Source organism: Streptomyces sp. NPDC059454, from assembly GCF_042749965.1.
In the GTDB taxonomy this organism is placed as follows: Bacteria; Actinomycetota; Actinomycetes; order Streptomycetales; family Streptomycetaceae; genus Streptomyces.
Genome location: NZ_JBHYVC010000008.1, coordinates 1 through 110,097 on the forward strand (window position 1 = coordinate 1; position 110,097 = coordinate 110,097).

Below are 110,097 nucleotides of genomic sequence, written 5' to 3' on the forward strand. Positions count from 1 at the left end.
TCCAAGCCTTCGACATCACCTTCGACGGCCGGCTCACCGCCGGACGCCGCTGAAGAAATCCGACCGAGTTCCACCGTTTGCTATACAGACCCGGCAGCGATGTCACCGTGGGTTCACATCCCACCGCCTCCGGGCTGAGAGCAGTGAGAACGGCCCCTGACCCGGATGTTCGGTCAGGGGTCCTTCTCGAGTTCGACCACCGTGACTGCCCGGTGTTGCCCCTGGCTCCCCGCTTGATCGGGCACGACTGGGGCACAGGCGACAGATCCGGCTTGGTGCCGATGAGAACGGCGCACATGAGTACCTGTACTCATGTGCAGTGCCCGCTGCAACATCAAGCTGATCGCATGCACTTAGTGAAGCGTCACCTGCAGACGGGACGGCAGTGGGCATGAGGCGGGCGAATGAGCCGTCAACCGGCCGGCAGATCGGGGTCGGCGTGGTGCTGCTCGTCATCGACTTCATGCTCATCGCTTGGTCGGTGTACGGCGTGGGGATGGCGGGATGGGCCGACAGCTACGAAAGCGACGGCGTCGCACCGTCGAATGCGTCGCGGGCGGCGGCGCAGGCGTTGTGGCTTCTTGGGGGCGGCGCAGTACTGACAGGCGGTGGCCTCCTCGTCCTGGGATGGCGCATCCCTGGCATCGTGCAGTCGGTCGTCCTCGGAGGCGGGGCGGTGCTGGTCTCCTCACTGGCTGCCGGTTGATAGCGCCCGCCTGCCGACCCGGTAATTCCCACCACTCACCCCAGCCACCCTTGGCGAGTCTGCGGTAACAGATGAGGGTGCAGGCGAGGGTGACCGCCCGCGTTGATGTCAGAAGCGGATGCCGAAGGCTCCGGACCGTGATCGGTCCGGAGCCTTTGCGCTGGTGCCCCCGGCAGGATTCGAACCTGCGACACCCGCTTGAGGAGTTCGATCCGAGCGCGGTCCGACTGCTGTCGCCAACTGGCGCGACGGCCAGCGGGAGTCGCCGGTGTGTCCCCGTCCGGCGTCGTTGATGTCAGCTGCCTTCTCATCCGTAGCTCCAGCCGGATCGATCAGCGAAGGCCATACCCGGCCGCTACGGCCGAAGGTTTGTCGGCGCAAGCCTTCGGCCATCATGTGTCACCTGGTAGCACCGGGTGCTACGTTGGTCGGTATGAGCGTTCAGCCCGAAATTACCCAACGGGATCTGCGCAGCCGGTCCCGAGAGATCATGGATGCCGTACAGGGCGGCCAGTCGTTCACCGTCACCCGCGACGGACATCCGATCGGCCAGCTCGTCCCGCTGCGTCGACGCCGTCGGTTCGTCTCCCGCCAGGAGTTCGCCGCGATGTCCAGGACCGCCCCCGGCATCGACCTTGACAGGTTCCGCGCCGATCAGGACGCCACGGCCGACACCTACCCGGACGATCCCTATGACCGCTGACCGCTCGACGCGTCAGCAGGGCCTCCTCGACACCAACATCATGATTCTGCGCCGCTGGGTGGCCCCCGAGGAGCTACCGGACGAAATGGCGATCACCGCCATCACCCTGGCCGAGTTGTCCGCCGGTCCGCACGAGGTCCGTCGCAACGACGAACAGAGCAGTTACGACGAACACGCCGAACGTGCCCGCAGGCTCGACGTCCTGCAACGCGCCGAGAACGAGTTCGACCCCATCCCCTTCGATGCCGAAGCGGCCCGCATCTACGGCCGTATCTGTGCCGCAGTGATCAGCGTCGGCCGCAAGCCACGCCGCCGGGTGGCCGACCTGATGATCGCTGCCATCGCCGTGGCTGAGGACCTTCCCCTCTTCACCACCAACCCCGACGACTTCAAAGGGCTGGACGACCTCCTCACTGTCGTGCCGGTCACCCGCCCGAGGGTGCCCCACGAAGGCTGATACCAGGACGCCGGGTCGGTGGGACCGCGACGGACTTCGTAGTGCGAACATGGCATGGACGCGATCACGCGGAAGGGCCCGCCCGGGAGGAAACCCCTCCCGGGCCGGCCCTTCTCGCTGTTCCCCGGCAGGATTCGAACCTGCGGCACCCGCTTGAGAGTTCGATCGGCGGGGCGTCGCCGCAGGCCCTGGTGAAGGGTGCGGTGACACGGCGGACCACTGGGGGCCGTGGTGGTGCGCTGTCGTTGATGTCGGGTGTGGATGTCGGACGGACCGGGGCGCGACGCTCACCGCGCGGTAGTCGTATCCATCCTGCTTGAAGTCGGGGGCTTCCCGTATGAGATCGACCTGTTGCCCGGGCGACAGGGTGCGGAAGCCGGTCGTCTGGATGTCGGAGTAGTGGGCGAAGCAGCCACCGGGGGTCTCGGGGGAGTCGAGCACGCCCCGCCCTTCCTCGTCGCTCCACTCGCGGACGGTCGCAGTCACCATGAGTGGGACCCTGCGGGACCCATCTGTGACGACGGACCATCGATGCTTGCCGACACTTAAGGAAAACCTTAAAGTCGGTGCTGGTGTCGGAGGGAGTCGTCTTGAGCTGGGCGATCAAGGTCACCGATGAGTACGCGGAGTGGTTCAGGCTTCTGATCAAGGAAGATCTGAGTTCGGCCTCCCAGGTTGCGCAGGCTGTGGCCGCCCTGCGCGAGGCGGGGCCGACCTTGGGACGTCCTCTTGTGGACCGGCTGAAGGGATCGGAACTGCATCATCTGAAAGAGCTGAGGCCGGGATCGGGCGGGCGCTCCGAAATCCGGATCATCTTCGCCTTTGATCCGACTCGCTCGGCCCTGCTGCTCCTGGGCGGTGACAAGGCCGGAAACTGGGATCGCTGGTACCGCGACAGCATTCCGCTGGCCGAGCAGCTCTACCACGATTACGTCGGCGACGAGGACTGAGGGAGTAGCCATGTCCAAGAAGGCTGCGCAGGACTGGGAAGTCCTGGAGCAGGAGCTGTACGCGGCCGGTGCGGAGCCCGCCGAGGTGGAGGCAGGGTCTCGCCGGCTTCTCGCCGAGGCACGTGGCCACCAGCTCGCCGAGGCACGCAAGCAGTCAGGGTTGGCCCAGCGGGATGTGGCGACACGGATGGGAGTCAGCGTCGCCCGGATCTCCCAGATCGAACACGGCGAGGGCGCCACCCTGGATGTCATCGCCCGCTACGTGGAGGCGCTCGGCGGGAGGCTGGATCTGGTCGCGGACTTCGGCGACCACACCCTACGCATGCCGGCCAGTGGCAACCAGGGCAGTGCGGCGGCGTAGTCGTTTTCGGGTGGTGGCTCTGGTGAGACCGTGAGCACCCAGAGTGCAGGAAGGTCAGGCTTTCCCCTGGCCACCCCCGCTCCGACCCGTACCGGACTGGGTGAGGGGCCCGGCGCCTGGACACGACGAAGGGCCGACCCGGGAGGAAACCCCTCCTGAGTCGGCCCTGTGTCCTGTGCCCCCGGCAGGATTCGAACCTGCGACACCCGCTTGAGGAGTTTTCTCCGAACGGGCCCGCGACCTGCGGAAAAGCTCGCTTCAGGTCGCCTGGCCTGGGAAAACACTCCTCCGTGGTTCTCGTGTGTTCACGAGGTTTCTTGGCCTCATGTGTGCTGGATCCGTTCCGGCTGGGGCCGGTCGACAGAGGGCGGTTTCGGAGACGCCGGTGCGCGTGGCACCAGGAGTAGCGTGGCAGGTGCGAGGCGGTCCCGTTGTCGCACCTGCCCTACAGACGGGTGGTCCTCATGACCAGCTCGGATACACCTCCTGTTCCCCGGTGTCTGCCCAGCGGTGTCCACGAGGCCGTGCGGCCGGGTTGTGCGCTTCTCCGGCTGGAGACGACCGCATCACGTGAAGGTGTCCTCGATGGCGCGTGGTGGCCGCGCTCGCGTGACATGGGCGCCGAGCTGCCCGCGCTGCTGAGTGCCCTCATCGCCCACCTCGGCCCCGTGACCCGCGTGGGGCTGGACACCGCAGCTTGGGAAGGTCTCCCGACGCGCATCCTCGTGGACGACCGCGTGGTGCACATCGATTCCTTCCCGGTCGGTGACGACACGGTCCTGATCACCCGGGGTGACCGGGACATCTTCTCGTTCCTGGTGGTCCCGCCGGACGCGGCACCGGACGCCGCCCGCACCGCGATGACCCAGGCGGTCCGGGCGGACAACATCAGCCAGGCGGAACAGATCCTCATCGACACCGGGAGCGGGCGCGGTTCGTCGGACTGACGGGTCACCGCCGGGCTCGACGGCGCAACGGTGTCGGACGGCGGGGCGAGGTCAGCCGCGCCACTGCAGCCGTCGTGCTCTTCTCGGTGCTCCGCGCGGACCGGGGCGTGTCGACGGTGACCACATCACGGCCTCCGACGGCTCCGGCAGGTCTCTCAGATGGGGACACGTGCGTGCCGGAGCGGTGCTCCGGCACGGTGGAGACTGGCGAGGGCCAACCGGTAGGAGGCGATCAACCCGGTTTCCACGTAGTCCACACCCAGTTCCTGGCAGTGGCGCCGCACGATGGTCCGGGCCCTGCGCAGGTTGGGGCTGGGCATGCTGGGGAACAGGTGGTGCTCGATCTGGTGGTTCAGCCCGCCCAGTGCGATGTCGGTGAGCCTGCCGCCGCGCACGTTGCGTGAGGTGAGCACCTGGCGACGGAGGAAGTCCGGGCGGTCCTCGCCTGTCAGGATCGGCATGCCCTTGTGGTTGGGCGCGAAGAGGGAGCCCAGGTAGACGCCGAACAGGCACTGGTGGACGGCGAGGAAGGCGATCGCCATGCCGGGCGGCAGCAGCCACAGCAGCACGGTCAGGTAGAGCACGAAGTGCGTGAACAGCAGGACGCCGTCGAGCGTGCGGTGCTTGAGCGAACGATTGGCCAGTGCCTTCACGCTCGACACGTGCAGGTTGAAGCCCTCCAGGGTGAGGAGCGGGAAGAACAGGAACGCCTGCCAGCGGCCGATCAGGCGGGGGAGCCCCTTGGCGGCCCGCGCCTGGTCCTGGGACCAGACCAGCAGGTCGGGGTCGAGGTCGGGGTCGAGTTCCTCGTGGTTGGGGTTGGCGTGGTGGCGGGTGTGCTTGTCCTGCCACCAGCCGTAGCCCATCCCGATACCGGCACCGGCGATCCGTCCGGACACCTCGCTGGCCCGGCGTCGGCGGAACACCTGGCGGTGCGCCGCGTCATGGGCGAGCAGGGCGACCTGGCCGAACACGACGCCGAGGAAGGCGGCGACCGCCAGAGTCCACCAACTGTCGCCGATGAGCGCGACGGCGGCCCACCCACTGACGTAGAGCCCGGCCACCACCGTGGTCCGCAGCGCGTAGTAGCCGGGACGGCGCTCCAGCAGCCCGGCGGCGGCGATCTTTCTCGACAGGCGGGCGAAGTCACTTCCGGACGTCTCCGAGGGCGGGGGGCGGACCGTGGTGTCACTGCTCATGATGGTGAAACTCTCTCCGAAGAAGGCCGGTTGGCTCGGCGCCGCCGCGGGAGCCGCTGGGAGCGGGCCGCAGGCAGGGCCTTTCGTCCTCCGTGGTTGCGGACACATCACGCGGCCACGGAGCTGGGAGGCGTCTGCTTCGTCCGTCAGCGGCTGCTGCGCAGGCCCTCTGTTTCTCGCGGGTACCCTGCCGCGGGTGTCTCACACCGTGTCGGACGGGGCCTTCGGAGCGGTCCGCGTGCATGTCGGCGGAACCGACTCCGGCCGGTGAGGCGGATCCGCTGATGGCTGATGAGTGCCCGACGCCTGGCCGGTCAAGCCGCGGTCTCGGTGATGAGGACGGCAACGGTGACCGGGCCCGGGGCGTCGGTGGCCGCCGCGTCGGCCACGGCGGCCCGGACGGCGCGCGCGACTTCCAGGGGATGGTGTCCGAGGGCGACCGCGAGGTGGACCTCGACACGCCGGCCGGGTGGGTCGGCATGGTCCTCCATCTTGACCGGGCGGCTCCCCAGCCCCAGCACGGTGGTGAGGCCGGCGACGCCCGGAACACCCGTTGCGACGTCCGCCAGATCCCCGACGGGCCCTCGCGGGGAGCCCGCTCCGGTCACGGGGAGCGAGCTCCGTGCGGCTGCGGTCGTTGCTGCGGCTGTGCTGTGCGGCGTGAGCGTCATGGATCTCGCAGCGGTCCGCGCCTTCGTATCTGTCCGCGGGACCTCGTGGAGATCCGTGACGCGCAGGTCGGCTGCCACGGTGGCCAGGCCGAGCCGGCGAGCGGCCGCGTCCAGCAGTCTGCTCCTCAACTGGTCGGCGGTTTCGGGCAGTGGCTCCCCGAGTGACGCCGAAAAGGCGGCTTCGATCCTGAGCGGGCCCGGCGGCATCGCGCCGGCCGGCGGACGGACGGCCGGCTCGGACACGGTTTCGAGCGGCGCCGGCCCGATGCGCAGAGACTCCAGCCGCACCCCGGGGATCTCGTTCGCGGCCCGCCCGAGGGCCTGGACGGCCGCTTGCTCGGTGATCCATGTCCCGTCGGCGGGCCCGCCCAGCGGGAGCAGCCGCCCCTGGCCGAACCGGTGCCGTACCGCCTGCGTCCCTGCTTCGGTCTTCACCGGCCTCTCACCCTCTTCCGGGCGACTTGTCCGACCCTCGCGCCTCGCAGTGTTCACATCCGACAATGTTCCCTAAAGCGAATATAATAGTAGAAATGAGGTTCAGGTGGCCCTCTGAGGGAGGAATATCCCGATGACCGAGATCACCGGCGCAAGGCGCAGTGACGCTCCCGCTTCTCGTGGCCGGACGACGGTCGCCGATGTGGTGGTGGAGAAGATCGCCGGAATGGCGGCACGGGACGTGCCCGGCGTCCATGCCCTGGGCGGCGGTTTCGCCCGCTCGATGGGGACCATGCGGGAGCGGATGCCCGGCGCCGGCAGCGGCAAGTCCGTCACACGCGGGGTCAGCGTCGAGGTCGGAGAGCTGCAGGCGGCCATCGACCTGGAGATCGTCGTCGACTACGGCGTCTCGATCACGGACGTGGCCGGTGAGGTGAGGGAGAGCGTGATCTCCGCGGTGGAGCGGATGGCGGATCGCGAAGTCGTCGAAGTCAACATCACGGTCAGCGATGTGAAGCTCCCCGACGAGGAGGACGAAGGAGAAGAGCGGCAGCGGATCCAGTAACCGGGGCGCAGCAGCCCGCGTGAGCGAAGGAGCGTGTGATGAGCAGAGCCGTGGTGGGCCTGATGGCCGGGATGGCGCTGGGTTTCGCCGCGTATTTCGGTGACTTCTGGGCGTTCCTGCTGGTTCTCGGGCTGGGCGCCGTCGGTCTCGTGGTCGGGCGGTTCATGGAAGGCGATCTCGAACCGGGCGACTTCGTCCGCCGCCGGGACCGGCAGGAGCGGATCCGCGATGACCGGCGACGGGTTCGGGGAGACTGGCGGCAGTGACCGGTGAAGCCGATCGGCGTCCGGGCACTGCCGGCGGGGAGCGCGGAGCGATCGCCGTCGCCGACCGGGTCGTCGCGAAGATCGCTTCCCACGTGGCGCGCGAGGCGCTGAGCCGGTTCCCCGAGTCGGTCGGCCACGTACCACCGGGCCGCCGGACGCCCCACGTGACTACGTCTGTGCGGCGGGCATCGGAGCGGCAGACCGCAGGACGGGACGACGAGTCCGCCACTGGACGGCAGGCGGCGGTCGGCGAGGCACGGCTGCGCATCACCGTCGAGCTCGGCTATCCGTCCGACATCGGGGCACAGTGCGCCGCCGTGCGCAGGGAGGTCACCGAACGGCTCAGGGCATGGTCCGGTATGGACGTGTCACATCTCGTGGTGTCGGTCGGGCGACTGCACTCGGCGCATACGCGGCATGCGGGCGAGGAGAGGGTGAGATGAGCGCGAACACCCGTCGGCGGCCGGCCGGTGACAGCGACCTTTCCCCCGGACTCGGAAAGGCGGACCCGCCCGCGGACGGCAGCCGGGGCAAGGACTCGACGACAGCCGACTCGACACGGGCGGTCGAGGCATCGGACCGGCGGGTGCGCCGTTTCCGGTCGACGCGGCGGGTTCCCGCGGTCTTGGTGGCCCTGTTGACCGCCGCGGTCACCGGACTGCTCCTGTACGACGTGGTCTCTGCCCGGGCGGGCCGGCCCGCGATGCGCTGGCGGCGGCGGCTCGCCGAGGAACTGGCCACCCGACCACTGGACGACGTCTGGATGATCGTCGGGGCCGCGGTCGCGATGGCCCTCGGCCTGTGGCTTTTCCTGCTGGCGGTGACGCCGGGACTGCGCAGGCTGCTGCCCATGCGGCAGCCCGTCGGCATCCCCGGGAAAAGGGAGATGCGCGCCGGGCTCGACCGCCGCGCGGCCGGCCTGGTTCTGCGTGACCGGGCCGTGCGGGTGCCCGGTGTCCAGTCGGCACAGGTCTCCGTCGGCCGCCGGAAGGTCAAGGCCCGGGCGCGCGCTCATTTCCGCGATCTCGAGGAGGTCCGCGCGGACCTGGACGCCACGCTGGGCGAAGCCGTGACGTTCCTGGGTCTCGCCCGGCAGCCCACGCTGACCGTGCGCGTCCGGCGCCCGAAGAAGGGCTGAGGTGATCCCCGATGCTCAGGACGGTGAACCGGGTGCTGCTGGGGCTTCTCGGTCTCGGACTGTTCGCCCTGGGCGGCGGTGTGCTGCTGGGCGGGCTGGACCTGCCGCGCCGCTGGGACTTCGGCATGCCGGGCTGGTGGCCCTTCCGCGGGCCCGACGACGTGGTGCTGGGCACCGAGGGACGCACCCGGTGGCGGGAGGAAGGCTGGTGGTGGCCGAGCGTCATCGCGGCGCTCGCCGTGCTGCTGGTCCTGCTGTTGTGGTGGCTCCTCGCCCAGCGCAGGCACCGCCTGGGCGGCGTCCTCGTCGGAAGCGGGGACGGCGCGGCGGCCCGGCTCGACGGCCGTGCACTGGAGGACGTGATCGAGGCAGAGGCGCGGGACCTGGACGGGGTCGCACGGGCTCATGTACGACTGACGGGCCGAAGCACCGCTCCGGCCGCGCGCGTACGGCTGGTGCTGGAGCCGCACGCCGATCCGGCGCGGACGCTGGGGCGACTGAGCCGGGAAACACTCGCGCACGCGCGGGACTCGGCCGGCCTGGACAGCCTCCCCTCGAAGGTCCGACTCAAAGAAGTCCGCCACCACGCACGACGCGCCGACTGATCCCCGGGGCCGGACTCCCGACGGGGGACCCGGTCAGCCCCTCCGAGGGAGAGGGAGACCTGGCCCGCAGCGCAGGTCTTCACGACTGCCCCGGAGCCATCCACGCCGCGGTTTCCCTCAAGGGAGGCATCCCGCCATGGTCCTCTTCCTGACCCTGCTCGTCGCCGGAATTGCTCTGATCGCCATCGGGGCGGGCGTCGACGGCATGCTCTATCTGTCCTCCGCCGGTGTACTGCTCCTCATCGCCGATCTGCTCTACCTGGCGGCCCGCTCCGTGTGGTGATCTCCTCGGCGCCCGGCCCGCTGAGGCCGCGCTCCTCCCGGCCTCGTCGCACGGAGCAGACGGTCGGAGCCCGTGTCCATGAGCAGTCGCTCGGTCTGCGGGGAGGGGTGGTGCAGCCGCAGGGACGCGTGGGTCTCGGCGGCGTGCCGTGACACGTCGAGGAAGACGCGCAGGCCGCTGCTGTCACAGCGGTCGACGGTGGTCAGATCGACGTCGATGAGGGTGATGCCGTCCCGCAGGCACCGCTCCAGAACGGCGCGCACCTGGGGCGCGGTGGCGGGATCGATCACGCCGGCCAGGGTGACCAGCGCCCGCCTGTCCCGGTCGTGCCGGTAGATGTTCAGCTGTGGAGGAGTCATGACGCCTCGGTTCGGATGCTCAGATGCCTCGGTCCGCGGGTCCCGGCCGCTCCCCGCCCGGTCCGGGGCCCGGGTGTACGCCCCGGGCACGCGTCGCCGCGGACCGAGCCGACGGTTCCGAGGCGCGGCCGGGCGACCGGATGATCACCCATGGTGCGTGGTACGGCTGCGGCACGCGGCGGCCGCGGCGGCCGGGTCGGGGTGCGCTGTACCGGTACGCGGCGATCCTGTCGGCGTGCTGGAGGTTGAGCCGGTGGATCACGTACGCCGCCACTGCGACGAGGACCAGGAAGGCGGCGGCTGTCAGGAAGACGTTCATGGCGGCCACCTCACATACCGATGATCAGTCGGCCGGCCCGGCCGGGCAGGCCGGTCTGTCGGGGAACGGCTACGGACACCGCGGAGGCGCCGCCCTCGTACTCCCATGCCTCGTCCGGGCCCAGTGACCGGCCGGCCGCCAAGACGCCGTGCCGGGCCTCGTCCGCGGCGATGAGCGCGCTCGCGGTCAGGGGCGGGCCGTCGTACTCGGACGCGGCAGCCATCAGCCGGGCCGCCGACTCCGCCCCGGTCTCGGGCGGAACGATGAGGAGATCCCAGCGGCCGGTGCCGTAGGAGAGCAGCAGCAGCTTGTGCGGGTCGATCTCCGGGGTGAACCAGCCGACCTTGACGATGTGCCCGTCCACGGGAATTCTGCGGGGGATGACCGGCCAGTGCTCCGGGTTGACGGCGATGCGGGTGATGCGGCCCCACAGGGGATCCAACACGTCCGTGAGCGCCGGCAGTTCGCTCAGCAGATCCCAGGACCGGGGCCACCAGGCTCCGTCCAGGAGTCCCCGGGAGGTGCCGTCGGTCCTCAGTGCGAGACGCGCGGCCGGGACTGCTACGGGCTCGGCGTGCGGCAGAGTCGGAAGCAAGGTCGCCGACATGATGCGGACCCGTCTCCGGGCCGCATCTGCGGCGGCCCGGGTTTCATCTTTCGCCAGGGACGACCCGGCGTGGAAGCCGGTGTGCGAGATGCCCTCGGTACTGTCCACACTACTCCGCGTTTCGTTGCGGCGCGGAGCAGCGGCCACACGGAGTGGAGTACTGGCCGGATGATCTCCCGGCAGTGCCTCAGCACGTGCCGGGAGTTCCCGTTTTTCGGGCTGAAGGGCCGTCGCCGCCGGGCGCGGCCGGCACAACGGTGTCGGACGGCGGGGGCGAGAGGTCAGCCGCGCCACTCCACCATGAGCAGGGTCGCGTCATCGCTGGTCCGCCCGCCCCTCGCCTGCTTGAGCGCGTGGGACAGGGATCGCGTCACCGCCCGGATGCCGCGCCCGGTCCTCTCCAGTCGGTTCACGCAGTCGATCAGCTGGTCCTCCCCGAACTCCTCCCTGCCGCTCTTGTGCTCCTCGACCACTCCGTCGGTGAAACAGAGGATGCGGTCCCCGCGCACCAGCCCCAGCTCGCCGATCCGGGGCACCGAACCACCCAGGCCGACGGGAAGGGTCGTCGGGGCGACCAGACGCTGTGCGACGCGGTGGTCGCGGACGAGGATCGGCGGCGGGTGCCCTGCGTTGATCCACCGCACCCGTCCCGTCGTCGTGTCCAGCTGCATCATCTGCGCGGTGACGAAGTGCTCGGGACCGAACTGCTCTGCCACGGCGCGGTCCATGAAGTCGTAGATCTCCGGCAGTCCGATGCCGGCGCGGCGGGCGTGGCGGTAGGAGCCGATGGCCACGGTGGCCATCGTGGCCGCGTCCAGTCCGTGGCCCATCGCGTCGATCATGGTCACGTGGAGGACGTCGCCGTTGAGCGCGTAGTCGAAGCTGTCGCCGCCCACGTCGTAGGCGGGTTCCAGGATCCCGGCCACGGCGACCCGAGGCATGATCATCGCCAGCGGTGGCAGCAGGGACCACTGGATCTCCGCGGCGACGCTCATCGCCTCGCCGCGTCGGACACCGAAGAACAGGTCGGAGTAGCCGTGCTTGGTCACCAGCAGGTCGGCCACCAGGCCGGAGATTCTGAGCAGCAGGCGGCGGTCGTGGTCGTCGACGCCGTCCAGCGTCACCGCCATGACCCCCACCTGGTCACCGCCGTCCAGCAGGGGCAGGTGGACCCGGACGCCGTCCTCCTGGCGCACCTCCACGGGGACCGCGTCGAGGAAGCAGCGGCCCGCCTCGGAGTCGTCGATCACCTGAGGTTCCCCGCCCGTGAGGCCCTCACCGGGCAGCGGTACGAGCAGCAGCTGGCCGTAGTCCTGCAACAGCACCTGCGGTCGGCGGCCACCGAGCCGCTCCACCACGTCGGCGACCAGGGGCCCGATGAGATGGGGCGGCAATTCGTGCGCGCTGTCGAGGATCTCTCCGAGGAGAGCTTCCCCGAAGCTCTCGGAGCGGTCCGCGCGCCGTCCTGCCGTCATCCCCTCACCCGCCATGGTCAGGGCGGGCCGGTATGACAAAGGATCTGTCGGTGCCATGGCTCCATCAAGGGGTCGTGGACGCCCGGGGGCCCGCCGGGCACGCGTGGCAGGCCGGGTCGGACCGCTTACCTGAGTCCGGCTCCTCCTTCCGACTCCCATGTGTCCTGTCCGTCGAGGCCGCTCTCGGCGAGTGCCAGCAGGCGCGGGGCCGACAAGGGGTTCTCGGGGTCGGAGGCGGCGGTCAGCAGCAGGGCTGCCGTTCCGGCCGGTTCGTCCGGTGGGACCACGAGCAGTTCCCAGCGCCCCACGGTGCCGCAGTCCACGGTGATGGCATGCGTCTCAGCGGCCCCGTCGCTCAGGGCCACCTCGATCACATGCCCCGGTGCCATCAGCTCCTGCGGGGCATCGGGCCAGGCGGCGGTCCCCACGGTCACGCGCGTGACGGTGCCGATGCTCGGATCCAAGGAGCCGACCAGCGCGGGCAGCTCCAGTTCCAGTGCGTCGCAGCGCGGCCACCATGCGCCGTCCAGCGGACCATGGCTGACATCCGGCGTGAGGCGCAGCCGGGGCAAGGGCATCCGGTAGGAGTGTCCGTCACCCGGGGCCGTACCTTCGGCGGGCTTGGTGATGGCGTTCATCGTGCGATCCCGATCCGGGCGGTTTCCGGCTGCCCGTGTCTGTTACTCGCCGGGAACGGCGCCGCCGTGGTCGTGCGCCCGACAGTTCTCGGTACCTGTCAGGCTACTCCCGGCCGTGGCGGGCGGCGTGGCGCGCAGCCATCGCGTGGGGAGGCAGACAGCCATCGCGTCGGGACACGTCCGTACGGCGGACGGCGGGCGGGTGACGGCCCTGGCCGGGTACGACCGCCGGCTCATCGCTCCTCTGCCACATCATCGGCGTGCCGAAGGCTGCCCTTCGGAAGACAGGGTCAACACACAGGGGGCGACGGAGCCGGGCAGCCCGACCACCTCACCCAGGTTCTGCCAGCCCCAGGACGAGAAGGCGGCTTGTCCTGCCTGGTCGGCAGGATGCAGCAGGGTGACCCCGAGGGAGGAGTGCAGGTCTGTGAGCAGACGCTGTTGCAGGCGGCGGGCGATATCGCGGTGCTGAGCGTGCGGATGGGCCACGACCTGGGTGAGGACGACGAACCGTGCGCGGGAGGTGAGCCGCTGGATGATCTCCTGGAGCGTTCCGTCGAACCACCAGCGGTCGGAGCCGTCAGGGTCCACCGGACAACCGAAGGCGCAACCGGTCAGCACCGTCGTCTCTGCGGCCAGCAGGGTGAAGCCAGGGCGCCGATCGCCGCACCAGCGTGGTCGGCGGCGCCCTGCGCCTCGCCTTCGGTTCAGGTCAGCCGTGGTCGGCGAGCTTCGTCCCGGGCCCGGTCGATGGCGTCGGCGGCCGAATGGCCGGCCAACCGCTCGATCTCCTCGGGAACCTCCCATTGGTCCAGCACGAAGAGCCTGCCGTCGACGAGCTGGGTGGTCGCCTTCCAGCCGAGACGTCCTCCGGCCTCCCGAGCAGCTCGCCGGACATCCTTGACTTCGCCCATCTCCGTGAGATCGTCGCGGCCCAGGATCAGCTGACCGTAGTAGCCCTCGTACCGCGGCTTCAGGCCGGCCCGCATCAGCGACTCAAGCCGCTCCACCAGCTTCTCGTACCGCCGCCGGGCCGGCTCGTCCTTCGTGGGCATGTCGCACAGCTCCCCACCGCTGCCCGCAGCGGCGTGTGTGCCGTATGTGTGCTGCGAGGACGAAGGCCCTCCCGTCCGTCGGACGGAAGAGCCTCTGACCAGGTATTTCTCTGTGCCCCCGGCAGGATTCGAACCTGCGACACCCGCTTTAGGAGAGCGGTGCTCTATCCCCTGAGCTACGAAGGCGGGGCCTGATCGTGAGACGGTCCTGGCCGGGTGTCTCCGTCAAGCCCTGAGCGTCCTGGGTCGGCGGTCGCGGTGGGTGCCGCGGTGCTGCCAGGGCGCTCGATCCACAGGGTACCGGATCGGTGCCGCGGCGGGCGCTGGTGTGGGCGGGTTGTGTGGGCGCTGCTGGGGGGGCGTAGGCGGAGCACCGGCCGACCGGCGTCGCCGTCCGGTCGCCGAGCACGCCATCGCCACCGTCCGCCGCATCGACGAGATCCTGCTGCCGCCCGGCGTCACCGCGGACGGTCGGCTGCGCTCCACTCGTCTGTCATGGAGGCGCCCTTTACATCGACTGCCGCAGTTTCGCGTTCATCCTCCGCGGTCTGCGGGGTCGCGTGCGGTGGCGCGGAGATCCTGTCAGGACTCGCCGAACAGTATCCAGAGTGCCATCAGGGCCAGGAATCCGGTCACTGCCAATGCCGGGACCCCGAGGATCGCGGCGACCATCCCCCATCGGGTCCGTCCCCGGGGTGTCTCCGCCGCCTCGGGCTTCGGGATCGCCTGCTGTGTCTCCGTCGTGAAGTTCTCCTGTCGATTCTTAATTGCCGTACAGAACAGAGCATTTCAGTTGACATCGGTCCGAAGGGCTCGATGCGGCGATTGTCATCGGTCGTGCCGCGTCGCACCATCTCTGTCGCTGTGGCCCCCGGACAAGGCGCGACCGCGCCGGCCGGTGGCGCCGACGTCGAGGAGTTCGGCTTCCTCCGCGCCGAGGGATCAGCCCTGTGGCGTACGGGTCACCCGTACCCGGTACTCCTCCGCCTCCGCCGCCGTCACCGTCACCCGGATGCCCGCCCGGCGGTCCACGAAGCTCTCGCCGGGGGTGAACGGCGCGTCCGAGAGTTCCGCGTGGACGTTGGGGGAGCGGGTGCAGCCGCCGCTGTCGCGGCGGGAGTCGTGGACGGTGATCGGGCCCATGCCGGTGTCCACGTTCGCGTCGACGCGGTAGACGAGGACGCCGGGGCGGCACACCGCCTCGTCGTTGCCGGCGCGGGTGCGTAGTTCGACGGCGTAGCCGGCGTGGTCGTTCAGGGGGACGAAGACGAGCTTCGGGCCGCCCGCCCGTGCCAGGGGGGTGAGGACGTACTCCCGTGTGCCCGGGCTCGCCGCGCAGCCGACCTGGGACGCGTCCAGCCAGCCCAGCTTCCACTTGTGCCAGGCGAGGAAGTCGTTGTTGACGCCCCAGTCCTCGCTCATGATGTCCCAGTGGCCGACCGCGCCGCCGCCCTCGGCGGTGTACAGGTCGGGCAGGCCGAAGACGTGGCCGTTCTCGTGCGGCAGGACGCGGTAGCCGGTGCGGTCGTAGGAGCCGGAGCCGTCGTCCTGGCGGGAGTAGACGAAGGACGCGTTGGAGACGGGGACGCCGTCCGCGCTCGGGGCCTCCTTGTTGCCGGCGAAGGTCACGGACAGGACCGTGTCGAGGGCTGCGGGGCCCGCGTTGGGGGTCACCAGCACGTTCAGCAGGTCGTACGACTGGAAGTCCACCTCGGGATCGGCCTCGGCCACGATGTCGCGGACCAGTTCGCGGTAGCCGGGGTCGAAGGGGGCGCCGCGCTCTATGCCGTACGCGCGGAACGACCTGGGCATCCGGAGCCAGTCGGGGACGGGGAGTTCGGGGCGGTAGTCGAGACGGCCGTAGGAGCTGGTGGCGAACCACTCGCGGGTCTGGGGGAAGAACTCCCGGTAGCGGTCGAGGGCGTCGCCCTCACCGGGCGCGTCGGAGAAGTCGATCATCAGGGTGAGAGCGCGGACCGTGCCGGTGGAGCGGGTGTAGCCGGGAGACGTGGGGATGCCCTCGGACATCTGGACCCCGCCTTCCCCGGTGATCATGCAGGGGCCGTGCGCGGAGGTGCGGGACAGGGCGCTGGGGCCGGCGCCGGCGGGGGAGGTGGCGGGGGCGAGCCGGCCGTTGCCGGCCGAGGTGCTGACCGCGAGGGTCAGGGCGGTCACCGATGCCAGGGCGGCCAGCCGGCGCGGGGATATCCGGCGTCGGCTCGGCTGCGGCTGCATGCGGGGACCTCCGCTCCACACGGCAGCCGCCGGTCTCCGACTGCACCCTCCCGATCACCCTGCGTCGCCGGGTGTGGGGGCGCCCGCTGGGAGGTCCGATCGTGGGGGCGCGCGGCCCGGATGGTGTGGTGCAGGTCACAGGGAAAGGGTTCGGGAGTGGGAAATAACCGGGGATCGTTTCCCCGTTTGAACCTGTGTCCGTGCGAAACGGGGATTCACTCCCCGGATTGCCGGGAGATGACGACAAGGCAAAGCCGCGACGACCTAGGAGTGCACCGTGCAGACCGCCACCCCCGTACCGCGCAAGGCGCCCCGGCCCCGCGCCGACGCCCTGCGCAACCGGGAGCGGATCGTCACCGCCGCCCGGGAGATGTTCGTCGAGTTCGGCCCCGAGGTGCCGCTCGACGACGTCGCCCGCCGGGCCGGCGTCGGCAATGCCACGGTGTACCGCAACTTCCCCGACCGCGACGCGCTGGTGCGCGAGGTCGTCTGCTCCGTGATGGACCGTACGGTGCGGGCGGCCGAGCAGGCGCTCAGCGAGAGCGGGGACGCCTTCGAGGCACTGGAGCACTTCGCGCACACGGCCGCCGACGAGCGGATCAGCGCGCTGTGCCCGATGGTCTCCAGCACCTTCGACCAGCACCACCCCGACCTGGAGGACGCACGCCGGCGCGCCGAGAGCCTCGTCGCGCAGTTGATGGACCGCGCCAAGGCGGCCGGTCAGCTCCGCGCCGACGTGGAGTACGGCGATCTGATGGTGGGCGTCGCCCAGCTGAGCCGGCCCCCGGCCGGTACCGGCTGCGTCAGCGCCGACCGTTTCGTCCACCGCCACCTGCAGCTGTTCCTGGACGGGATGCGGGCCCCGGCCCCGACCGTTCTGCCGGGTACGGCAGTGACCGTGGAGGATCTGCGCTGCTGAGCGATCTCTGACGCGAGCAGGATTCCCGTGCAGCGGCCGTCCCCGGGGCGAGTCGTTCCCTGACGACACCGATTTTTCGTTACATCTTTTTAAATTTCCGTCACACACTTCCGAAGTGGGTACCCCCATGTCTCAGACAGTCTCAGCGGCCGGAAAGGCCCTGAGCGTCCCCGACGCCAACCGTTGGAAAGCGCTCGTCTTCATCGCGCTCGCCCAGCTGATGGTGGTCCTCGACGCCACCATCGTGAACATCGCCCTGCCCTCCGCCCAGCAGGACCTGGGCATCTCGGACGGCAACCGCCAGTGGGTGGTCACCGCCTACGCCCTCGCCTTCGGCGGACTGCTGCTGTTCGGCGGCCGGATAGCCGACCTGTGGGGGCGCAAGCGGGCCTTCGTGCTCGGTCTGGGCGGGTTCGCCGTGGCCTCCGCGCTCGGCGGCGCGGCCACCAACGAGGCCATGATGTTCGGCGCCCGTGCCCTCCAGGGTGTCTTCGGCGCGCTGCTCGCGCCCGCCGCGCTGTCCCTGCTCGCGGTGATGTTCACCGACGGCAAGGAGCGCGCCAAGGCGTTCGGCATCTACGGCGCGATCGCCGGTGGCGGTGGCGCCGTCGGTCTGATCCTCGGCGGTTTCCTCACCGAGTACCTGGACTGGCGCTGGACGTTCTTCGTGAACATCCCGTTCGCCGTCGTCGCCGCGGCCGGCGCGTACTTCGTCATCCGTGAGCCCGAGGGCAGCCGCAACCGATCGCCGCTGGACATCCCCGGCGTGGTGCTGTCGACCGTGGGTCTGGTCGCGCTGGTCTACGGCTTCACCCGCGCGGAGTCCGAGGGCTGGAGCGACTCGCTGACGATCGGCATGTTCGTCGCCTCCGCCGTGCTGCTCGCCGCCTTCGTGGCCGTCGAGGCCAAGGTCAAGGCGCCGCTGCTGCCGCTGCGCGTCGTCACCGAGCGCAACCGCGGCGGTGTCTACCTCTCGCTGGGCCTGGCGATCATCGCGATGTTCGGCCTGTTCCTCTTCCTGACCTACTACCTGCAGGTCGTGCAGGGCTACTCGCCGGTCAAGACCGGCTTCGCCTTCCTGCCGATGATCGCGGGCATGATCACGGGCTCCACCCAGATCGGCACCCGGCTGATGACCCGGGTCGCGCCCCGGCTGCTGATGGGCCCCGGCTTCCTGGTCGCCGCGCTCGGCATGCTCTTCCTGACCCAGCTGGAGATCGACACCTCGTACGCGGGCGTCCTGCTGCCCGGCATGCTGCTGCTCGGTCTCGGCATGGGTACGGCGTTCATGCCGGCCATGTCCCTGTCCACCATGGGCGTCGAGCCGCGTGACTCCGGTGTCGCCTCCGCGATGGTCAACACCTCGCAGCAGGTGGGCGGCGCCATCGGCACGGCCCTGCTGAACACGATCGCGGCCTCGGCCACCACGTCCTACGTCGCCGACCGCATCGGCGGCGCCACCAGCCCGTCCCAGCAGCAGCTGGTCCAGCTCCAGGGACAGGTGCAGGGCTACACCAGCGCGATCTGGTTCGCCGTCGGAATCCTGGTGGCGGCCGCGGCCATCGCCATGGTCCTGATCAACGCCGGCAAGCCGGGCGGCACCGCGGTCGCCGGGTCCGCCGACGAGGCCGTCGGGGACGAGATGCCGGTGCCGGTGGCCATGCACTGACGGTTCGCCGCTCCCTCACCACCCGTACGGAGGAGGAGGGGACGCCTCCTCCGTACGGCTCCCCGGACCTGCCCCGGCTCCCGCCTCGTCAGCGGAGCCAGGGCAGGTCCGCGCCCGCTTCGCTCGGCTGAAGTCCCTCGGCGACGATCCGCATGATCTCGCCGAGGGACTTCTGCTGTTCCGGGGTGAGCCGGTCGAACACCGCCTGGCGTACGGCGTTCACGTGGCCGGGCGCGTGCCGGCGCAGCACCTCCAGGCCCTCGTCCGTCAGCACGGCGAACTGGCCCCGCTTGTCGGAGGGGCAGTCCTCACGGCGTACCCAGCCGCTCTTCTCCAGGCGGGCGACGGCGTGCGAGAGGCGGGAGCGGGTGATCTTCGCGGACATCGCCAGCTCCGTCATCCGCAGTCGGCGGTGCGGGGCCTCGGCGAGTTTGACCAGCAGGCCGTAGTAGACGTGCGGCATTCCCGCGTCACGCTGGAGCTGACGGTCGAGGTGGTCTTCCAGGAGGGTGGCGGCCTCGATGTACGAGCGCCAGACGCGCTGTTCCTCGTCGGTGAGCCAGCGGGGTTCGTCGGCGGACGCCGATGGTGCTGCGGGTGCCGTGTTCATGTACTCCACTGTACGGCCGCTCTTCTTGAATGTTAAACAAAATCGGCGTAGCATCGATGATGCAAGTTGAGAGTTCAAGTAAGTCTCGAGTCGACGCCCCGCCGTCGAAGGGAGCCGCTGTCATGACCGCCGCCACTCAGGAGCGCATGCCCGCGCTCTACCTCAGCCACGGCGCCCCGCCCCTGGCCGACGACCCCGTCTGGCCCGGCGAACTGGCCGCCTGGTCGGCCGGACTGCCCCGCCCGAAGGCGATCCTGGTCGTCTCCGCCCACTGGGAGGAGGCCCCGCTCGCCCTCGGCGCCACCGAGGCCGTCCCCCTGGTCTACGACTTCTGGGGCTTCCCCGAGCACTACTACCAGGTCACCTACGGTGCCTCCGGAGCCCCCGCGCTCGCCGACTCCGTGCGCAAGCTGCTGCGCGCCCCCGGCACACCCGTCCAGGACGTCCCCGACCGGGGCCTGGACCACGGCGCCTACGTCCCGCTGGTCGAGATGTACCCCGAGGCCGACATCCCGGTGCTCCAGGTCTCCATGCCGACGCTGGACCCGGTGCGGCTCATGGAGATCGGGCGCAGGCTCGCGCCGCTGCGCGACGAGGGCGTACTGATCATCGGCTCCGGGTTCTTCACCCACAACCTCGCCGCACTGCGGCAGGGCGGCATCCCCGCCTGGTCGGCGGAGTTCGACGCCTGGGGCCGGGAAGCCCTGGCGGCGGGTGACGTGGACGCGCTGCTCGACTTCACCCGCAAGTCCCCGGCCGGGCTGCTCGCCCACCCGCGCACCGAGCACTTCGCCCCGCTCTTCGTGACCATGGGCGCGGCGGACGCCGCCGGGGAACTCGGGGAACAGAAGTCCGTGATCGACGGGTTCTGGCTGGGGCTGGCCAAGCGGTCGGTGCAGTTCGGCTGACCCCCGGGGGCTACAGGCGTTTCTCGTACCAGGCCACGTCCCACCAGCGGCCGAACTTGCGGCCCACCTCCCGGTACGTGCCGACGTGCCGGAAGCCGAAGCGCTCGTGCAGCCGCGTCGAGGCGTCGTTCGGCTGGGCGACGCCGGCGTAGGCGCGGTGGACGTCCTCGCCCGCCAGGGCCTCGAAGAGGGCCTTGTAGAGGAGCGTGCCGATGCCGCGCCGACCGGAGTCCGGTGCGACGTAGACCGTCGTCTCCACCGAGGTCGCGTAGGCGGGCTTGGGGCGGAAGGGGCCGGAGGTGGCGTACCCCAGGATCCGCCGCGAGCCGGCGTCCGTGGCAACCATCAGGCGGTACGGGCCGTCTACAGGGTGGGAGAGCAGCCAGGGGCGGCGTTCCTCCGGAGTGAAGGGCGCCGTGTCGAATGTGATCGCCGTCTCACGTACATAGTGGTTGTACAGGTCGGTGAGGGCCGCCAGATCACCCTCGGTGCCCGGTCTGACCTGGACCTCTTCGTGCTCCGACGGCATCGTGCCTCCTCGCGTGGCCGGACAGGGTACTGCATGATCAGAAAAATCGGGGGGCGGGTTGGGAATTCTGTCCGGATTCCAGTCGTTGTTTCCATCGGATGCAGGGCACTCGACCGGAGTCCGGAGGGACCTGGGAGGCGTGTCGAGCGTCCACAGGACCACCCGCTGACCTCATCATCGCAAGGGAGCACGCATGGCAACCCGCGCCGTCGCCCGTCGTCAGTCCGCCACCGGCGAGACGGCCGACTCGGCACGCAGTGTCCGCGCCCATGGCGGCGAGATCACCGACCGCGACCTGGTCGGCATGTACTTGGACGAGATAGCGCGCACGCCGCTGCTCGACGCCGCCAAGGAGGTCGAGCTGTCCCAGATCATCGAAGCGGGTGTGTTCGCGCAGCAGATCCTCGACGGCCTCGAGGAGAACAAGGCCGGGGCCACCCCCGAGGAGCTCCAGGCCCTGGTCGACGCGAGCGAGCGGGCGAAGGACGTCTTCATCCGTTCCAACCTCCGCCTGGTCGTCGCCGTGGCCCGCCGTTACCCCCGTAGCGGTCTGCCGCTGCTCGACCTGATCCAGGAGGGCAACGCCGGCCTGGTCCGCGCGGTCGAGAAGTTCGACTACCGCAAGGGCTTCAAGTTCTCGACGTACGCGACCTGGTGGATCCGTCAGGCCATCACCCGGTCGATAGCCGACCAGTCGCGCACCATCCGCCTGCCCGTCCACCTGGTGGAGGAGCTGGGCCGGATACGGCGCGTGCAGCGCGAGTTCAACCGCGAGCACGGCCGTGAACCGGAGCCCGCGGAGATCGCCGCCGAGCTCGGTTCCACGCCGGAGCGCGTCGTCGACGTGCTCGACTGGGCCCGTGACCCGGTCTCGCTGAACATGTCGGTGGACGACGAGGGCGAGACCCAGTTCGGCGACCTCCTGGAGGACACCTCGGCGGTGTCGCCGGAGCAGTCGGTGCTGACGCTGCTGCGCAGCGAGGAGCTGGACGACCTGATCGGCCGCCTCGACCAGCGCACGGCCTCCATCATCAAGATGCGGTACGGCATCGAGGACGGCCGCGAGCGCACGCTGACCGAGGTCGGCAAGGAGCACGGCCTGACCCGCGAGCGCATCCGCCAGATCGAGAAGCACGCACTGCTGGAGCTGAAGAAGCTGGCCCGCGACACCGGCTTCGACGCGGCGGCGTGACACCCGGCCGGAGCGCGGCAGCGCGGCAGCCGCAGCGGCGGCGCGGCAGCCGGCCCGGTCCCGGTGCGGCGGCATGACGGCCGGACCGGACGCCGGTGACGTGAGGATCCGGGCGGCGCGGTAGCGTGACGGCCGGGCCGGCGGAGGGGAATGCGGCGGTGTGACCGCCGGGTTCGGCGCGGCGGTGCGGACATGGCTGTGCGGAGTCCGGGGGGAGCGACGGGTCCGTGCGGGCCCCGGCCGCGTACGCCGGGTGGCGAAAGACCGCGCAAAACATGGCCGTTCCCCGCCGCTTCAACCCACTGGACCCAGGGAACAAGAATTTCAGGCCAGGAGTTCGAACTTCGGGCCCCTGAGATCCTGGACCCACCGAGCCACGTCCCGACGCACAACCCCCCCGGCGCCGGGACTTCCCCGAGCCGGGTTCGGCGCCCTCCCCCCGGGCGCCGAACCCGGCTTCCTCGTACGGGAGACCGACGGGGCGGGTCACCCCGGACCTGAACCCCGGGGTGGCCCGCCAGATGGCAGATTGTGCCACATGGGCATAGCCTGCCGGGCGTGAGCAGCACCACCCCGACGTCACCCCCTCCGCCTCCCGCGGTCTCGCTGACCGAACGGCGCAAGGCCGAGACCCGTATGGAGATCGCCCGCGCGGCGGCCGGTCTCTTCGTCCGGCAGGGCCTGCGGGCCACCCGTGCCGAGGACATCGCCCGGGCGGCCGGCATCGCCCCGCGCACCTTCTACCGGTACTTCGCCGGCAAGGAAGAGGCCATCGGCCCGCTCTACGCGGCCGGTGCCCAGCGCTGGGTGGCGGCGGTGCGCGCCGCCCCCGCCGAGGCGCCCCTGCCGCGGGTCCTGGAGGACGCCGTGCGCCGTACGCTGGCGCCGGGCCTCGAGGTGTCGGTGGCTTCCTGGAACTGGGTGCGCACCCTGATCCGGCTGGCGCAGGCGGACCCGGCCCTGCGCCGGGTGTGGGCGGAGGCGTGCCAGGCGTCGGAGCGGAACCTGGCGGAGGTGCTGGCGGAGCGGCTGACGGCCGGTCGGCTCCGGTACGACGCCGACAACGTTGCCGACCGCAGCCGGCTGGCCTTCGCCGCGGCCGTCGCGAGTGCGGCCGTCCGCACGGCCATGGAGAGCTGGGCGGCGGGCGACGGCCCCGCGGAGGGGCCCCAGGGGCCGGCCGAACTGGCGGTGGCCAACCTGGCGGCCCTACGGGACTTCCCGTGGGGAGACCTGACGTCCCCCGGGGCACCTTGACGTCGCGTCACGACTCACCGCCGCCTGTCGCCGCCCGGCTCATCCGCGCACCCAACTTCCTTACTGTCTCCACGAGTTCCGCCGGTTCCTGCACGGTGAAGTCATGCCCCAGCATCGCCAGGCGTACCGCCAGCCAGTCCTTGGCGCCGCTCACCGTCGCCCGCAGCCGGCAGGTTCCCCCGTCCAGCGGTTCGGGCGTGCCCAGCCAGCCCGGGAGGCGGGCGGCGACCGTCTCGGCCGGTGCGGCGAAGGTGACGACCAGCTCGTAGGACTCCTGCGTCCGGTACATCGACCGGCGCAGGAACTCCGCCGCGCTCCCGGTGGGCAGCTCGCGCGGGGTGAACCGCGCCCCGGTCGCGAACGGCTCGCTCACCCGGTCGACGCGGAACGTCCGCCAGTCCGCGCGGTCGAGGTCGTACGCCACGAGGTACCAGCGCCGCCCGGTGGACACCAGCCGGTACGGCTCGGTCACGCGCCGGGACCCGGTGCCGTCGGCCGCCCGGTAGGCGAACCGCAGCCGCTCGTGCCCGGCCACCGTGGAGGCCATGACGGTGAGCGTCTCCGGCGCGATCGTCGCTCCGTCGCCGCTGGTCAGCGGGGTGGTCGCGGCCTGGAGCGTGCTGACGCGGTGACGCAGCCTGCCGGGCAGCACCTGCTCCAGTTTGGCCAGCGCCCGCACGGACGCCTCGTCCACGCCCTCCAGCGCGTGCCCGGCACCGGCCCGCAGCCCGACCGCGATGGCCACGGCCTCCTCGTCGTCGAGCACCAGCGGCGGCATCGCCTTTCCGGCGACGAGCCGGTAGCCGCCGTCCGCGCCGAGGGTGGCCCGCACGGGATAACCGAGTTCGCGCAGCCGGTCGATGTCCCGCCGGACCGTGCGCCGGGAGACCCCGAGCCGGTCGGCCAGCTCGCCGCCGGGCCATTCTCGGGGCGTCTGGAGGAGGGAGAGGAGGGTCAGGAGCCGGGCCGGGGTGTCCGTCGTCATGAAATCGAGGATGCCTTAGAACTAGGACCTGATCCGACCTACTTGGGTCATAGCTTCCGGGACATGAACTCCACCGACACCCCGCACGCAGCCCGGCCCGCCGCGGGCGACCAGGGCGACCGCCGCCGCTGGTTCGCGCTGGCGATCGTGATGACCGCGGCCTTCATGGACCTCGTCGACGTCACGATCGTCAACATCGCGATCCCGTCGATCCAGCGTGACGAGGGCGCCACCTTCAGCCAGATCCAGTGGATCACCGCCGGCTACGCGCTGGCCTTCGCCGCCGGGCTCGTCACCGGCGGCCGGCTCGGCGACATCCACGGCCGCAAGCGGGTCTTCCTCCTCGGCATCGGCGGCTTCACCGTCGCCTCCGCGCTGTGCGGGTTCGCCGTGAACCCCGAGATGCTGGTCGCCTCCCGGATCCTGCAGGGCGCCATGGCGGCGCTGATGGTGCCGCAGGTGCTGTCGATCGTGCACGCGACCTTCCCGCCGCACGAGCGCGGCAAGGTGTTCGGCCTGTTCGGCGCGATCGTCGGCCTGGGCGCGGTGTCCGGACCGCTGCTCGGCGCGCTGCTGACCGAGTGGAACCTGTTCGGCCTGGAATGGCGGCCGATCTTCCTGATCAACCTCCCGGTCGGCATCGCGGGTCTGGTCCTCGGCAGCCGCTTCATCACCGAGTCGAAGGCGCCGCGCGCCCTGAAGCTGGACCTGGTGGGCGTCACGCTGGTCACGCTGGGGCTGCTGATGCTGCTCTACCCGCTGACCCGCGGCCGTGAGCTGGGCTGGCCGCTGTGGGGGTACGTGTCGATGGCCGGCGCGCTGGTGGTCTTCGGGGCGCTGGTGGCGTACGAGCGGGTCAAGGGCGCACGGGACGGCTCCCCGCTGATCGAACTGTCGCTGTTCCGGGTGAAGAGCTTCGCGGCGGGCATCGCGGTGCAGACGGTGTTCGGGGTCGGCCTCGGCATCTTCTTCCTGGTCTGGACGCTGTACATGCAGGTGGGCCTGGGCTGGAGCGCGCTGCGGGCCGGGCTGACCGGGGTGCCGTTCTCGATCGCGGTCTCCGCGGCGGCCGGGATGTCGGTGCAGCTGCTGGTGCCGCGCTACGGGCGCAAGGTGCTCCAGGCGGGCGCGCTGGTGATGGCGGCCGGAGTACTGGTCTACATCTGGGAGGCGGAGCGGTACGGCCAGTCCATCGCCTCCTGGCAGATGGCGCTCCCGCTGGTGGTCATGGGCGTCGGCATGGGTCTGATCGTGGCCCCGCTGACGGACGCGGTGCTGTCCGAGGTGCCGCGCGAGCACGCCGGGTCGGCGTCGGGGCTGATCAACACGGTGCAGCAGATGGGGAACGCGCTGGGGCTCGGCCTGGTGTCGGTGGTGTTCTTCGGGGTGATCGACGAGCGGCTCGCCCCGGCCGAGGTGGGCCCGGCCTTCGCGGACGGCTTCCGGCACGCGCTGGGCTGGGTGGCCGCGGTGATGGGCGTGATCTTCCTGCTGATGTTCGCCCTGCCCAAGCGCCCCGCCCAGCATGTGGAGGGAGCGGGGGAGGCGCCCGCGGCAGTGGAGAAGGAACGGGAGCTCGTGGCCTGAGCGGGGCCAGGGAAGGGCCCGGCACCTCATGGGATGCCGTTGGCGAATCCGTCCCTGTTCGGTGATTGGAGCGTTTCTCCCAACGTGACGCCGCCTACACGGTGTTTCGCTGGAGAAACGCTCCAATCATGTTGCCGGTACAGGTGTCCGGCGGCCGTCCGACGGATTCGCCAACAACATCCTCATGGGTGCCGGGCCCTTGGCATGTGTACGGATGGGCGCGAACGGAAGCCCGTTCGTGCCCGTGTGTGCCCGTCTCTGTTTACTTCCCGGACATCCGGACGTACTCTGCGATCGAAACCACACGTTCGGGCACGACCGGACTCGGAGGCAGGCCAGCATGTACGCACCGGAACGCCAGCGGGAGATCCTGCGGCTCGCCCGCGACGGCGGCCGGGTGGACGTGGTCTCGCTGGCCGAGGAGTTCCAGGTGACCGCCGAGACCATCCGCCGGGACCTCAAGGCCCTCGACCGCGCCGGCCTGGTCCGCAGGGTGCACGGCGGGGCCATCCCGGCCGGACGCCTCGACTTCGAGCCGGACCTCGCCGAGCGGGAGACGACCGCGGCCGACGAGAAGGACCGCATCGCCCGGGCCGCCCTCGCGGAACTCCCGGCCGACGGCGCCGTGATCGTCGACGCCGGCTCGACGGCCGCGCTGCTCGCCGGCCTCCTGCCGGTGGAGCTCTCCCTCACCGTCGTCACCCACAGCCTGCCCATCGCGGCCCGCCTCGCCGACCACCCCGGCATCCAGCTCCATCTCGTCGGAGGGCGCGTACGGCACCGTACGCGTGCCGCCGTGGACGCCTGGGCGCTGCGCGCGTACGCCGAGATCCGCGCGGACGTCCTGTTCGTGGCCGCCAACGGGTTCTCCGCCGAACACGGGCTGACCACGCCCGACCTCGCCGAGGCCGCCGTGAAGCGCGCGGCCATGGCCGCCGCCCGCCGCGTGGTGCTGCTCGCCGACTCCTCCAAGCACGGACAGGAGCACTTCGCCCGCTTCGGCGACCTGAGCGACGTGGACCTGCTGATCACCGACAGCGGGCTCGGCCCGGACGACGCCGCCGCGATCGAGCGCGGCGGCACGGAAGTGGTACGCGCATGATCCTCACCGTCACCCCCAACCCGTCCCTGGACCGCACCTACGAGGTCCCCTCGCTGGACCGCGGCGAGGTCGTCCGGGCCACCGGCGAACGCGTCGACCCCGGCGGCAAGGGCGTCAACGTCTCCCGCGCCGTCGCCGCGGCCGGCCGGCGGACGGTCGCCGTGCTGCCCCTGGGCGGCGCACCGGGCGCCCTGGTCGCCGACCTGCTCGACGCGCAGGGCATCGAGGTCGCCGCGGTCCCGGTCGCGGGCGCCACCCGCTCCAACATCGCGCTCGCCGAGGCGGACGGTGTCCTCACGAAGATCAACGCACCGGGCCCGGAACTGACGCCGGCCGAACGGGAACTGCTCCTCGACACCGTGCGCCGGCAGGCTCCGGGCGCCGACTGGATCGCCTGCTGCGGCAGCCTGCCGCGCGGACTCGCCCCCTCCTGGTACGCCGAACTGGTCGCCCGGGTGCACGCCGCCGGGGTACGCATCGCGCTGGACACCTCAGGACCCGCGCTGCTCGCGGCCCTGCGCGAGCGGCCCGACGTGGTGAAGCCGAACGCGGGGGAGCTGGCCGAGGCCGTGGGGCGGCCCCTGGCCACCGTGGGCGACGCGCTGAAGGCGGCGGAGGAACTGCGGGGGATGGGCGCCCGGGCCGTCCTCGCGAGCCTCGGCGCCGACGGGCAGCTGCTCGTGGACGACGACGGCGCCTGGTTCGGCACCGCCGCGGTGGACGCCGTCCGCAGCAACGTGGGCGCCGGCGACTCCTCGCTGGCCGGGTTCCTCGTCGCCGGCGGGCGCGGCCCCGAGGCGCTCGCCTCCGCCGTCGCCCACGGCGCGGCAGCCGTCCGGCTCCCCGGCAGCGTGATGCCGACCCCGGCCGACCTGGACCCGGCCGCGGTGACCGTCACGGCCGAGGTACCCGCCGACCGCGCACTGCGGGAGCCGGTGTCATGAACCGTCCCCTCCGCTTCCTCACCCCCGTCCCCCCTTCCGCCCACCCCGCTGCACGGGCGATACGCGTGCGAAGGAGCCCGCGATGAGTGACATGATCACTGCGGAACTGGTCGATCTCGACCTGTCCGCCGACACCAAGGAGGCGGCGGCGCGCGCCCTCGCCGAGCGCATGGCGGCCCTGGGCCGGGTGACCGACCTGGACGGCTTCCTCGCCGACGTCGCCGCCCGCGAGGCGCAGATGCCGACCGGCCTCGACGGCGGCATCGGCATCCCGCACTGCCGCAGTGAGCACGTCACCGAGCCCACGCTCGCCTTCGGGCGCAGCGCCGCCGGGATCGACTTCGGCGCGGCGGACGGGCCCGCCGACCTGATCTTCCTGATCGCCGCCCCGGCCGGCGCCGACGACGCCCATCTGACGATCCTGTCGTCGCTGGCCCGGCAGCTGATGAACACCGAGTTCACCGGTGCGCTCCGGTCGGTGGGTGACGCGGGGACGGCGGCGGCGCTCATCCGCGGTGACGAACCGCCGACGGCCGCCGTCCGCGGCGCCGAGAGCGGCGTCGAGAGCGGCGTCGAGAGCGGCTCCGCGGACTTCGAGGACTCCGTGGCGGCGCCGGCGGCGGCCTCCGCCGGCGCCGCCACGGGCACCACCGCTCCCGAGGGGGACCGCCCGTTCCGGGTCGTCGCCGTCACCTCCTGCCCCACCGGCATCGCCCACACCTACATGGCTGCCGAATCGCTGGAGAACGCCGGCCGGGACGCCGGGGTCGAGATCGTCGTCGAGACCCAGGGCTCGGCCGGCTTCACCCGGCTCGACCCGGCCGTGATAGCGGCGGCGGACGGCGTGATCTTCGCCCACGACGTGCCCGTACGGGAGAAGGACCGCTTCGCGGGCAAGCCGACCGTCGACACCGGCGTCAAGGCGGCCATCAACCGTCCCGCCGACCTGATCACCGAGGTGAGAGACAAGGCCGAGCGTGGCGAGGTCACCGCGGCGGCCGCCGCGTCCGGCGGTACGCCCGTCGAGCGCGCCGGCGACGGCGGCGAGGGCTACGGCACCAAGCTGCGCACATGGCTGATGTCCGGCGTCAGCTACATGGTGCCGTTCGTCGCCGCGGGCGGTCTGCTCATCGCCCTCGGCTTCGCGATCGGCGGCTACGAGATCAACGAGGCGCCGTCGGTGATGGACCACTTCGTGTGGACCCAGGCCGACAGCTGGGGCGCGCTGCTCTTCCAGATCGGCGGCGTCGCCTTCGGCTTCCTCGTCCCCGTGCTGGCCGGCTACATCGCCTACGGCATGGCCGACCGGCCCGGCCTGGTGCCCGGCTTCGTCGGCGGCGCGATCTCGCTCACCGTCAACGCCGGATTCCTCGGCGGTCTCGCGGCCGGTCTGATCGCCGGTGGCGTGGTGATCGCGATCCAGAAGGTGCGCATCCCGGCGGCCCTGCGCGGCATCATGCCGGTGGTGGTGATCCCGCTGATCTCCACGGCGGTCGTCGGCTTCCTGATGTTCGTCGTCATCGGCAAGCCCATCGCCGAGGCCCAGAAGGGCATGACCGACTGGCTGAACGGTCTCACCGGCACCAACGCCGTCCTGCTCGGCGCCCTCCTCGGCCTGATGATGTGCTTCGACCTCGGCGGACCCGTCAACAAGGTGGCCTACACCTTCGCCACCGCCGGGATCGCCGTCGCGAGCCCCAGTGACTCCGCGATGAAGATCATGGCCGCGGTGATGGCCGCCGGCATGGTGCCGCCGCTGGCGATGGCCCTGGCCACCACGGTCCGCGGCAAGCTCTTCAACCGCACCGAACGCGAGAACGGCAAGGCCGCCTGGGTCCTGGGCGCCTCCTTCATCTCCGAGGGCGCGATCCCGTTCGCCGCCGCCGACCCGCTGCGGGTGATCCCCGCCTCGATGGCGGGCGGCGCGGTCACCGGCGCCCTGTCGATGACCTTCGGCGCCACCCTGCGCGCCCCGCACGGCGGCATCTTCGTCGTCCCGCTGATCGGCAACCCGTTCCTCTACCTGGTCGCCATCGCCGCGGGCGTCTGCGTCACGGCGGCCCTGGTGATCGTCCTCAAGGGCCTGCGCAAGCCGGCCCCGGTCACCTCTGACGCGGGCGGGGGCGGGGGCACATCGGTGCCACCGGCCGAGACCAAGCAGCCGGTGGCCGCGTAGAGTTACGACGATGCGTCCGTTTGGGTAGGTGTGGGCGGTTCATGCCTAGTGCGATATAGATCACGATCATCACGATCCGGGGTCAAGGCCCCGGATCGTGGTGTGTACTGGGCCGCATGCCTGAGCACACGACACTCTCGCGGACGACGGGCGCCACCGTCCTCACCCTGGTGGCCGTGGCCTGCGCGGCGGGTCTGGCCGACTCCCTGCGGCGTCGCCGCGGGCGGATGCGCGAGCGCACCCGGGAGAACCCGGAGGTCACCCCGCGGCATACGCCCCACGGCACCCCGGTGATCCCGCGCCAGCAGCGGACCGGCCCTCCCGGGGAGGCCGTACGGCTCACGCCGGCGGAGCGCGACGCGTTCGTCGTGCTGGTACGGCGCTTCAGCGAGGGGGACTGAGCCGCGGCCCCGGCCACCGCGTCAGGAGACCTGCGCCGCCCGGCGCTCCATGGCGTCCCGCGCCGCGTCCTCGCTGACGTACACCTCGCACATGTGCCGCCCGTCGGGCGTGACCGTGTGCTCGACCTCCCACACGGACATCTCCGTGCCGTCACCCAGCAGGAACGCGTGCTCGTAGAGCGCGAAGGACAGCCCCGGACGCCCCGCGCGGGACGGGCGGCCGAAGGCCTGCGTGATCCGGTGCGCGCACGCCGTGGCCAGGAGTGCGGCCGTCTCCGCGCCCGGCCGGTCCGTGTTCTCCGCCCGGCGCAGTAAACGCCGCGCGTGATCCGCGGAATCGTCCGGAAGGTACGCGTTCCGCGGCGCGGGAGGAGGCAACAGTTCGACCGTCACCGGCAGTTCGAAGTCCGGCGCGTCCGGCGGCAACGACAGCCGGGCCGTGGCCGTCCGCAGCTCCTCCTCGTCCACATACACCTCGTGCTGCGGCTCGGCTCCCGGAGTCGTGTTGTGCACGAGCTCCCAGAGCGTCAGCGCCGAACCGTCGGCGAGCAGCCAGGTGTGCCGGTACGTCTCCCGGTGCAGACCCGCGCTGTGGTGCGCGGAGTGCAGCGAACCGTCGTGCGCCAGCGCGCAGTCCAGCCGCTGGATCGCCTCGTCCGGCAGCTCGAAGGAGTTCAGGGCACGGCCGAGGAGACGCGCGAGGTGCTCCTCCGGAGACTCGGGCGAGTCGGGTGGTTCGTACGCTGCCGTCTCGTACGGAACGCTCAAGGCTTCTCCCGGCATTGCTGCATGTCACCTGGTGGGTGCATACCGTAGCCCCTCGGACGGACATCGTGTCCGGTAACCGAGAAAACATATGGCGAAAAACGAGCGGAGCGCGCGAGGAGTTCCCGGCACCGCCCGGACATACGCCAGTCGTTCCTGATCAGCCGGTACTTCGGCGGCCAATGGCCGGCCCCTCCTTTCAACGCCCGCCGTACAACTCCCCGTACGACGGCCACGAACCGCCCGGACCGTCCACCGGAGTGGCGGCACGCACCGCCCGTACGATCGCGCGGGTCACCAGGTCCGCGCCCGCCGCGAGGACCTCGTTCAGGGCCAGGGGGTCCGCCGCGTCCAGCGGGCGGGTGCCCGTGGCCAGGGTGAAGACGGTGTCGCCGTCGCTGAGCAGATGCACCGGCCGTACGGCCCGCGCGATGCCGTCGTGCGCGGTGCCGGCCAGTTTCTGCGCCTGCGCCTTGGACAGGCCGGCGTCGGTGGCCACCACCGCGAGCGTGGTGTTCAGCGGCGGAGCCGCGTTCCGCCCGGCCACCTCCGCGAGCCGCCGCAGCGCGGCCCCGTGCACCTCCGGCTCCGGGTAACGCACCCGGCCCTGGAACAACTCCCCGTACAGCACCCCCGTCTCCGGATCCACCGCCGACCCCGCCGCGTTGGCCACCACCAGCGCGGCCACCGTGATGCCCGACTCCAGCACCGCGCTCGCGGTGCCGATGCCGCCCTTCACCTGCCCGACCACCGCACCCGTACCGGCGCCCACGCACCCCTGCGGCACCGGCGCGCCCCGCTCGCCCACCGCCGCCGCCTCGACCGCGGCACGACCGGTGGCCGCGTCCGGCCGGGCCCGGAAGTCGCCGCCCCGGCCCAGGTCGAAGACGCAGGCGGCCGGCACCACCGGCACCACATGAGCGGGATCCGGCCCGACGCGCACCCCGCGCCCCCGCTCCTCCAGCCAGGCCATCACCCCGGTCGCCGCGTCGAGCCCGTACGCGCTGCCCCCGGTCAGCACGACCGCCTCGACCTTCCGCACCAGGTTGCGCGGATCGAGCGCGTCGGTCTCCTTCGTGCCGGGTCCGCCGCCGCGCACGTCCACCGCGGCCACGGCCCCGCCCTCGGGCGCGAGCACGACCGTGGTGCCGGTGAGCCATCCGCCGCCGGTACGCGTCGCGTGTCCCACGCGCACGCCGGCCACATCCGTCAGAGCGTCAGCTGTCATGGGGCCAGTACTGCCCGGTCAGGGGCGGCCGTACCCTGGACGTATGAGCATCGCCCCCGATCCCCGCCCGAGTGGGCCCAAGCCGGCGCTGGTCTTCGACGACCCGCTGGACCAGCAGTCCTCGGACGACACGGACCGCGGCTGGGGCGAGCGCCCGTCCGGCGACAGTGCGGCCGATCTCAAGCGCTTCCTCGACGAGAAGCCGCCCCACCACCTCTGACCCGCCCGCGGACGGGCCGCCTCTACCGCCCGCCGTGCCCCGTGCCGCGCTGCGCGACGAGGGTGTCGCGGATTTCCTTGAGCACCTCCAGCTCGGTGATCTCGATGACCTCGTGCGTGCCCTCCTTCGCCTTCCGTCGGGCCTCCACCCGGGCCAGGTACTTCGCCATGGGCAGCACCATCAGGAAGTAGACGACCGCCGCGGTGATCACGAACTGCAGTGTCGCCCCGAGGACCGAGCCCCACAGGATCCGCACGCCGGTCGCCGCGTCGCCGGTGCCCTCGCAGGGGCCCTTCAGGCACGAGCTGTAGCTGTCCAGGTTCTTGGTGCCGAAGGCGCCCACCAGCGGATTGACGATGCCCTTCACGACCGCGTTGACGATGTTCGTGAAGGCGGCGCCGATGACCACCGCCACGGCCAGATCGACGACGTTGCCCCGCATCAGGAAGGCCTTGAAGCCCTGCAGGACGCTCGTCTTCTCCCGGTCGCTCACTTCGAGGCCTCATTTCTCGTGCGTACGGTGCGGAGGAAAGCGCTCCGCAACCTACGTCACACCGGTGTCGGCCTGTCCAATCGGGCCGCCCGGCGCAAGGGCCCCACACGCGGACGAGGACCGGAGAAGCACCGGTCAGCACATCGTCACCGCCAGCCGTGCCGTGGCGCTCGCGCCGGCCAGGCCGGCCGCGGTGGAACGCGTTACCGACAGCACCACCAGCGCCCCGCCGTCGCCCGCACCGTCCGCCGGTTCCGGCACCTCGGTCACCCGTGCCCCGCGCGCGACCACGCGGGCCTCGCCCCCGGACACCGTCTCCTCGGCGGCGATCACGTCCACCCGGTCGCCCGGCCGCAGCAGCCGTACCGTGGCCGCGTCGGCGATCCGCACCGCCGCCATGACCGTCGTACCCGCGTGCCGCTCCCGCGCGGGACGGTCCCCGGGAGAGACCGAGGCGGCCCCGGCGGCCGGGGACCCGCCGGGGTGCCCGCGGGACCGGTCCGCGTCCCGCGGGCCCGCCGCCACCAGCGCCGCCGCAGTGACCGCGAGGCCGAGCGCCATGGCCCGCCTCCGGTGCCGTACGAGCCTGCCCGGGAGCGGCAGGGCACCGCGCACCCGCACCGGGGCGAAGTGCGGCACCTCGCACGGGGGAGGGACCTCAGGGCCGGGTGGGTGGGAGGAGGCGGTGCCGCTCCCGCGCGGGACAGCGGGGGAGAGGGAGGGGGAGGGGAACGAGGAGGGAAGACGGGACACGGATACCACCACCTGCGACGAGGGACCGGCTTGCGACTCCCACGATGAGGCCTCGCGCCGTGCCCCGCCGGGCCCTGTGGACGTACCACGACCCTGTGGAGAACTTCCCCACCCGAACGGGACGTTCCACCCCGCGAGCGGTCACGGCAGCTCGAACCCCGGGTTCATCCCGCCCAGCGCCGACGTGCACAGACAGTCCCGCTCCTCCGTCGCCGGCAGCGCGGCCACCGCGTCGAAGAGCACGCCCCGCAGGCGGTCCACGTTGGCGGCGAACACCCGCAGCACCTCGTCGTGGGAGACGCCCTCACCGGTCTCGGCGCCGGCGTCCAGGTCGGTGACCAGGGTCAGGGAGGTGTAGCAGAGCTCCATCTCACGGGCGAGCGCCGCCTCGGGGTGGCCGGTCATGCCCACCACCGACCAGCCCTGCGCCCGGTGCCACAGCGATTCGGCGCGGGTGGAGAAGCGCGGTCCCTCCACCACGACCAGCGTGCCGCCGTCCACCGGCTCCCAGTCCCGGCCCCGGGCGGCCTTCAGCGCGGCGGCCCGCCCGGTGGGGCAGTAGGGGTCGGCCAGCGACACATGGACCACGTTCGGCACCGTGCCGTCGGGCAGCGGCAGTCCGTCGAAGTAGGTGCCCGCCCGGGACTTCGTCCGGTCCACGAGCTGGTCCGGCACCAGCAGCGTGCCCGGCCCGTACTCGGGCCGCAGGCCGCCGACCGCGCACGGTCCGAGGACCTGGCGCACGCCGACCGACCTCAGCGCCCACAGGTTGGCCCGGTAGTTGATGCGGTGCGGCGGCAGATGGTGGCCGCGTCCGTGCCGGGGGAGGAAGGCGACCCGCCGGCCGGCCACCTCGCCGAGGAAGAGGGAGTCGCTGGGCGCCCCGTACGGGGTGTCCACCTGGACCTCGGTCACGTCGTCGAGGAAGGAGTAGAAACCGGAGCCGCCGATCACGCCGATCCCGGCCTTCGCCATGTTCGCCATGCCCCGCACCCTAACCGCACCCACAAACGCCGAAGACCCCGTCGTCGGCGGACGACGGGATCCCGTGAGGAGGCGGCCCTACGCGGCGGTGGTGCTGGCGGAGCTGCCCGAACCGGACGAGCCGGCGGAACCGGACGACGAGCTCGAACCCGAGTCCGAGGAGGAGGACGTCGACGACGAGGTACTCGACGACTTCGACGACGCCGGCGAGCTGCTCGACGAGGAGCCGCGGCTGTCGTTGCGGTAGAAGCCGGAGCCCTTGAAGACGATGCCCACCGCCGAGAACACCTTCTTCAGGCGGCCCTGGCAGTCGGGGCACTCGGTCAGCGCGTCGTCGGTGAACTTCTGCACCGCCTCGAGGCCTTCGCCGCACTCGGTGCACTGGTACTGGTAGGTCGGCACTGTCTTCCTCCTGGCACTCTCACTCGATGAGTGCTAACGACGGTCCATAGTGACGCATTCCCGCGGTTCAGTCCACTGCGACGGGACCGCGGTGACCGACGCCACGTGCGACGGTGCGCCCGCGCGGGGCCGCGGCCAGCCGTGACCGCAGCGCCAGCAGCGTCGCGAGGGCCAGTACCGTACCGGCCATCGGCACCAGGAAGCCGGCGCCGCCCCACAGGCGGTCCTCCAGCTGTCCCGCGACCGTGACGGCCGCCGCCTGGCCGAGCGCGACGGCGCCGGTCAGCCAGGTGAAGGCCTCGGTGCGGGCGCCCGCCGGGACCAGGTTCTCCACCAGCGTGTAGCCGGTGATCAGGGCCGGCGCGATGCACATGCCGACCAGGAGACCGAGGCCGGCCAGCAGCAGTGCCGAGTGGGCGGTCCACAGGGCGGACGCGGCCAGCGCGAGCGCCGTGTAGCCGATCACCAGGCGCCGCTGCGGGGCGGTCTTCCAGGCGATCGCGCCGCAGGCGATGCCGGAGAGCATGTTGCCCGCGGCGAAGACGCCGTAGAGGACGCCGTTCAGTCCGGGCTCGCCGATCGACTCGGTGAACGCGGCCAGCGAGACCTGCATGCCGCCGAAGACGGAACCGATGCCCAGGAAGGTCACGATCAGCACGCGCACACCGGGGACGCGCAGCGCGGAAACGTGCTCCACGCGCGCGTGCCCGTCACGGCCCGTCCTGGGCTGCGTGCCCTTCTGCGCGGCGAACAGCAGACCGCCGACCAGTGTCAGCGCGGCCTCGGTGAGCAGGCCCGCGGCCGGGTCGACGGTCGTGCACAGGGCCGTGGCCAGCAGCGGTCCGACGACGAAGGTGAACTCGTCGGTGACGGACTCGAAGGCCGCCGCGGTGGTCAGCAGCGGGGAGCCCTTGAGCCGCACACCCCAGCGGGCCCGCACCATGGGCCCGACCTGGGGCACCGAGGCACCCGTGGGCACGGCGGCGGCGAACAGCGCCCACAGGGGCGCGTCGGCCAGCGCCAGCGCGGTGAGGGCCAGTCCGGCCGCCGTGTGGACGAGGACGCCGGGCACGAGGACGGCGCGCTGACCGTGGCGGTCGGCGAGACGGCCGCTGTAGGGGGCGAACAGCGCCATGGAGACGCCGGTGGCGGCCGCGACGGCGCCGGCCGCGCCGTACGAGCCGGTGGTGTGCTGCACCAGCAGCACGATGGAGAGGGTGAGCATCGCGAACGGCTGGCGGGCCGCGAAGCCGGGGAGCAGGAACGTCCACGCGCCGCGCGTGCGCAGCAGTCGGCCGTATCCCGGTCGGGAGGTGGCCGTCGAGTCCTTCGACGTGGTGACCGTGGATGCCACGGCCCGTGCCTTTCTGCCACCTGGTAGCGGCCCGCACGGGTCGTGCGGAGGCGCCGAGAGCTGTCCTCTTGCGCTGACTGCGGTAGATACCGGTGCCACAGCTCAGGGCGTTCCGGCCGCCATACGGTCGCGCCAGCTCTGCGTCAGGCAGAGTTGGTTCGATCTGGGGGTCGCTTGCATCGTACAGGGATCACCTGCCGTCCGCTGTGAAGCCGGGCACGCCGCCGGCGTCCCGCCCGTGGTCCGTCAGTGCCCCGCCCGTGGTCCGTCAGTGCCCTGTCTGCGATTCGTCGGTGCCCAGCCAGCCGGCCAGCTTGCCGCCCCGGCCGACCGCGCGCAGGCGTCGTTCGGCGGCGTCCCGTACCGGGTCCGTGGCGACGACGAGCAGCTCGTCCCCGAGGCGCAGCACCGTCGACGGCAGCGGCACGAACGACGTGCCGTCGCGCACGACGAGGGTGACGGCGGCCCCGGCCGGCAGCCGCAGCTCGGCGACCTCCACGCCGTGCATCCTCGACCCGGCCGGGATGGCGACCGACAGCAGGTGGCCGCGCAGCCGCTCCAGGGGTGCCGACTCGATGCCGAGGTCGGCGGCGGAGTCTCCGCCCAGGTGCAGCTTGCGGGCCAGCCAGGGCAGCGTCGGACCCTGGATGAGGGTGTAGACGACGACCAGGACGAAGACGATGTTGAAGATCCGCTCGCTCCCGGCGACGCCCTGCACCATCGGGATCGTCGCCAGGATGATGGGCACGGCGCCGCGCAGTCCCGCCCATGACATCAGCGTCTGCTCCTGCCAGGGCACCCGGAACGGCAGCAGGCAGACGACGACGCTCAGCGGGCGGGCCACCATGGTGAGCGCCAGTCCGATGACCAGCGCGGGCACGATGTCGTCGCCCAGTTCGTGCGGGGTGACGAGCAGGCCGAGCAGGACGAACATGCCGATCTGGGCGATCCAGCCGAGCCCTTCGGCGAAGCCGCGCGTGGCGGGCCAGTGCGGCAGTTTGGCGTTGCCCAGCACCATCGAGGCGAGGTAGACGGCGAGGAAGCCGCTGCCGTGGGCGATCGCGCCGAAGGCGTAGGCGGCGACCGCGATGGCCATGACGGCGATCGGGTAGAGGCCGGAGGCGGGCAGCGCCACGTGCCGCAGTCCCCAGGCGCCCAGCCAGCCCACCGCGAGTCCGATGGCGGCGCCGATGGCCAGCTCCAGCACTATCTCGCCGACCAGGACGTACCAGTGCTCGACCGGTCCGGCCGAGGAGAAGGCGACGACCAGGATGACGACGGGCGCGTCGTTGAAGCCGGACTCCGCCTCCAGCGCGCCCGTCACCCGCGCGGGGAGCGGTATTTTCCGCAGCACCGAGAAGACGGCCGCCGCGTCGGTCGACGACACCACCGCGCCGATGATCAGTGCCTGCCGCCACTCAAGACCGACCAGGAAGTGCGCGGCCGACGCCGTGACGCCGACGCTCACCGCGACGCCGGCCAGCGCGAGCGCGGAGGCGGCGGGCAGGACGGGTTTCACCTCCGCCCACTTCGTGCCCAGACCGCCCTCGGCCAGGATCACGACCAGGGCCGCGTATCCGATGACCTGGGTCAGCTCGGCGTTGTCGAAGTGGATGTCGCCGACGCCGTCCTGGCCCATGGCGATGCCGATGCCCAGGTAGACGAGCAGGCTGGGGAGCCCGCTGCGCGAGGAGATCCGGACCGCTGCGACGGCGACGAGCAGGACGATCGAGCAGACGAGCAGGAGCTGGTTGAGGTGGTGGACAGTCAGCGGCCGTTCCCTTCCCTGACTCAGGCGCGCTCGCGCGTGAGCTCACGTACATCGCATGCGATCCACCGCTTTCGCGGCAAACTACTTCGTTACCTTACCTAACTCTTGACGCGTTCTTGACGCTCGGGACGGCAAGATCGAACGTCCGTCCGGGCTGGTTCCCCACTCCGCGTCAAGTGCCGCGGGGCCCTGCGCCTATCGTTGCTCCAGCGCTCAGTTAAAAGCACAGCCCGACCTGCCGCTCGCGTTAGGACAGCAAGGACAGCGATGCCCACCGACACCACCGCCTCCACGGGTCAGCAACCCGGCAAGTCCGGCAGGAAGAAAGGGCGCAGAGCCCGACTGATCGTGCTCGTCCTGGTGCTGGCCCTGATCGGCGGTGTCGCCTACGGGGGGTACTGGTCGGTCAGCACCGTGCGCGCCTCCTTCCCGCAGACCAAGGGCTCGATCACCCTCCAGGGTCTGACGGACACCGTCGACGTCAAACGGGACGGCTACGGCATCCCGCAGATCTACGCCTCCTCCGACGAGGACCTGTTCATGGCGCAGGGCTACGTCCAGGCGCAGGACCGGTTCTACGAGATGGACGTGCGCCGGCACATGACCTCCGGGCGCCTGTCGGAGATGTTCGGCGAGAGCCAGGTCGACAACGACGAGTTCCTGCGCACCCTGGGCTGGGACAGGATCGCCGAGGAGGAGTACGAGAAGAAGCTCTCCCCCGCCACGAAGAAGTACCTCCAGGCGTACGCCAAGGGGGTCAACGCCTATCTGGCGGGCAAGAAGGGCGAGGAGATCTCCCTGGAGTACGCGGCCCTCGGCTTCGAGAACGACTACAGGCCCGGGAAGTGGACCCCGGTCGACTCCGTGGCCTGGCTGAAGGCGATGGCCTGGGACCTGCGCGGCAACATGCAGGACGAGATCGACCGCGCGCTGATGACCAGCCGCCTCGGTCCGAAGCAGATCGCCGACCTGTACCCGGCGTACCCGTACAGCCGGAACATGCCGGTGGTCCAGGAGGGCCAGTACGACCAGCTCACCGGGGCGTACGAGCAGGACGGGAACACGGACGGCACGGGTACGGGGATCGGTACAGGTACCGGCACGGGCACGGGAACCGGCACAGGGACCGGCACAGGGACCGGCACCGGCACGGAGACCGGCACCGGCACGGAGACCGGCACCGGCACCGCCGGTTCCTCCCTGGAGAGTCAGCTCACCGGTCTCCAGGAGGTCCTGCAGGACCTCCCCACCGCCGTCGGCGTCAACGGTGACGGCATCGGTTCCAACTCCTGGGTGGTCGCGGGTGAACACACCATCACCGGCAAGCCGCTGCTCGCCAACGACCCGCACCTGTCGGCCTCGCTGCCGTCCGTCTGGTACCAGATGGGCCTGCACTGCCGCAGCGTCTCCGCCACGTGCCGGTACGACGTCACCGGCTACACCTTCGCGGGCATGCCGGGCGTGATAATCGGCCACAACCAGGACATCGCCTGGGGCCTGACCAACTCCGGCGTCGACGTCACCGACCTCTACCTGGAGAAGATCACCGGCGACGGCTACCAGTACGACGGCAAGGTGGTGCCGTTCAAGACCCGCGAGGAGACCATCAAGGTCGCCGGCGGCAAGGCGCAGAAGATCGTCGTACGGGAGACCGGCAACGGTCCCCTGCTCTCCGACCGTTCCGACGACCTGGTGAGGACCGGCAAGAAGGCCACCGTCGACAGCGCCGCCCCCGACCGGGGCGACGGCTACGGCGTCGCGCTGCGCTGGACCGCCCTGGACGCCGGCCGCACCATGGACTCGATCTTCGCGATGAACCGCGCGAAGGACTGGGACGACTTCCGTGAGGCGGCCACCCTGTTCGAGGTGCCCTCGCAGAACCTGATCTACGCGGACACCGAGGGCAGCATCGGCTACACCCTCCCCGGGAAGATCCCCACCCGCGCGGAGAACCACGACGGCTCCATCCCCGCCCCCGGCTGGGACTCCGACTACGAGTGGGCCGGCTGGATCGAGCAGGACGCGCTGCCCTACGAGTACAACCCGAAGCGCGGCTACATCGTCACCGCCAACCAGGCCGTCGTCGGCGAGGACTACCCGTACACGCTGACCACCGACTGGGGTTACGGCGCCCGCAGCCAGCGGATCACCGAACTGATCAAGTCGAAGATCAAGGACGACGGCAAGATCTCCACCGACGACATGCGGCAGATGCAGCTCGACAACTCCAGCACCATCGCCAAGCTGCTGGTGCCGCACCTGCTCAGGATCGACACCGAGGACGAGGACGTCCGCGAGGCGCAGAAGCTGCTGGAGGGCTGGGACTACACCCAGGACGCCGACTCGGCCGCCGCCGCGTACTTCAACTCCGTGTGGCGCAACATCCTCAAGCTCGCCTTCGGCCACAAGCTGCCCAAGGAGCTGCGGGTCAAGGGCCAGTGCCTGTGGGTCGACCCGGTCAACACCACCGGGCCCGCCGACGAGGCGGACAAGGTCCGCGAGTGCGGTCAGCGGGACGCCGACCAGGCGCAGCCCGACGGTGGCGACCGCTGGTTCGAGGTGGTCCGCAAGCTGATGGACAAGGAGGACAGCGACTGGTGGAAGACCCCCAAGTCGGGCACCCGCCCCGCCGCGGACGACCGTGACGAGCTGTTCAAGCGCGCCCTGATCGACGCCCGCTGGGAGCTGACCGCCAAGCTCGGCAAGGACATCGACACCTGGAGCTGGGGCCGGCTGCACCGCCTGTTCCTGAACAACCAGACCCTCGGCACCGAGGGCCCGGACTTCCTGCAGTACATGCTCAACCGCGGCCCGTGGAAGCTCGGCGGCGGCGAGGCCACCGTCAACGCGACCGGCTGGAACGCCGCCGGCGGCTACGGCGTCGTATGGGTGCCGTCCATGCGGATGGTGGTCAACCTCGGCGACCTCGACAAGTCCCGCTGGATCAACCTCACCGGCGCCTCCGGGCACGCCTACAACTCCCACTACGTCGACCAGACGGACAAGTGGGCCGAGGGCGAGCTGCTGGAGTGGCCTTACTCGGAGAAGGCGGTGCAGGACAGCACCGGTGACACCCTGCTGCTGAAGCCCTGACCCCGGTCCCCGCCGTCGGAAGCGGCCTTCGCGTGCGCGCGAAGGCCGCTTCCGCGTGTGCGGGGGCTCAGCCGAACCGACGTACCCCGGACGGTGTCACCACCGCGTGCACCGGCCGGTCGTGCGGCTCGACGGGGACGCGGCCGGCGACCTCCGTGTCGTACAGCAGCACCACCAGCGCAGGACGCGCGCCCGCGCGGTCCAGCCGGGAGAGGACCCGGTCGTAGGAGCCGCCGCCGCGTCCCAGGCGCATCCCGCGTGTGTCGACGGCCAGACCCGGCAGCAGGACGACGTCCGCCTCCGTGACGGCGTCCGGCCCGAGACGCGGCCCCGCGGGTTCGAAGAGCGCCATCTTCGCGCCGTGTTGCACGCGGGCGAGTGAGCCCTCACCCTCGTACGTCCCCCAGTCCAGATCGTTGTCGGGCAGCAGTGCGGGCAGGAGTACGCGTGCGCCCCGCGTGCGCAGCGCGTCGAGCAGCGCGAGTGTGCCGGGTTCGCTCCCCACGGAGACGTACGCCGCCACCGTGCGCGCGTGCGCCAGTTCGGGCAGTCCGAGTGCCTGCCGGGCCAGCGCGACCGCGGATTCCCGCACGTCATCTGCCGTCAACCCGTTTCTCACCGCGAGGATCTCCCGACGCCATACCCGCTTGTCAGGCTCGTTCGCGCCCTCTTTGTGTCTCAAGTCTGTTCCCGTGCCGTTCCAATATGCTCATATGAGTGGTAATTGATCGGAGCCTCAGATTCCCTGCAAAGGGGCCCGATATGGTGGCGGACATGTCTCAGTCACACCCTCGGATCAGCAAGGCTGTCATCCCCGCAGCCGGCCTCGGTACCCGGTTCCTGCCGGCCACCAAGGCCACTCCCAAGGAGATGCTGCCGGTCGTCGACAAGCCGGCGATCCAGTACGTGGTCGAAGAGGCCGTCTCCGCCGGTCTCGACGACGTCCTCATGGTGACGGGCCGCAACAAACGCCCGCTGGAGGACCACTTCGACCGCAATTACGAACTCGAGTCGGCGCTCCAGAAGAAGGGCGACGCCGGCCGCCTCGCCAAGGTCCAGGAGTCCAGCGACCTCGCCACCATGCACTACGTCCGCCAGGGCGACCCCAAGGGCCTCGGTCACGCCGTGCTGTGCGCCGCCCCGCACGTCGGCGACGAGCCCTTCGCCGTCCTCCTCGGCGACGACCTGATCGACCCGCGCGACCCCCTGCTCCAGCGCATGATCGAGGTCCAGCAGCAGCACGGCGGCAGCGTCGTCGCCCTCATGGAGGTGGCCCCCGAGCAGATCCACCTCTACGGCTCCGCCGCCGTCGAGACCACCACGGACGCCGACGTCGTCAAGGTCACCGGCCTGGTCGAGAAGCCCGCCGCCGAGGACGCGCCCTCGAACTACGCCGTCATCGGCCGCTATGTCCTCGACCCGGCCGTCTTCGGCATACTGCGCAAGACCGAGCCCGGCCGCGGCGGTGAGATCCAGCTCACCGACGCCCTCCAGCAGCTCGCGTCGGACGAGAAGGCCGGCGGCCCGGTGCACGGCGTCGTCTTCGAGGGCCGCCGCTATGACACCGGCGACCGCGGCGACTACCTGCGTGCCATTGTCCGACTCGCGTGCGAACGTGAGGACCTGGGCCCGGACTTCCGGACCTGGCTCCAGCGATACGTCACCGAGGAGATGCAGCAACGTTGAGCACCACCGCGCCCCGCACCGCAGGACCGGACCACCTCTGGTCGGTGGACGAGCACCTGGACGACATCCTCGCGACCGTCCGGCCCCTCGAACCCATCGAGTTGCAGCTCCTCGACGCGCAGGGCTGCGTCCTGGTCGAGGACGTCACGGTGCCGGTCTCCCTGCCCCCGTTCGACAACAGTTCCATGGACGGGTACGCGGTGCGGGTCGCGGACGTCGCGGGCGCCAGTGAGCAGTACCCGGCGGCCCTCGAGGTCGTCGGGGACGTCGCCGCCGGCGCGGCCGGCCTCCTCCACGTCGGCCCCGGCCAGGCCGCCCGCATCATGACCGGCGCCCCGCTCCCGCCCGGAGCCGAGACCGTCGTCCCCGTCGAGTGGACCGACGGCGGGCTCGGCGAGGGCCCGGCCACCGGGATGCGCGCCCGCAGCCTCGCCCCCGAGGGCGCCACCGGGCAGGTGAACGTGTACCGCCCGGCCGAGGCACGCGCGCACGTGCGCGCCGAGGGCAGCGACGTCAAGGCCGGTGACCGCGCCCTGGCGGCCGGCACCGTCCTCGGCCCGCCGCAGATCTCCCTGCTGGCCGCCATCGGCCGCGGCACGGTCCGGGTGCGCCCGCGCCCGCGCGTGGTGGTGCTCTCCACCGGCAGCGAACTCGTCCAGCCCGACGGGGAACTGCGCCCGGGGCAGATCTACGACTCCAACAGCTTCGCCCTCACCGCCGCCGCGCGGGACGCCGGCGCGATCGCCTACCGCGTGGGCGCCGTCGCCGACGACGCCACGACCCTGCGGGACACCATCGAGGACCAGCTGGTGCGCGCCGACCTGGTGGTCACCACCGGCGGCGTGAGCGTCGGGGCGTACGACGTCGTCAAGGAGGCGCTGTCGTACGCGGCGGACGAGGACGAGCCAGGCAGCGGCGTCGAGTTCCGCAGGCTCGCCATGCAGCCGGGCAAGCCCCAGGGCTTCGGCTCCATCGGCCCCGACCACACCCCGCTGCTGGCCCTGCCCGGCAACCCGGTCTCCAGTTACGTCTCCTTCGAGCTGTTCGTCCGCCCCGCCATCCGCACCCTGATGGGCCTGACGGACGTCCACCGGCCGAGGGTGCGCGCGAAGCTCACCGCGGACCGGGCGCTGACCTCGCCGGGGGGCCGCCGCCAGTTCCTGCGCGGCCGGTACGCCGACGGCACGGTGACGCCCGTCGGCGGCGCCGGATCCCACCTCGTGGCGGCCCTCGCGCGGGCCGACGCGCTGATCGTCGTCCCCGAGGACGCCGAGTCCGTCGCGCCCGGCACCGAGGTCGAGGTGGTCCTGCTCGGCTGAGCGCGACCGGTTGGCGGTACCGTGTCGCGCACAGCAGGCCCGTGCGCCGCACCGCCACGGGCCAGGACCGGGAGCGCCACACGATCATGACCGTGCCTTCCCGGGGGGAGACCCCCGGACCCTCCGAACCCTCCGGACCCGCCGAGCGGTCCCGTCTGACCCACGTCGACGAGGCGGGCGCCGCCCGCATGGTCGACGTGTCCGGCAAGGACGTCACCGCGCGCACCGCGCGGGCCACCGGCCGCGTTCTCGTCTCGCCGCGCGTGATCGAGCTGCTGCGCGGCGAGGGCGTCCCCAAGGGCGACGCGCTGGCCACCGCGCGGATCGCGGGCATCATGGGCGCCAAACGCACCCCCGATCTGATCCCGCTGTGCCACCCGTTGTCGGTGTCCGGTGTGAAACTGGACCTGTCGGTCGCGGACGACGCCGTGGAGATCGCGGCGACCGTGAAGACGACGGACCGCACGGGCGTCGAGATGGAGGCGCTCACCGCGGTCTCCGTCGCCGCGCTCACCGTGATCGACATGGTCAAGGCGGTCGACAAGGAGGCGGTCATCACGGACGTACGGGTCGAGGAGAAGACGGGCGGCAAGTCGGGCGACTGGAGCCGGGCATGACCCCCGACGCGCCGGCCGGCGGTGCGCCGCTCGCGCCGTACCGCGCGCTCGTCGTCACCGCGTCCAACCGGGCCGCCGCCGGCGTCTACGAGGACAAGGGCGGCCCGCTGGTCACGGAGGGCCTGAAGCGCTTCGGCTTCGCCGTCGACGGCCCCCGGGTGGTCCCCGACGGCGACCCCGTGGAGGCCGCCCTGCGCGCGGGCGCCGACGCCGGGTACGACGTCATCGTGACCACCGGCGGCACCGGCATCTCACCCACCGACCGCACCCCCGAGGCGACCCGCCGGGTCGTCGACCACGAGGTCCCCGGCATCGCGGAGGCCATCCGGGCGTACGGCCGGGACAAGGTGCCCACGGCCGCCCTCTCCCGGGGCCTCGCGGGAGTCGTGGGCCGGACCCTGATCGTCAACCTGCCGGGGTCCGGCGGCGGGGTGAAGGACGGCCTGGCCGTCCTGGAGCCGTTGCTCAGGCACGCCGTGGACCAGCTGCGCGGCGGGGACCACCCGAGACCGGACGCCATCGGCGGGGGTGCGAGCTGAACAGCCCCTACTGGCCGGTCGAGCTGGTGGACGGCGACGTCGTCCTCCGGCCGATAAAGCTGCGCGACCAGAAGGCCTGGCGCGAGGTCAACCGGCGCAACCGCGACTGGCTGCGGCCCTGGGAGGCGACGATCCCGCCGCCCACGCCCAGCGGCCCGATCACCCATCGGCCGACCTACCGTCAGATGGTGCGCCATCTGCGCGCCGAGGCGAACGCGGGTCGGATGCTGCCGTTCGTCATCGAGTACCAGGGCCGTCTCGTCGGCCAGTTGACGGTCGCGGGGATCACCTGGGGCTCGATGTGCTCGGGTCACGTCGGCTACTGGGTGGACGAGGCGGTGGCCGGCCGCGGAGTGGTGCCGACGGCCGTGGCGATGGTCGTGGACCACTGTTTCCGTACCGTCGGACTGCACCGCATCGAGGTCTGCATTCGCCCCGAGAACGGGCCGAGCCGCAGGGTCGTGGAGAAACTCGGATTCCGCGGGGAGGGCCTGCGCCCGCGATATCTGCACATCGACGGGGCCTGGCGCGACCATCTCGTCTTCGCGCTCACGGCGGAAGAGGTCCCCGACGGTTTGCTCGCCCGGTGGCGCCGGGCACGCTCCGATGGGCGGTCCGGCCACGAGCGGCGTAATCCGGGAATCCCGCACGGCCCTGGAAATTGAATGCATGTTCGAATTTGGGCGAGAGGTGACCGCCTTCCGGCGCGGAATTCCCGGTTCGGGTCGTCCCTCGATCGCATCGGTCACAAGAAAAGTTCGAAATATCAGCCAGATCGTGCGACACACCGGCTCAATTGGCGGATGGCCCCGTGCAAACCCCTCTACCGTGTGAGATGTGAGCAGCAGCGGCCTCATCTATGCAGTCATCGTCGGGGCCTGGGCCGCCTACTTGGTGCCGATGTGGCTCCGTAGGCAGGACGAGCTGAACGAGGCCCGTCCGACCGAACGCTTCAGTACCGCCATCCGATTGCTGTCCGGACGGGCGGGCATGGAGCGCCGGTACGTCAAGGACCTGCGGGCGCGCTCCTCCGAGGAGGGGGAGCAGGGCGTCCACGACCCGGATGCGATCACCGACTCGGTGGACGTCCGGGCCTTCGCCGTGTCCCAGACCCGTCCGCAGACCCGGGCACCCGTACCGTCGCTCCCCGCGGAGCGGCCGGAACAGGCACCTGCCCGGCCTGCGCGCGAGCGCGCGGACCGGCGGACGCCCGAACCGGCCGCCACGCGGGGACGCGTCCCGGCCGCCCGCCGCGGACCGGACGCCCAGCGGCTCCGGGCGGCGCAGGCCGCCGCCGCGCGCGCCCAGCGCTTGAAGGCACTCGCCCGCCGTCGGCGCACCACCACGATGCTCTTCGCCGCCTTCACGCTCGGCACGATCGTCGCGGCGGTCGGCGGGCTCACGCTCCTGTGGGCACCCGGTGTGCCGGCCGTGCTGCTGAGCGCGTACATCGCGTATCTGCGCTCCCAGGAGCGCCGCCGCTTCGCCTACCAGATGGACCGCCGCCAGGCCGAGGCCGCGGCGCAGCGGCTGCGCGAGCGGGAGCGCCAGCCGCGCCGCCGTCCGTCCGCCGAGGACACCGACCCCGACGAACCGGAGGGACCGGAAGCGGGAGTCGACGTCGACCCGGGGCTGACCGCGCTCGCCGCGGACCGGCGTGCGCTCGTCGAGCAGACCGACCACGCCGAGTGGGTCGACCAGCAGCGCGAGCGACAGCGGCGGCCCGGTCAGGGCGGCGACAGCTGGGACCCGGTCCCGGTACCGCTCCCGACGTACGTGACCGCCCCGGTCGCCCCCCGCGCCACGGGCGACGTGGACCTCGGCGCCCCGGACACCTGGAGCTCGGCCCGCTCGTCCGCCGTGCCGGCGGACGAGGCACAGGAGCCGGCCGAGGAAGCGGACCCGGACCCCGACGACGACCGCAGTGACGCCCGCCGGGCGGCCTCGGCCCGCCGCTCCCGCGAACGCGGCCGCACTCCCCTCTTCGACCAGTACGAGGACGGGGCGCGTCCGAAGGCCGCCAACGAGTAGCGCAGGGCCAATGGATTTCCGAGCACCCCGATCGGGATGCTAAAGTTTCACTCGTTGCAAGGGCCTGTGGCGCAGTCCGGTAGCGCACCTCGTTCGCATCGAGGGGGCCAGGGGTTCAAATCCCCTCAGGTCCACTGCACAGTTGGAAGCCCCCGCCGAGAAATCGGCGGGGGCTTCTTCGTGTTGGCGTGGGGGCATCACTCGTTGTCGGCCGGCTCGGCGGAAGGCGTGTCAGGGCGTACGAAGGTTCCCTTGATCGGGACGGTGATGACCAGCCCTTGATCGCGTAGGTCGCGGACGGCTCGGCGGACGGTGTTGACGGCCACACCGTACTGCTCTGCGAGGTCACGCTCGGCAGGAAGGCGTGCGCCCGCCCGCAATCGCCCAGCCCGGATCTGCTCGGCGATGTGATGGACGACCTGCAGATATACGTAGACGTGACTCGTCGGGTCGGGTCTCCACTCACGCTCATCAGCCATGCCTGCACGCTAAAGCGAGGAAAAGCACCCCACCACATACGGGTGCAACCGTATGCTTCCTATTGCTACCTAACGCACCCTGATGCAAAGGTGTTGAAGTGAACCCCGGCGGCCTGGCAGGGCCCCGGGGCACGGTCAACGCTGAAGTGGAGCGTCAACATGTACGACCTTATCCGCCGTATCGTCCGGTGGACGGGCCTTCTCCTCGGTCCTGGGACCGGAACCCACCGTGCGGGCGAGGCCCGCCCCGCCCACGTCGCCGTCCGCCCCGCCGACTCCGCCCGTCTCCCCCTTCACCGCTCCCCGTACTGCCGGCACCTTCCGGTCGACGGAGCCGAGTCCAGGCTCGTTCGCCCGGACCTCGACCTCGATCAGTACGTCGTCGGCGCGGGGAAGGCGGCCGCGTGATGGACTCGTACCCCTCGCTCCGGCTGCTGCCCTGGTCGTCGCCGGACGGAAAGCCCTGCTTCCTCGCCAACGGCAGCGGGGACGGATACGTCTCGCGACTGGCCGACGAGATGGAGGCCCGGCAACTCGCCGACGGCCTGGACGTGCTGGGACGGGCCCGACTGGTGCTGGAGGACCCGATGTCCCCGTACGCCGAGCTGCGGTACGCCGGTATCCGCCTCACCGAGTGCCTCGCCGACGCCCTGCGCGTCGCGGAGTCCCGCGGCCGACGTCTGCCCTCGGCGGACGACAACACCGAGCCCTGTGGTTCGGCGGACGGTGGCGGAACCGGTGACCGCACCCCGGGAGTGCCCGTATGAACCCACGCGCCGCATACCGGGCCCGGCCCCAGCGCCCCGGCGTCGAACAGCTCATCCAGGTCATCGAGGCGAGCCCTCGTCGTAGGAACGGTGCGCCGGAGGAGCACGAAGGAGTACCCCTGGCCATGACCGCACACGCTGTAGAGCCCACGCCGACCGTTCCGCCCATGCCCGAGCGGAATCCGAAGGCGCTGCGGGCCTCCATCGCCCGGCACGCCCCCAGCTCCTGCCCGACAGGGCCGCACGTCCCGCACTTCGACAACCACAGGGGCTGGCTGATCTACGCCTTCATTCCGCGTACCGAGGATCCGCAGATCATCGTGGAAGAGATCCTCTGGCAATGATCTGCTGAAACCGCCCAGGTCCCCGCACACCGCTCCGCCGGGCCGGAAGGCCGGAAGAGTTGCGTGCGGGGCGCGGGGGACCGCTGGGCCGCCGGACGGAGCCCGCCGGGAACGGCCGGGAATGAGCCGGGCCGTGGGGTCAGGCGACCGTCCACTTCTGGTTGGCGGCGCCGGTGCACGTCCGGATCTGCAGGGGCGTGCCGTCGGCGGAGGAGCCGCCCTTGGCGTCCAGGCACTTGTCCGCGCCGATGTTGGTCAGGTCGCGGGCGGAGGTGTGGGTCCACTGCTGGGCCTTGGTGCCGTTGCAGGTGTAGAGCTGCACGGGCGTCCCGTCCGCGGTGGAGCCGCCGCGTACGTCGAGGCACTTGCCGAGGGCGCGTACGGTGCCGTCGCCGCCCAGGGTCCACTTCTGCGCGTCGACGCCGGTGCAGTCGTGCAGCTGGATCGGGGTCCCGTCCGCGGTCGAGGCGCCGGCGACGTCGACGCACATGTCGCCGATGCCCTTGACGGCGCCGGTCCGGGTGGTGTCGCCGTCCCCGGAGGAGCCGCCGGAGGCGGAGACGCGTACGTAGTCGATGGTCATCGTCTGCGGGAAGGCGGTGGCGGCGTTCGGGCTGCCGGGCCAGTCGCCGCCGACGGCGAGGTTGAGGATGAGGAAGAACGGATGGTCGTAGACCCACTTCCTGCCGCCCAGGTCGGCCGGGGTGCGGGTCTGGTAGGTCTGCCCGTCGACGGACCAGGTGATCTTCTCGGGGCTCCAGTCGACGGCGAAGACGTGGAAGCCGTCGGCGAAGGACGCGCCGCCCGGGAGCGTGTACGCGGCGCCGATGCCGCCACCACCGGAGTAGCCGGGGCCGTGGACGGTGCCGTGGACGACGCCGGGTTCGTAACCGACGTTCTCCATGATGTCGATCTCGCCGCTGTTCGGCCATCCGGCTGTGCCCAGGTCGTCGCCGAGCATCCAGAACGCGGGCCACATGCCCTGGCCGCGGGGCACCTTGACGCGCGCCTCGAAGCGGCCGTAGGCCTGGGTGAAGGTCTTGGCGGTGTTGAGGCGGGCGGAGGTGTACTGGCAGGAGCCGTACCAGCACTGGAGTCCGGTGTCGGTGTTCTTGCGGGCGGTGATGACGAGGTTGCCGTCGCCGTCGAGGGCGGCGTTGTCCCTGCTGTCGCGGTAGTACTGCAGCTCGTGGTTTCCGTTGCCGCTGCCACCGGTCTCCATCGTCCACTTGCCGGGGTCGGGGGCGCTGCCGGCCGGGCCGTTGAATTCGTCGGACCAGGTCAGCGCGGTGGTGGCGGCGTCGGCCCGGTCGGCGGACGGTCCTGTGGTGAGGAAGGTGAAGGCGGCGACGACCGCGGTGGAGACCAGCAGGACGAGCCCGCCGAGCGACCACCGGCGTGCGCGGTGAGCGGCCATGGATGAACACACCTTGTCTGTGGGGAAGTTGCGTGGGGAGAGGGTGGGGGTGGGTCGTGGGGAGCCCCGATGCTACGGACGGCTGACAGCGCAACCAACTGCCCGGTTTGCGTTCCAACGGGCTCTGACCTGCCGCTTTTTGACGTCCTAAAGCCTGTGGCTGATCGCTTAATGAGTGTTTAAGGACGGCTTAAGCGGGTGGAGGGGAAACGGGTCGACGGTGACCCGAGTCGGCAGGCCTTCCGCGCGATCCGTGGAGTGGGACGATCCCGTCCGAGGAGTGTGCTCATGACTTCCCGAGCTGTCGTCGTGGGTGCGGTGCGCCGAAGGAGCATGCAGGAGTGCACCCGGTCATGACCACCCACGCGGCGGAACCCGTGTCGGCCGTCCCGCCCGTGCCCGAGGCGAACCCGAAGGCGCCGCGGGCTGCCCTCGCTCGGCACGCTCCCCGGCTTCTTCCGGACCTCGACGAGCACGGGAGGTGGGCCGTCGGGCCCGGTCGGTGACCGACGAGCTGTGGCCCGGGACGAGCGGTCGGCGTTTTACCGTCGGCTGGGCGTGAGCACGCTACGGAGCCGGAGGAGTGGAAACGGGCGTGGCCGCCGACCGGGATCTCACAGCGGACGTTCGGGTCCGGAACGGGCGCCTCGTGCGGTCGGGGGCCGATTGTGCCAGTGGCCGGCGGCGACGCGAAGGGCTTGGCCGCACAAGGGATGACCGCTTCGAAGGAAGCTTGAACATATTCACCGATGAGCACGGGTGTCCTGTCTCAACGAAGTTGGTCGTCCACCCCTGCGCTGACCTGCGTGGGCTGGATTGGGTGAGACGCGGAAACCTGGTTCGTTGAGACAAATCTAGGCCCGCTAACGCAGATGCGTGTTCCGATGCTGGTCGCCAGCCTGCTCCAAGGCGGCCTCGTAGGCGTGCAGGGCGGTGATGACTGTGCCGCGTTCCGCGGGGTCGAGACCCCGCATGACGCGTTCCCAGGCAGAGGCGCTGCCAGAAAGCCATTCGCCGATCGGTGCGGCGTAGGCGGGGGCGATGGCGATGATGCGGCGGCGGCGGTCGGCGGGATCGGCAGTGCGTTGCAGGACGCCCGGCCGCGACAGCTCGCTGACCATGAGGCTGACGGTCGTTGGGGCCACCTCCAGCCGAGTGGCCAACTCGTTGACGCTGGTGGGGCCGTCGTACTCCAGGTGGGCCAGCAGCGCGAGGTGTCGCGGTGCCAGGTCCAGGCCCTGGAGAGCCGGAGGTATGGGCAGACGCTTGGCGCGGCCCACGAGCCGTGGCATGAGCAACAACAGGGTGCGGACGGCCTCATTGACGGCTGGACCGTCCGATTCCGTGGACATCAGTGACCTCTTCCAGATATCTTTAAAAGTAAAGGCTTTGGATTCAAAGGGAACGAGGTCCACTATGCCGCATCTGACCGTCCACCTTCCAGAGAACAGGCTGACCGGGAACGAACCCATGCTCGTCGCCGCACTGACCGACGCTGTTGCCGACGTCTACGGCGAATGGGCCCGCGACCTCGTAAGCATCCGCCTGGTCGGAGTCCCCGCAGGCCGTTTCGCGCAGGGCGGCAAGGCCGTGGACACAAACGCCTCGGTGATCATGGGCGTCCGCGCCGGCCTCTTCGACCGCCCCGATGCCGCCCAGACGACCACACGCCTCGGCGCCGTGCTCACCGACGCGATCACGCGCGTCGTCGGTGATGACCTCCGCGCCGGCACCATGGTCGAACTCGTCGCGTCACCCCCAGAACGTACCTTCGTCGGAGGCACCCTCACCGTGTGACCTTTCATTTGGGCCACCTCACGAGCCGGCTGGGCTCAGGATCAGCAGCGGTAGTTGAGGTGGAACGGACTCCACCTTGTCTCCGCGTTGGCTTCATCAGGCTGTGCCCAGGCCGGTCGCACCTCCACCCGGCCTGGGCACAGCCAGGCGTGTCACCTCGAATGCTCCAGCGTCTTTCGGCTCGATCCGCTCGTCCACACGGACATCGACGGCCACGACGAGGTCATCCGCGAGGCGGACGAAGTAGTCCGGGAGGGTAGTCAGGGAGGAACGACGCTCCCGCTCGCCGTCATGCCGGTGCAACTGGTCAGCCATCCAACCCCCGGCGCGCACGACCGCGCGGCTAGGTTCGCTGAGACAGAAGCTCGAGCGACTTGGTTCGTTGAGAAAACGACTCGAGTGAGTGAGACGGGGCAACGGGGCAAGAGGTACATGCTCCATGGAAAGTGGGAGCACTTCGGCCTCCGGTGTGCGCATGCCGCTCATGTGAGTGCGTGAGTTACGTTCACCTGCCGGATGCTCACGTTTCCAGCAGGGCTGGTGTCATGAGCCCCCGGAAGATCGTGTCCCACCGGGTGGCGCAGCCGGTCACGTACGACGCACGGTTCGCCGGAACATGCCGAGCAAGGACGCCTGCACCGTGAGGCGGGACACGACCTCGCCGCGTCGTCCGGCGCCCGGTCCGGGACGATCGGGCAACGGAGCTCGCTTCGTCCCGTACCCGGGTGGCCGTCGGCACCACCGGAGCGATCGATGAGTACGCGCGCTCACGATCGGGCGGAGGGCCGGTTTCCACCGTGGCCGGCATGGATACGCATTCGGTCCCCGCGAGTCCCCGGCCGTGAAGGAATCGGGGTGCCTCATCGGCTGCGTGATCGCGCTGTTCCTCTTTCTCGTCCTGCTCGCCCGGGGTCCCTCGGCGTGGACGAGACGCGCGGCGTCCCGGTCCACGTCGAACCGAGCGGACGGAGGGCTCCGGTCACCGTGGAGGTCGGCCGGCCCTACGGCACGTCTCGTGACACGGCTTACTTCCCGCTCGGCCTGGACCGAGCGAGCCGGCCGCTACAGCGTTCTCGCGTAGCAGCGGCTCTCCTCGTGGAAGCGGTAGTAGCCGAACTTCTCGCAGGGCTCGTAGCCGCTGGAGGTGTACAGGGCGATGGCCTCCGGCTGCTTCGTGCCGGTCTCCAGGACCATGCGGACGCGGCCGGCCGCGCGGGCGTCCTCCTCCAGGGCGGCCAGGACGCGGCGGGCCAGGCCCCGGCCGCGCATCTGCTCGCTCACGTACATGCGCTTCAGCTCGGCGTCGCCGTCCCGGTTGCCCTCGCCGTTGGCGTCCTGGGCGCGCCAGCCGCCGGAGGCCACGGGGACGCCGGACTCGTCGTACGCGATCAGGTAGATGCCGTTCGGAGGCCTGAAGTCCGCCGGGTCCATGGGGGTGGCGTCGCCGCCGTCACCGTAGCGGACGTGGTACTCGGCCTGGACTTCGGCGTCCAGCTTCACGGCGTCGGGGTGGTCGTAGGGGACCGGGCGGATTTCCATGCCGAATACCGTAAAACACGCCCGGACCTGGAGTGCCGTATCGTGCCCTGATGCTCACTGTGACCTCCGTCAACGTCAATGGACTGCGGGCCGCCGCCAAGAAGGGCTTCGTGGAGTGGCTGGCCGGGACCTCCGCCGATGTGCTGTGCCTGCAGGAGGTGCGGGCGGAGGCGAAGCAGCTGCCGGAGCAGGTGCGGGAGCCCGAGGGATGGCACGTCGTGCACGCTCCCGCCGCCGCCAAGGGGCGTGCGGGGGTTTCGCTGTACACCCGGCGTGAGCCGGACCGGGTCCAGGTGGGGTTCGGGTCGGACGAGTTCGACGACAGCGGGCGGTACGTGGAAGTCGATCTGCCCGGGGTGACCGTCGCCTCGCTGTATCTGCCGTCCGGGGAGGTCGGGACCGAGCGGCAGGACGAGAAGGTCCGGTTCATGGACCAGTTCCTGGTCTACCTCAGGGCCCTGCGCGAGCGGGCCGCCGCCGACGGGCGGGAGGTCGTGGTCTGCGGGGACTGGAACATCGCCCATGAGAAGGCCGACCTCAAGAACTGGCGCGGGAACACCAGGAGTTCCGGGTTCCTGCCGGAGGAGCGGGAGTGGCTGTCCCAGGTGCTCGATCCGGACGACGGCGGGTACGTCGACGTCGTGCGGGCCCTGCATCCGGACGTGGACGGGCCGTACTCCTGGTGGTCCTACCGGGGGCGGGCTTTCGACAACGACACCGGATGGCGGATCGACCTCGCCGTGGCGACCCCGGGGCTCGCGGGACGGGCGGTCGAGGCCCGTGTCGAGCGCGCCGCCACGCACGCCGAGCGGTGGTCGGACCACGCTCCGGTGACGGTGGTCTTCGACCACTAGCGACGGTCAGTCCCGCTTGCGCAGCCGCCGGTCCAGGGCCAGGGACAGTTCCGCCTCCACCACGCTGCGGGCCAGCGGGCGCAGGCGGTGGAGGGACTCCTGCGGGGCGTGGCGGAGGATCAGGCCGGCGAAGAGGTCGGCCAGCGCGTCGGCGTGGGTGCGGACCTCGGCGCCGGTGCGGAGCACCTCCCCGAGCGGGATGCCCTCGCGGACCAGGGCCGACGACACGTCCAGCAGGCGCCGGCTGATGTGGACGATCTCCTCGCCGTCGACGCCGAGGTAACCCAGGTCCAGTGCGGCGGCCAGGTTCTCCGGGGTGACCTCCCCGGAGAAGTGGTCGGCGAGTTCCTCGGGGGTGAGGCGGACCGGGGTCTCCTCGGTGGGGGTGTCCATGCCGAGGAGGTCGCCGACGTCGCGGCCGTGGTCGAAGGCCTCGGCGAGTTCCGCTATGCCGTTCAGGGTGTGACCGCGTTCCAGGAGCGCCGTGATCGTGCGCAGGCGGGACAGATGCTGGTCGTCGTACCAGGCGATGCGGCCCTCACGGCGCGGTGGCGGGATCAGCTTGCGCTCGCGGTAGAAGCGCAGCGTGCGCACCGTGATGCCGGCCAGCCGGGCCAGCTCGTCCATGCGGTACTCGCGCCGCTCACCGAGTCGTTCGCTGTCTTCTGCCACGCCTGAAGCCTAGGACGTACCGACGGTAACTTTCCTCGCGTGACCCCTACCCATCAGTACGGAGCCTGCTCTACCCTCCCCATTGCGCCAGTGTTCACTGGCGGAGTTCTGAGCGATGCGTGGAGGCTTCGGGATGGCCGAGCACGAACACGGACATGTACGAGTGGCGGTGGTCGGGTCCGGATTCGGCGGACTCGGGGCCGCCGTACGGCTGCGGCGCGAGGGGATCACCGACTTCGTCGTCCTGGAACGGGCGAGCAGTGTCGGCGGCACCTGGCGCGACAACAGCTATCCCGGGTGCGCGTGCGACGTGCCGTCGCACCTGTACTCGTTCTCCTTCGCGCCCAATCCCGACTGGCCCCGCTCCTTCTCCGGGCAGCGGCACATCCGCGCTTACCTGGAGCACGTCACCGACGTCTTCGGGCTGCGGCCCCACATCCGCTTCGACTCGGAGGTGAAGCGGATGGTCTGGGACGGCGAGCGGATGCGGTGGGAGATCGAGACGAGCAGCGGGAATCTCAGCGCGGACGTCGTCGTCTCCGCCACCGGGCCGCTGTCCGAGCCCAAGCTCCCCGACGTCCCCGGGCTCGACACCTTCCCCGGAAAGGTGTTCCACTCCGCCCAGTGGGACCACGACTACGACCTGCGCGGCAAGCGGGTCGCCATGGTCGGCACCGGGGCGTCCGCGATCCAGATCGTGCCCTCCATCCAGCCGCTCGTGTCGCGGCTGACGCTGTTCCAGCGCACCCCCGCCTGGGTCCTGCCCCGCGTCGACCGGGCCATCAGCGGTGCCGAGCGCGCCCTGCACCGGGCGCTGCCCGTCACCACCAAGCTGCGCCGCGGACTGCTCTGGGGCATCAGGGAGTTGCAGGTCCAGGCGTTCACCAAACATCCCGGCGAGCTCGGCTTCGTCGAGCAGCTGGCCAAGCGCAACATGGGCCGCGCGATCAAGGACCCGGCCCTGCGTGCCAGGCTCACCCCCGACTACCGCATCGGCTGCAAGCGGATCCTGCTGTCGAGCACGTACTATCCGGCGCTCGCGCAGCCCAATGTCGATGTCGTCGCGAGCGGGCTGAGCGAGGTGCGCGGATCGACCGTCGTCGGGGCCGACGGGAGCGAGGCCGAGGTCGACGCGATCGTCTTCGGCACCGGGTTCCACGTCACCGACATGCCGATCGCCGAGCGGGTCGTCGGCGCGGAGGGGAAGACCCTCGCCGAGAGCTGGGCGGGCGGGATGCAGGCGCTGCGCGGCGCCGCCGCCGCCGGGTTCCCCAACTGGATGACGGTCATCGGGCCCAACACCGGCCTCGGGAACTCCTCCATGATCCTCATGATCGAGTCCCAGCTGAACTACCTGGCCGACTACATGCGCCAGCTCGACGTCCTGGGAGGCCGGGTCGCCCTCGACGCCCGCCCCGGCGCCGTGCGCGCCTGGAACCACCGGGTGCAGGAGCGGATGAGGCGCACGGTGTGGAACACCGGCGGCTGCACCAGCTGGTACCTCGACGAGAGCGGGCGCAACACCACCATCTGGCCCGGTACGACGAGTGAGTTCCGGCGGGAGACCCGGCGGGTCGACCTCGCCGAGTACGCCGTTCTGCGGACGCGCCCCAGCCACCCGGTCACCCAGGAGAACTCCGAGGTGACCGCGTGAGCCGCCTCGCCCACGTCACCTCCGGGCCGTACGCCCCGCCCGCCGCCGCCCGTGAGCTGACCGCCCGTTCCGCCGACGGCGCCCGGCTACACGTCGAGGTGCACGGCCCCGAGCAGGCGCCCGCGGTCGTCCTCGCCCACGGCTGGACCTGCTCGACCGCCTTCTGGGCGGCGCAGATCCGCGAACTGGCCGCCGACCACCGGGTCATCGCCTACGACCAGCGCGGCCACGGACGCACCCCCGCGAGCCCGGCGTGCAGCACCGACGCGCTCGCCGACGACCTCGAGGCCGTTCTCACCGCCACCCTCGCGCCGGGGGAACAGGCCGTGGTCGCCGGGCACTCCATGGGCGGGATGACGGTGATGGCCGCCGCCGGCCGGCCCGCGTTCCGTGCGCACGTGGCCGCCGTCCTGCTGTGCAGCACGGGCAGTTCGCGGCTGGTCGCCGAGTCGACGGTGCTGCCGCTGCGGCCGGGACGGGTGCGGGCCCGGCTGACCGGGCGCATCCTCGGCTCCCGGGCCCCGCTCGGACCGGTCACACCGCTCGCCCGCCGGATCCTCAAGTACGCGACGATGGGCCCCGCTTCCGCCCCGGACATGGTCGAGGCGTGCGCCCGCATCGTGCACGCCTGCCCCCGCGCGGTGCGCCACGCCTGGTCGCGGGTGCTCGACGGGCTCGACCTCGACCACGGACTCGACCGGTTGCGCGTACCGGTCGAGATCGTGGCCGGCGGCGCGGACCGGCTCACCCCGGCCGTGCACGCCCGGTCGCTCGCCGCCGCGCTGCCCCACTGCCTCGGCGTCACCGAACTGCCGGGGATCGGCCACATGACACCGGTCGAGGCACCCGATCTGGTCACCGGGAAGATCCGGGCCCTGGCCGCCGCCCACATACCCGCCGTACCCGCCGTCGAGGAGAGCGCATGAGCAGGGGCAGTCTCGAAGGAAAGGTCGCCGTCGTCACCGGAGCGGCGCGCGGCGTCGGGGAGCTGCTGGCGCGCAAACTCTCCGCGCGCGGGGTGAGGGTGGCGCTGGTCGGGCTGGAGCCGGACGCGCTGAAGGACGTCTCCGCGCGGCTGCACAGTGACAGCGGCCACTGGTACGCGGACGTCACCGACCACGAGGCGATGGCCCGGGTCGCCGGGGAGGTCCGGGAGCGGTTCGGCCGGGTCGACATCGTGGTCGCCAACGCCGGTGTGGCGACGGGCGGTCCGTTCACCGAATCCGATCCGGAGTCCTGGCGGCGGGTGATCGAGGTGAACCTGATCGGATCGGCGGTCACCGCGCGGGCGTTCCTGCCGCTGCTCGCCGAGAGCCGCGGCTATCTGCTCCAGATCGCCTCCCTCGCCGCGATCACCCCGGCGCCGATGATGACGGCGTACTGCGCCTCCAAGTCCGGTGTGGAGGCGTACGCGCACGCGTTGCGGGCCGAAGTCGGGTACCGGGGCGTGAAGGTGGGCGTCGGGTACCTGTCGTGGACCGACACCGACATGGTGCGCGGGGCCGACCAGGACGACGTGATGCGGGAGTTGCGGCAGCGGCTGCCGTGGCCGTCCAACAAGACCTATCCGCTGGGCCCGGCCGTGGACCGGCTGGTGGCCGGCATCGAGCGGCGGGCGAGCCACGTGTACGGGCAGTGGTGGCTGCGCGGGATGCAGGGCGTGCGCGGTTACCTGCCCGCGGTCATCGGGACCGTGGGACAGCGGGAGATGCGGCGGTTCGGCGACCGGCTCGCGGGCGTCCGCCCGGGGTTGGTCGGGGCGGGCGGCAACGCCGATGAGCAGCACCGGAACACGGTCCGTGACTGATCGACATGCGTGGGGTGACGGGCCGTGTGAATCTGGTCGGGCAAGTTCCCCCCACCCCACAACGGGAGTGAACCCACATGGGTATGAAGGACCAGTTCCAGGAGAAGTCCGAGCAGTTCCAGCAGCAGGCCAAGCAGCGTGCCCAGCAGGGCAAGGAGCAGCTGCAGAACCGCGGCCGCCGTCGGGACGAGGACATGGACGAGCAGCGGCGTCAGCGGGAGTCCGAGGAGCGCATCGACCAGGACTACGACGCCTGACGTCGAGTGCCGAGGACGTCCGAGGACCGCTGAAGACGTCTGAACGCGTCATGCGCTGAAGCGGAAGGGGTGCCCCATGGCGAAGGGGCGCCCCTTCTCACGTCCGGGGCGGCAGCTTCGGCCGGGAGCGGTCGGGCACGTCGCGGTAGGTCGGAGGCGTCGCCGGAGGGCTGGTCTCCAGCAGGTCGAGGGCGAGCCGCACCGCGTCGTCGAGCACCGCGTAGCGGCCCTCGGCCCAGTCCAGCGGGGTGCGCAGCGCCTCCAGGTCGGGGGTGACGCCCTCGTTCTCCACGGACCAGCCGTACGCGTCGAACCAGGCCGCGTTCATCGGCACCGTGATCACCGTGCCGTCGCCGAGCCGGTGCCGGCCGGTCATGCCGACCACCCCGCCCCAGGTGCGCTGGCCCACCACCGGGCCCAGCCGGAGCAGTTTGAACGCGGCGGTGATCATGTCGCCGTCGGAGCTGGTCGCCTCGTCCGCGAGGGCGACGACCGGTCCGCGCGGGGCGTTGGAGGCGTACGAGACGGGCTGGGCGTCGCGGGTGAGGTCCCAGCCGATGATGGTGCGGGTCAGTTTCTCGACGACGAGTTCGCTGATGTGGCCGCCGGCGTTGCCGCGCACGTCCACGATCAGCGCGGGGCGGGACATCTCCATGCGCACGTCGCGGTTGAACTGGGCCCAGCCGGAGCCGCCCATGTCGGGGATGTGCAGGTAGCCGCACCGGCCGTCGCTCAACTCGCGCACCACCGCGCGGCGTTTGGCGACCCAGTCCTGGTAGCGCAGCGGGGTCTCGTCGACGAGCGGGACGACGGCGACCCGGCGGGGCGGGCCGGCGCCCTCCGCCGGGACGAACGTCAGCTCCACCGTCGTACCGCCCGCGCCCGCGAGCAGCGGGTAGGGGCCGGCGACCGGGTCCACCGGGCGGCCGTCGACGTGGGTGAGGACCGCGCCCTCGCGGACGCCGGTGCCGGCCAGCGGGGAACGGGCGCGGGAGTCGGAGGAGTCGCCGGGCAGGATCCGCCTGACCGTCCAGCCGGCGTCGCGGGGAACGAGGTTGGCGCCGAGCAGGCCCTGGCGGCGCTGGTAGTGCGGGGGCCCCTCGTTGCGGCGGGCGGCGGTGACATAGGCGTGGGAGGTGCCGAGTTCGCCGAGCACCTCGCGCAGCAGGTCCGCGAACTCGTCGGGGGAGGCGACCCGTTCGACCAGCGGGCGGTACTGCTCCAGGACCGCGTCCCAGTCGATGCCGCACATGCCCGGTTCCCAGAAGTGGGCGCGGATCAGCCGCCCGGCCTCCGCGTACGCCTGGCGCCACTCGGCGGCCGGGTCGGCCTCGTGCAGGATGCGGCGGGCGTCGATCCACACCGTGGAGTCGCTGTCGCCGGGCTCGGTGGCGGGCACCGCGCGCAGCTCGCCCTCGTCGACCACGACCAGCCGGGTGCCGTCGCCGCTGACCGCGAAGAAGTCCAGATCCACGACGAGTTCGGACTTCTTCGCCTTGCCGATGCCGAAGTGCTCCAGGGTCGGGCGGCCGCTGACGTCGTTCGGGTTGGCGAAGGTCTCGCCGAGCGCGCCGGAGATCGGCCAGCGCAGCCACACCAGACCGCAGCCCGCGACCGGGTACAGCCCCGAGTACTTGGAGGCGGCCACCGGGAAGGGGGTGACCCTGCTCTCCAGGCCCTCCGCCTCGACGGTCACCGTGCCGCCCTCGCCGCCCTCCTCGGCGTCCTCGCGCTCGACCGGGTCCAGCCCCCCGGCCGCCGGACGCCCCTCGGGGTTCAGCGCGAACGGGGAGGGGGTCGCCGACGACAGCGGCACCAGATACGGGCGGCAGCCCAGCGGGAAGGACAGGTCGCCGGTGTGCACGTCGTACACCGGGTCGAAGCCGCGCCAGGACAGGAAGGCGAGATAGCGGCCGTCCCGGGTGAAGACCGGGTTCTCGTCCTCGAAGCGGCCGTTGGTGACGTCGATGACCGTCCGGTCCTTGATCCGGGCGAGTTTGATCTGCCGCAGCGACCGCCCGATCCCGGGATGGGACCAGGTCAGCCACGCCCCGTCCGGGGAGAAGGCGAGGTCGCGCACGGGCCCGTTGCGGGAGCGGACCAGCTCGGTGACCTCCCCCCGGCTCTCCTCGTCGGTGTCGACCAGCAGCAGCCGCCCGTCGTGCGCGGCGACGGCCAGCCGCTGCCCCTCCGGGTCGGCCACCGTCTCCAGCACCCGGCCCAGCTTCCCGGCGGCCAGCCGCCGGGGGGCGCGCTGGCCGGTGGCCCGGGGCAGGGAGGCGATCTCGATCGCGTCCTCGCCCTCGGCGTCCGTCACGTACGCCACCCGGTCGCCCGCGCCGAGCATCTCCGGCAGCCGGACCCGTACGCCCGGGGTGTCGGTGAGGGTGCGCGCGGGACCGTCGCGGTGGGTGAGCCAGTACAGGCTGCCGCGTACGACGACGGCGCTCGCGCGGCCGGTCTCGTCGACCGAGATGCCGTCGAGGTGGCGGGCGGCGGGCACCTGGTAGGAGCGCCGCCCGGAGCGCGGCCCGCTCAGCGTCACGTCGAGACGGTGCGGGGCGGCGCCGGCGGACAGGTCGTCCACGATCCACAGGTCGCCGGCGCACTGGTAGACGACCCGGGTGCCGTCACTGGCGGCGTGCCGGGCGTAGAAGGCGTCGTGATCGGTGTGGCGGCGCAGGCCGGAGCCGTCGTACGCGCACGAGTACAGGTTGCCGACGCCCTCGTGGTCGGAGAGGAAGGCGATCCGGCCGGCGACGAACATCGGGGAGTGCAGATGGCCGTCGAGTCCGTCGAGGAGCCGGTGCCCGTGCAGCCACAGCCTGCCCGTGGCGCCGCCCCGGTAGCGCTTCCAGGAGGCCGGTTCGTGCGGCGGGGTGCCGGTGAGCAGCAGCGACCTGCGCTCCCCGGCGAGGTCGGCGACCTGGATGTCGGAGACCGGGCCCCAGGGCAGTTTGCGGCCGGGGCTGCCGTCGCAGGCGAGCTTGTAGGCCCAGGTGAAGTACGAGAAGGGCTCGCCGTGCGAGGCGACGGCGAGGATCTCGGCGTGGCCGTCGTCGTCGGGGGGCGCCCAGCCGCAGACCCGGGTGTCGGAGCTGCCCCAGTAGGTGAGGCGCCGGCCGGGTCCGCCGTCCACCGGGACGAGGTGCACCTCGGGGTCGAGGCTGCGCCAGCTCGTGTACGCGATGTGGCGGCCGTCGGGGGAGAAGCGGGGGTGGCCGAGTTTGGTGCGGTCGACGGTGAGCCGCCAGGCGCGGCCCGGGCCGTCCAGCGGGGCGAGCCAGAGGTCGTCCTCGGCCACGAAGCACAGCAGGTCGTCCTTGAGGTGCGGCAGGCGCAGATAGCTCACCTTTCCCATGCTTTGCCGGGGTTCGGGGCCCGGCAACTTATAAGTAACCGACAACTGTGACGCGAGCCACGAACGAAACCGTTTCGTTTCGCTAGAGGGTGGAGTACCTTCGTCTTGTACGAAACCGTGTCGTTTCTTTGACAGGGTGGACACCGGAGCGGAAGGGTGAACGGTATGAGCGAAGCAGTGACGACGCGCCGAAGCCGGATCACCCCCGAGCGCGAGGCCGAGTTGTACGGGGCCGTGCTCGACCTGCTCCGCGAGGTCGGCTACGACGCCGTCACCATGGACGCCGTGGCCGCCCGCACCCGGTCCAGCAAGGCCACCCTCTACCGCCAGTGGGGCGGCAAGGCCGAGCTGGTGGTGAGAGCGATGCGCAGCCAGAAGCCCGGCGGCATCGCCGACGTCGACACCGGCACCCTGCGCGGTGACCTGCACACCGTCGTCAGACGTGAGGACGACTGCGCCATGGCACAGAACGCGGCGCTGATGCGTGCGCTGGCCATGGCGGTCCACATGAACGACGATCTCCGCCAGGCGTTCAAGGAACTCCTGGTCGAACCGGAGATGAAAGGGTTCCGGCGGATGATCCGGCGCGCGGTCGACCGGGGCGAGGTCCGCCCCGACAACCCGGCGCTGGACTACGTGGTGCACATGCTCGTCGGCGCGTTCGCCACGCGGACGCTGATCGACGACCTGCCGCCCACGCAGCAGTTCCTCACCTCGTACATCGACGCCGTGGTGCTCCCCGCCCTCGGCGTGACCACTCACTGACCGTCCCCTCAGCCAGTCACCACCTGACGTCACCGCTCACGTCGTCGGGCTGATCACCCCTGCCCCGAAGCAACCACGACCTGACCGGGAGTACGCCCTCGTGGCCACTTTCCTCTATCGACTCGGCCGGTTCGCCTTCAGGCGACGGCATCTCGTAACCCTCTTCTGGGTGGCGCTGCTGGCGCTCGCGGGCGCCGGCGCCGTCGGCGCCCCGGCGGCCGGCAACTCCTCCTTCTCCATCCCCGGCACCGAGGCCCAGAAGGCCTTCGACCTGCTGGAGGAGCGCTTCCCCGGCTCCAGCGCCGACGGAGCGACCGCACGCGTCGTCTTCAAGGCACCCGCCGGCGAGAAGATGACCGACGCCGGCAACAAGAAGACCGTCCAAAGCACCGTCGACACCCTCGGCGGCGGCTCCGAGGTCGCCGGTGTCACCGACCCGTACCAGGGCGGCGGCGTCAGCGAGGACGGCACCGTCGCCTACGCCTCGGTCAGCTACAAGGTCTCCGGCATGGAGCTGGAGGACTCCTCACGCGATGCCCTGGAGGGCGCCGCCGAGGACGCCCGTGACGCCGGGCTGACCGTGGAGATCGGCGGTGACGCCCTCCAGGCCGTCCCGCACACCGGAACCGCCGAGATCATCGGCATCGGCGTCGCCGCGGTCGTCCTCGTCATCACCTTCGGCTCGCTGCTCGCGGCCGGGCTGCCGCTGCTCACCGCCGTCATCGGCGTCGGCATCGGCGTCGCCGGCATCACCGCGCTGGCCGGCGCGCTGGACCTCGGCTCCACCACCTCCATCCTGGCCAGCATGATCGGCCTCGCGGTGGGCATCGACTACGCGCTGTTCGTCGTCTCCCGCTACCGGGCCGAACTGGCCGAGGGCCGCGCAGGCGAGGAAGCGGCCGGCCGGGCCGTCGGCACGGCGGGCTCCGCGGTGGTCTTCGCCGGCCTGACCGTCGTGATCGCCCTGGTGGGCCTGTCGGTCGTCAACATCCCGATGCTGACCAAGATGGGCATCGCCGCCGCCGGCACGGTCGCCCTCGCGGTCCTGATCGCCCTCACCCTCATCCCCGCCCTGCTCGGCTACGCGGGCCGCCGGGTCCGTCCGGCCGGCGAGAAGAGCAAGCTGCTCGGCGGTGGCCGCGCCGCGAAGAAGCCGCAGCGCCCCAACATGGGCACCCGCTGGGCGAGCTTCGTCGTCCGCCGTCCGGTGGCCGTCCTGCTGCTCGGCGTCGTCGGTCTGGGCGCCGCGGCCGTCCCGGCGGCCTCGCTGGAACTCGGCCTGCCCGACGACGGCTCGCAGCCGACGTCCACGACCCAGCGCCGCGCCTACGACCTGCTCTCCGAGGGCTTCGGGCCCGGCTTCAACGGCCCGCTGGTGGTCGTGGTCGACGCGAAGAGCAGCGACGACCCGCAGGCCGTGTTCAAGCAGGCCGCCGACGACATCAAGGGCCTCGACAACGTCGTGAACGTCAGCCCGGCGCAGCCCAACAAGGCCGACGACACGGCGACGATCACCGTCGTTCCCGACGCCAAGCCCTCCTCGGTGACCACCGAGGACCTGGTGCACGACATCCGTGACACGGGTGCGGACATCCAGGCCGACACCGGCGCCGACGTCCTGGTCACCGGCGCCACGGCGATGAACATCGACGTCTCGCAGAAGCTCAACGACGCGCTGGTGCCGTATCTGGTCCTGGTGGTCGGCCTGGCCTTCCTGCTGCTGATCGTGGTCTTCCGCTCGATCCTGGTCCCGCTGAAGGCGGCCCTCGGTTTCCTGCTGTCCGTCATGGCGGCCCTCGGCGCGGTCGTCGCGGTTTTCCAGTGGGGCTGGCTGTCCGGCCTGATGGGCGTCGAGGAGACCGGCCCGATCATGTCGATGATGCCGATCTTCATGGTCGGCGTGGTCTTCGGACTGGCCATGGACTACGAGGTGTTCCTCGTGACCCGGATGCGGGAGGCCTACGTCCACGGCGAGAAGCCCGCCCAGGCCGTGGTGACCGGCTTCAAGTACAGCGCGCGGGTGGTGACCGCGGCGGCGGTCATCATGATGGCGGTCTTCTCCGGCTTCATCGGCTCCAGCGACTCGATGGTCAAGATGATCGGCTTCGGCCTCGCGGTCGCCGTCCTCTTCGACGCGTTCGTCGTCCGCATGGCGATCGTCCCGGCGGTGCTGGCCCTGCTCGGCGAGAAGGCCTGGTGGCTGCCGAAGTGGCTGGACCGCGCCCTGCCCAACGTGGACGTCGAGGGCGAGGGCCTGCGCACGGAGGGCGACCGGAAGGACGAGGACCGGGAACTCGTCCGGGCCTGACGGCCTGAACGAGTACGCAGAACCAGCCGGTGAGGGCTCCGTGGGGACGGGGCGCCCTCACCGGCTTCCTTCTGCGGGAGTTTCGGGACCCCGCGTCAGGTGCCGTATACCGTGGAGCGATGTCCGACGTGAACGACCCGGACCGTCAACTCTCCGTTGTCCACCGTGTAGATGACGCGGTAATCGCCGACACGGAGTACACCGTGGCCTGAGCCGACCGCCACGTCTCTGTCGGACACGGGCGGGTGCGTGGGCGCGGTACGGGGGGCACCCTGGAATGAGAGGAATTCCGGAGGTGATCGTCATGACGCACACCGCAGTGGGATGGCACGTGGACCTGGAGTTCGAGGAGGACGACCGGCAGACGCGCGCCGCCGCGATGGTCCGGCTGCCCGACGGGACCGAGGTACGGGCCCACGGTCACGCGAGCCGGCACCACACCGACTCCAATCAGCCACGGGTCGGGGAGGAGATCGCCGGCGCACGCGCGCTGAACGAGCTCGCCATGCAGATGCTCACCAAGGCGCACGGTGAGATCGACGACGCGTCGGGCCGCATCTCGCACCCGATCCACGTCTAGGACCTAGGCCGTCAGGGCCTGCCGTACCGCCCGTATCAGCGCCTGGGCCCTGGGATCCGCCGTCACCGTCCTGCGGAAGCCGTTGGTGACATAGCCGAAGGCGACGCCCGACTCCGGGTCGGCGAAGCCGAGGGAGCCGCCGCGGCCGGGGTGACCGAAGGAGCCCGGGGCCAGGAGGGGGGAGGCGCCGCCGTGCAGCATGTAGCCGAGCCCGAAGCGGGTGCTGACGACCAGCACCCGGTCGGGGCCCGCCGACTCCTCGGCGCGGGCGAGTGCGACGGTGGCCGGGTCGAGGAGGCGTACGCCGTCGACCGGGCCGATCAGTGACGCGTAGAAGCGGGCCAGCCCGTCCGCCGTCGCGATCCCGCCCGCGGCGGGCAGGGCCGCCGCGCGGAACACCGGGTCGTTCTGGTCCGGGAAGGGCGTGATCGCCGCGAAGGCGCGGCGGGTGAGGGAGGACGGGTCGGCGTAGGCGTCGGCGACCGAGCGCTTGGGGCGGGCGCGGAGCGTCCCGGACGGCTCGGGGCCCTCGATCCTGCCGACCGTGCCGACGCGGTGGGCCCGCGCGTCCGGCAGCCCCACCCACAGGTCCAGTCCCAGCGGGCCGGCGATCTCCGACGCGATCCACTCGCCGGACCCACGGCCGGTCACGCGGCGCACCAGCTCGTCGACCAGCCAGCCGTAGGTCAGCGCGTGATAGCCGTGGTCGGTGCCCGGCTCCCACACGGGAGCCTGCGCGGCGAGGGCCTCGGCGGCCCGTACCGGGTCGGCCGCCTCGTCCAAGGTGAGCGGACGGTCCAGGACCGGGAGCCCGGCGCGGTGGTTCAGCACGTGCCGGACCAGCAGCCGCTCCTTGCCGTGCGCCTTGAACTCCGGCCAGTACCGGCCGACCGGGGCGTCCAGGTCCAGTTCGCCGCGCTGGTGCAGCAGCAGGAGCACGGCGGCGGCGACGCCCTTGGTCGCCGAGCGCACGACCTGCGCGGTGTCCCGCCGCCAGGGCTCGGTGCCGTCGACGTCCCGCACCCCGGCCCACAGGTCGACGACCTTGCGTCCGTCCCGGTACACGGCGACGGCGGCGCCCCGGTCCCCGAGCACCTCGAAGTTCCGCGCGAACGCCTCCCCGACCGGCTCGAAACCCTCGGCCACTGTGCCGTGCACGTCGACGCCCACGTTCCTGTCGGTCCTTCCGCTCGCCTGTGACACTCGCCTGTGACAGTGGGTGCAACCGTGCCGGTCCGCCTGCGATTCCTGGGCGGGGCCGACCGGGCACGACCGTTACGGACGGCCGGGTGCGGCCGGTACCGAGCGCGGATCGAAACCGTACGGCAGCTCCAGACGGTGGGCGCGCATCAGGGCGTCGTCGGCGAGCAGGTCGGCCGTGGCGCCGTCCGCCGCGATCACGCCGTCGCTGAGGACCAGCGAGCGCGGGCACAGTTCGAGGGCGTAGGGCAGGTCGTGCGTGACCATCAGGACGGTGACGTCCAGGGAGCGCAGGATGTCGGCGAGTTCGCGGCGGGAGGCGGGGTCCAGGTTGGAGGACGGCTCGTCCAGGACCAGGATCTCCGGCTCCATGGCGAGGACGGTCGCCACGGCCACCCGGCGCCGCTGGCCGAAGGAGAGGTGGTGCGGCGGGCGGTCCTTGAACTCCGCCATGCCGACCCGGCCCAGCGCCCGGTCCACCCGCTCCTCCAGCTCGGGCCCCCTGAGCCCGGCCGCCGCCGGACCGAACGCCACGTCCTCGCGCACCGTCGGCATGAAGAGCTGGTCGTCCGGGTCCTGGAAGACGATGCCGACCCGGCGCCGGATCTCCGCCATGTGCCGCTTGCCCACGGGCAGCCCGGCCACCGTCACCGTGCCGGTGCCGCCGGTCAGGATGCCGTTGAGGTGGAGGACGAGGGTCGTCTTGCCGGCGCCGTTCGGGCCGAGCAGCGCGACCCGCTCGCCGCGCGCGATCGAGAAGTCGACGCCGAACAGGGCCTGATGGCCGTCGGGGTAGGCGAAGGCGAGGCCGGAGACCTCCAGGGAAGCAGTACTCACAGGACCCATCCGAGCAGACAGACGACGAGGGCGGCCGAGGGGAGGGCGAGGGCGTACGACCACTGCGCCCGGTCCGCGGTCGCCTCGTCGATCACCGGCATGGAACCGGCGTATCCGCGGCTCACCATGGCCAGGTGCACCCGCTCGCCGCGTTCGTAGGAGCGGATGAACAGCGCGCCCGCCGACTTGGCGAGCACGCCCCAGTGCTTCACCCCGCGTGCCTCGAAGCCGCGGGACTCACGGGCGATCCTCATGCGCCGCATCTCGTCGGTGATGACATCGCCGTAGCGGACCATGAAGGAGGCGATCTGCACCAGCAGCGGCGGGAGCTTCAGCCGCTGGAGGCCGAGCAGCAGTGCGGGCAGTTCGGTGGTGGAGGCGAGGAGGACCGAGGCGGCCACGCCCAGGGTGCCCTTGGCCAGCACGTTCCAGGCGCCCCACAGTCCGTCGACGCTCAGCGACAGCCCGAGGACGTCGATCCGCTCGCCCTCCGCGACGAACGGCAGGAGCACGGCGAAGGCGACGAACGGGACCTCGATCAGCAGCCGCTTGAGCAGGAAGGCGGCCGGGACGCGGGCGGTGTACGCGACGAGGGCGAGCAGCCCGGCGTACACCGCGAACGCCCACATCGCCTCGCGCGGGGTCGACACGACCACGACCACGAAGGCGAGGACCGCGGCGAGTTTGGTGTGCGGCGGCAGGGCGTGCACGGGAGAGTGCCCGTGCCGGTACAGCTTGTGCGCGTGGCCCGCTCCCACGTCAGACGCTCGTGCCGCTGGGGGACGTGGCGTCGGCCGTGTCCCGCGTACGCCGCCTGCGGACCGCCCAGAACACGCCGGTGCCCGCGACGGCCGTCACGCCCACGCCGATCACGCCGGCCAGACCGCCGGAGAGGCGGGCGTCGTCGACGTCCTCGACGCCGTAGTCGGCCAGCGGGGAGCCGGCGGTCGCGTGCTCCTCGGCCTTCTCGTCCATGCCGTGGTCGGTGGCGACCTTCTCCAGGCCGTCGGGGTTCGCGGAGGCGTAGAAGCTGACGAACCCGGCGAGGACCAGCGAGGTGACCAGACCGGTGATCCAGACCTTCCGCCGGGAGCGGGCGGCGACGGGGACGGCCTCCGGCTCCGCCTTTGGGGCGTCGACCAGCTCGCCGTTCACCCGCAGCTTGAGCCTCTGCTTCAGCCCGCGTGCCCCGTGCACCAGGTCCGGGCGGACGGCGATGACGGAGCCGACCGTCAGGGCGGTGATCACGGCCTCGCCGATGCCGATGAGGACGTGCACGCCCACCATGGCGGTGGCGACCTTGCCGAGGGAGACGTCGGTGGTGCCGCCGACGGCGTAGAGCAGGGTGAAGACGACGGCGGAGGCCGGGACGGAGACCAGCGCGGCGACGAAGGACGCGGCGGTCGCCGAGCGGCGGGTGCGCGGCAGCACCTTCACCAGACCGCGGAAGAGCGGGTACGCGACGATCGTCGTGGTGATCGCCATCGTGGTGATGTTCACGCCGAGCGCGGTCAGTCCGCCGTCGGCGAAGAGGACGGCCTGCATCAGCAGGACGACGGAGACGCAGAGGACCCCGGTGCAGGGGCCCACGAGTATCGCGGCGAGGGCGCCACCGAGCAGGTGGCCGCTGGTTCCCGCCGCGACGGGGAAGTTCAGCATCTGCACGGCGAAGATGAAGGCCGCCACCAGCCCGGCCAGCGGTGCGGTCCGTTCGCCCCCGCTCTCGGCTCCGCCCGGGCGGGAGGCGCCCCCGAGTTCGCGGCGCGCGCCGCGCAGGCTCACGGCGATGGCGCCGGCGGCGACGAGTCCGGCCGCGGCGGACACAGGGGCGTCGATGAATCCGTCAGGTGCGTGCACGGACTCGATGATGTGGCCTGTTGCAAACACTGCGCAAGAGCGAGCGGCTTGTTTTACCTCACGCATACCTCATCTGTGATATGCGCCTCTCGGGCGCGCGAATTCCGTTTTCGGTGCACGATTGAACGGGGGGTGGGTATGCGGATTGCACGCCTTTCGGGCAGATCGACGCAGCGTAAGGGGCCCACCGATGTCCGTAGTAGAGCAGTACGCGCGAGCCCACATCGTCACCGACGTCGTGGAAGAGGACCGCGGAGCGGTACCCGTGGTACTGCGCTACGACCCCGGACAGGACCCCCGCTGCGTCCGCATGGCGCTGCCTGGCACCGGGCACCGCGAGTGGGCCGTCGACCGGGAACTGCTGGAGCGGGGCCTGCGCGCCCCCGCGGGCCGGGGCGAGATACGGGTGTGGCCGTGCGGACGGGTCCAGACCGTGGTCGAGTTCCACACCGCGCAGGGCGTGTCGGTGGTGCAGTTCGAGACGAAGACCCTGACGCGGTTCCTGCGGCGGACCTACGCGGCCGCCGCCCAGCCCGTCCCGCACTGACCCCTCGGCCGGGTCGGCCGGCTCAGCCGGCGCTCTTCAGCAGCGCCGCCACGATCGGTCCGGCCGTCGAACCGCCGTGACCGGCCTTCTGGACCACGCCCGCGGCCGCCAGGTCCCCGCGGTACGCGGTGAACCAGCCGTTGGGCTTCTTCTGCCCGTCGACCTCGGCCGACCCGGTCTTGGCGCCGGTCTGCCCGCTCACCCCGGCCATCGCCTCCGCCGCCGTGCCGTAGGCCGCGGTGTACGACATCAGCTCCCGCAGCTGCGCCAGCGTGCCGGCCGACAGGGTGCGCGAGGCCGTCGCGAGCTTGCGCCCGTCGACCTCGGGGGAGACCAGGTACGGCTGGCGGAAGACGCCCGACTGGACCGTCGCCGACACCGACGCCATGTTCAGCGGGTTCATCCGCACCCCGCCCTGGCCGATCAGGGAGGCACCCATCGGGGCCGCCGACTGCACCGGCACCGAGCCGTCGAAGGTCGGCACGCCGACCTGCCAGTCGTTCCTCCCCAGCCCGAACACCTGCTGGGCCTGCTTGGTCAGGTCGTCGTCCTTCAGCTCGGGCGCCTGGCTGATGAAGGCCGTGTTGCAGGAGCGGGCGAAGCTCGCCTTGAACGTGCCGTCCTTGATCTCGAACTTGTCGTCGTTCTGGAACTTCCAGCCGCCGTAGCTGAAGTACTTCGGGCACGGGTGCTGCTCGTCCATCGAGGCGAGCCCCTTCTCGATCAGCATCGAGGCGGTGATCACCTTCATGGTGGAGCCTGGCGCGAGCGAGCCCTGGAACGCGGTGTTGAAACCGCGCGAGGAGTTCGCCACCGCCAGGACCTCGCCGGTCGACGGGCGCAGCACCACGACTGACGCCCGCTCCTTCTTCGCCACCTGTGCCTCGGCGGCGGCCTGCAGGGACGGGCTCAGCGTGGTCTTCACCGTGCCGGGCGTGCCCTCGCTCAGCTCCAGCAGCGTCTTGTCGGACAGCTCCGCCTTCTTCGACGCCTTGCCGCGGACGATCCGCAGCTCGACGCCGGCCTCGCCGCCCGCCTTCTCGCCGTACTTCTCGCGCAGTCCGTCCAGCACCGACCCCAGGGACGGGTACGCGGCGGTGGTCAGCTCGTTGCCGTCCCGGTCCAGCGCCTTGACCGGAGGGGTGCCCGCCTCGCCGGTGACCAGCTTGTCGCCGTCCTCGAGCTCGGGATGCACGACGGCCGGTTGCCAGGCCACCCGCGGCTCACCGTCCCCCGCCCCGCGTACGACGGTCAGCGCGCTGTCGTACGCCAGCGGCTTGCCGGCCTCCTCGTACGACACCGTGCCCTTGACGGAGAAGGGGACCTTGTCACCGGCGGGGGTGCCCGCGGTGAGGGTGACGTCCCCGACCCGGGCGTCCTTGGCGTAGGCGGTGAGCAGGGCGGTCGCGGCCTTCGGGTCGTCGGTGGCGGCGGCCGCCTCGCCCACCTTCCCGGCCTGCCAGGCGGTGAGGAAGCGCTCGGCCGTCGCGGTGACCTCGTCGGCGGACAGCGGGCCGGTCCTGACGCCCTCGGCTGCGGAAGTCGTACGGGCGCCGTCCTCGGCGGCGGCACCGCCGCCGAGCAGCGCGTAGGCGCCGAACCCGGCGCCGCCGACGACCACGGCGATCACTCCGCCGAGCACGACGGGCCTCGTCCTCCGCCCCTCGGCGGCGTTCCTTCTGTTCTTCCCCACTGCTTCCCGTTCCTCCGCTGTCCGCCGGGCTCCCCGTGGCCCCCGTGGCGCTCACGTGTGCCAACGACGGGCACCACCCTAGAGTCCCGCCCCGCGCCCGGTGCGGTCAGCCGGCCGCTCGTAGCACGGCTGCGACAATCGGGCCGGCCGCGTCGCCGCCGTGGCCGCCCTGCTGGGCCATCGCCGCCGCGGCCACGTCGTTCCGGAAGCCGGTGAACCAGCTGTCGGAGGTGGCGTTGCCGTCGACCTCGGCGGAACCGGTCTTCGCGCCGATGTCACCGCCGAGCCCGGACATGGCCTCCTGCGCGGTGCCCTGGGTGGCGGTGAGCCGCATCATCTGCTTGAGCTGGGCGGCGGTGCCCGCCGGGAGCCCCTTGGCCCGCGCGGTCTGCCGGCCGTCGAGGTCGGGGGAGACCAGGTACGGCTGGCGGAAGGCGCCGGTGATGGCGGTGGCCGTCACGGAGGCCATGTTCAGCGGGTTCATCTGCACCTGGCCCTGTCCGATGGCGTTCGCCGCGCGGTCCGGTCCGGCGACGGCCGGGACGCTGCCGTCGAAGGAGACGATGCCGGTCTTCCAGTCGTCCCGGCCGAGCCCGAACCGTTCCTGCGCCTCCTGGGTGAGCGAGGCGTCGGTGAGCGGCTCCTCGTCGACGAGCTTGATGAAGGCCGTGTTGCAGGAGCGCAGGAAGCTGTTGGCGAGGCTGGCGCCCTCGTTCGGCTCCATGCCGGTGAGGTTCTTGAAGGTCTGGCTCTGCCAGGTCGCGGTGGGCGGGCAGGGCGCCGGGCCGTTCATCGACGTCACGCCGTTGTCGATGAGCATGGCGGCGGTGATGATCTTCATGGTGGAGCCGGGGGCGACCCGGCCCTGGAAGGCCGCGTTGAACCCGTCGTCGCGGTGGTTGGCCACCGCCAGCACCTCACCGGTGCTCGGCTTGACCGCCACCACCGACGACTCGGCGTACTGCCGCACCGCCTTCTCGGCCGCGGCCTGCGCCGTGGCGCTGAGGGTGGTGCGCAGCCTGCCCGGCTCGCCCTCGGCGAGGGTCAGCAGCGGGGTGTCGGCGGCCGGCCCGTCCGTGGTGTCCCCGGCGTGCCTGACCGCCAGTTCGACGCCGGGGGTGCCGCCCGCCTTCTCGCCGTACTTCTGGCGCAGGGTGTCCAGGATCGGCCCGAGAGAGGGGTACTTCTCCTTCGTCAGCACCGTGCCGTCGCGGTCCACCGCCTCGATGGGCGGCTGCGCGGACTCCCTGGTGACGAGGGTGTCGCCCTCCTTCAGGTCCGGGTGGACGACGGACGGCTCCCAGTCGACCAGCGCCCGCCCGGTGGTCTGCCCGCGCACGACGGTCAGCTCGCTCTTGTAGCTCAGCGCCTCGGACTTCCCGTCGAAGGAGACGGTCGCCTTCACCGTGAAGGGCACGGTGGCGCCGGTGGCCCTGCCGGGCGTGATGCCGACCTCGCCTATGCGCGCGTCGTCGCCGTACGCCGTCAGCAGCGCGCCGGCCTCCTGCGCGTTGTTCGTGTACGACGCCGCCCGGGACGCCTCCCCTTTCTCCCAGGCCGCGAAGAAACTCCTGGTGGTCTCCTCGACCTCCCCCTCGTCCGGCGGCCCGGACTTCTTCGTCCCCGCGGCGCTCGAGCCGCTCCCCCCGTCACCGTTCACGGCCGACACGATGGTGTAGACGCCGTACCCGGCCCCGCCCACCATCACCGCAAACACACCGCCGATGACGGCGGTCCTGACCCCCTTGCCCATCGGACGTTCCCCCTCCGCCGGGCTCCCACGCCTTGTGAACGTGTTCAAAAAGCTCGGTGAGTGAGCACTCTATGCGCAAGGAGTGACGACCGGGGCGGCTGTTTCCGTTTGTTGTCCGAACAGAGATCCGCCCGGCGACCGGAACGGCTCACACCCACGTGTCCAGCCACATCCGCGCCCGCCAGTCGTCGATCGGGATCGTCGTGCCGGTGTAGATGGGCCAGAAGTAGATGAAGTTCGCGTGATCCGGCCCCGTGGGGCCCCGACCAGGACGTTCGTCTCTGGCCGGGGCCGGATCAGGCGGCTTGGGCCGTCTCTGGGCCGTGATCTTGAGGATTGGACGCCAGATAGAGGCTGTCGACGGCCTTCCGGGTGCGTCCCTCGCTGCTCGGCATCAGGTGCGTGTACGTCCGGAGCGTGAACCCCGGATCGCTGTGACCGAGGTACTGGCTCAGGGCCCGGATGTTCTCGCCGGCGTCCAGCAGCACGGACGCGTAGAAGTGCCTGAGCGCGTGCATCCCGTGCTCGCGCGCGGACGCGTAGCGCTCGCCCGGCTTCGCCTTGGGGATGACGCCGGCGGCGGCCAGGGCGGGCTTCCAGTGGTGATCGTTGAAGACGCTCACGCGTACGTGGTTGCCCTCGACTCCGCTGAAGATGAGCCGCTTGGTGACGAGAGGGCCGTCAGGCGTACGCCAGGGAAGTGTCACGTCGATCGGCTCGCACTCCTTGGCGTGGTCCCGGAGAACGGCCGCCACAGCCTTGGGAAGCGGCACGTCCCGGGCCTTGCCGCCCTTGGGGAGGGCGAACACGTACTTGCCTCGGATGCGCTTGAGTTGGTGGCCCACGGCCAGCCATCCGCCCTCGAAGTCGAGTTCGTCAACGGCCAGACCGAAGATCTCGCCTTGTCGCAGACCGCAGCCTGCCCCGGCATCCACGGCGGCCTGGTAGCGCCGGGGGAGAGCGGCGCGCACGCCGAAGACCTGCTCTGCGGTCCACGGGATGACGCGCGGTTTACCGGCCTTCGGGAGCTGCACCGTGCGGGCGCGGCAGGGGTTCTTGCTGAGTAGCCCGTCGTCGACCGCCGCGCTCAGCGCTGCGGAGACGGTGCCCACGATGATGCGCCGGTGTGACTCCGCCGGCACCGTGGCTTCAAGGGCGGTGATCCAGGCGCGGATGTGCTCGGGCTTGAAGGAGCCGAGCGGGCGCGAGCCGATGTGGGGGTAGGCGTGCAGCCGGAGCCGACGCTCCGCGGCCTCACGGCTGTTGATTTCGCCGGTGTGCGTCTGCACCCAGCGTTCCGCGTACTGCCGGAACGTCGTCCGGGAGGCTCGCGGGTCAACGTACTGACCGCGCGACATGTCCGCTTCGATGTGCGTGAGCCACTGCTTGGCGAGCCGTAGTTCCTTGTCGCGGAAGGACTTGCTCTTCTCGGTGCCGTCCGGGCCGACGTACCGGGCGCGGTAGCGGAGGCCCGTTCCGTGACGGTCGGTCTTGGCCTTGACGGGCTTCCCGTTGGCGTCGGTTTCGGTCTTGTACCAGCGGTCTTGGATGTGGCCTGCCATGTGGCGGCGGTCCTCTCAACACGCAGCAGGGAGAGCCGCTCACGGCGGCTCTCCCTGCTGTCTGCGGTGGTGTCTGGCTAGGCGGCGGTGGCGCTGTTCTTGAGGCCGGTGACGTAGGCGCGTACGTCGGCGGGGTCGTAGCGGAGGTGCTTGCCGATGCGGAAGCCGGGCGGGCCGGTGCGCTTCTTGCGCCACTGGTAGACGGTCTCCAGGGGCACCTCGAACATCTCGGCGATGTCGGCGGGGGTGAGGTACCGGTCGGGGAGACCGCCGCGGAGAGTGGCCCGGGGGTCGAGGGCTGTCGGCTGTGCCAAAGGGACTCCAAGCGGGGAGGGCATGGCCGCCTCTGTCCGAGGTGCGGAATTCTGCGTCATGAGCGTCATGTGCGTCATTTAGGCGTCTGGCCTGCGGTTTTTGGATGACGCAGCCGTTTTGTCTGCGTCATGGGCACGTCGTGGGCTGCGTCATCCCATGACGCAGATGACGCAGCATGACGCTGGCGTCGCCGTCTGCGTCATGCTCTCGTCCGCAGGTCAGGTGCTGCTTTCGCGCCCGCATGACGCACATGACGCAGGATTTCCCCTCTTAGGAAAAGAGAGGGGGTGTCTGTGGTGGTGCGGTGCGGCTCAGGACATGAAGAAGGAGCCGCTTCGCGGCGCGTCCAGCGCAGGGCGGCGCTGCCGCCGAACAGCAAGAAGAGCACGCCCGGGCGGGGTGCTCTTCTTGCTTGTGTCGGTGACCGGGGCCGGTCGGTCAGAATGTCTGCTGGTGGTGCGGCGGCGCGGCGGGTGAGCGGCTGATCTCGATGTAGCGGCCCTCGTAGGTTCGGCCCGAGTCGATGAGTACGCCTCGAGCGGCGAGGGTGGGCTGGAGGCGCTTGAGCCGGTCCGAGAGCACCTTGCCGGTAGTCGGCCACCCCTTGGGCAGGGGGCGGAAGTCCTCGCCGGTGTAGAGGCGGGTGAGGTGGTGCAGCCACTCCGTGGACGTCATCCGCTGCGCCGTGCCAGGTTCGATGTCGGAGGCGTGCTTGAGTACGGTCTGCGCCAATAGGTCGCCCTCGATCACGTCGTCGTTGAGGTCGTCCAGGGCGGCCCGGTAGGCGGCGAGCGACCCGAAACCGGTCGCCGCGTCCAGCTGCGCGCACAGGTGCGCGAAGTCCGCCATCCGCAGGTCGGTTGGGGTCTCCACCTCGACCGCGCGGACCTTGACGGTGAGGTCCAGCAGGGACCCCAGGACCACGGGCAAAGCTTCCGCGTAGTCCGCCCACAGCTCTGCCTCGGTGCGCCGGACGCGCGGGCGTTCCAGCCGGAGCGGCAACAGCCGTTCGGCGAGGTCGGGGCGGATGACACCCACATCGATGCCGGTGAGGAGCAGGGGGCGGCGGTAGCGGGCACGGAACACGTCCCCGTCGGTGAACAGGGCGCGCTTGACGCTCTCGGCGCCGGTGACGATGCAGCACATCGCGTCGGACAGGTCCGGGGTCATGTGCGAGAGGTTGTCCAGCGCCGTGACCCACCCGGCGGCCACGGCCGCGATCAGGTTTTCCTCGTCCTTCGGCGCGCGGCGCAGGTCGCCGCTCATGCCCTCGATGATCCGGGTGAGCATGCGTCCGCCGGTGGACTTGCCGGCACCCTGGGGGCCGGTGAGGAACGGGGCGGGGACGGGCACGGACGGTTCGAGGCAGCCGATGAGCCAGGCGATGGCCAGGCACTCGGTTTCCGCGGTGGCGAAGTTACACAGCCGCAGCAGGGCGTCGATGCCCTTGCCGTCGGTGTCCCTGGCGGGCAGGGGCAGTTCGCCCGTGAGCTGTGTGCGTCGCCAGCACACCTCACGCGGGTCGGGAACGGCGATGTCCCACCCGGTGGGGTGGATACGGACCGAGCGTCCGTCGGCCCGTCCCAGGTCCAGCCACGTCGCACCGTCCCACCCGGGGGCGACGCGGATGTGGACCGGCTGCACCTCCTCGGTCAGCGCCAGGGCCTCGATCAGGTCGAGAGCTTCCTTGAGCGCGGTCCCGTTGAACACGCCCACCCCGTCGCGGAACAGTCCGACCATGAGTTCCTGGCGGTGGCTGCCGGTGGTGCCCTGGGAGCGGATCGGGCGGGCCACGGGGTGGCCGTTGCGCTGCGCGTACACGGTGCCGTCGGCGGTGCGGAAGTACCGGAAGTGGGATTGCGCGTAGTCGGTGATGACTTCGCGGGCGGGGTTCTTGTCGTCGTCGGCCATGGTCACAGTCCCAACGTCGTGCGGGCGTTGGCCCACGCGTCGGTGCAGTGCCGCAGGGTTTCACCCCTGGCCTGCGCGGCGGTGAACAGTCGCGTGATGTGGGTGTTGGTGAGGCAGCCGCACCGGCCGTGTCGGGACAGCACGGCCAGGAACGTCCGGTACACGGTCGCGTGCACCGCGCTGGATGCGGCGGTGATGCGATGCTCCGCCATGGCGATGCCACGGGCCAGGTAGGCGGGAGTGCGGTGCGGGCACTCCCCGCCCCCGACTCCAACGGGCACGGCGACCGCGTGCGGCACGGGGCGGGCCGGGGAGCGTTCCTTGACGGCCAGCGCGCGGACGGCGTCCGGCAGGGCGCTCATCGTGCCGGTGCCGGGTCCCAGGTGGCGGGCGTAGGACATGGCCGACTTGATGTCGACACCGGGGCGCACCGCGTTGCGGGACGTCATGGTGCCCCGGTAGATCCAGTGCTCACCGCGCGTCGTCGGCACGGTCCGAGTGGTCGGCAGGAAACCGCGGGCCCATCCGATGGCGTCCGCGTCGTCCAGGTCGACCACGGTGAGCCCGGCGCCGCCGGGGTGGTAGCCGACGCACACCGCCCGCCGCCACGCCGCCGCCCACGGAGGCGAGGCGATGACGGTCGGGTCGGTGGTGGCGGCGGCCCAGGCGTGGCAGACGCCGGAGCAGTGGCACGGGCCCGGGGTCTTCATGTTCGGCCGGCCGCCGCACGCGTTGTTCGCGCACTGGTGGCAGTTGCCGAACGGCATCTTGCCCGCCTGCAGGGGCAGCACCGGCACACCGGTCGAGGCCAGCGTCAGCGCGGTCCGCAGGAGTTCGGCCGGCTGCCGCTGTGGGCCGGGCACTCGCCGGATGGTGGTGGGTTGGGTCATGCTGGGAGACCTCCACAGGTCAGTTGGATGGCAGGTGGACAAGGGCGGCCCCGGTGTTCTTGGCGGAATGAGGGGCCGCCCTTGGCGCAGCTAGCCGTGGAAGTGGTTGCGCTTGATCACGGCCCGGCGGATGTTCACCGTGGTCCCGCCCTTGTGGCCGCCCGCTCCGAGGACCTGGACGGCGATCCAGCCGCCGAAGATGACGGCCGCGAGGATGATGAGCTGGCCGATGAACGCGGTCAGTGCCGCGATGAACGAGGTGAGCAGCAGCAGTCCGCCGCACACCGCGAGGAATCCGACGCCTCCAAGGGCGACGTTCACCGCCGCGCGGGAGACGGCCGGCTTGGCCGAGAGGGGCGCGGGCTGCGGGTGGTCGATGGCGTAGCCGGTGACGATCCGCCCGTCGGGCAGGACGATGCTCGCGACCGCCGGAACGGTGCCCGGCTGGACGGGGACGACCGGCGTGGGGTGGACGACGGCGGGCGGGAGCGGGGTGGGCTGGTAGGTGGTCACGGCCCGTTCGGCGGGCGCGTGGTGGACGGGTTCGGGGTACATGCGGAATCTCTTCCGGTGGATGGTCAGGGAGGCGGGGGCACCCCCTTGGGGGTGCCGTGTGGAGGGGGTTTTCGGGGGTGTGACCTGCGTGCCTCCCTGACTCCCTGGACGATCATTCGTGCAGGTCAGATGCAGGGAGGCGAGTCAGGGAGGGGTTCAGGGAGTTCTCCCTGTCTCCCTGACCCGCAGCGGTTCGGCTCCCTGCCGTCATTCAGCGGAAGCGGAACCCTCGTCGTCGCGGTCGGCGAGGGCGCGGGCCACCCGGTCGCGGGCGACGACCATCACGCCGTCGGACTTGTACGGTCCGGCGCCAGCGTCGTCCAGGACGCGCTTGAGGTCGAGGAACGACCAGCCGCCGTACGCGCCGGCGTTGCGTGCGGCGAGCCGGGCGAGGATGTCCTTGGTGCGGACGCGGGGCGCGTCGCCGATGACGGCGGCGATGTCGGCGAGCGGGTCGTGTTCCTCGCCCCGGTCGATGGCGTGCAGGGTGGTGACGCCGTCGCGCAGGGCCTTGGCACGGTCGGTGATGGCGGCGGCGTCGTCGTCGTCGATGTAGTGCGTGCGCACCGTGATGGACGACTGTCCGGCCGGGATGGTGATCCCGTCGGAGGCGACGACCAGCGTTCCCCGGTCCAGGCCCGGCCGGAGCAGGTTCGGGGCGGCGCCGCCGTCGACGGCCTTGTCTCCCAGCGCCATGCGGGCCTGCGACTCCGTACCGAGGGCGAGGGACGCGCGGGTGTGCGCACCCTCCCGCACGAGCTTGGGCAGGTTCTCATTGGTGGGGTCCTGCGTGCCCTGCCACATCAGCACGTTCACCGCCCGCCCCTGGTTGTGAATCTTCCGGACGGCCATGAAGTACCGCGAGTTCGCCTTCGAGCCGCCATAGGGGCGCTTGTCGGCGTCCTTGGCCGGGCACATGAACGCCACCTGCGCCTCGTCGACCAGCACGATGAGCGGCGGGAACGTCGTTCCGGGCGGTGCCTGGATCCGGCGGTTCATCTCGTCCACCGCGCCCTCGACCATCTCGGTCACCTGGATGACGTGCTCATCGGTCGGGCCCTGGATCAGCGTGGTGGCGAGACCGTCGAACATGGCCCAGTCCCCGACGCCCTTGAGGTCACCCATGAGGAACTGGACCGACTTGTCCAGCGACAGCCACAGGGCCAGGGAGCGCAGGGCCACGGTCTTGCCCTGGTTCGACAGGCCGGTGATCAGCAGGTGGCGCTGGTAGAGGGACAGGGCGGCGGCGTCGCCGCGCAGGTCCTGCCCCCACGGGGCGCGGCCCTTGGTGTAGTCGGCGGTCAGTGTGTCGTCGGTGACCAGCGGGGAGGGGCCGATCGGCTCGTCCAGCGCCCCACTGTCGGCGATCCACAGTCGGACCGTGCGGGCCGCCTGCGGGATGGTGATGAACACCTCGTGTTCGTGCCGGGTGAGGTTCTCGGCGAGCTTGCGGCGCTTGTTCTGCACCTCGTTGGTCGACACCCCCGAGGGCAGGGTCACGTCGACCTCGACGCCGCATCCGGCGATGGTGATGGGCCCGAGCATGGACGCGCCGGCGTCGCCCATCTCCTTGATGGCGCGGGCCAGGGCGGGCACGCCGAGGTCGCGCAGCGCCTTGACGACGATGGACGGGGTGATCGGCTCACCCTCCCCGTTGCGGACGTTCGCGGGCAGCGCCCAGGCGGGGGCGGCGTGCTGCTTGCGGCCGACAGACCACAGGGCGAGCAGCGCGAGGAATGGGCCGATGGTGAGGGCTGGGCCCCACACCACCTGGACGATGCGGATGAGTAAGGCGATGAAGTCGATGGTGGCCGTGAGCGGGGTGATGACGTGTCCGGCCTGGCCGGTGCTGATGGCCATGACGATGCCGAGGGCGACCAGCAGACCGACGCTCATGCCGGCACCCACGGCCAAGCCCTTGGCGGCGTCGACCGGGGAGTGCAGCAGGTCCATGCGGCGCTGGTGGCGGGCGGCGCGAAAGCGCTGCAACCGCTCCTCCCACTCCTCCGCCGCTTCCAGGTTCCCCGCGGCCTCCGCCGCCCGGATCATCCGCTCGTACCGGGAGCCGGTACGACCGTCCCACGCCCGGCGGGCCACGATCCGCCCACCGTTGAACGTGTACAGGCTGTGCCGGACCAGCGAGCGGCCGGCCGACCGGGTGCGCTCGTGCGTGACGGCGGTCTTCACCGCGCGCCCGGAGCGCACCCACAGCGGCACCGGCCGCGCGGGCGGCGCGTCAGGCACGACCGTGAGCACCGTCGGGGCCGTGTCGGCGGGCGGGTCGGTGTGCTTGTGGAGGGGGACGACGTTCTCAGACATGCTGCAGGTGCTCCTGACTGCCCCCGTGAGGGGCGGGAGTTTGGGAGAGCCGGGGTGGCCGGGTCCGTGGAAAGAGCGGCCACCCCGGCGGAGAAGGGCGGGCTGGTCACCACCAGCCGGAGGACTTCTTGGCCGCCTTTTCGCGGGCGGCCTCGGTGATGAGCCGCTGCCGCTCGCCGTGCAGGGCGGACAGTTCCGCGCTCAGCCGCATCTCGGCGGCGCTGCCGGTGGACTCGATCTGCTGCTCCGCGCGGCCGGTGCTGCGGCCCCGCATGGTGCGGTAGGCACCGCCGGCCACCGCGCGGGTCATGGCGCGGCGCTCGCGGCCGTTCAGCGGCCACAACTCACCCCGCCGTACCGCCTCCAACTTCTTCGTCGTGTGCCTGATCTCGCGGTCCAGGCGGCGCAGGTCAGCACTGCTCACGGGTGCTCCCATCGGGCCCGTTCGGGCCGGAGTAGGCGCAGGGCACGCACGTGCCCAGCGCGGCGGGGATGACGTAACCGGCATCGCGCCAGCAGGCGGGACACAGTCGGCGGGCAGTGTTGGCCTTGGCGAGCGCCGCCCTGCGGGCCGGGGTCATGGGCCGGACCGGCAGGGCCAGGTCGACGCGGTACAGGTAGGCGATGAGCGGCCCCCGCCGGCGGCGGGGGCGTTCGAGTTGCGCGGCCACGTCCTGCCCACCGGGCCGTAGGCCGAGGGCGCGGAGTTGGCGGCGGGTGGCATAGCCGTCCGGGGCCAGACGCCACTGGAACACCGGCAGCGCCCCCATCACGCCACCCGCTTCCACGCCGCCCGCAAGCGGACCTCGGAGGCGGAGTGCCCGGCGGCGCGGAACCGGGCGGCCATCTCCCGGTAGGAGAGAGCGGGGGTCTGGCTGGTGCGGATGTCGTCGACGATGACGTCCAGGGCGTCATCGGTGAGCGCTGGCGCGGCCTCCAGTGAACGGCCCGTCAGCGGCTCCGTCGGCCCCCACACGGGGAGTTCCCAGCGGGGTGTGACCCCGGGTGTGACGCGGGTCGTCACGCTGGTGAGCGCCCTGCCGGTCTCCTCGCCGGCGCGGGCCGTCTCCAGCGTCGACCACGCCCCGGACAGCGTCTGAGCGGTCCGGGCCTGGACGCGTGCGACGCGGGCCCCGGCCTCCGTCACGGCCGTCAGCCGCGTCTCCTCGGTCGCCGCTTCCGCCCGCAGTCGGGCGCGGGCCACGGCCGCCTCGTCGCGCGCTTCCTGCTGGATGCCGCGGATCGCGTCCAGGGCGACCGGGGTGAGCGCGGTGCGCTCCCACATGCCGTGGACCAGCCACAGGGCTTTGGCCGCGAGCGGCAGCCACGCCACGGCCAGCCACGCGCCGGCGGAGTGCTCGACGCTCAGCGCGTGCGCGATGAGAACGGCGGTGGCGAGGACGCCGAACGACCAGCCGACGGCGGTCACTGTGCGGTTGTGGTCGCCCTGCGCGGCCAGACGCCGTTCGTAGGCGAGGGTGGCCAGCCAACCGCCGTCGATGCCGAGACCGACGACCAGCGCGACCAGCCACGGCATCGCCGTGCCCAGCCACATCACGACCACGGCCAAGGTGAGGACCATGGACACGGCCGTCATCGCGACGGCCGGCAGAACGGTCTTGGCCCTCATGCGGTGGCCCCTTCCTGCTCGCGCACCGCGATGGCCGCGATGAGGACGACCGGGGTGGAGTCGTTGTCGGGGTCCCGGCTGTCCTCCGTCCAGGACCACGCCGCGTCCGGCGCCACCTCGTAGCCGAGGGCGGCCAGCGCCGCCCGGCGCTCCGCCCCGGTGGGCACCGGCCCGGACCGCTCCCACCGGAAGGTCGGCCAGTCCGGCACTCCGTACAGCACGACGTACAGGCGCCACGCGCTGCCGTCGCTCGACATCTGCGCGGTCAGCGTCTTCACGCCGCACCCCCCGGCAGGATCACGCCGACGGTGGGGTTAAGCAGCGCGACGCGGGCGGCCAGCGCGCGGCGGCGGGCCCGGCGGATGCGCCGGTTGTCCAGCTCGGTCGGCGTGCGGTCGAGCGTGACGATGTGCGCGTTCAGCAGCTCGACGTCCGCCAGGATGACGGGCATCTCCCGCTCGATCGCGTCCAGCTCCGCGGCCGTCGGCTCCATGAAGTCGGCGAACGCGGTAACAGCGTCCTGAACAGTAACGATGTGCTCCATTGGGTCGTGTTCCTCTCAGCGGTGGAACGGCCCGAACAGCACCCCCCGGAGTTGGCCCTCCGGGGGGTGTGTGCCGTTGTTGGAGAAGCTGCGTGTCACACGCAGCGCGGCCGCTGAGCAGCGGCCGAAGTACCCCGGACCGGACTCGAACCGATCAGGTTGCCGCACGGGGCACGCCGGTCTTCTCCGCCTTGTTTCCGACCCCTTCGGGCAGGCGGACCACGGGTTACCGGCAGTTCCCTGTGTGAAGTTCTCAAGGCGCTTGCGCTTCCTTCGAGCCCGTTTCACGGGGCCCTCCGGGCGGCTTGGGAGCAGCCCAATAGGGACACTCCGGGCCCGCTGTCCTAGGACTGCGGGCCGTTCAGTAAGACCATGACGCACAGTCCCAGGACTGTCAACAGTCCTGGGACTGTGTTTCACTGGTCGATGTCGAGAGGAGTGCTGCATGGCGCCCAAGTGGCGGGAGCTTGCGGACCGACTGGCCGAGCAGATCAGGAACGGCGAGTACGCGCCCGGTGCCCAGTTGCCGCAGATCAGGGACCTAGTGGAAGCGGGCGAAGGCTCGAAGTCCACGGTCCATGCGGCTTACAAGGCGTTGGAGGCCGAAGGGCTGGTCACGTCGTCGCGTGGACACGGCACGGTCGTCCGTGAGCGGGCGCCGCTCAAGCGGCTCGGCATCGCGCGGTACGACAAGGCCAAGTGGCGGGACGGCGATGAGGTGGCGTTCATCGCGGACCGTGTGGCGTCCGGACGTACGTACAAGCGGAACGAACAGACCCAGACCGTCAGCCGTGTCCCGGCGTCGGCCGTCGTCGCCCAGGCGCATGGTCTTCCGGAGGGCACAGAGGTCTACGCACGTGCGCGCGTGGTCAAGGAAGGGTCACAGCCGACGCACACGCTGACCAGCTACTACCGTCCCGAGCACGTGGAAGGGACGCGCATCGTCGACCCAACGCCGGGGCCCGCCGGCCGGGGCGGTGGCTTCCGTGTCCTGTATGACGCCGGATACGAGATTGACCACATGCAGGAGACGCTGTTCGCCCGTATCCCCACGGCGGACGAAGTACAGCTGCTCCAGCTTGCACCGGGCGAATGGGTGGTGGAGCTGCACCGGACGACGTACACGGCCGACGGCACCGTGGTGGAGTTCGCAATCGGCGTCCACGCAGCGACACGCTTCGCCTGGACGTACGACTTCAAGGTCCCCGACTCAGCGAAAGCGGAGGGCGAGAGCAAGTGATCTCAGCACAGGCATGGGCCGACGCTCAACGGCTCTGGGACTTCCAGCAGATGGGGCACGAACTGCGCCCATGCTCTGTTGCGATCGGACTTGGCAGCCATGACCTCGGAGTCGCGGACACAACCGCCGATCTCTACCACCGGGGCATGATGCCGCTGATCGTCTTCACTGGGGCGACCAGCCGCACCACACGCGACCGCATGCCGCGCGGGGAGGCCGAGCACTACCGCGAGCGGGCGATGGAACTGGGGGTGCCGGCCGATGTCATCTTCATTGAGCCGCGGGCCCGGAATACGGGAGAGAACATCCGCTTCTCGCGCGCACTGCTCGAGGAGCACCAGATCGCCGTGTCGTCCGTCCTGCTGGTCAGCAAGCCGTACGAGGAACGACGGGCCTACGCGACTGCCCGCAAGCTGTGGCCTGAAGCCGAGTGGGTCAGCGCGTCTACACCTATGACCCTGGCTGACTACGTCGACTCGATCGGAGACGCACGCCTGGTCATCGACATGTTGGCCGGCGCGCAGCAGCGGCTCATGATCTACCCGCAACAGGGATTCATGATCGAGCAGCGCGTTCCTGATGACGTGACCGCAGCATATGAGCGCCTGCGTGACGCCGGGTTCACAAGCCGACTCGTGGCAGATACCGCAGCGCAGAAGTGACGGCATTGCGGAAACGCTGTGAAGCCCGTTTGGTTAGTTAGGTAGCAGGACCGCTTACTCTTGGTTTTCTTAGTTCTGGAGCCCTGTCGAAGGGCCCCAGACGGAGTGTTTGGGGCCCTATGCAATGTCGCAGGTTGAGAGGCATTATGGGCCTAGGATGCTGCGCCCTGGTCGATTCTGCGGCTAGCCACTGAGAAAGATCGGTTTGGCACCGGAGCATCAGCTGAAACTATCTGTGTGTACTCGGTATTTAGAGCCTCGACTCTCGACCGTGCATCCTGGAAGTTCAATGCGGCATCAACCGACAGGAAGCGCAATTCGAGATTTATCTTGTGACGCAGGATTGTGTAAGCGCGCGCTGAACTCAGGAAGTCGGCTGCCTTTTTTGTCGTGCCGAGGAAGGCGGCTGTCGCCGCAACTGCACCCGCAACGGCGCTTAGAGCGCCCCAGAGCGGGCGGGATCCGAAGGCAGTCATGAAGCCTGATACTGCCGACAGGCACGCGGGGACGAAGACCATGAGTCTGCCCCAAAGCTCGGCGCGTTTCGAGGCTTCGAAGTATGCCTGGGCGCTGTAAAGGCAATTCTCATGCATCGACTTCAGTTGCTCTTCTAGGGAATCACGCTGTGCGTCAGTTAGTGACATGGGGACCTATCATGAGACTGGGATTTTTGGGCCGGTACGTAAGTATTTACACACCCATTTAAGTTGTGGAATGTACTCCTCGACGTCGCGCAAGTAACGCTGAGAAAGGTTCTGTGACTCATAGAGGGACATGAGGAGTGCTCTACGCATGGTGATGTTGGGTTCTTCTTCAAATTTATGGCGGAGCAGTTGCGCCTCGGCGACTGAAGCCGATCTCCCTAAGTACCGACTAGCGAATTCGCGCGGAAAGTCTTCTCGATTCCTGTCCTCCAAGATGAGCCAGGCGGACTCTTTCATTCGTTCGTCACTCAAGTCCAACGTAAGGAAGTACCTGAGGATTCTTTGTTCGAGGTAGGGGTAACTTTCACTCGCTCCCGACCTCATAAAGTTTACGAGTTTCTTCTGAACCTCCTCCACTCTGTTTTTGAATACTGCCAGATAGGCGAAAGTCTCCTTGGCGATGTGCGCTATGAACGGAAGGTTATCCAAGCACCAACTGACCGCATAGTCGTCTTGTAGTTTTGCTAGGCGATTTATAACAAAGCGAAGGCTCCTTGTGTCAGATGGGTCTCCTTTTGTCACCTCATCAAAATATCGGCGGACCTCTATGTGAGCGCCCGGAATGCCTATGTCGCATGCAGCGGACAGTGATGCCTTGCGCACGTCGTGAATCCGCTGGAAGGCGTCAGATGGCTCCAAAATCTGAGTTTTATGAGCGGACATTGAGAGTCTGCGGGCTCTGAGGATCCTGTTGATTTCGCTTAGTACGTCGCGTAGTTCAGTCCAATCTCGATGGAATATCATGATGTCGTCCGAGTAGCGGAGATACCTCAAATCATTCTTCGCCAGAAACTCGTCAACAGGGGCTAGGTACAGATTGGCTAGTATTCCGGACGCATCCGATCCCTGAGGTAGTCCCCAGGCGTGATTTATTCGCTGAAAGCTGACGAGAAATTTATTCAGATTTTTGGATTTCTCTGCACTCTGGGACAGGCAGGTCAAATCGTCCGCGAGTATCTCCACGTCAATGTGTTCATAGAAGGAAGAAACGTCCAGGGTGGCCATTCGAAGCCAATTGTCGGACTTGAGGAAATATCGGGCATTGGCCTGCATTTTCTTCCACGGCTTGAACCAGAAGATTGGCCTTCCTGCGTTGTGGTTCCAGCGGTAACTGTAGACGGGACGCCGTATCTGACGGTCAATAGATGGAGCTGCCGAGTAGATCAACGCGTCATAAATCAAGCGATCTCTAGCCGAGAATCGGGCCAAGGGGCGGAAAGTTATGTCATTCTTCGGGTAATCGACTATTTCGGTATGGCGAGGTATGCAGTCCCCCTCCTTGATCGCGGTTTCGAGATATTCCCGATAGCCTCGAAGCCACTGATGTTCGATGTCGGCGTAAGCGGCCACATCTGGTATTTCGGAGTACTCCTGGTTGGTAACGAGGAGATCTTTAGCGGTCGTCAGTGTCCGCTTCAGCATCAGCGCTCTGACAACATCCCTCATCAAGTCCCCCAAACATGCAGGCCTTTGATGATACGGCCGGTTCAGGAGGCGCCCCGTGAGGCAGGGACGGCAACTTGCCCCAGGTACACGTGTATAGATGGCTTCACCTGGACGGACACCGGTGTGCTTCGCGAAGAGCGGGGCCGCCTGCGGGCCGTCCGACGTCGGCCAGCAGCAACCGCTAACGACCAACAACGACCACGGGGGCACGGCAGCTTGCCGCGCCCCCGTGGTGTATCCGCCCAGCTAAACCCACGTGTCCAGCCACATCCGCGCCCGCCAGTCGTCGATCGGGATCGTCGTGCCGGTGTAGATGGGCCAGAAGTAGATGAAGTTCCAGGCGATCAGCAGGGTCAGTACGCCCGCCGCCGTCGCGCCCGCGACACGGCGGGTCTCGGTGGAGCGGGGCGGGCCGACGAGGGCGCCCAGGAGCATCGCCACGGCCAGACAGAGGAAGGGGAGGAAGACGACGGCGTAGAAGAAGAAGATCGTGCGCTCCTGGTACAGGAACCAGGGCGCGTAGCCGGCCGCGATGCCGCAGGCGATCGCGCCGGCCCGCCAGTCGCGGCGCAGCAGCCAGCGCCACAGGACGTACAGGAGCGCGAAGCAGGCCACCCACCACAGCATCGGGGTGCCGAGGGCCAGCACCTCCTGGGCGCATTTCTCACCCGCGTCCACCGGGCAGCCGCCCGTGCCGGGGGCCGGGGACTCGTAGAAGTAGGAGACCGGGCGGCCGGTGACGATCCAGCTCCACGGGTTGGACTCGTAGGTGTGCGGCGAGGACAGGCCGACGTGGAAGTCGTAGACCTGGTTCTCGTAGTGCCACAGGCTGCGCCACCAGTCGGGCAGCAGCCACGACCAGTCGCTGTCCTTGCCGTCCTTGGCAGCCCAGTCGCGGTAGTAGCCGCCGGTGCCGTCGGCCGGGGAGAGGATCCAGCCGATCCAGGAGGCGAAGTAGGTGACCACCGCCACCGGCACGGTCGACAGGAACGCCCAGCCCAGGTCGCGCCTCAGCACCGCCACCCGGGGGCGCCGGGCGCCCGCCACCCTGCGCGCGCCGACGTCCCACAGCACCGCCATCACACAGAACGCGGCCATGATGTAGAGACCGTTCCACTTCGTGCCGACCGCCAGACCCAGCGTCAGACCCGCCACCAGCCGCCAGGGACGGAAGCCGATCCGGGTGTTCTCGGCGACGTACGGGTCCGGGCGGACCCGGCCGTCGGCGTCCACGGGCAGCGCGGCGGCGAGCTTCTCGCGCGCCCGGTCCCGGTCGACCACCAGAGCGCCGAACGTCGCGAGCACGAAGAACATCAGCACGCCGTCGAGCAGCGCGGTCCGGCTCATCACGAAGTGCAGCCCGTCCACCGCCATCAGCGCGCCCGCGAGACAGCCGAGGAACGTGGAACGGAACAGACGCCGGCCGATCCGGCACAGCATCAGCACGGAGAGCGTGCCGAGCAGGGCGGTCATGAACCGCCAGCCGAACGGGTCGAAGCCGAACATCAGCTCGCCCAGCCCGATCACGTACTTGCCGACCGGCGGATGCACGACGTACGCCGGGTCCGTCGGGATGGGGACGGCGCCGCCCGAGAGGATCAGATCGTTGGCGTTCTTGTCCCAGTTGACCTCGAACCCGCGGTGGACCAGCGCCCACGCGTCCTTGGCGTAGTACGTCTCGTCGAATATCACCCCCTTCGGACTGCCCAGGTTCCAGAACCGGAGCACGCCCGCCAGCAGCGTGACCAGGAGCGGGCCGCCCCACCCCGACCAGCGGGTGATGCGCTCCGCGAGCACCGGCGGCGCCCCGAGCGTGTCCCACAGCCGCTTCGACGGCTCCGTGTACGGCGGTACCAGGCGGTCGCGGACGTCGGCCTCGCGAACCTCGGCCTCGCGGACGTCGCCTCTGGCCGGGCCCGGCGCCGGATAGCCGAAACGGCGCAGCCGCTGCTGCCACGACGGCCGCTCTTCGTGCGGCGCCTGGTCCTGCCGGGTGTCCGTGGAGGACGCGGTACTGGTCACCGCGCCATCGTAGGGAACAGGGCTGTGTGAGTCCCGCGCATGGCCGGTATGCCCCGGCTCCGTCCTCTCCTGGGAGGATGGGGGAGTGACCGGAATCCTCGTACTCGCAGGCACCCCCATCGGCGACATCTCCGACGCCCCGCCCCGGCTCGCGGAGGAACTGGCGGGTGCCGACGTCGTCGCCGCCGAGGACACGCGGCGGCTACGGCGCCTCACCCAGGCGCTCGGCGTCATGCCCAAGGGACGGGTCGTGTCGTACTTCGAGGGCAACGAGTCCGCCCGCACGCCCGAACTGGTCGAGGAACTGGCGGGCGGCGCGCGCGTGCTGCTGGTGACGGACGCCGGGATGCCGTCCGTGTCCGACCCCGGCTACCGGCTGGTCGCGGCGGCCGTCGAGCGGGACATCGAGGTCACCGCGGTGCCGGGGCCGTCCGCCGTGCTCACCGCGCTCGCCCTGTCCGGGCTGCCCGTGGACCGGTTCTGCTTCGAGGGGTTCCTGCCCCGGAAGGCCGGCGAGCGGCTGGGACGGCTGCGCGAGGTCGCCGACGAGCGGCGCACCCTCGTCTACTTCGAGGCCCCGCACCGCCTCGACGACACCCTCGCCGCGATGGCCGAGGTGTTCGGCGGGGAGCGGCGGGCCGCCGTCTGCCGGGAACTGACCAAGACGTACGAGGAGATCAAGCGCGGTCCGCTGGCGGAGCTGGCCGCGTGGGCGGCGGAGGGCGTGCGCGGGGAGATCACGGTGGTGGTCGAGGGGGCGCCGGAGAGGGGCGCCGAGGAGCTCGACGACGCCGAGCTGGTGCGGCGGGTGAAGGTGAGGGAGGACGCCGGAGAACGGCGCAAGGAGGCGATCGCGGCGGTGGCGGTGGAAGCGGGGCTTCCGAAGCGGCAGGTGTTCGACGCGGTGGTCGCCGCGAAGAACGCGGCCGATGCCCCCGGTTCCGGTTCGGGGGAGCGCCGCTAGGCGGCAGGATCCGACGTCCGGGCCGCTTCCGTAGGATCGGGGCATGCCTTCGAACGCCCCCGACAAGAACGCCGCCCCGCCGCTCCCGGAGCCCCTGCGGGTGCCGGTCGCGGACTCGCACACCCACCTCGACATGCAGTCCGGCACGGTGGAGGAGGGTCTCGCCAAGGCCGCGTCGGTGGGGGTGACGACGGTCGTGCAGGTCGGCTGCGACCTCAAGGGGTCCCGGTGGGCGGCCGAGACGGCGGCGGCGTACGACGCCGTCCACGCGACGGTCGCGCTGCACCCCAACGAGGCGCCGCGCATCGTCCACGGGGACCCGGACGGATGGTCCCGGCAGGGGGCCCGCGAACCCGGCGGGGACGCCGGCCTGGACGAGGCGCTCGCCGAGATCGACCGGCTGGCCGCGCTGCCCCAGGTCAAGGGCGTCGGCGAGACGGGCCTCGACTACTTCCGCACCGGGCCGGAGGGCAAGGAGGCGCAGGAGCGGTCCTTCCGCGCCCACATCGAGATCGCCAAGCGGCACGGCAAGGCCCTCGTCATCCACGACCGTGACGCCCACGCCGACGTCCTGCGCGTGCTGAAGGAGGAGGGCGCCCCCGAGCGCACCGTCTTCCACTGCTACTCCGGGGACGCCGAGATGGCGGAGATCTGCGCGAGCGCCGGGTACTACATGTCGTTCGCCGGGAACGTCACCTTCAAGAACGCGCAGAACCTGCGGGACGCGCTCGCCGTGGCCCCGCTGGAGCTGGTCCTGGTGGAGACCGACGCGCCGTTCCTGACCCCGGTGCCCTACCGGGGGCGGCCGAACGCCCCGTACCTGGTGCCGGTGACCGTGCGGGCGATGGCGGCCGTACGGGGCGTCGACGAGGACACCCTCGCCACCGCCCTCGGGGCGAACACGGCCCGCGCCTTCGGTTATCCACAGGCGTGACCTGCCCGGTCCCCGTGCCCCGTACCCTTGTCCCGTGACCAGCCCCACCCCCGACGCCCTCCTGGGCCCCGCCGACGTCCGTGAACTGGCGGCCGCCCTCGGCGTACGGCCCACCAAGCAGCGCGGCCAGAACTTCGTCATCGACGCCAACACGGTCCGCCGTATCGTCCGCACCGCCGGGGTCCGCCCCGACGACGTGGTCGTCGAGGTCGGCCCCGGGCTCGGCTCGCTCACGCTGGCGCTCCTGGAGGCCGCCGACCGGGTCACCGCCGTCGAGATCGACGAGGTCCTGGCCGCCGCGCTGCCCGCCACCGTCGCCGCCCGCATGCCCGGGCGGGCCGAGCGGTTCGCGCTGGTCCACTCCGACGCGATGCACGTCACCGAGCTGCCGGGACCCGCCCCGACCGCGCTGGTCGCGAACCTGCCCTACAACGTGGCCGTCCCGGTGCTGCTGCACATGCTCGAGCACTTCCCGAGCATCGAGCGCACCCTCGTCATGGTCCAGTCGGAGGTCGCCGACCGGCTCGCCGCCGCACCCGGCTCGAAGGTGTACGGCGTGCCGTCGGTCAAGGCCAACTGGTACGCGGAGGTCAAGCGGGCCGGCGCCATCGGGCGGAACGTCTTCTGGCCCGCGCCGAACGTCGACAGCGGGCTGGTCTCCCTGGTCCGCCGCGCGGAGCCGCTGAAGACCAGCGCCTCCCGGCGCGAGGTGTTCGCCGTCGTCGACGCGGCCTTCGCCCAGCGCCGCAAGACGCTGCGGGCCGCGCTCGCCGGGTGGGCGGGGTCGGCGGCCGCCGCGGAGGCCGCCCTGGTCGCCGCCGGGGTGTCGCCGCAGGCCCGTGGGGAGTCCCTGACCGTCGAGGAGTTCGCGCGCATCGCCGAGAACGCCGAGAACGCCGGGAACAAGGAGCAGGGTCAGCCGTGAGCGTCACCGTCCGCGTCCCCGCCAAGGTCAACGTCCAGCTCGCGGTCGGCGCCGCCCGCCCCGACGGCTTCCACGACCTGGCCAACGTCTTCCTCGCGGTGGGGCTCTACGACGAGGTCACCGTCACGGCGGCCGATGAGCTGCGGGTGACCTGCGCCGGCCCCGACGCCGGCCAGGTCCCGCTCGACCGTACGAACCTCGCCGCCCGCGCCGCCCTGGCGCTCGCCGGGCGGTACGGCCGGGACGCGGACGTCCACCTCCACATCGCCAAGGACATCCCCGTCGCCGGCGGTATGGCGGGCGGCAGCGCGGACGGCGCGGGTGCCCTGCTGGCCTGCGACGCGCTGTGGGGGACGGGCGCCTCGCGCGAGGAGCTCCTCGACATCTGCGCGGAGCTGGGCAGCGATGTGCCGTTCAGCCTGGTGGGAGGGGCGGCGCTCGGTACCGGGCGGGGAGAGAAGCTGACGGAGCTGGAGGTGGGGGGCGCCTTCCACTGGGTGTTCACGATGGCCTCGCGGGGGCTGTCCACACCGGCGGTGTTCCGGGAGTTCGACCGGCTGGGGGAGGGGCGGGAGATCCCCGAGCCCGTGGCCTCGCGGGAACTGCTCGATGCGCTGGCCAAGGGTGACGTCGACGCGCTCGCCGCCGCCGTCTCCGGCTCCAACGACCTTCAGCCGGCGGCGCTGTCGCTGTTCCCCGAGCTGGCCGACACGCTGGCGGCGGGGCGTGCGGCGGGCGCGTCGGCCGCCCTGGTATCGGGGTCGGGGCCGACCACGGCGTTCCTCGCCCGGGACGCGGAGGCGGCGGAGGGGATCGCGGGCGCCTTGCGGGCTTCGGGTACCTGTCGCACGGTGCGTACTGCGGCAGGTCCGGTGCCGGGTGCGACGGTCGTCTGAAGCGCTCAGGGTCGCGTTTCGACCGGGCCCAGGTCGATGGCGATGGCGGAAGGCTTGTCGACCTTGATCCGGTCGCGGTGCCAACCCATGTGCACATAGGACTGCGTCATCGGGTCGAGCTCGTAGACGTGGACGAGGGGACGGCCGGTGGTTCCGTCCTGCTCGACGCGCCAGTAGTTGGGGATTCCCGCGAGGGCGTACTTGTGCGGTTTGGTCGTACGGTCGCGGGATTCCGAGTCCGGCGAGACGACCTCCACGGCGAGCAGGACGTCCTCGGGCTGGAAGCTGGTCTGGTCCAGCCCGGTGACCGCGTCTGCTCGAACCACACTGACATCGGGCTCGGGGCCGTTGCGCTTGTCCAGGACGACGGTCATCCCCCGCTCGACACTGAAGTCCGGACCGAGAGAGCTACGTAGCCCGTTGACCAAGAGGTCGATCACAAGGAAGTGGAAGCGACGCTGCGGACTCACGAAAATCAGGCTCCCGTCGATCAGCTCTGTGTGCGGCGGGAGATCGGGCAGCGTGAACAGGTCGTCCACGGTGTAGCCGTTCACGGGCGGCACCGGCCAGTGACGGCGGTGCTCTACGGACTCGGCGGTCATGGTTCCTCCCATGGACGGGATCCTGCTGCCTGCCCCCTACGGTAGCCGCCCGTTTCCGATCACGTCATCACAAAGAGTGACTGTCTCCTCGCGTCCCGGCCTTGTTCCGGCAGGGCCTACGCTTGAAAGCTGATCGATCCACCGGGCAGGAGAAAAATGGCCGTCAACCTGGTCAATGTCGAGAACGTCAGCAAGGTGTACGGCACGCGTGCGTTGCTCGACGGGGTTTCCCTCGGCGTCTCCGAAGGCGACCGGATCGGGGTCGTGGGGCGCAACGGGGACGGCAAGACCACCCTCATCCGGATGCTGGCCCGGCTGGAGGAGGCCGACACCGGGCGGGTGACGCACTCCGGCGGGCTGCGCATCGGGGTGCTCACCCAGCACGACTCCCTCGATCCGGCCGCCACCGTCCGGCACGAGGTGATCGGGGACATGGCCGACCACGAGTGGGCCGGTAACGCCAAGGTCAGGGACGTACTGACCGGGCTGTTCGGCGGGCTGGACCTGCCGGGGTTCCCCAAGGGCCTGGACACGGTCATCGGGCCGCTGTCCGGCGGTGAGCGGCGGCGCATCGCGCTCGCCAAGCTGCTCATCGAGGAGCAGGACCTGGTCGTCCTCGACGAGCCCACGAACCACCTCGACGTCGAGGGCATCGCCTGGCTCGCCCAGCATCTGCGCGAGCGGCGCTCCGCGCTCGTCTGCGTCACCCACGACCGCTGGTTCCTCGACCAGGTCTGCACCCGCATGTGGGACGTGCAGCGCGGCGACGTGTACGAGTACGAGGGCGGCTACTCCGACTACGTCTTCGCCCGCGCGGAGCGCGAGCGGATCGCCGCCACCGAGGAGACCAAGCGGCAGAACCTGGTCCGCAAGGAGCTGGCCTGGCTGCGGCGCGGCGCCCCCGCGCGGACGTCCAAGCCGCGCTTCCGCGTCGAGGCCGCCAACGAGCTCATCGCGGACGTCCCTCCGCCCCGCGACAGCAGCGAGCTGATGAAGTTCGCCTCCTCGCGGCTCGGCAAGACGGTGTTCGACCTGGAGGACGTCACCGTCCAGGCCGGGCCCAAGGTGCTGCTCAAGCACATCACCTGGCAGCTCGGGCCCGGGGACCGCATCGGTCTGGTCGGGGTCAACGGGGCGGGCAAGACGTCCCTGCTGCGGGCGCTCGCACAGGCGGCCCGGAGCGAGGGGGAGGTGCAGCCCGCGGGGGGCCGGGTCCGCGTCGGCAGGACGGTCAAGCTCGCCTACCTCTCCCAGGAGGTCGCCGAGCTCGACCCCACCTGGCGGGTGCTCCAGGCCGTGCAGCAGGTGCGGGAGCGCGTCGACCTCGGCAAGGGGCGCGAGATGACCGCCGGGCAGCTGTGCGAGACGTTCGGCTTCAACAAGGAGAAGCAGTGGACGCCGGTCGGCGATCTGTCGGGCGGTGAGCGGCGGCGGTTGCAGCTGCTGCGGCTGCTGATGGACGAACCCAACGTCCTCTTCCTCGACGAGCCCACCAACGACCTCGACATCGAGACCCTCACCCAGCTCGAGGACGTCCTCGACGGCTGGCCCGGTTCGATGATCGTCATCTCCCACGACCGGTTCTTCGTCGAGCGCACCACCGACCGGGTGTTCGCCCTCCTCGGTGACGGCACCCTGCGGATGCTGCCGCGCGGGATCGACGAGTACCTGGAGCGCCGCAAGCGGATGGAGGAGGCCGCCGCCGCGGCGGCCTCCGTCCCGGCCGCGGTGCCCCGGGGTTCCGCCCCGGAGAAGAGCGCCGCCGACCAGCGCGCGGCCAAGAAGGAACTCCAGAAGATCGAGCGCCAGCTCGACAAGGTCTCCGAGAAGGAGACCAAGCTGCACGCCGCCATCGCCGAGCACGCCACCGACTTCGCGAAGGTGGCCGAACTCGACGCCGAGCTGCGGGAACTGGCCGGACAGCGGGACGAGCTGGAGCTGCGCTGGCTGGAACTGGCCGAGGACGCCTGAGCCGCCGGCCCTGTCCGCGTGCGGGGCGCGCGCGTGGCGTGAAGGGGGCGTGAAGGCGCGTAACAGGGGCATCACGGGCCGGTCCTCCCTTGGGAACAGGGGAGGACGCGGCCCGGTGGCGTGTCGGTGCCGGGTGATAGAAAGGGGCCAGTCTGAGAAACGTCTGAAGACGACTCTGGGTTCATCGCGTACCTCAGGGCGTGGCTAAAAATCAGTGAGCAAGGGGGAACGCGCTGATGACGCAGCCGCCGAACCAGCCGCCGCAGGGTGGCTTCGGAGCACCGCAGGATCCGCCGCCGGGGGGTGGCTTCGGGGCTCCGCAGACGCCTCCTCCGCCTCCGCAGGGTCCGCCGCAGCCCGGGTACGGATATCCGCAGCAGCCTCCGCAGCAGCCGGGTCCGTACAACTCCGGGCCGTACGCCTCCGGGCCCTACGGCCAGCCGCAGCAGCCGGGGCCCTACGGCCAGCCCGGGTACGGGTACCCGCCGCAGCCGCAGTTCCCCGGGGCGCCCGGTACGCCGCCGCCCGGCGGGCCCGGCTCCCGGGGCTCCTTCAAGGGCAAGCCCGCCATGATCATCGGTGCCGCGGTCGCCGCGCTGCTGGTGATCGGCGGCACCGTGTGGGCCGTCTCCGGTGACGACGGCGAGAAGGACAAGAAGCCCGTCTCCCAGCAGACCGACGACCCCAAGCCGGACGGCACCTCCGGCGCCCCGGTCAACCCGGGCGACGGCAGCGGCGACGGCGGCGAGGACCCGGAGAACCTGAACGAGGGCCGCAAGGCCGGCGAGTCCCAGGTGCTCTGGTACAAGGAGGCGCCCGACGCGCCCGGTTCCGGCGCCGAGGCCCTCGGCATGTGGATCACCGACAAGACGGCGGTGAAGGCCGTCTACAAGCAGCTCTCCGCCTACCACGTCGGTGACGGCAAGCCCGCCTGGGAGCCCATCACCTTCCCGCACAAGATCTGCTCGGTCACGCCGACGAAGACGTCCGACGACAAGATCGTCGTCGCCCACATGAGCGGCACCAGCGACCGCGCCAAGTGCAACCGGCTCCAGCTCATCGACCTCGACACCGGCGAGAAGGGCTGGACGGAGGAGGTCGCCGAGGGCGCGCTGTTCGACTCCGTGCTCTCGATCGAGATGTCCCTCGCCGGTGACACGCTGATGGTGGGCCGCTCGATGTCGGGCACCGCGTACGACGTGACGAACGGCAAGAAGCTGTTCGACACGAAGAAGTACGGCGACGCCTGTTTCCCCTCCGGATTCGCGGGCGGCGAGCGGCTGATCCAGGTCGCCGCCTGCGGCGCCGGCGGCGACAACGAGCACGACGAGCTCCGGGAACTCGACCCGAGGACCGGCAAGGTGAAGTGGACCTACGCGTACGAGAAGGGCTGGCGCGTCGATCACACCTTCTCCGTCGACCCGGTGGTCGTCCACGCCAGCAACCAGGACAAGGACAGCTGGAACATCGCCACCTTCACCGCCGGCGGCAAGGTGCGTTCGCAGGTCGGCGTCGACGAGGACTTCGCGCCCGAGTGCGGCTGGGCCGTCCTGTCGCGCAGCCTCCAGAGCTGCCAGGCCGCCGCCGTCGACGGGGACACCCTCTACCTGCCCACCGTGGCGGCCGGCGGGGCCAACGAGATCGTGGCCATCGGCCTCGCCGACGGCAAGGAGGAGTGGCGGGTGAAGTCCCCGGTGGCCGAGTCGATGCAGCCCATGAAGGTCGAGGGCGGCAAGCTCATCGCCTACGTGAAGCCCTCGTACGACTCCGGCGGCCAGGTTCTGGCCATCCCCACCGGCGGCAGCGACCACAAGCCGGTCAAGCTGATGCAGAACCCGCAGGGCGTCGCGGACATCGAGAGGGACTTCTACAGCAAGGCGGTCGACTGGGTCGACGGCCGCTTCTACATCTCGACGACCAGGCTGACCGGCAATGACGAGTCGAAGGAGAAGTTGATGCTCGCCTACGGCAAGTGAGGTCGCGGCTCGTCTTCTTCCCGCCGTCCGTCGTCCGTCGTCCCCTTCTCCCGAGGTACTCACGTCATGACCCAGCCGCCTCCGCCGCCCAACCAGCCCCCGCAGCAGCCGGGGTTCGGGCCGCCGCAGCAGCCGTCCACTCCTGGTGGGCCCGATCTCAACAAGGCCCCGGAGCCCGGATACGGGTATCCGCAGACTCCGCCGACCCCGGCCGCCCCGCAGCCTCCGCTCACGCCGCCGTCGGCTCCGCAGGGGCCCGGGTACGGGTATCCGCAGCAGCCGCCGGCCACCGGGTACGGGTATCCGGGGCAGCAGCAGCCGGGGGCGTACGGGCAGCCGCAGCAGCCGGGGGCGTACGGGCAGCCCGGGTACGGACAGCCCGGCTACGGACAGCCCGGGTACGGCTATCCGCAGCCGCCGACCATGCCGATGCAGCCGCAGCCGGGGGGCGGCGGGAAGAAGTTCAACGCGCAGGCCGCCATCATCGTCTCGGCGGTCGCGGCCATCGCCCTGATCGTCGGCGGCGGTGTCTGGTACGCGTCCTCGTCCGGCAAGGACGACGACAAGAACACCACCGCGGATTCCGGCGGCACCAGCGGCAAGGACGAGAAGAACGGCGGCACCGGGGGCACCTCCTCCGGCGCCGAGGAGAAGGCACCGGCCGACACCGGCTCCAAGGTGCTGTTCCAGGTGCCCGCGCCCAAGGTCCCCAAGGGCACCACGAGCATCTCCACCTCCGGTTCCTGGCTGACCGACACGGTGTACGCCAAGAGCGGGATCGCCGAGGTCGTCGGTTACGACCGTGCCAAGGGCACCGAGAAGTGGACGATCGACCTGCCCGGGCCGGTGTGCGAGGGCAGTGGCCGGGCCACCGAGGACAACAAGACGGCGATCATCTTCAAGCCCGCCATGCCGACCAAGACGGATCCGCAGTCCTGTACGCAGGTCGCGGTGATCGATCTGGAGGCCGGCAAGCAGGTGTGGACCAAGAGCGCCAAGTCCGGCACCATGCCGATCAGCTTCAACAACATCACGATCAGCGGCGGTACCGTCGCGGCGGGCAGCACCAGTGGCGGCGCCGCCTGGGATGTCGCCACCGGCAAGCAGCTGTGGGCGCCCAAGACGTCCGACTCCTGCTACGACTCCGGGTACGGCGGCGGCGAGAAGCTCGTCGCGGTGCGCAAGTGCGGCACGTACGAGCAGCGGCAGCTGCACATCCAGACCATCGACCCGAAGACCGGGAAGGTGATCACCGAGTACAAGATGGACGAGGGCATCGAGTACGCCGCCGTCGTCTCCACCGATCCGCTGGTCGTGGCCGCCGACGTCGGTGACTCCGCGGGTGACGGCAGCGGCATCTCGGACTTCTTCTCCATCGACAACAAGACCGGCAAGCTGCGTACGCGCATCTCCGCGCCGGGCGAGGAGTACGCGGCCCGCTGCGACGCCATCTACAAGCTCGAGAAGTGCAGCGGGCTGGCGGTCGGCGAGGACCGGCTGTACATCGCGACCGAGGAGCACGAGGGCGGCGGGGAGTCGTACAGCCAGACCAACGAGGTCGTCGCCTTCGACCTGGCGACCGGCAAGCAGACCGGTCAGCGTGCCGACGCGGGTGACGGCTACACGATCACTCCGCTGCGGATGGACGGCGGGAACATCCTGGCGTACAAGCGTCCGCCGTACGACAAGGGCGGGCAGATCGTCAGCATCGACGGGGGGACCTTCAAGCAGACGACGCTGATGGAGAACCCGGCGACGGAGACCGTGCGGGACGTCGAGTCGCGGATGTCGCCGGATTACGCGGAGATCCTGTTCTCGCAGGGCGGTCTGTACATGTCCGGTATCTACGCCAGTGACTTCTCGTCGGCTTCGGACGAGAAGGAGTATCTGGTGATCGCTTTCGGTACGAGCTGATCACCCGGTTTCTCGTTTCTCGCGGCCCCGTCCCTGGTCAGGGACGGGGCCGCGGGCATATCGCGCCTCATGCGCCCATCGCCGTCGAATGCGAGAATTTCGGTGATCCGGGGCGGTTCTCGCCGGTAGGGGGAGCGCAACGTCGAACAAGCGTGTAGCTTCCGGGGGCATCCTGGGGTGCGTTGTCAATGGGGGGTTGGTTGTTCGATGGGAGTGCGGCTGATGGTGGTCGACGACCACCGATTGCTCGCCGAGGCGTTGGCCTCGGCGTTGAAGCTGCGGGGACACCGGGTGCTGGCGGCGGCTGCGCCGGCTTCCGGGGCGGCGGATCTGGTGATCAGCAGGGCGCCCGAGGTGTGTCTGCTGGGGACGGCGGCGCCGGCGGCGGCGGGGGCGTTCGATCCGGTGGTGAAGATCAAGCGGGAGCGGGCGCAGGTGGCGGTGGTCGTGCTGGGGCCGGTGCCGTCACCGCGGGGTATCGCGGCGGCGTTCGCGGCGGGGGCGTCGGGGTACGTGCGGCACGACGAGCGCATCGAGGGGGTCGAGCGGGCGATCATGAAGGCGCGGGCGGGGGAGGCCGCCGTGGCGCCGCAGTTGTTGCAGGGGGCGTTCGGGGAGCTGCTGAATCCCGCGGCGCAACCGGACGACGAGGGTGCGCGGTTGTTGCAGATGCTGACGCCTCGGGAGGTGGAGGTGCTGGTGCGGGTCGCCGACGGGGAGGACACCCGGCTGATCGCGGCGGGCATGGGCATCGCACCGTCCACGGCCCGGACGCATGTCCAGCGGGTCCTGATGAAACTGGGCGTGGGCTCCCGCCTGGAGGCGGCGGCCCTGGCCGCCCGGACGGGCCTGCTCGACCGGGCGGGGCCGGTGGGAAGCGGCTGACCGGTCCGGTGGGATGCCTGCGGCGCGGTGTTCGGTCCGGTGGGATGTCTGTGGCGCGGTGTTCGGTCCGGTGGGATGTCTGCGGCTCCGGGTTCGGTCCGGCGGGGGTGGGCGTAGCGCCTGCGGTCGGTGGGTGGGTCGGGGCCGTGTCGGGGGTGTCCGTCCTCGGACCGGCGCGGATCACGTTGCCTGGAGGGGCTGAGGGCGCGGACGCGCCGGGCCAGCCCCGCCCCGTCCCCTCCGCGCCGTAGGCGGCTACCCGCCGCACCTCCCGCGATCCGCGGGCAGTCGTGCCGCAGGGCGGCACGGGTGGGCGCGACAGCACCCCGCAAGCGCCGGGCCGCGCGAACACCCCCGGCCCACACCGGCACGGGGCAACCCGTAAGCGCGGGGCACCCGCAAAGCGCCGGCCCGCGCGTCCCGTACGGCGCCCCCTACTCCTCCCGTTCCCCCGGAACGACATCCGGCGGCGGCGGAGCCGTCGGCCTGAGCTTCAGCCAGAGGAGGAACAGCAGGCCCAGGACCAGCATCCCCAACCCCGTCCAGAGGTTGATGTTGACCCCCTCGGCCTTGTCGATGTCCGCATCGGACGCGGTGAATCCCGCGATCGTGACGATCACGCCGTACACGACGAACAGCCCGCCGATGATCCGCCGGATGTCGAACAGCCGTGCGGCCGTCGCGGACTTGGTCTCCAGCTCGGAGACCTCCTGCTGGAGCTCACGCTCGGAATAGTGCTCGGACATACTCTCTCCATCCTCCCGCGATCAGAACGAGAACGGGATGTAGCAGGCGGCAGCCAGGATCACCGCACCCCAGCCCAGCAATGCCGGCTTCCGGTACCACGCGTCGTCGCCCTCCGCGGGCGGCTCCGCCATGCCCGGGGAGCGCGTGCCGTAGACCAGGCCCTCCAGCTCCCGTGCCGGCTTGGGCGCGGTGAAGAGCGACACGGCGACCATGACCACCGCGCCCGCGACGAAGCCGGCGATCGCGGAGACGAAGTTGGCGCCCTGGTCGGAGGGGATGTCGATGATGCCCTGCTTGTAGATGACGAAGTAGTTGATCATCGCGGCGGTGGTGCCGGCGATCAGTCCCCAGAAGCCGGACTTCATGGAGGCCCGCTTCCAGAACATGCCGATGATGAAGACCACGAACATCGGCACGTTGAAGAAGGAGAACAGCGTCTGCAGGTAGCTCATGATGTTGGAGAAGGAGCTGGCCAGGAACGCCGTGCCGATGGAGGCGAGGACACCGATCGCGGTGATCAGGCGGCCGAAGCGGACGTAGTACTCGTCCTCGCGGTGCTTCACCACGTACTTCGCCCAGATGTCGGTGGTGAAGACGGTGTTGAAGGAGGAGATGTTGGCCGCCATGCCGGCCATGAACGCGGCCAGCAGGCCGGTGACGGCGATGCCCAGGACGCCGTTGGGCAGGAGCTGCTGCATCAGGTACGGGATCGCGTCGTTGTACTGCAGGTCCGAGTCGCCCGTGCCGATCCTGGGGACCATCACGGCGGCGACCAGGCCCGGGATCATCACCAGGAACACGATGAAGATCTTCGGGAACGCGGCGATGAGCGGGGTGCGCTGGGCCGCCGAGAGGTTCTTGGCGGACAGGGCGCGTTGCACCTCGGCGAAGTTCGTCGTCCAGTAGCCGAAGGAGAGGACGAAGCCGAGGCCGAGGACGATGGTCAGCCAGTTGGCGCCGAGCGGGTTGTCGCTGCCGATGCCGGTGCCGCCCCAGGCGGTCATGAAGTCGTCGCCGCGCGCCTCGGTGAGGGAGTCGGACAGGCCGTCCCAGCCGCCCACGCTCTTCAGGCCGAGCACCGTGATCGGGATGAGCGCGGCGAGGATGACGAAGAACTGCAGGACCTCGTTGTAGATCGCCGAGGACAGGCCGCCCAGGGTGATGTAGGCCAGGACGAAGAAACCGGCGACGACGATCGCCACCCACTGCGGCCAGCCGAGGAGGGCCTCGACCACGATCGCGAGGGCGTACAGGTTGACGCCGGCGATCAGGATGGCCGCGGCCGCGAAGAGGAGCGAGCTGAGCAGGTGGGCCGCCCGGTCGAAGCGCAGCAGCAGGAACTCGGGAACCGAGCGGACCTTGCTGCCGTAGTAGAACGGCATCATCACCAGGCCCAGGAAGACCATCGCGGGGATGGCGCCGATCCAGTACCAGTGGGTCGTGTAGACGCCGTACTGGGCGCTGTTGGCCGCCATGCCGAGGATCTCGGTGGCGCCGAGGTTGGCCGCGATGAAGGCCAGACCGGTGACCCAGGCGGGCAGGGAGCGGCCGGACAGGAAGAAGTCGAGGCTGGTCTTGACCGAGCGGCGGGCGGCGAGGCCGATGCCCAGCACGACGACGAAGTAGATCCCGAGGATCGTGTAGTCCAGCCAGTTGGTGGGGAGTCGAAGCTCTGCGGCCAGGTATGTGGGGGTTTGCATACACACTCGCTTCGTTCGCGAACTGATCCGGTGCGGAACCCATGCCTCCGTGTTCAGTGACTGAACACTTCCCGTGATGTTCTTTGTTCGATCGTGATGAACAGGGCTCGCTGGTGGGTTGTGATGTGTTATGTTCGATTGTGTTGATTGATTGGCGGGTGCAGAGGAGTGCGGCAGTGAAGAAGACCTCGACCCGGCTGGCCGACGGTCGCGAGCTCATCTACTACGACCTGGGCGACGACACCGTCCGCGACGCCGTCGACCGCCGTCCGCTGGACGCCACCGTCACCACGTCCGAGATCCGCCGCGACGTGCTGCTGGGTGATTCCGTCGCCATCGCCTCGCACCGCCAGGGGCGCACGTACCACCCGCCGGCCGACGAGTGTCCGCTGTGTCCTTCCGGGGGCGACCGGCTGAGCGAGATCCCGGACTCGTCGTACGACGTGGTCGTCTTCGAGAACCGTTTCCCCTCGCTGGCCGGGGACTCGGGCCGGTGCGAGGTCGTCTGCTTCACCTCCGACCACCACTCCTCCTTCGCCGGTCTGAGCGAGCGGCAGGCGCGACTCGTGCTCGACGCCTGGACCGACCGGACCTCCGAGCTGTCGCATCTGCCCTCCGTCGAACAGGTCTTCTGCTTCGAGAACCGGGGGGCCGAGATCGGCGTCACCCTCCAGCACCCGCACGGGCAGATCTACGCCTACCCCTTCACCACCCCCCGCACCTCCCTGATGCTGCGCCAAGTGGCCGCACACAAGGAGGCGACGGGCGGCGAGAACCTGTTCGACGCCGTGCTGGAGCGGGAACGGGCCGGCGAGCGGATCGTCCTTGAGGGTGAACACTGGGTGGCCTTCGTGCCGTACGCGGCGCACTGGCCCTACGAGGTCCACCTCTACCCCAAGCGCCGGGTGCCCGACCTGCTCGGACTGGACGAGGCGGCGCGCACGGAGTTTCCCCAGGTGTATCTGGAACTCTTGAAGCGCTTCGACCGGATCTTCGGGGAAGGCGAGCCTCCGACGCCGTACATCGCGGCCTGGCACCAGGCCCCGTTCGGGCAGTTGGAGGACTTCGAGGGCGTCACGCGTGACGACTTCGCGCTCCACCTCGAGCTTTTCACCGTCCGCCGCACATCCGGCAAGCTGAAGTTCCTCGCGGGCTCCGAGTCCGGCATGAACGTGTTCATCAACGACGTGCCGCCGGAGCGCGCGGCCGAGCGACTGCGAGAGGTAGCGAGTTCATGAGCGGGAAGTACCTGGTGACGGGCGGGGCCGGTTACGTCGGCGGTGTCGTCGCCCAGCACCTGCTGGAGGCCGGCCACGAGGTCGTCGTGCTCGACAACCTCTCCACCGGGTTCCGGGAAGGTGTTCCCACGGGTGCGTCGTTCCTCGAGGGCGACATCCGCGATGCCGCCAAATGGCTGGACCCCTCCTACGACGGTGTCCTGCACTTCGCCGCGTTCTCCCAGGTCGGCGAGTCGGTGGTGAAGCCGGAGAAGTACTGGGACAACAACGTCGGCGGCACCATGGCGCTGCTCGGCGCGATGCGCGAGGCGGGCGTGCGCCGGCTGGTGTTCTCCTCCACGGCGGCGACCTACGGCGAGCCCGAGCAGGTCCCGATCGTCGAGTCCGCGCCCACCCGGCCCACGAATCCGTACGGCGCCTCGAAGCTCGCCGTGGACCACATGATCACCGGTGAGGCGGCGGCGCACGGGCTGGGCGCGGTCTCCCTGCGCTACTTCAACGTGGCCGGCGCCTACGGGCAGTACGGCGAGCGGCACGACCCCGAGTCGCACCTCATCCCGCTCGTGCTGCAGGTGGCCCAGGGGCGGCGTGAGGCGATCTCCGTCTACGGCGACGACTACCCGACGCCCGACGGCACCTGCGTGCGCGACTACATCCACGTCGCCGACCTGGCCGAGGCCCATCTGCTCGCGCTGAAGGCCGCGGCGCCCGGCGAGCACCTGATCTGCAACCTCGGCAACGGCAACGGATTCTCCGTCCGCGAGGTCGTCGAGACGGTCCGTCAGGTCACCGGCCACCCGATCCCCGAGGTCGTGGCCCCCCGCCGGGGCGGCGACCCGGCGGTCCTGGTGGCGTCGGCCGCCACCGCCCGCGAGAAGCTGGGCTGGAACCCGTCGCGCGCGGACCTCGCGGGGATCGTCGCGGACGCGTGGGAGTTCGCGCAGCAGCGCGCCGAGCAGGCCAAGTAGGCCGAGAAGAACGTCACGAAGGGGCAGGGGTCAGGGCATGAGCGAGTCCAGCGGGGCCGTCGCGGGGTCCGTCGCCGAGCGGTTCGAGGAGCTGTACGGGGCCGCGCCGGACGGGGTGTGGGCGGCACCGGGCCGGGTCAACCTCATCGGCGAGCACACCGACTACAACGACGGCTTCGTCATGCCGTTCGCGCTGCCGCACACCGCGGTCGCGGCGGTGTCCCGGCGGGACGACGGCGTACTGCGGCTGCACTCCGCCGACGTGGACGGCCCGGTCGTGGAACTGGCGGTCGACGCCCTGGTTCCCGAATCGGACAAGCGGTGGACCGCCTACCCGGCGGGCGTGGTGTGGGCGCTGCGCGAGGCCGGGCACACCGTGACCGGCGCGGACGTCCACCTCGCCTCGAGCGTCCCGGCGGGCGCGGGCCTGTCGTCCTCGGCGGCCCTGGAGGTCGTGGTCGCGCTCGCGCTGAACGACCTGTTCGGCCTCGGCCTGCGCGGCTGGCAGCTGGCCCGGCTGTGCCAGCGCGCCGAGAACGTCTACGTCGGCGCCCCGGTCGGCATCATGGACCAGACCGCCTCGGCCTGCTGCGAGACCGGCCACGCCCTGTTCCTCGACACCCGTGACCTCTCGCAGCGGCAGATCCCCTTCGACCTGGCCGCCGAGGGCATGCGCCTGCTCGTCGTCGACACCCAGGTCAAGCACAGTCACAGCGAGGGCGAGTACGGCAAGCGCCGCGCGGGCTGCGAGAAGGGCGCGGCCCTGCTGGGCGTCGACGCCCTGCGGGACCTCCCGTACGAGGAACTGGACGCGGCGCTTGAGCGGCTCGGCGACGAGGAGGAGGTCCGCCGGCTGGTCCGGCACGTGGTGACGGAGGACGAGCGGGTCGAACGGGTCGTGTCCCTGCTGGAGTCGGGCGACACCCGCGCGATCGGCCCGGTCCTGGTCGAGGGACACACCTCCCTGCGGGACGACTTCCGCGTCTCCTGCCCCGAACTCGACCTGGTGGTGGAGACCGCCGTCGCCTCCGGCGCCCTCGGCGCCCGCATGACCGGCGGCGGCTTCGGCGGCTCGGCCATCGTCCTGGCGGAGGAGACGGACGTCCCGACGATCACCAAGGCGGTGGAGGAGGCGTTCGCGGCGGCCGGCTTCACCGCTCCCCGCGTCTTCGAGGCGGTCCCGGCGGCGGGAGCGCGTCGGGTGCGCTGAGGCGGGGCGGCGGCGCCGGCCGGAAGCCGGAGTGCGCCGCCCGCGGACACCGGATCCGGTGGCGGCTCGGTCAGCGCAGTCGCTTGGTGAGGGTGTACTCCGTGATCCCCGGCGGGTAGTCGGGGATCACGCACACCACGTCGTAGCCGTGCTTCCGGTAGAAGTCCGGGGCCTGGAAGTCCCAGGTCTCCACGCGGGAGGCCGTGCAGGCGCGTTCGGCGGCGGCGACGCGTTCCGCCTCCGCGAGGAGGCCGGAGCCCAGGCCCGCCCCCCGGTGGCGGCCGTCGACCCAGAGGTAGGTCACGTGCAGCCAGGCCGTCCAGGTGTGGCCGACCAGGCCGCCGGCCAGTTCACCGTTCGCATCCGACGCCCACACGTGCAAAGGCGATTCGCGCTCGTCCGGGGTTCCGCGCAGTGCCCGCAGGATCGGGGAGGCCGCGGTGTTCGTGTCCCGCAGCCGCCTGCGGAGCAGATCACGTCGGGCCTTGTCGACTTCTGTCTCAAGACGAAACATGCGGCTCACCATAAACGCGCAAGGCCGCCAGTTCTGCAAATAACCTTCCGCTCCCGGCCCTCGCCCGTACCCTGATGAACAGTGCCGGTGGGGGCCGGTGCCGTTCAGGGGGCGAGACGGTCGGGTACGGCGTCCGAGGCGGGGCGGCGGTTGTCGCGCGGCGGCGGCCGTGTGGCTGCGGCGGCCCGTCCCACGTCCGGTCAGTGAGGTGACAGCGCCTCGGCGTCGTACCCGCGCCGGTGTCGCCCTCCGACGATGGGGTAATCCCCTGCTCTGGGAAGAGCTTGGGGAAGGGGGTTTCGTGGTTCGCATTCGAGTCCTGGTCGTCGACGACCATCGCATCTTCGCCGAGTCGCTGGCCGCGGCCCTGGCCGCAGAGCCCGACGTCGACGTGTCCGCGGCGGGCAGCGGCCCGGCCGCGCTGCGCTGTCTGGAGCGGGCGGCCGCCGAGGGGCGGCGGTTCGACGTGCTGCTCGTCGACGCCGACCTGGGCGGCAAGATGCCGGGCGGCCGGCCGGCCGTGCCCGTGCAGGCCGGTGACGAGGACGGGCTCGTCGACGGGATATCGCTGGTCACCGGGGTGCGTTCGGTGCAGCCGCAGGTACGGATCGTCGTCCTCGCCGAGAAGGACGATCCGGCCCGGGCCGCGCTCGCCCTGCAGGCGGGGGCCTCCGGGTGGGTGGCCAAGGACTGCTCGCTGAACCGGCTGCTCACCGTCATCCGGGGGGTGCTGCGCGACGAGACGCATCTGCCGCCCGCGCTGCTGACGGGTGTGCTGCGGGAGCTGACCGCCGCCCGGCGGCACCGCACGGAGAGCGAACAGCTCGTGGAGTCCCTGACCCCGCGCGAGCGGGAGGTGCTGCGGTGCATGGTCGCGGGGCTGGGGCGCAAGGCGGTCGCCGAGCGCCTGTATCTGTCCCCGCACACCGTACGGACCCATATGCAGAACGTCCTCGGGAAGTTGGGGGTGCACTCCACCCTCGCCGCGGTGGCCCTCGCCCGGCGGGCGGGTGTCGGGCCCGTCGACCTAACCGGGGATGTTGTCGAACGGGGCGGTCAACTGGCGTAGCAGCCCGGCCAGTTCGCCGCGCTGGGCGCGGGTGAGTTCCGCGAGGATCGCCCGCTCCTGCGCCAGCAGCCCGGCCAGTGCCTGGTCGGCGCGGTCGCGGCCCTCGTCCGTGAGCCGGACCAGGACACCGCGCCGGTCGCTGGGGTCGGGCAGCCGCTCCACCAGGCCCTTCTTGGTCAGGCGGTCGATGCGGTTGGTCATCGTGCCCGAGGTGACGAGCGTCTGCGTGAGGAGCTGCCCCGGCGAGAGCTGGTACGGGGAGCCCGCGCGGCGCAGCGCGGTCAGGACGTCGAACTCCCAGGACTCCAGGCCGTGCTCGGCGAAGGCGAGCCGGCGCGCCCGGTCCAGGTGCCGGGCCAGTCTGCTCACCCGGCTGAGCACCTCGAGCGGTTCCACGTCGAGGTCCGGGCGCTCCCGGCGCCACGCTGCGACCAGCCGATCGACCTCGTCCTCCATGACGATCAGTGTAGTGGTTGTGTCGATGTGAAGTCTCTTGATGTCGAGTCTCTTGACGTCGAGACGGATGGCGGGTGACGCTGGGTACCCGTCCACCGGCATCCGGGAGGCCCCATGTCCGCGGCGACCCCTCTGTGGGACCCCGTCCAGTACCTGCGTCACGCCGGTCACCGCACCCGGCCCTTCACCGACCTCCTGGCCCGCGTGCCGGAACTCCCGGGGGACCCGCCCCGCATCGCCGACCTCGGCTGCGGCGCCGGCAACGTCACGGCCCTGCTCACCGACCGCTGGCCCGCCGCCCGCGTCACCGGCTACGACAACTCGTCCGAGATGCTCGCCAAGGCCCGCGTCGACCACGAGGGCGGCAGGCTGGACTTCGCCCACGCCGACGTCCGCACCTGGACGCCCGGGGAGCCGTACGACCTGATCGTCAGCAACGCCACGCTGCAATGGGTTCCGGGACATGTGGAACGGTTCGGTGACTGGGTCGGCGGGCTGGCTCCCGGTGGCACCTTCGCCTTCCAGGTCCCCGGCAACTTCGACGCCCCCAGCCACACCCTGCTGCGGGAACTCGCCGCCTCCCCGCGCTGGCGGGGCCGTCTGGCCGGCGTCCTGCGCCACGACGACGCCGTACTCCGGCCGGAGGCCTACCTGGAGCGGCTGACCGCCCTCGGCTGCACGACCGACGCCTGGGAGACGACGTACGTGCATCTGCTGGAGGGGGAGGATCCCGTCCTCGACTGGGTCAAGGGCACGGGCCTGCGGCCCGTCCTGACGGCTCTGGCGGACGATCCCGAGGCCCGCGACGCGTTCGTCGACGCGTACCGGTCCGCCCTGCGAGCGGCCTATCCGGCCGGCCCCCACGGCACCCCGTTCCCGTTCCGCCGCGTCTTCGCGGTCGCGGTCAAGGAGGCGTGAGGGCGTGCTCACCGCCGTCGACCATGTGCAGCTCGCCGCCCCACCCGGCTCCGAGGAGCGCCTGCGTGCGTACTACGTGGACGCCCTCGGCATGACCGGGACGCCGAAGCCGTCCGCCCTGGCGGCGCGCGGCGGCTGCTGGTTCGAGGCCGGAGACGTACGGCTTCATCTGGGCATCGAGCACGACTTCCGGCCCGCGAGGAAAGCCCACCCAGGTCTGAGAGTGAACGGCATCGAGGCGTACGCCGCCCGCCTGGCCGCCCACGGGGCCCCCGTCACCCGGGACGACGACCTCCCGGGCCACAAACGCTTCTACTCCGATGACCCGGTGGGCAACCGGCTCGAGTTCCTGGAGCCGGTCGGCTGACGGTCCCGCTGCCCGAGGGTTCCCTCCGCCTGCCGGCGGACCGGATC

Annotated in this window: 113 protein-coding genes, 2 tRNA genes and 1 pseudogene; 60 read left to right on the forward strand and 56 right to left on the reverse strand. The window is 70.9% G+C overall.

Annotation, left to right across the window (positions count from 1 at the left end):
- The first annotated feature begins 439 nt into the window (after nt 1–439).
- The 3 genes from ACFXAE_RS07785 to ACFXAE_RS07795 all read left to right on the forward strand — a co-directional run bounded on the left by ACFXAE_RS07785 (nt 440) and on the right by ACFXAE_RS07795 (nt 1,866).
- Nucleotides 440–706, forward strand: coding sequence for a hypothetical protein (locus tag ACFXAE_RS07785; protein WP_384709628.1), 267 nt, complete (start codon nt 440–442; stop codon nt 704–706).
- 433 nt (nt 707–1,139) lie between these two features.
- Nucleotides 1,140–1,409, forward strand: coding sequence for a type II toxin-antitoxin system Phd/YefM family antitoxin (locus ACFXAE_RS07790; RefSeq protein ID WP_030822025.1), 270 nt, complete (start codon nt 1,140–1,142; stop codon nt 1,407–1,409).
- Entirely contained in the window at nt 1,399–1,866 is a 468-nt protein-coding gene (locus ACFXAE_RS07795; RefSeq protein ID WP_384709631.1) for a type II toxin-antitoxin system VapC family toxin, read from the forward strand. Before ACFXAE_RS07790 ends, ACFXAE_RS07795 begins: the two co-directional genes overlap by 11 nt.
- 273 nt (nt 1,867–2,139) lie before the next feature.
- Here the strand turns inward: ACFXAE_RS07795 and ACFXAE_RS07800 are convergent.
- Nucleotides 2,140–2,355: pseudogene (locus ACFXAE_RS07800) on the reverse strand (cold-shock protein); the annotation flags it as partial.
- A gap of 101 nt (nt 2,356–2,456) precedes the next feature.
- Here ACFXAE_RS07800 and ACFXAE_RS07805 point away from each other — a divergent pair.
- The 3 genes from ACFXAE_RS07805 (at nt 2,457) to ACFXAE_RS07815 (ending at nt 4,124) form a co-directional block, all read left to right on the forward strand.
- Nucleotides 2,457–2,816, forward strand: a complete 360-nt coding sequence (locus ACFXAE_RS07805; RefSeq protein WP_048457500.1) for a type II toxin-antitoxin system RelE/ParE family toxin — start codon at nt 2,457–2,459, stop codon at nt 2,814–2,816.
- Between the two features lie 10 nt (nt 2,817–2,826).
- Nucleotides 2,827–3,177 carry a helix-turn-helix domain-containing protein gene (locus tag ACFXAE_RS07810; RefSeq protein WP_048457433.1) on the forward strand — a complete coding sequence of 117 codons (351 nt, stop codon included), beginning with the start codon at nt 2,827–2,829 and terminating at the stop codon, nt 3,175–3,177.
- Between the two features lie 464 nt (nt 3,178–3,641).
- Nucleotides 3,642–4,124, forward strand: coding sequence for a DUF5994 family protein (locus ACFXAE_RS07815; protein WP_384709635.1), 483 nt, complete (start codon nt 3,642–3,644; stop codon nt 4,122–4,124).
- A gap of 155 nt (nt 4,125–4,279) precedes the next feature.
- On the opposite strand, the gene ACFXAE_RS07820 is transcribed toward ACFXAE_RS07815, so the two are convergent.
- Both ACFXAE_RS07820 and ACFXAE_RS07825 read right to left on the reverse strand, forming a co-directional pair.
- Complete coding sequence (locus tag ACFXAE_RS07820; protein WP_384709638.1) at nt 4,280–5,323, reverse strand: fatty acid desaturase family protein; 1,044 nt, start codon at nt 5,321–5,323, stop codon at nt 4,280–4,282.
- A gap of 314 nt (nt 5,324–5,637) precedes the next feature.
- Complete coding sequence (locus ACFXAE_RS07825; RefSeq protein ID WP_384709641.1) at nt 5,638–6,429, reverse strand: hypothetical protein; 792 nt, start codon at nt 6,427–6,429, stop codon at nt 5,638–5,640.
- A 133-nt stretch (nt 6,430–6,562) separates the two neighbouring features.
- Between ACFXAE_RS07825 and ACFXAE_RS07830 the strand changes: the two genes are divergently transcribed.
- From ACFXAE_RS07830 to ACFXAE_RS07855, 6 genes are all read left to right on the forward strand, one after another.
- Nucleotides 6,563–6,994 (forward strand): Asp23/Gls24 family envelope stress response protein, encoded by a 432-nt coding sequence (locus ACFXAE_RS07830; RefSeq protein WP_384709644.1) that lies wholly within the window; start codon nt 6,563–6,565, stop codon nt 6,992–6,994.
- Between the two features lie 38 nt (nt 6,995–7,032).
- Nucleotides 7,033–7,260 (forward strand): hypothetical protein, encoded by a 228-nt coding sequence (locus tag ACFXAE_RS07835; RefSeq protein ID WP_009321523.1) that lies wholly within the window; start codon nt 7,033–7,035, stop codon nt 7,258–7,260.
- The gene (locus ACFXAE_RS07840) at nt 7,257–7,703 is read left to right on the forward strand and encodes an Asp23/Gls24 family envelope stress response protein (RefSeq protein WP_384709648.1); all 447 of its coding nucleotides are present in this window, start codon (nt 7,257–7,259) and stop codon (nt 7,701–7,703) included. The genes ACFXAE_RS07835 and ACFXAE_RS07840 overlap by 4 nt, the downstream gene beginning before the upstream one ends.
- A complete protein-coding gene (locus tag ACFXAE_RS07845) occupies nt 7,700–8,398 on the forward strand; it encodes a DUF6286 domain-containing protein (protein ID WP_384709651.1) in 699 nt (232 codons plus the stop codon). Before ACFXAE_RS07840 ends, ACFXAE_RS07845 begins: the two co-directional genes overlap by 4 nt.
- Nucleotides 8,399–8,409: 11 nt before the next feature.
- Nucleotides 8,410–9,003 carry an alkaline shock response membrane anchor protein AmaP gene (gene amaP, locus ACFXAE_RS07850; RefSeq protein ID WP_384709654.1) on the forward strand — a complete coding sequence of 198 codons (594 nt, stop codon included), beginning with the start codon at nt 8,410–8,412 and terminating at the stop codon, nt 9,001–9,003.
- A 136-nt stretch (nt 9,004–9,139) separates the two neighbouring features.
- Nucleotides 9,140–9,286 (forward strand): hypothetical protein, encoded by a 147-nt coding sequence (locus ACFXAE_RS07855; RefSeq protein WP_384709657.1) that lies wholly within the window; start codon nt 9,140–9,142, stop codon nt 9,284–9,286.
- Here the strand turns inward: ACFXAE_RS07855 and ACFXAE_RS07860 are convergent.
- The 9 genes from ACFXAE_RS07860 to ACFXAE_RS07900 form a co-directional block, all read right to left on the reverse strand.
- Nucleotides 9,259–9,645 carry an STAS domain-containing protein gene (locus tag ACFXAE_RS07860; RefSeq protein WP_384709660.1) on the reverse strand — a complete coding sequence of 129 codons (387 nt, stop codon included), beginning with the start codon at nt 9,643–9,645 and terminating at the stop codon, nt 9,259–9,261. The two genes, ACFXAE_RS07855 and ACFXAE_RS07860, sit on opposite strands and share 28 nt — an antisense overlap.
- A 19-nt stretch (nt 9,646–9,664) precedes the next feature.
- Nucleotides 9,665–9,964, reverse strand: a complete 300-nt coding sequence (locus ACFXAE_RS07865; RefSeq protein ID WP_384709663.1) for a hypothetical protein — start codon at nt 9,962–9,964, stop codon at nt 9,665–9,667.
- Nucleotides 9,965–9,974: 10 nt separating this feature from the next.
- Nucleotides 9,975–10,679 carry a DUF5994 family protein gene (locus ACFXAE_RS07870; protein WP_384709666.1) on the reverse strand — a complete coding sequence of 235 codons (705 nt, stop codon included), beginning with the start codon at nt 10,677–10,679 and terminating at the stop codon, nt 9,975–9,977.
- Between the two features lie 173 nt (nt 10,680–10,852).
- Nucleotides 10,853–12,046 (reverse strand): PP2C family protein-serine/threonine phosphatase, encoded by a 1,194-nt coding sequence (locus ACFXAE_RS07875; RefSeq protein WP_384709669.1) that lies wholly within the window; start codon nt 12,044–12,046, stop codon nt 10,853–10,855.
- Between the two features lie 125 nt (nt 12,047–12,171).
- Nucleotides 12,172–12,684 (reverse strand): DUF5994 family protein, encoded by a 513-nt coding sequence (locus tag ACFXAE_RS07880; RefSeq protein WP_384709672.1) that lies wholly within the window; start codon nt 12,682–12,684, stop codon nt 12,172–12,174.
- Nucleotides 12,685–12,936: 252 nt separating this feature from the next.
- The gene (locus ACFXAE_RS07885) at nt 12,937–13,275 is read right to left on the reverse strand and encodes a hypothetical protein (protein ID WP_384709675.1); all 339 of its coding nucleotides are present in this window, start codon (nt 13,273–13,275) and stop codon (nt 12,937–12,939) included.
- A 116-nt stretch (nt 13,276–13,391) separates the two neighbouring features.
- Nucleotides 13,392–13,739, reverse strand: a complete 348-nt coding sequence (locus ACFXAE_RS07890; RefSeq protein ID WP_384709678.1) for a hypothetical protein — start codon at nt 13,737–13,739, stop codon at nt 13,392–13,394.
- 113 nt (nt 13,740–13,852) lie between these two features.
- Nucleotides 13,853–13,925, reverse strand: a tRNA-Arg gene (locus ACFXAE_RS07895).
- Between the two features lie 756 nt (nt 13,926–14,681).
- Nucleotides 14,682–15,974, reverse strand: a complete 1,293-nt coding sequence (locus ACFXAE_RS07900; protein WP_384709681.1) for a M6 family metalloprotease domain-containing protein — start codon at nt 15,972–15,974, stop codon at nt 14,682–14,684.
- A gap of 277 nt (nt 15,975–16,251) precedes the next feature.
- Here ACFXAE_RS07900 and ACFXAE_RS07905 point away from each other — a divergent pair, with 277 nt between their 5' ends.
- Together ACFXAE_RS07905 and ACFXAE_RS07910 are read left to right on the forward strand one after the other, a co-directional pair.
- The gene (locus ACFXAE_RS07905) at nt 16,252–16,893 is read left to right on the forward strand and encodes a TetR/AcrR family transcriptional regulator (protein WP_384709684.1); all 642 of its coding nucleotides are present in this window, start codon (nt 16,252–16,254) and stop codon (nt 16,891–16,893) included.
- Between the two features lie 127 nt (nt 16,894–17,020).
- The gene (locus ACFXAE_RS07910; protein ID WP_384709687.1) at nt 17,021–18,562 is read left to right on the forward strand and encodes an MFS transporter; all 1,542 of its coding nucleotides are present in this window, start codon (nt 17,021–17,023) and stop codon (nt 18,560–18,562) included.
- An 88-nt stretch (nt 18,563–18,650) separates the two neighbouring features.
- Here ACFXAE_RS07910 and ACFXAE_RS07915 read toward each other — a convergent pair whose 3' ends face one another.
- Nucleotides 18,651–19,172 (reverse strand): MarR family winged helix-turn-helix transcriptional regulator, encoded by a 522-nt coding sequence (locus ACFXAE_RS07915; RefSeq protein ID WP_384709690.1) that lies wholly within the window; start codon nt 19,170–19,172, stop codon nt 18,651–18,653.
- Between the two features lie 146 nt (nt 19,173–19,318).
- Between ACFXAE_RS07915 and ACFXAE_RS07920 the strand changes: the two genes are divergently transcribed.
- Nucleotides 19,319–20,080 carry a dioxygenase gene (locus tag ACFXAE_RS07920; protein ID WP_384710111.1) on the forward strand — a complete coding sequence of 254 codons (762 nt, stop codon included), beginning with the start codon at nt 19,319–19,321 and terminating at the stop codon, nt 20,078–20,080.
- Nucleotides 20,081–20,090: 10 nt separating this feature from the next.
- Here ACFXAE_RS07920 and ACFXAE_RS07925 read toward each other — a convergent pair whose 3' ends face one another.
- Entirely contained in the window at nt 20,091–20,609 is a 519-nt protein-coding gene (locus tag ACFXAE_RS07925; RefSeq protein ID WP_384709693.1) for a GNAT family N-acetyltransferase, read from the reverse strand.
- A gap of 193 nt (nt 20,610–20,802) precedes the next feature.
- Between ACFXAE_RS07925 and ACFXAE_RS07930 the strand changes: the two genes are divergently transcribed.
- Nucleotides 20,803–21,801, forward strand: a complete 999-nt coding sequence (locus tag ACFXAE_RS07930) for an RNA polymerase sigma factor RpoD/SigA (RefSeq protein WP_384709696.1) — start codon at nt 20,803–20,805, stop codon at nt 21,799–21,801.
- A gap of 558 nt (nt 21,802–22,359) precedes the next feature.
- Complete coding sequence (locus tag ACFXAE_RS07935; protein ID WP_384709699.1) at nt 22,360–23,058, forward strand: TetR/AcrR family transcriptional regulator; 699 nt, start codon at nt 22,360–22,362, stop codon at nt 23,056–23,058.
- 7 nt (nt 23,059–23,065) lie between these two features.
- Here ACFXAE_RS07935 and ACFXAE_RS07940 read toward each other — a convergent pair whose 3' ends face one another.
- The gene (locus ACFXAE_RS07940) at nt 23,066–24,043 is read right to left on the reverse strand and encodes a helix-turn-helix transcriptional regulator (protein ID WP_384709702.1); all 978 of its coding nucleotides are present in this window, start codon (nt 24,041–24,043) and stop codon (nt 23,066–23,068) included.
- Between the two features lie 63 nt (nt 24,044–24,106).
- Here ACFXAE_RS07940 and ACFXAE_RS07945 point away from each other — a divergent pair, with 63 nt between their 5' ends.
- The 5 genes from ACFXAE_RS07945 to ACFXAE_RS07965 all read left to right on the forward strand — a co-directional run bounded on the left by ACFXAE_RS07945 (nt 24,107) and on the right by ACFXAE_RS07965 (nt 30,253).
- Entirely contained in the window at nt 24,107–25,630 is a 1,524-nt protein-coding gene (locus ACFXAE_RS07945) for an MFS transporter (RefSeq protein WP_384709705.1), read from the forward strand.
- 340 nt (nt 25,631–25,970) lie between these two features.
- The gene (locus tag ACFXAE_RS07950; protein ID WP_384709708.1) at nt 25,971–26,732 is read left to right on the forward strand and encodes a DeoR/GlpR family DNA-binding transcription regulator; all 762 of its coding nucleotides are present in this window, start codon (nt 25,971–25,973) and stop codon (nt 26,730–26,732) included.
- On the forward strand, nt 26,729–27,676 hold the full coding sequence (gene pfkB / locus ACFXAE_RS07955; protein ID WP_384709711.1) for a 1-phosphofructokinase: 948 nt from the start codon (nt 26,729–26,731) through the stop codon (nt 27,674–27,676). The genes ACFXAE_RS07950 and pfkB overlap by 4 nt, the downstream gene beginning before the upstream one ends.
- Before the next feature lie 82 nt (nt 27,677–27,758).
- Nucleotides 27,759–29,852 carry a fructose-specific PTS transporter subunit EIIC gene (locus ACFXAE_RS07960; RefSeq protein ID WP_384709714.1) on the forward strand — a complete coding sequence of 698 codons (2,094 nt, stop codon included), beginning with the start codon at nt 27,759–27,761 and terminating at the stop codon, nt 29,850–29,852.
- A 116-nt stretch (nt 29,853–29,968) separates the two neighbouring features.
- Nucleotides 29,969–30,253, forward strand: coding sequence for a hypothetical protein (locus ACFXAE_RS07965; protein ID WP_384709717.1), 285 nt, complete (start codon nt 29,969–29,971; stop codon nt 30,251–30,253).
- Between the two features lie 21 nt (nt 30,254–30,274).
- Here the strand turns inward: ACFXAE_RS07965 and ACFXAE_RS07970 are convergent, their stop codons facing one another.
- The gene (locus ACFXAE_RS07970; protein WP_384709720.1) at nt 30,275–31,021 is read right to left on the reverse strand and encodes a DUF6227 family protein; all 747 of its coding nucleotides are present in this window, start codon (nt 31,019–31,021) and stop codon (nt 30,275–30,277) included.
- A gap of 196 nt (nt 31,022–31,217) precedes the next feature.
- A complete protein-coding gene (locus ACFXAE_RS07975) occupies nt 31,218–32,246 on the reverse strand; it encodes a P1 family peptidase (RefSeq protein WP_384709722.1) in 1,029 nt (342 codons plus the stop codon).
- Between the two features lie 43 nt (nt 32,247–32,289).
- Between ACFXAE_RS07975 and ACFXAE_RS07980 the strand changes: the two genes are divergently transcribed.
- Nucleotides 32,290–32,466, forward strand: coding sequence for a hypothetical protein (locus tag ACFXAE_RS07980; protein ID WP_384709725.1), 177 nt, complete (start codon nt 32,290–32,292; stop codon nt 32,464–32,466).
- Between the two features lie 22 nt (nt 32,467–32,488).
- On the opposite strand, the gene mscL is transcribed toward ACFXAE_RS07980, so the two are convergent.
- The 6 genes from mscL to ACFXAE_RS08010 form a co-directional block, all read right to left on the reverse strand.
- Nucleotides 32,489–32,959: a large conductance mechanosensitive channel protein MscL gene (gene mscL / locus ACFXAE_RS07985; protein WP_384709728.1), complete on the reverse strand. Its 471-nt coding sequence runs from the start codon at nt 32,957–32,959 to the stop codon at nt 32,489–32,491.
- 135 nt (nt 32,960–33,094) lie between these two features.
- Nucleotides 33,095–33,598, reverse strand: coding sequence for a hypothetical protein (locus tag ACFXAE_RS07990; RefSeq protein WP_384709731.1), 504 nt, complete (start codon nt 33,596–33,598; stop codon nt 33,095–33,097).
- Between the two features lie 255 nt (nt 33,599–33,853).
- A complete protein-coding gene (locus ACFXAE_RS07995) occupies nt 33,854–34,687 on the reverse strand; it encodes an S-methyl-5'-thioadenosine phosphorylase (protein WP_384710114.1) in 834 nt (277 codons plus the stop codon).
- A gap of 87 nt (nt 34,688–34,774) precedes the next feature.
- Nucleotides 34,775–35,098 carry an FmdB family zinc ribbon protein gene (locus ACFXAE_RS08000; RefSeq protein WP_384709734.1) on the reverse strand — a complete coding sequence of 108 codons (324 nt, stop codon included), beginning with the start codon at nt 35,096–35,098 and terminating at the stop codon, nt 34,775–34,777.
- A 67-nt stretch (nt 35,099–35,165) separates the two neighbouring features.
- A complete protein-coding gene (locus ACFXAE_RS08005; protein WP_384709737.1) occupies nt 35,166–36,452 on the reverse strand; it encodes an MFS transporter in 1,287 nt (428 codons plus the stop codon).
- Between the two features lie 268 nt (nt 36,453–36,720).
- Nucleotides 36,721–38,247, reverse strand: a complete 1,527-nt coding sequence (locus ACFXAE_RS08010; RefSeq protein WP_384710117.1) for a potassium/proton antiporter — start codon at nt 38,245–38,247, stop codon at nt 36,721–36,723.
- 243 nt (nt 38,248–38,490) lie between these two features.
- Between ACFXAE_RS08010 and ACFXAE_RS08015 the strand changes: the two genes are divergently transcribed.
- Nucleotides 38,491–41,316, forward strand: a complete 2,826-nt coding sequence (locus ACFXAE_RS08015) for a penicillin acylase family protein (RefSeq protein ID WP_384709740.1) — start codon at nt 38,491–38,493, stop codon at nt 41,314–41,316.
- A 67-nt stretch (nt 41,317–41,383) separates the two neighbouring features.
- Here the strand turns inward: ACFXAE_RS08015 and ACFXAE_RS08020 are convergent, their stop codons facing one another.
- A complete protein-coding gene (locus tag ACFXAE_RS08020) occupies nt 41,384–41,998 on the reverse strand; it encodes a 5-formyltetrahydrofolate cyclo-ligase (protein ID WP_384709743.1) in 615 nt (204 codons plus the stop codon).
- Between the two features lie 92 nt (nt 41,999–42,090).
- Here ACFXAE_RS08020 and galU point away from each other — a divergent pair, with 92 nt between their 5' ends.
- The 7 genes from galU (at nt 42,091) to ACFXAE_RS08055 (ending at nt 47,642) form a co-directional block, all read left to right on the forward strand.
- Entirely contained in the window at nt 42,091–43,002 is a 912-nt protein-coding gene (gene galU / locus ACFXAE_RS08025; RefSeq protein ID WP_384709746.1) for a UTP--glucose-1-phosphate uridylyltransferase GalU, read from the forward strand.
- Nucleotides 42,999–44,321, forward strand: a complete 1,323-nt coding sequence (gene glp, locus ACFXAE_RS08030) for a gephyrin-like molybdotransferase Glp (protein WP_384709749.1) — start codon at nt 42,999–43,001, stop codon at nt 44,319–44,321. The genes galU and glp overlap by 4 nt, the downstream gene beginning before the upstream one ends.
- 86 nt (nt 44,322–44,407) lie before the next feature.
- On the forward strand, nt 44,408–44,938 hold the full coding sequence (gene moaC / locus ACFXAE_RS08035) for a cyclic pyranopterin monophosphate synthase MoaC (RefSeq protein ID WP_384709753.1): 531 nt from the start codon (nt 44,408–44,410) through the stop codon (nt 44,936–44,938).
- Nucleotides 44,935–45,477, forward strand: coding sequence for a molybdenum cofactor biosynthesis protein B (locus tag ACFXAE_RS08040; protein ID WP_384709756.1), 543 nt, complete (start codon nt 44,935–44,937; stop codon nt 45,475–45,477). Before moaC ends, ACFXAE_RS08040 begins: the two co-directional genes overlap by 4 nt.
- Before the next feature lie 26 nt (nt 45,478–45,503).
- The gene (locus ACFXAE_RS08045) at nt 45,504–46,142 is read left to right on the forward strand and encodes a GNAT family N-acetyltransferase (protein WP_384709759.1); all 639 of its coding nucleotides are present in this window, start codon (nt 45,504–45,506) and stop codon (nt 46,140–46,142) included.
- Between the two features lie 172 nt (nt 46,143–46,314).
- A complete protein-coding gene (gene glpR, locus ACFXAE_RS08050; RefSeq protein ID WP_384709762.1) occupies nt 46,315–47,508 on the forward strand; it encodes a gephyrin-like molybdotransferase receptor GlpR in 1,194 nt (397 codons plus the stop codon).
- A gap of 60 nt (nt 47,509–47,568) precedes the next feature.
- Nucleotides 47,569–47,642, forward strand: a tRNA-Ala gene (locus ACFXAE_RS08055).
- Between the two features lie 63 nt (nt 47,643–47,705).
- On the opposite strand, the gene ACFXAE_RS08060 is transcribed toward ACFXAE_RS08055, so the two are convergent.
- Nucleotides 47,706–47,987: a GntR family transcriptional regulator gene (locus ACFXAE_RS08060; RefSeq protein WP_384709765.1), complete on the reverse strand. Its 282-nt coding sequence runs from the start codon at nt 47,985–47,987 to the stop codon at nt 47,706–47,708.
- 159 nt (nt 47,988–48,146) lie between these two features.
- On the opposite strand from ACFXAE_RS08060, the gene ACFXAE_RS08065 reads away from it, so the two are divergent.
- The 3 genes from ACFXAE_RS08065 to ACFXAE_RS08075 all read left to right on the forward strand — a co-directional run bounded on the left by ACFXAE_RS08065 (nt 48,147) and on the right by ACFXAE_RS08075 (nt 49,098).
- The gene (locus ACFXAE_RS08065) at nt 48,147–48,395 is read left to right on the forward strand and encodes a hypothetical protein (protein ID WP_384709768.1); all 249 of its coding nucleotides are present in this window, start codon (nt 48,147–48,149) and stop codon (nt 48,393–48,395) included.
- The gene (locus ACFXAE_RS08070; protein WP_384709771.1) at nt 48,395–48,754 is read left to right on the forward strand and encodes a hypothetical protein; all 360 of its coding nucleotides are present in this window, start codon (nt 48,395–48,397) and stop codon (nt 48,752–48,754) included. Before ACFXAE_RS08065 ends, ACFXAE_RS08070 begins: the two co-directional genes overlap by 1 nt.
- Before the next feature lie 125 nt (nt 48,755–48,879).
- Entirely contained in the window at nt 48,880–49,098 is a 219-nt protein-coding gene (locus ACFXAE_RS08075; RefSeq protein WP_384709774.1) for a hypothetical protein, read from the forward strand.
- Nucleotides 49,099–49,237: 139 nt separating this feature from the next.
- Here ACFXAE_RS08075 and ACFXAE_RS08080 read toward each other — a convergent pair whose 3' ends face one another.
- Both ACFXAE_RS08080 and ACFXAE_RS08085 read right to left on the reverse strand, forming a co-directional pair.
- Nucleotides 49,238–50,515 carry a family 16 glycosylhydrolase gene (locus ACFXAE_RS08080; RefSeq protein WP_384709776.1) on the reverse strand — a complete coding sequence of 426 codons (1,278 nt, stop codon included), beginning with the start codon at nt 50,513–50,515 and terminating at the stop codon, nt 49,238–49,240.
- Nucleotides 50,516–51,378: 863 nt separating this feature from the next.
- Nucleotides 51,379–51,867, reverse strand: coding sequence for a MarR family winged helix-turn-helix transcriptional regulator (locus ACFXAE_RS08085; protein WP_384710120.1), 489 nt, complete (start codon nt 51,865–51,867; stop codon nt 51,379–51,381).
- A 118-nt stretch (nt 51,868–51,985) separates the two neighbouring features.
- Between ACFXAE_RS08085 and ACFXAE_RS08090 the strand changes: the two genes are divergently transcribed.
- Nucleotides 51,986–52,312, forward strand: coding sequence for a 4-oxalocrotonate tautomerase family protein (locus ACFXAE_RS08090; protein WP_384709779.1), 327 nt, complete (start codon nt 51,986–51,988; stop codon nt 52,310–52,312).
- Between the two features lie 1,062 nt (nt 52,313–53,374).
- Here ACFXAE_RS08090 and ACFXAE_RS08095 read toward each other — a convergent pair.
- Entirely contained in the window at nt 53,375–53,851 is a 477-nt protein-coding gene (locus ACFXAE_RS08095) for a GNAT family N-acetyltransferase (protein ID WP_384709781.1), read from the reverse strand.
- Between the two features lie 50 nt (nt 53,852–53,901).
- On the opposite strand from ACFXAE_RS08095, the gene ACFXAE_RS08100 reads away from it, so the two are divergent.
- The gene (locus tag ACFXAE_RS08100; RefSeq protein WP_384709784.1) at nt 53,902–54,705 is read left to right on the forward strand and encodes an exodeoxyribonuclease III; all 804 of its coding nucleotides are present in this window, start codon (nt 53,902–53,904) and stop codon (nt 54,703–54,705) included.
- 6 nt (nt 54,706–54,711) lie between these two features.
- Here ACFXAE_RS08100 and ACFXAE_RS08105 read toward each other — a convergent pair whose 3' ends face one another.
- Nucleotides 54,712–55,332 (reverse strand): MerR family transcriptional regulator, encoded by a 621-nt coding sequence (locus ACFXAE_RS08105; protein ID WP_384710123.1) that lies wholly within the window; start codon nt 55,330–55,332, stop codon nt 54,712–54,714.
- Nucleotides 55,333–55,510: 178 nt separating this feature from the next.
- Here ACFXAE_RS08105 and ACFXAE_RS08110 point away from each other — a divergent pair, with 178 nt between their 5' ends.
- The 4 genes from ACFXAE_RS08110 (at nt 55,511) to ACFXAE_RS08125 (ending at nt 59,095) form a co-directional block, all read left to right on the forward strand.
- Complete coding sequence (locus ACFXAE_RS08110) at nt 55,511–57,031, forward strand: flavin-containing monooxygenase (protein ID WP_384709787.1); 1,521 nt, start codon at nt 55,511–55,513, stop codon at nt 57,029–57,031.
- Nucleotides 57,028–57,957, forward strand: a complete 930-nt coding sequence (locus ACFXAE_RS08115; protein WP_384709790.1) for an alpha/beta fold hydrolase — start codon at nt 57,028–57,030, stop codon at nt 57,955–57,957. The genes ACFXAE_RS08110 and ACFXAE_RS08115 overlap by 4 nt, the downstream gene beginning before the upstream one ends.
- Nucleotides 57,954–58,838, forward strand: coding sequence for an SDR family oxidoreductase (locus tag ACFXAE_RS08120; protein WP_384709793.1), 885 nt, complete (start codon nt 57,954–57,956; stop codon nt 58,836–58,838). Before ACFXAE_RS08115 ends, ACFXAE_RS08120 begins: the two co-directional genes overlap by 4 nt.
- A 77-nt stretch (nt 58,839–58,915) precedes the next feature.
- Nucleotides 58,916–59,095: a hypothetical protein gene (locus ACFXAE_RS08125; protein WP_384709796.1), complete on the forward strand. Its 180-nt coding sequence runs from the start codon at nt 58,916–58,918 to the stop codon at nt 59,093–59,095.
- 97 nt (nt 59,096–59,192) lie between these two features.
- Here ACFXAE_RS08125 and ACFXAE_RS08130 read toward each other — a convergent pair whose 3' ends face one another.
- A complete protein-coding gene (locus ACFXAE_RS08130; protein ID WP_384709799.1) occupies nt 59,193–62,447 on the reverse strand; it encodes a S41 family peptidase in 3,255 nt (1,084 codons plus the stop codon).
- A 174-nt stretch (nt 62,448–62,621) separates the two neighbouring features.
- Here ACFXAE_RS08130 and ACFXAE_RS08135 point away from each other — a divergent pair, with 174 nt between their 5' ends.
- Both ACFXAE_RS08135 and ACFXAE_RS08140 read left to right on the forward strand, forming a co-directional pair.
- Entirely contained in the window at nt 62,622–63,221 is a 600-nt protein-coding gene (locus ACFXAE_RS08135; protein ID WP_384709802.1) for a TetR/AcrR family transcriptional regulator, read from the forward strand.
- Between the two features lie 100 nt (nt 63,222–63,321).
- A complete protein-coding gene (locus ACFXAE_RS08140; protein WP_384709805.1) occupies nt 63,322–65,529 on the forward strand; it encodes an MMPL family transporter in 2,208 nt (735 codons plus the stop codon).
- 95 nt (nt 65,530–65,624) lie between these two features.
- On the opposite strand, the gene ACFXAE_RS08145 is transcribed toward ACFXAE_RS08140, so the two are convergent.
- Entirely contained in the window at nt 65,625–65,768 is a 144-nt protein-coding gene (locus ACFXAE_RS08145) for a type II toxin-antitoxin system RelE/ParE family toxin (RefSeq protein ID WP_384709808.1), read from the reverse strand.
- Nucleotides 65,769–65,833: 65 nt separating this feature from the next.
- On the opposite strand from ACFXAE_RS08145, the gene ACFXAE_RS08150 reads away from it, so the two are divergent.
- A complete protein-coding gene (locus ACFXAE_RS08150; protein ID WP_384709811.1) occupies nt 65,834–66,109 on the forward strand; it encodes a DUF1876 domain-containing protein in 276 nt (91 codons plus the stop codon).
- Between the two features lie 3 nt (nt 66,110–66,112).
- On the opposite strand, the gene ACFXAE_RS08155 is transcribed toward ACFXAE_RS08150, so the two are convergent.
- The 4 genes from ACFXAE_RS08155 to ACFXAE_RS08170 all read right to left on the reverse strand — a co-directional run bounded on the left by ACFXAE_RS08155 (nt 66,113) and on the right by ACFXAE_RS08170 (nt 70,003).
- Nucleotides 66,113–67,279 (reverse strand): serine hydrolase domain-containing protein, encoded by a 1,167-nt coding sequence (locus ACFXAE_RS08155; protein ID WP_384709814.1) that lies wholly within the window; start codon nt 67,277–67,279, stop codon nt 66,113–66,115.
- Between the two features lie 105 nt (nt 67,280–67,384).
- Complete coding sequence (locus ACFXAE_RS08160; protein WP_384709817.1) at nt 67,385–68,155, reverse strand: energy-coupling factor ABC transporter ATP-binding protein; 771 nt, start codon at nt 68,153–68,155, stop codon at nt 67,385–67,387.
- Nucleotides 68,143–68,904: a cobalt ECF transporter T component CbiQ gene (cbiQ, locus tag ACFXAE_RS08165; RefSeq protein WP_384709820.1), complete on the reverse strand. Its 762-nt coding sequence runs from the start codon at nt 68,902–68,904 to the stop codon at nt 68,143–68,145. Before cbiQ ends, ACFXAE_RS08160 begins: the two co-directional genes overlap by 13 nt.
- A gap of 1 nt (nt 68,905) precedes the next feature.
- Nucleotides 68,906–70,003: an energy-coupling factor ABC transporter permease gene (locus ACFXAE_RS08170; protein WP_384709823.1), complete on the reverse strand. Its 1,098-nt coding sequence runs from the start codon at nt 70,001–70,003 to the stop codon at nt 68,906–68,908.
- A 190-nt stretch (nt 70,004–70,193) separates the two neighbouring features.
- On the opposite strand from ACFXAE_RS08170, the gene ACFXAE_RS08175 reads away from it, so the two are divergent.
- The gene (locus ACFXAE_RS08175; protein WP_384709826.1) at nt 70,194–70,550 is read left to right on the forward strand and encodes an SsgA family sporulation/cell division regulator; all 357 of its coding nucleotides are present in this window, start codon (nt 70,194–70,196) and stop codon (nt 70,548–70,550) included.
- A 22-nt stretch (nt 70,551–70,572) separates the two neighbouring features.
- Here ACFXAE_RS08175 and ACFXAE_RS08180 read toward each other — a convergent pair whose 3' ends face one another.
- The 13 genes from ACFXAE_RS08180 to ACFXAE_RS08240 form a co-directional block, all read right to left on the reverse strand.
- Nucleotides 70,573–72,243: a penicillin-binding transpeptidase domain-containing protein gene (locus ACFXAE_RS08180; RefSeq protein ID WP_384709829.1), complete on the reverse strand. Its 1,671-nt coding sequence runs from the start codon at nt 72,241–72,243 to the stop codon at nt 70,573–70,575.
- A 106-nt stretch (nt 72,244–72,349) separates the two neighbouring features.
- Nucleotides 72,350–73,996 (reverse strand): penicillin-binding transpeptidase domain-containing protein, encoded by a 1,647-nt coding sequence (locus ACFXAE_RS08185; RefSeq protein ID WP_384709832.1) that lies wholly within the window; start codon nt 73,994–73,996, stop codon nt 72,350–72,352.
- 296 nt (nt 73,997–74,292) lie between these two features.
- On the reverse strand, nt 74,293–75,558 hold the full coding sequence (locus tag ACFXAE_RS08190) for a tyrosine-type recombinase/integrase (RefSeq protein ID WP_384709835.1): 1,266 nt from the start codon (nt 75,556–75,558) through the stop codon (nt 74,293–74,295).
- 77 nt (nt 75,559–75,635) lie between these two features.
- On the reverse strand, nt 75,636–75,872 hold the full coding sequence (locus tag ACFXAE_RS08195) for a helix-turn-helix domain-containing protein (RefSeq protein ID WP_384709838.1): 237 nt from the start codon (nt 75,870–75,872) through the stop codon (nt 75,636–75,638).
- A gap of 439 nt (nt 75,873–76,311) precedes the next feature.
- Entirely contained in the window at nt 76,312–77,784 is a 1,473-nt protein-coding gene (locus tag ACFXAE_RS08200) for an ATP-binding protein (protein ID WP_384709841.1), read from the reverse strand.
- Between the two features lie 2 nt (nt 77,785–77,786).
- On the reverse strand, nt 77,787–78,674 hold the full coding sequence (locus ACFXAE_RS08205; protein ID WP_384709844.1) for a bifunctional DNA primase/polymerase: 888 nt from the start codon (nt 78,672–78,674) through the stop codon (nt 77,787–77,789).
- 90 nt (nt 78,675–78,764) lie between these two features.
- Nucleotides 78,765–79,229: a hypothetical protein gene (locus tag ACFXAE_RS08210; RefSeq protein ID WP_384709847.1), complete on the reverse strand. Its 465-nt coding sequence runs from the start codon at nt 79,227–79,229 to the stop codon at nt 78,765–78,767.
- A 207-nt stretch (nt 79,230–79,436) separates the two neighbouring features.
- Nucleotides 79,437–81,548 (reverse strand): FtsK/SpoIIIE domain-containing protein, encoded by a 2,112-nt coding sequence (locus ACFXAE_RS08215; RefSeq protein WP_384709850.1) that lies wholly within the window; start codon nt 81,546–81,548, stop codon nt 79,437–79,439.
- A 106-nt stretch (nt 81,549–81,654) separates the two neighbouring features.
- Nucleotides 81,655–81,972, reverse strand: coding sequence for a hypothetical protein (locus ACFXAE_RS08220; RefSeq protein ID WP_384709852.1), 318 nt, complete (start codon nt 81,970–81,972; stop codon nt 81,655–81,657).
- Nucleotides 81,959–82,318: an RRQRL motif-containing zinc-binding protein gene (locus ACFXAE_RS08225; protein ID WP_384709855.1), complete on the reverse strand. Its 360-nt coding sequence runs from the start codon at nt 82,316–82,318 to the stop codon at nt 81,959–81,961. The genes ACFXAE_RS08220 and ACFXAE_RS08225 overlap by 14 nt, the downstream gene beginning before the upstream one ends.
- Nucleotides 82,318–83,178: a protein spdB gene (locus ACFXAE_RS08230; protein ID WP_384709858.1), complete on the reverse strand. Its 861-nt coding sequence runs from the start codon at nt 83,176–83,178 to the stop codon at nt 82,318–82,320. The genes ACFXAE_RS08225 and ACFXAE_RS08230 overlap by 1 nt, the downstream gene beginning before the upstream one ends.
- On the reverse strand, nt 83,175–83,456 hold the full coding sequence (locus ACFXAE_RS08235) for a DUF6303 family protein (RefSeq protein ID WP_384709861.1): 282 nt from the start codon (nt 83,454–83,456) through the stop codon (nt 83,175–83,177). The genes ACFXAE_RS08230 and ACFXAE_RS08235 overlap by 4 nt, the downstream gene beginning before the upstream one ends.
- Nucleotides 83,453–83,722, reverse strand: a complete 270-nt coding sequence (locus ACFXAE_RS08240) for a DUF6284 family protein (protein ID WP_384709864.1) — start codon at nt 83,720–83,722, stop codon at nt 83,453–83,455. The genes ACFXAE_RS08235 and ACFXAE_RS08240 overlap by 4 nt, the downstream gene beginning before the upstream one ends.
- A gap of 445 nt (nt 83,723–84,167) precedes the next feature.
- On the opposite strand from ACFXAE_RS08240, the gene ACFXAE_RS08245 reads away from it, so the two are divergent.
- Nucleotides 84,168–84,962, forward strand: a complete 795-nt coding sequence (locus ACFXAE_RS08245; protein WP_384709867.1) for a GntR family transcriptional regulator — start codon at nt 84,168–84,170, stop codon at nt 84,960–84,962.
- Nucleotides 84,959–85,624, forward strand: coding sequence for a YdcF family protein (locus ACFXAE_RS08250; protein WP_384709870.1), 666 nt, complete (start codon nt 84,959–84,961; stop codon nt 85,622–85,624). Before ACFXAE_RS08245 ends, ACFXAE_RS08250 begins: the two co-directional genes overlap by 4 nt.
- A 152-nt stretch (nt 85,625–85,776) precedes the next feature.
- Here the strand turns inward: ACFXAE_RS08250 and ACFXAE_RS08255 are convergent, their stop codons facing one another.
- The 3 genes from ACFXAE_RS08255 to ACFXAE_RS08265 form a co-directional block, all read right to left on the reverse strand.
- Entirely contained in the window at nt 85,777–86,268 is a 492-nt protein-coding gene (locus ACFXAE_RS08255) for an SLATT domain-containing protein (RefSeq protein ID WP_384709873.1), read from the reverse strand.
- Between the two features lie 9 nt (nt 86,269–86,277).
- Nucleotides 86,278–87,774, reverse strand: a complete 1,497-nt coding sequence (locus ACFXAE_RS08260) for an RNA-directed DNA polymerase (protein ID WP_384709876.1) — start codon at nt 87,772–87,774, stop codon at nt 86,278–86,280.
- A gap of 246 nt (nt 87,775–88,020) precedes the next feature.
- Nucleotides 88,021–89,796 carry a dolichyl-phosphate-mannose--protein mannosyltransferase gene (locus tag ACFXAE_RS08265; RefSeq protein WP_384709879.1) on the reverse strand — a complete coding sequence of 592 codons (1,776 nt, stop codon included), beginning with the start codon at nt 89,794–89,796 and terminating at the stop codon, nt 88,021–88,023.
- 85 nt (nt 89,797–89,881) lie between these two features.
- On the opposite strand from ACFXAE_RS08265, the gene rsmI reads away from it, so the two are divergent.
- Genes rsmI through ACFXAE_RS08285 form a run of 4 tightly spaced genes read left to right on the forward strand, consistent with a single transcriptional unit; the run spans nt 89,882 to nt 93,515 of the window.
- The gene (rsmI, locus tag ACFXAE_RS08270; protein WP_384709882.1) at nt 89,882–90,760 is read left to right on the forward strand and encodes a 16S rRNA (cytidine(1402)-2'-O)-methyltransferase; all 879 of its coding nucleotides are present in this window, start codon (nt 89,882–89,884) and stop codon (nt 90,758–90,760) included.
- A 43-nt stretch (nt 90,761–90,803) separates the two neighbouring features.
- Nucleotides 90,804–91,694 (forward strand): TatD family hydrolase, encoded by an 891-nt coding sequence (locus ACFXAE_RS08275; RefSeq protein ID WP_384709884.1) that lies wholly within the window; start codon nt 90,804–90,806, stop codon nt 91,692–91,694.
- A 34-nt stretch (nt 91,695–91,728) separates the two neighbouring features.
- Entirely contained in the window at nt 91,729–92,619 is an 891-nt protein-coding gene (gene rsmA / locus ACFXAE_RS08280) for a 16S rRNA (adenine(1518)-N(6)/adenine(1519)-N(6))-dimethyltransferase RsmA (RefSeq protein WP_384709887.1), read from the forward strand.
- Nucleotides 92,616–93,515 (forward strand): 4-(cytidine 5'-diphospho)-2-C-methyl-D-erythritol kinase, encoded by a 900-nt coding sequence (locus tag ACFXAE_RS08285; RefSeq protein WP_384709890.1) that lies wholly within the window; start codon nt 92,616–92,618, stop codon nt 93,513–93,515. Before rsmA ends, ACFXAE_RS08285 begins: the two co-directional genes overlap by 4 nt.
- A 5-nt stretch (nt 93,516–93,520) precedes the next feature.
- Here ACFXAE_RS08285 and ACFXAE_RS08290 read toward each other — a convergent pair whose 3' ends face one another.
- Entirely contained in the window at nt 93,521–94,117 is a 597-nt protein-coding gene (locus ACFXAE_RS08290) for a Uma2 family endonuclease (protein ID WP_384710126.1), read from the reverse strand.
- Between the two features lie 156 nt (nt 94,118–94,273).
- Here ACFXAE_RS08290 and ACFXAE_RS08295 point away from each other — a divergent pair, with 156 nt between their 5' ends.
- The 4 genes from ACFXAE_RS08295 to ACFXAE_RS08310 all read left to right on the forward strand — a co-directional run bounded on the left by ACFXAE_RS08295 (nt 94,274) and on the right by ACFXAE_RS08310 (nt 100,863).
- Nucleotides 94,274–96,088: an ABC-F family ATP-binding cassette domain-containing protein gene (locus ACFXAE_RS08295; RefSeq protein ID WP_384709893.1), complete on the forward strand. Its 1,815-nt coding sequence runs from the start codon at nt 94,274–94,276 to the stop codon at nt 96,086–96,088.
- Nucleotides 96,089–96,324: 236 nt separating this feature from the next.
- Nucleotides 96,325–98,064, forward strand: a complete 1,740-nt coding sequence (locus tag ACFXAE_RS08300) for a PQQ-binding-like beta-propeller repeat protein (RefSeq protein WP_384709896.1) — start codon at nt 96,325–96,327, stop codon at nt 98,062–98,064.
- A gap of 66 nt (nt 98,065–98,130) precedes the next feature.
- Nucleotides 98,131–99,978, forward strand: coding sequence for a PQQ-binding-like beta-propeller repeat protein (locus tag ACFXAE_RS08305; protein WP_384709899.1), 1,848 nt, complete (start codon nt 98,131–98,133; stop codon nt 99,976–99,978).
- A 207-nt stretch (nt 99,979–100,185) separates the two neighbouring features.
- Complete coding sequence (locus ACFXAE_RS08310) at nt 100,186–100,863, forward strand: LuxR C-terminal-related transcriptional regulator (protein WP_384709902.1); 678 nt, start codon at nt 100,186–100,188, stop codon at nt 100,861–100,863.
- Between the two features lie 434 nt (nt 100,864–101,297).
- Here ACFXAE_RS08310 and ACFXAE_RS08315 read toward each other — a convergent pair whose 3' ends face one another.
- Both ACFXAE_RS08315 and ACFXAE_RS08320 read right to left on the reverse strand, forming a co-directional pair.
- Nucleotides 101,298–101,609 (reverse strand): hypothetical protein, encoded by a 312-nt coding sequence (locus tag ACFXAE_RS08315; RefSeq protein WP_384709905.1) that lies wholly within the window; start codon nt 101,607–101,609, stop codon nt 101,298–101,300.
- Between the two features lie 21 nt (nt 101,610–101,630).
- Nucleotides 101,631–103,310 carry a sodium:solute symporter family protein gene (locus tag ACFXAE_RS08320; protein ID WP_384709908.1) on the reverse strand — a complete coding sequence of 560 codons (1,680 nt, stop codon included), beginning with the start codon at nt 103,308–103,310 and terminating at the stop codon, nt 101,631–101,633.
- 176 nt (nt 103,311–103,486) lie between these two features.
- Between ACFXAE_RS08320 and galT the strand changes: the two genes are divergently transcribed.
- The 3 genes from galT to galK are packed head-to-tail and all read left to right on the forward strand — an operon-like array spanning nt 103,487 to nt 106,726.
- The gene (gene galT, locus ACFXAE_RS08325; RefSeq protein WP_384709911.1) at nt 103,487–104,548 is read left to right on the forward strand and encodes a galactose-1-phosphate uridylyltransferase; all 1,062 of its coding nucleotides are present in this window, start codon (nt 103,487–103,489) and stop codon (nt 104,546–104,548) included.
- The gene (gene galE / locus ACFXAE_RS08330) at nt 104,545–105,516 is read left to right on the forward strand and encodes a UDP-glucose 4-epimerase GalE (RefSeq protein WP_384709914.1); all 972 of its coding nucleotides are present in this window, start codon (nt 104,545–104,547) and stop codon (nt 105,514–105,516) included. Before galT ends, galE begins: the two co-directional genes overlap by 4 nt.
- A gap of 37 nt (nt 105,517–105,553) precedes the next feature.
- Complete coding sequence (gene galK / locus ACFXAE_RS08335) at nt 105,554–106,726, forward strand: galactokinase (RefSeq protein WP_384709916.1); 1,173 nt, start codon at nt 105,554–105,556, stop codon at nt 106,724–106,726.
- 70 nt (nt 106,727–106,796) lie between these two features.
- Here galK and ACFXAE_RS08340 read toward each other — a convergent pair whose 3' ends face one another.
- Nucleotides 106,797–107,252, reverse strand: coding sequence for a GNAT family N-acetyltransferase (locus ACFXAE_RS08340; protein ID WP_384709919.1), 456 nt, complete (start codon nt 107,250–107,252; stop codon nt 106,797–106,799).
- Between the two features lie 289 nt (nt 107,253–107,541).
- Between ACFXAE_RS08340 and ACFXAE_RS08345 the strand changes: the two genes are divergently transcribed.
- Nucleotides 107,542–108,309 (forward strand): LuxR C-terminal-related transcriptional regulator, encoded by a 768-nt coding sequence (locus ACFXAE_RS08345; RefSeq protein ID WP_384709922.1) that lies wholly within the window; start codon nt 107,542–107,544, stop codon nt 108,307–108,309.
- Here the strand turns inward: ACFXAE_RS08345 and ACFXAE_RS08350 are convergent.
- Nucleotides 108,268–108,765, reverse strand: coding sequence for a MarR family winged helix-turn-helix transcriptional regulator (locus ACFXAE_RS08350; RefSeq protein WP_384709925.1), 498 nt, complete (start codon nt 108,763–108,765; stop codon nt 108,268–108,270). The genes ACFXAE_RS08345 and ACFXAE_RS08350 overlap by 42 nt on opposite strands.
- A 114-nt stretch (nt 108,766–108,879) precedes the next feature.
- Here ACFXAE_RS08350 and ACFXAE_RS08355 point away from each other — a divergent pair, with 114 nt between their 5' ends.
- Both ACFXAE_RS08355 and ACFXAE_RS08360 read left to right on the forward strand, forming a co-directional pair.
- Complete coding sequence (locus tag ACFXAE_RS08355; protein WP_384709928.1) at nt 108,880–109,683, forward strand: trans-aconitate 2-methyltransferase; 804 nt, start codon at nt 108,880–108,882, stop codon at nt 109,681–109,683.
- A gap of 4 nt (nt 109,684–109,687) precedes the next feature.
- Nucleotides 109,688–110,050 (forward strand): VOC family protein, encoded by a 363-nt coding sequence (locus ACFXAE_RS08360; protein WP_384709931.1) that lies wholly within the window; start codon nt 109,688–109,690, stop codon nt 110,048–110,050.
- Nucleotides 110,051–110,097 lie beyond the last annotated feature (47 nt).

Excerpts from the sequence above, each read along its gene's own strand:
- ACFXAE_RS07790 (WP_030822025.1), top strand. The coding sequence starts at position 1,140 with ATGAGCGTTCAGCCCGAAATTACCCAACGGGATCTGCGCAGCCGGTCC.
- ACFXAE_RS07795 (WP_384709631.1), top strand. The coding sequence starts at position 1,399 with ATGACCGCTGACCGCTCGACGCGTCAGCAGGGCCTCCTCGACACCAAC.
- ACFXAE_RS07810 (WP_048457433.1), top strand. The coding sequence starts at position 2,827 with ATGTCCAAGAAGGCTGCGCAGGACTGGGAAGTCCTGGAGCAGGAGCTG.
- ACFXAE_RS07815 (WP_384709635.1), top strand. The coding sequence starts at position 3,642 with ATGACCAGCTCGGATACACCTCCTGTTCCCCGGTGTCTGCCCAGCGGT.
- ACFXAE_RS07820 (WP_384709638.1), bottom strand. The coding sequence starts at position 5,323 with ATGAGCAGTGACACCACGGTCCGCCCCCCGCCCTCGGAGACGTCCGGA.
- ACFXAE_RS07830 (WP_384709644.1), top strand. The coding sequence starts at position 6,563 with ATGACCGAGATCACCGGCGCAAGGCGCAGTGACGCTCCCGCTTCTCGT.
- ACFXAE_RS07835 (WP_009321523.1), top strand. The coding sequence starts at position 7,033 with ATGAGCAGAGCCGTGGTGGGCCTGATGGCCGGGATGGCGCTGGGTTTC.
- ACFXAE_RS07845 (WP_384709651.1), top strand. The coding sequence starts at position 7,700 with ATGAGCGCGAACACCCGTCGGCGGCCGGCCGGTGACAGCGACCTTTCC.
- amaP (WP_384709654.1), top strand. The coding sequence starts at position 8,410 with ATGCTCAGGACGGTGAACCGGGTGCTGCTGGGGCTTCTCGGTCTCGGA.
- ACFXAE_RS07855 (WP_384709657.1), top strand. The coding sequence starts at position 9,140 with ATGGTCCTCTTCCTGACCCTGCTCGTCGCCGGAATTGCTCTGATCGCC.
- ACFXAE_RS07860 (WP_384709660.1), bottom strand. The coding sequence starts at position 9,645 with ATGACTCCTCCACAGCTGAACATCTACCGGCACGACCGGGACAGGCGG.
- ACFXAE_RS07865 (WP_384709663.1), bottom strand. The coding sequence starts at position 9,964 with ATGAACGTCTTCCTGACAGCCGCCGCCTTCCTGGTCCTCGTCGCAGTG.
- ACFXAE_RS07875 (WP_384709669.1), bottom strand. The coding sequence starts at position 12,046 with ATGACGGCAGGACGGCGCGCGGACCGCTCCGAGAGCTTCGGGGAAGCT.
- ACFXAE_RS07880 (WP_384709672.1), bottom strand. The coding sequence starts at position 12,684 with ATGAACGCCATCACCAAGCCCGCCGAAGGTACGGCCCCGGGTGACGGA.
- ACFXAE_RS07890 (WP_384709678.1), bottom strand. The coding sequence starts at position 13,739 with ATGCCCACGAAGGACGAGCCGGCCCGGCGGCGGTACGAGAAGCTGGTG.
- ACFXAE_RS07900 (WP_384709681.1), bottom strand. The coding sequence starts at position 15,974 with ATGCAGCCGCAGCCGAGCCGACGCCGGATATCCCCGCGCCGGCTGGCC.
- ACFXAE_RS07910 (WP_384709687.1), top strand. The coding sequence starts at position 17,021 with ATGTCTCAGACAGTCTCAGCGGCCGGAAAGGCCCTGAGCGTCCCCGAC.
- ACFXAE_RS07915 (WP_384709690.1), bottom strand. The coding sequence starts at position 19,172 with ATGAACACGGCACCCGCAGCACCATCGGCGTCCGCCGACGAACCCCGC.
- ACFXAE_RS07920 (WP_384710111.1), top strand. The coding sequence starts at position 19,319 with ATGCCCGCGCTCTACCTCAGCCACGGCGCCCCGCCCCTGGCCGACGAC.
- ACFXAE_RS07925 (WP_384709693.1), bottom strand. The coding sequence starts at position 20,609 with ATGCCGTCGGAGCACGAAGAGGTCCAGGTCAGACCGGGCACCGAGGGT.
- ACFXAE_RS07930 (WP_384709696.1), top strand. The coding sequence starts at position 20,803 with ATGGCAACCCGCGCCGTCGCCCGTCGTCAGTCCGCCACCGGCGAGACG.
- ACFXAE_RS07940 (WP_384709702.1), bottom strand. The coding sequence starts at position 24,043 with ATGACGACGGACACCCCGGCCCGGCTCCTGACCCTCCTCTCCCTCCTC.
- ACFXAE_RS07945 (WP_384709705.1), top strand. The coding sequence starts at position 24,107 with ATGAACTCCACCGACACCCCGCACGCAGCCCGGCCCGCCGCGGGCGAC.
- ACFXAE_RS07950 (WP_384709708.1), top strand. The coding sequence starts at position 25,971 with ATGTACGCACCGGAACGCCAGCGGGAGATCCTGCGGCTCGCCCGCGAC.
- pfkB (WP_384709711.1), top strand. The coding sequence starts at position 26,729 with ATGATCCTCACCGTCACCCCCAACCCGTCCCTGGACCGCACCTACGAG.
- ACFXAE_RS07960 (WP_384709714.1), top strand. The coding sequence starts at position 27,759 with ATGAGTGACATGATCACTGCGGAACTGGTCGATCTCGACCTGTCCGCC.
- ACFXAE_RS07965 (WP_384709717.1), top strand. The coding sequence starts at position 29,969 with ATGCCTGAGCACACGACACTCTCGCGGACGACGGGCGCCACCGTCCTC.
- ACFXAE_RS07975 (WP_384709722.1), bottom strand. The coding sequence starts at position 32,246 with ATGACAGCTGACGCTCTGACGGATGTGGCCGGCGTGCGCGTGGGACAC.
- ACFXAE_RS07980 (WP_384709725.1), top strand. The coding sequence starts at position 32,290 with ATGAGCATCGCCCCCGATCCCCGCCCGAGTGGGCCCAAGCCGGCGCTG.
- ACFXAE_RS07995 (WP_384710114.1), bottom strand. The coding sequence starts at position 34,687 with ATGGCGAAGGCCGGGATCGGCGTGATCGGCGGCTCCGGTTTCTACTCC.
- ACFXAE_RS08015 (WP_384709740.1), top strand. The coding sequence starts at position 38,491 with ATGCCCACCGACACCACCGCCTCCACGGGTCAGCAACCCGGCAAGTCC.
- galU (WP_384709746.1), top strand. The coding sequence starts at position 42,091 with ATGTCTCAGTCACACCCTCGGATCAGCAAGGCTGTCATCCCCGCAGCC.
- moaC (WP_384709753.1), top strand. The coding sequence starts at position 44,408 with ATGACCGTGCCTTCCCGGGGGGAGACCCCCGGACCCTCCGAACCCTCC.
- ACFXAE_RS08040 (WP_384709756.1), top strand. The coding sequence starts at position 44,935 with ATGACCCCCGACGCGCCGGCCGGCGGTGCGCCGCTCGCGCCGTACCGC.
- ACFXAE_RS08060 (WP_384709765.1), bottom strand. The coding sequence starts at position 47,987 with ATGGCTGATGAGCGTGAGTGGAGACCCGACCCGACGAGTCACGTCTAC.
- ACFXAE_RS08065 (WP_384709768.1), top strand. The coding sequence starts at position 48,147 with ATGTACGACCTTATCCGCCGTATCGTCCGGTGGACGGGCCTTCTCCTC.
- ACFXAE_RS08070 (WP_384709771.1), top strand. The coding sequence starts at position 48,395 with ATGGACTCGTACCCCTCGCTCCGGCTGCTGCCCTGGTCGTCGCCGGAC.
- ACFXAE_RS08075 (WP_384709774.1), top strand. The coding sequence starts at position 48,880 with ATGACCGCACACGCTGTAGAGCCCACGCCGACCGTTCCGCCCATGCCC.
- ACFXAE_RS08080 (WP_384709776.1), bottom strand. The coding sequence starts at position 50,515 with ATGGCCGCTCACCGCGCACGCCGGTGGTCGCTCGGCGGGCTCGTCCTG.
- ACFXAE_RS08085 (WP_384710120.1), bottom strand. The coding sequence starts at position 51,867 with ATGTCCACGGAATCGGACGGTCCAGCCGTCAATGAGGCCGTCCGCACC.
- ACFXAE_RS08090 (WP_384709779.1), top strand. The coding sequence starts at position 51,986 with ATGCTCGTCGCCGCACTGACCGACGCTGTTGCCGACGTCTACGGCGAA.
- ACFXAE_RS08095 (WP_384709781.1), bottom strand. The coding sequence starts at position 53,851 with ATGGAAATCCGCCCGGTCCCCTACGACCACCCCGACGCCGTGAAGCTG.
- ACFXAE_RS08100 (WP_384709784.1), top strand. The coding sequence starts at position 53,902 with ATGCTCACTGTGACCTCCGTCAACGTCAATGGACTGCGGGCCGCCGCC.
- ACFXAE_RS08105 (WP_384710123.1), bottom strand. The coding sequence starts at position 55,332 with ATGGACGAGCTGGCCCGGCTGGCCGGCATCACGGTGCGCACGCTGCGC.
- ACFXAE_RS08110 (WP_384709787.1), top strand. The coding sequence starts at position 55,511 with ATGGCCGAGCACGAACACGGACATGTACGAGTGGCGGTGGTCGGGTCC.
- ACFXAE_RS08120 (WP_384709793.1), top strand. The coding sequence starts at position 57,954 with ATGAGCAGGGGCAGTCTCGAAGGAAAGGTCGCCGTCGTCACCGGAGCG.
- ACFXAE_RS08125 (WP_384709796.1), top strand. The coding sequence starts at position 58,916 with ATGGGTATGAAGGACCAGTTCCAGGAGAAGTCCGAGCAGTTCCAGCAG.
- ACFXAE_RS08135 (WP_384709802.1), top strand. The coding sequence starts at position 62,622 with ATGAGCGAAGCAGTGACGACGCGCCGAAGCCGGATCACCCCCGAGCGC.
- ACFXAE_RS08150 (WP_384709811.1), top strand. The coding sequence starts at position 65,834 with ATGACGCACACCGCAGTGGGATGGCACGTGGACCTGGAGTTCGAGGAG.
- ACFXAE_RS08160 (WP_384709817.1), bottom strand. The coding sequence starts at position 68,155 with ATGGGTCCTGTGAGTACTGCTTCCCTGGAGGTCTCCGGCCTCGCCTTC.
- ACFXAE_RS08175 (WP_384709826.1), top strand. The coding sequence starts at position 70,194 with ATGTCCGTAGTAGAGCAGTACGCGCGAGCCCACATCGTCACCGACGTC.
- ACFXAE_RS08185 (WP_384709832.1), bottom strand. The coding sequence starts at position 73,996 with ATGGGCAAGGGGGTCAGGACCGCCGTCATCGGCGGTGTGTTTGCGGTG.
- ACFXAE_RS08190 (WP_384709835.1), bottom strand. The coding sequence starts at position 75,558 with ATGGCAGGCCACATCCAAGACCGCTGGTACAAGACCGAAACCGACGCC.
- ACFXAE_RS08200 (WP_384709841.1), bottom strand. The coding sequence starts at position 77,784 with ATGGCCGACGACGACAAGAACCCCGCCCGCGAAGTCATCACCGACTAC.
- ACFXAE_RS08205 (WP_384709844.1), bottom strand. The coding sequence starts at position 78,674 with ATGACCCAACCCACCACCATCCGGCGAGTGCCCGGCCCACAGCGGCAG.
- ACFXAE_RS08210 (WP_384709847.1), bottom strand. The coding sequence starts at position 79,229 with ATGTACCCCGAACCCGTCCACCACGCGCCCGCCGAACGGGCCGTGACC.
- ACFXAE_RS08215 (WP_384709850.1), bottom strand. The coding sequence starts at position 81,548 with ATGTCTGAGAACGTCGTCCCCCTCCACAAGCACACCGACCCGCCCGCC.
- ACFXAE_RS08225 (WP_384709855.1), bottom strand. The coding sequence starts at position 82,318 with ATGGGGGCGCTGCCGGTGTTCCAGTGGCGTCTGGCCCCGGACGGCTAT.
- ACFXAE_RS08230 (WP_384709858.1), bottom strand. The coding sequence starts at position 83,178 with ATGAGGGCCAAGACCGTTCTGCCGGCCGTCGCGATGACGGCCGTGTCC.
- ACFXAE_RS08240 (WP_384709864.1), bottom strand. The coding sequence starts at position 83,722 with ATGGAGCACATCGTTACTGTTCAGGACGCTGTTACCGCGTTCGCCGAC.
- ACFXAE_RS08245 (WP_384709867.1), top strand. The coding sequence starts at position 84,168 with ATGGCGCCCAAGTGGCGGGAGCTTGCGGACCGACTGGCCGAGCAGATC.
- ACFXAE_RS08255 (WP_384709873.1), bottom strand. The coding sequence starts at position 86,268 with ATGTCACTAACTGACGCACAGCGTGATTCCCTAGAAGAGCAACTGAAG.
- ACFXAE_RS08260 (WP_384709876.1), bottom strand. The coding sequence starts at position 87,774 with ATGAGGGATGTTGTCAGAGCGCTGATGCTGAAGCGGACACTGACGACC.
- ACFXAE_RS08275 (WP_384709884.1), top strand. The coding sequence starts at position 90,804 with ATGCCTTCGAACGCCCCCGACAAGAACGCCGCCCCGCCGCTCCCGGAG.
- ACFXAE_RS08290 (WP_384710126.1), bottom strand. The coding sequence starts at position 94,117 with ATGACCGCCGAGTCCGTAGAGCACCGCCGTCACTGGCCGGTGCCGCCC.
- ACFXAE_RS08295 (WP_384709893.1), top strand. The coding sequence starts at position 94,274 with ATGGCCGTCAACCTGGTCAATGTCGAGAACGTCAGCAAGGTGTACGGC.
- ACFXAE_RS08300 (WP_384709896.1), top strand. The coding sequence starts at position 96,325 with ATGACGCAGCCGCCGAACCAGCCGCCGCAGGGTGGCTTCGGAGCACCG.
- ACFXAE_RS08305 (WP_384709899.1), top strand. The coding sequence starts at position 98,131 with ATGACCCAGCCGCCTCCGCCGCCCAACCAGCCCCCGCAGCAGCCGGGG.
- ACFXAE_RS08310 (WP_384709902.1), top strand. The coding sequence starts at position 100,186 with ATGGGAGTGCGGCTGATGGTGGTCGACGACCACCGATTGCTCGCCGAG.
- ACFXAE_RS08315 (WP_384709905.1), bottom strand. The coding sequence starts at position 101,609 with ATGTCCGAGCACTATTCCGAGCGTGAGCTCCAGCAGGAGGTCTCCGAG.
- ACFXAE_RS08320 (WP_384709908.1), bottom strand. The coding sequence starts at position 103,310 with ATGCAAACCCCCACATACCTGGCCGCAGAGCTTCGACTCCCCACCAAC.
- galE (WP_384709914.1), top strand. The coding sequence starts at position 104,545 with ATGAGCGGGAAGTACCTGGTGACGGGCGGGGCCGGTTACGTCGGCGGT.
- galK (WP_384709916.1), top strand. The coding sequence starts at position 105,554 with ATGAGCGAGTCCAGCGGGGCCGTCGCGGGGTCCGTCGCCGAGCGGTTC.
- ACFXAE_RS08340 (WP_384709919.1), bottom strand. The coding sequence starts at position 107,252 with ATGGTGAGCCGCATGTTTCGTCTTGAGACAGAAGTCGACAAGGCCCGA.
- ACFXAE_RS08350 (WP_384709925.1), bottom strand. The coding sequence starts at position 108,765 with ATGGAGGACGAGGTCGATCGGCTGGTCGCAGCGTGGCGCCGGGAGCGC.
- ACFXAE_RS08355 (WP_384709928.1), top strand. The coding sequence starts at position 108,880 with ATGTCCGCGGCGACCCCTCTGTGGGACCCCGTCCAGTACCTGCGTCAC.